Source organism: Enterobacter sp. WPR_3_1 (assembly GCF_003635055.1).
GTDB lineage: Bacteria > Pseudomonadota > Gammaproteobacteria > Enterobacterales > Enterobacteriaceae > Enterobacter > Enterobacter ludwigii.
The window spans coordinates 345099-460441 of sequence record NZ_RBXU01000008.1 but is presented as its reverse complement, the minus strand read 5'-3'; the positions used below and the strand labels follow the sequence as shown (position 1 = coordinate 460441).

Annotated in this window: 95 protein-coding genes, 1 pseudogene and 2 riboswitches (2 of these 98 cut by a window edge); of the genes and pseudogenes, 43 read left to right on the top strand and 53 right to left on the bottom strand. The window is 53.9% G+C overall.

The genetic code is table 11. The features are described from left to right. The 3 genes in view from wzc to BJ887_RS03890 are tightly spaced (at most 6 nt apart) and all read right to left on the bottom strand, a layout consistent with a single transcriptional unit that may run on beyond the window. Positions 1 to 380 carry the beginning of a tyrosine-protein kinase Wzc gene (gene wzc, locus BJ887_RS03900; protein WP_032680628.1) on the bottom strand. It extends 1783 nt beyond the left edge of the window, so the window shows 380 of its 2163 coding nt (coding positions 1-380); the start codon lies at positions 378 to 380; the stop codon falls past the left edge of the window. Between the two features lie 2 nt (positions 381 to 382). After that, positions 383 to 826 (bottom strand): low molecular weight protein-tyrosine-phosphatase Wzb, encoded by a 444-nt coding sequence (wzb, locus tag BJ887_RS03895; RefSeq protein WP_014170828.1) that lies wholly within the window; start codon positions 824 to 826, stop codon positions 383 to 385. Between the two features lie 6 nt (positions 827 to 832). After that, on the bottom strand, positions 833 to 1972 hold the full coding sequence (locus tag BJ887_RS03890) for a polysaccharide export protein (protein ID WP_014170829.1): 1140 nt from the start codon (positions 1970 to 1972) through the stop codon (positions 833 to 835). Between the two features lie 692 nt (positions 1973 to 2664). Here BJ887_RS03890 and BJ887_RS03885 point away from each other — a divergent pair. Then, complete coding sequence (locus BJ887_RS03885) at positions 2665 to 4248, top strand: TerC family protein (RefSeq protein ID WP_020883259.1); 1584 nt, start codon at positions 2665 to 2667, stop codon at positions 4246 to 4248. 46 nt (positions 4249 to 4294) lie between these two features. Here BJ887_RS03885 and asmA read toward each other — a convergent pair whose 3' ends face one another. The 3 genes from asmA to udk form a co-directional block, all read right to left on the bottom strand. Continuing rightward, on the bottom strand, positions 4295 to 6145 hold the full coding sequence (gene asmA / locus BJ887_RS03880) for an outer membrane assembly protein AsmA (RefSeq protein ID WP_047355749.1): 1851 nt from the start codon (positions 6143 to 6145) through the stop codon (positions 4295 to 4297). 22 nt (positions 6146 to 6167) lie between these two features. Next, the gene (gene dcd, locus BJ887_RS03875) at positions 6168 to 6749 is read right to left on the bottom strand and encodes a dCTP deaminase (RefSeq protein ID WP_020883257.1); all 582 of its coding nucleotides are present in this window, start codon (positions 6747 to 6749) and stop codon (positions 6168 to 6170) included. A 91-nt stretch (positions 6750 to 6840) separates the two neighbouring features. Beyond that, complete coding sequence (gene udk / locus BJ887_RS03870; protein ID WP_020883256.1) at positions 6841 to 7482, bottom strand: uridine kinase; 642 nt, start codon at positions 7480 to 7482, stop codon at positions 6841 to 6843. A gap of 343 nt (positions 7483 to 7825) precedes the next feature. On the opposite strand from udk, the gene BJ887_RS03865 reads away from it, so the two are divergent. Then, the gene (locus tag BJ887_RS03865) at positions 7826 to 11155 is read left to right on the top strand and encodes a diguanylate cyclase (RefSeq protein WP_121339735.1); all 3330 of its coding nucleotides are present in this window, start codon (positions 7826 to 7828) and stop codon (positions 11153 to 11155) included. Here the strand turns inward: BJ887_RS03865 and alkA are convergent. Next, positions 11120 to 11992: a DNA-3-methyladenine glycosylase 2 gene (alkA, locus tag BJ887_RS03860; protein WP_121339736.1), complete on the bottom strand. Its 873-nt coding sequence runs from the start codon at positions 11990 to 11992 to the stop codon at positions 11120 to 11122. The genes BJ887_RS03865 and alkA overlap by 36 nt on opposite strands. Positions 11993 to 12122: 130 nt before the next feature. Here alkA and yegD point away from each other — a divergent pair, with 130 nt between their 5' ends. Next, the gene (gene yegD / locus BJ887_RS03855) at positions 12123 to 13475 is read left to right on the top strand and encodes a molecular chaperone (protein WP_032678538.1); all 1353 of its coding nucleotides are present in this window, start codon (positions 12123 to 12125) and stop codon (positions 13473 to 13475) included. 41 nt (positions 13476 to 13516) lie between these two features. Here the strand turns inward: yegD and BJ887_RS03850 are convergent, their stop codons facing one another. The 8 genes from BJ887_RS03850 to BJ887_RS03815 form a co-directional block, all read right to left on the bottom strand. After that, a complete protein-coding gene (locus BJ887_RS03850; RefSeq protein ID WP_229216795.1) occupies positions 13517 to 15004 on the bottom strand; it encodes an EAL domain-containing protein in 1488 nt (495 codons plus the stop codon). Between the two features lie 359 nt (positions 15005 to 15363). Further along, entirely contained in the window at positions 15364 to 15837 is a 474-nt protein-coding gene (locus BJ887_RS03845; protein ID WP_020883251.1) for a hypothetical protein, read from the bottom strand. After that, positions 15812 to 16540 (bottom strand): winged helix-turn-helix domain-containing protein, encoded by a 729-nt coding sequence (locus BJ887_RS03840; protein WP_050737049.1) that lies wholly within the window; start codon positions 16538 to 16540, stop codon positions 15812 to 15814. The genes BJ887_RS03845 and BJ887_RS03840 overlap by 26 nt, the downstream gene beginning before the upstream one ends. A 96-nt stretch (positions 16541 to 16636) precedes the next feature. Next, positions 16637 to 17332: a molecular chaperone gene (locus BJ887_RS03835; RefSeq protein WP_074176866.1), complete on the bottom strand. Its 696-nt coding sequence runs from the start codon at positions 17330 to 17332 to the stop codon at positions 16637 to 16639. Continuing rightward, the gene (locus BJ887_RS03830) at positions 17329 to 18945 is read right to left on the bottom strand and encodes a fimbrial protein (protein WP_072255707.1); all 1617 of its coding nucleotides are present in this window, start codon (positions 18943 to 18945) and stop codon (positions 17329 to 17331) included. Before BJ887_RS03830 ends, BJ887_RS03835 begins: the two co-directional genes overlap by 4 nt. Before the next feature lie 4 nt (positions 18946 to 18949). Next, positions 18950 to 21442: a TcfC E-set like domain-containing protein gene (locus BJ887_RS03825; protein WP_050737050.1), complete on the bottom strand. Its 2493-nt coding sequence runs from the start codon at positions 21440 to 21442 to the stop codon at positions 18950 to 18952. Between the two features lie 55 nt (positions 21443 to 21497). Further along, positions 21498 to 22175, bottom strand: a complete 678-nt coding sequence (locus tag BJ887_RS03820; RefSeq protein ID WP_025203674.1) for a hypothetical protein — start codon at positions 22173 to 22175, stop codon at positions 21498 to 21500. 51 nt (positions 22176 to 22226) lie between these two features. Further along, the gene (locus BJ887_RS03815) at positions 22227 to 22811 is read right to left on the bottom strand and encodes a common pilus major fimbrillin subunit EcpA (RefSeq protein WP_020883247.1); all 585 of its coding nucleotides are present in this window, start codon (positions 22809 to 22811) and stop codon (positions 22227 to 22229) included. Between the two features lie 729 nt (positions 22812 to 23540). On the opposite strand from BJ887_RS03815, the gene BJ887_RS03810 reads away from it, so the two are divergent. From BJ887_RS03810 to yegS, 11 genes are all read left to right on the top strand, one after another. Continuing rightward, a complete protein-coding gene (locus BJ887_RS03810; RefSeq protein ID WP_050737051.1) occupies positions 23541 to 24749 on the top strand; it encodes an MdtA/MuxA family multidrug efflux RND transporter periplasmic adaptor subunit in 1209 nt (402 codons plus the stop codon). Next, positions 24749 to 27871, top strand: a complete 3123-nt coding sequence (locus BJ887_RS03805; protein WP_014170848.1) for an MdtB/MuxB family multidrug efflux RND transporter permease subunit — start codon at positions 24749 to 24751, stop codon at positions 27869 to 27871. The genes BJ887_RS03810 and BJ887_RS03805 overlap by 1 nt, the downstream gene beginning before the upstream one ends. Then, the gene (mdtC, locus tag BJ887_RS03800; RefSeq protein ID WP_121339301.1) at positions 27872 to 30949 is read left to right on the top strand and encodes a multidrug efflux RND transporter permease subunit MdtC; all 3078 of its coding nucleotides are present in this window, start codon (positions 27872 to 27874) and stop codon (positions 30947 to 30949) included. After that, positions 30950 to 32365: an MFS transporter gene (locus BJ887_RS03795; RefSeq protein ID WP_014170850.1), complete on the top strand. Its 1416-nt coding sequence runs from the start codon at positions 30950 to 30952 to the stop codon at positions 32363 to 32365. Then, positions 32362 to 33765, top strand: coding sequence for a two-component system sensor histidine kinase BaeS (gene baeS / locus BJ887_RS03790; RefSeq protein WP_020883244.1), 1404 nt, complete (start codon positions 32362 to 32364; stop codon positions 33763 to 33765). The genes BJ887_RS03795 and baeS overlap by 4 nt, the downstream gene beginning before the upstream one ends. Then, positions 33762 to 34484 (top strand): two-component system response regulator BaeR, encoded by a 723-nt coding sequence (gene baeR / locus BJ887_RS03785; RefSeq protein WP_014170852.1) that lies wholly within the window; start codon positions 33762 to 33764, stop codon positions 34482 to 34484. Before baeS ends, baeR begins: the two co-directional genes overlap by 4 nt. A 135-nt stretch (positions 34485 to 34619) precedes the next feature. After that, positions 34620 to 34952 carry a YegP family protein gene (locus tag BJ887_RS03780; RefSeq protein WP_014170853.1) on the top strand — a complete coding sequence of 111 codons (333 nt, stop codon included), beginning with the start codon at positions 34620 to 34622 and terminating at the stop codon, positions 34950 to 34952. A 154-nt stretch (positions 34953 to 35106) separates the two neighbouring features. Further along, entirely contained in the window at positions 35107 to 36468 is a 1362-nt protein-coding gene (gene yegQ, locus BJ887_RS03775; RefSeq protein WP_014170855.1) for a tRNA 5-hydroxyuridine modification protein YegQ, read from the top strand. Positions 36469 to 36885: 417 nt separating this feature from the next. After that, positions 36886 to 37851, top strand: a complete 966-nt coding sequence (locus BJ887_RS23020) for a hypothetical protein (protein WP_025203671.1) — start codon at positions 36886 to 36888, stop codon at positions 37849 to 37851. Positions 37852 to 37858: 7 nt separating this feature from the next. Beyond that, the gene (locus BJ887_RS03765; RefSeq protein ID WP_025203670.1) at positions 37859 to 38464 is read left to right on the top strand and encodes a hypothetical protein; all 606 of its coding nucleotides are present in this window, start codon (positions 37859 to 37861) and stop codon (positions 38462 to 38464) included. 181 nt (positions 38465 to 38645) lie between these two features. Continuing rightward, positions 38646 to 39545, top strand: coding sequence for a lipid kinase YegS (yegS, locus tag BJ887_RS03760; RefSeq protein ID WP_025203669.1), 900 nt, complete (start codon positions 38646 to 38648; stop codon positions 39543 to 39545). A 54-nt stretch (positions 39546 to 39599) separates the two neighbouring features. Here the strand turns inward: yegS and fbaB are convergent, their stop codons facing one another. Then, positions 39600 to 40652, bottom strand: a complete 1053-nt coding sequence (gene fbaB, locus BJ887_RS03755; protein WP_049022967.1) for a class I fructose-bisphosphate aldolase — start codon at positions 40650 to 40652, stop codon at positions 39600 to 39602. Positions 40653 to 40903: 251 nt separating this feature from the next. On the opposite strand from fbaB, the gene BJ887_RS03750 reads away from it, so the two are divergent. From BJ887_RS03750 to BJ887_RS03740, 3 genes are read left to right on the top strand one after another with little or no spacing between them, the layout of a single operon-like run. After that, positions 40904 to 42181 (top strand): nucleoside permease, encoded by a 1278-nt coding sequence (locus tag BJ887_RS03750; protein ID WP_020883238.1) that lies wholly within the window; start codon positions 40904 to 40906, stop codon positions 42179 to 42181. Further along, positions 42178 to 43182: an ADP-ribosylglycohydrolase family protein gene (locus tag BJ887_RS03745; protein ID WP_020883237.1), complete on the top strand. Its 1005-nt coding sequence runs from the start codon at positions 42178 to 42180 to the stop codon at positions 43180 to 43182. The genes BJ887_RS03750 and BJ887_RS03745 overlap by 4 nt, the downstream gene beginning before the upstream one ends. Then, entirely contained in the window at positions 43179 to 44132 is a 954-nt protein-coding gene (locus tag BJ887_RS03740) for a PfkB family carbohydrate kinase (RefSeq protein ID WP_121339299.1), read from the top strand. Before BJ887_RS03745 ends, BJ887_RS03740 begins: the two co-directional genes overlap by 4 nt. Here the strand turns inward: BJ887_RS03740 and BJ887_RS03735 are convergent. Genes BJ887_RS03735 through thiM form a run of 3 tightly spaced genes read right to left on the bottom strand, consistent with a single transcriptional unit; the run spans position 44106 to position 46462 of the window. Next, positions 44106 to 44852, bottom strand: coding sequence for a GntR family transcriptional regulator (locus BJ887_RS03735; protein WP_014170861.1), 747 nt, complete (start codon positions 44850 to 44852; stop codon positions 44106 to 44108). The two genes, BJ887_RS03740 and BJ887_RS03735, sit on opposite strands and share 27 nt — an antisense overlap. Before the next feature lie 42 nt (positions 44853 to 44894). Next, the gene (gene thiD / locus BJ887_RS03730) at positions 44895 to 45695 is read right to left on the bottom strand and encodes a bifunctional hydroxymethylpyrimidine kinase/phosphomethylpyrimidine kinase (protein WP_025203664.1); all 801 of its coding nucleotides are present in this window, start codon (positions 45693 to 45695) and stop codon (positions 44895 to 44897) included. Next, positions 45692 to 46462, bottom strand: coding sequence for a hydroxyethylthiazole kinase (gene thiM, locus BJ887_RS03725; protein ID WP_121339297.1), 771 nt, complete (start codon positions 46460 to 46462; stop codon positions 45692 to 45694). Before thiM ends, thiD begins: the two co-directional genes overlap by 4 nt. 35 nt (positions 46463 to 46497) lie before the next feature. Then, positions 46498 to 46595, bottom strand: a riboswitch (TPP riboswitch). 388 nt (positions 46596 to 46983) lie between these two features. Between thiM and BJ887_RS03720 the strand changes: the two genes are divergently transcribed. Together BJ887_RS03720 and BJ887_RS03715 are read left to right on the top strand one after the other, a co-directional pair. Beyond that, positions 46984 to 48126, top strand: coding sequence for an HNH endonuclease signature motif containing protein (locus BJ887_RS03720; protein WP_121339295.1), 1143 nt, complete (start codon positions 46984 to 46986; stop codon positions 48124 to 48126). An 18-nt stretch (positions 48127 to 48144) separates the two neighbouring features. Further along, positions 48145 to 48639: a YrhA family protein gene (locus BJ887_RS03715; protein WP_121339293.1), complete on the top strand. Its 495-nt coding sequence runs from the start codon at positions 48145 to 48147 to the stop codon at positions 48637 to 48639. A gap of 122 nt (positions 48640 to 48761) precedes the next feature. Here the strand turns inward: BJ887_RS03715 and BJ887_RS03710 are convergent, their stop codons facing one another. After that, positions 48762 to 49442 carry a hypothetical protein gene (locus tag BJ887_RS03710; RefSeq protein ID WP_063215285.1) on the bottom strand — a complete coding sequence of 227 codons (681 nt, stop codon included), beginning with the start codon at positions 49440 to 49442 and terminating at the stop codon, positions 48762 to 48764. Positions 49443 to 50055: 613 nt separating this feature from the next. Between BJ887_RS03710 and BJ887_RS03705 the strand changes: the two genes are divergently transcribed. Next, positions 50056 to 50631: a recombinase family protein gene (locus BJ887_RS03705; protein WP_121339291.1), complete on the top strand. Its 576-nt coding sequence runs from the start codon at positions 50056 to 50058 to the stop codon at positions 50629 to 50631. Positions 50632 to 50977: 346 nt separating this feature from the next. Next, on the top strand, positions 50978 to 51970 hold the full coding sequence (locus tag BJ887_RS03700) for a hypothetical protein (RefSeq protein ID WP_121339289.1): 993 nt from the start codon (positions 50978 to 50980) through the stop codon (positions 51968 to 51970). Between the two features lie 204 nt (positions 51971 to 52174). On the opposite strand, the pseudogene BJ887_RS03695 reads toward BJ887_RS03700, so the two are convergent. Next, a pseudogene (locus BJ887_RS03695) lies at positions 52175 to 53481 on the bottom strand (tyrosine-type recombinase/integrase). A 67-nt stretch (positions 53482 to 53548) separates the two neighbouring features. Next, positions 53549 to 53645, bottom strand: a riboswitch (TPP riboswitch). Between the two features lie 493 nt (positions 53646 to 54138). Here BJ887_RS03695 and BJ887_RS03690 point away from each other — a divergent pair. Together BJ887_RS03690 and BJ887_RS03685 are read left to right on the top strand one after the other, a co-directional pair. After that, positions 54139 to 55515 carry a diaminobutyrate--2-oxoglutarate transaminase gene (locus BJ887_RS03690; RefSeq protein WP_014170865.1) on the top strand — a complete coding sequence of 459 codons (1377 nt, stop codon included), beginning with the start codon at positions 54139 to 54141 and terminating at the stop codon, positions 55513 to 55515. Positions 55516 to 55533: 18 nt separating this feature from the next. After that, complete coding sequence (locus BJ887_RS03685) at positions 55534 to 57000, top strand: aspartate aminotransferase family protein (protein WP_025203662.1); 1467 nt, start codon at positions 55534 to 55536, stop codon at positions 56998 to 57000. A 36-nt stretch (positions 57001 to 57036) separates the two neighbouring features. Here the strand turns inward: BJ887_RS03685 and BJ887_RS03680 are convergent, their stop codons facing one another. After that, a complete protein-coding gene (locus BJ887_RS03680; protein ID WP_121339288.1) occupies positions 57037 to 57552 on the bottom strand; it encodes a protein disulfide oxidoreductase in 516 nt (171 codons plus the stop codon). 70 nt (positions 57553 to 57622) lie between these two features. Next, the gene (locus BJ887_RS03675) at positions 57623 to 58543 is read right to left on the bottom strand and encodes a LysR family transcriptional regulator (RefSeq protein ID WP_229216824.1); all 921 of its coding nucleotides are present in this window, start codon (positions 58541 to 58543) and stop codon (positions 57623 to 57625) included. 122 nt (positions 58544 to 58665) lie between these two features. Between BJ887_RS03675 and BJ887_RS03670 the strand changes: the two genes are divergently transcribed. Then, positions 58666 to 60444 carry an adenine deaminase gene (locus tag BJ887_RS03670; protein ID WP_040017973.1) on the top strand — a complete coding sequence of 593 codons (1779 nt, stop codon included), beginning with the start codon at positions 58666 to 58668 and terminating at the stop codon, positions 60442 to 60444. Between the two features lie 20 nt (positions 60445 to 60464). Further along, complete coding sequence (locus BJ887_RS03665; RefSeq protein WP_032678560.1) at positions 60465 to 61808, top strand: NCS2 family permease; 1344 nt, start codon at positions 60465 to 60467, stop codon at positions 61806 to 61808. On the opposite strand, the gene BJ887_RS03660 is transcribed toward BJ887_RS03665, so the two are convergent. Genes BJ887_RS03660 through BJ887_RS03650 form a run of 3 tightly spaced genes read right to left on the bottom strand, consistent with a single transcriptional unit; the run spans position 61805 to position 65591 of the window. Further along, positions 61805 to 64003 (bottom strand): polysaccharide biosynthesis tyrosine autokinase, encoded by a 2199-nt coding sequence (locus BJ887_RS03660; protein WP_121339284.1) that lies wholly within the window; start codon positions 64001 to 64003, stop codon positions 61805 to 61807. The genes BJ887_RS03665 and BJ887_RS03660 overlap by 4 nt on opposite strands. Continuing rightward, positions 64003 to 64452: a protein tyrosine phosphatase gene (locus tag BJ887_RS03655; RefSeq protein ID WP_086463511.1), complete on the bottom strand. Its 450-nt coding sequence runs from the start codon at positions 64450 to 64452 to the stop codon at positions 64003 to 64005. Before BJ887_RS03655 ends, BJ887_RS03660 begins: the two co-directional genes overlap by 1 nt. Beyond that, positions 64452 to 65591, bottom strand: a complete 1140-nt coding sequence (locus BJ887_RS03650) for a polysaccharide export protein (protein ID WP_032669932.1) — start codon at positions 65589 to 65591, stop codon at positions 64452 to 64454. The genes BJ887_RS03655 and BJ887_RS03650 overlap by 1 nt, the downstream gene beginning before the upstream one ends. A 489-nt stretch (positions 65592 to 66080) precedes the next feature. On the opposite strand from BJ887_RS03650, the gene BJ887_RS03645 reads away from it, so the two are divergent. Continuing rightward, positions 66081 to 66413, top strand: coding sequence for an RcnB family protein (locus tag BJ887_RS03645; protein ID WP_008500887.1), 333 nt, complete (start codon positions 66081 to 66083; stop codon positions 66411 to 66413). Next, on the top strand, positions 66388 to 66843 hold the full coding sequence (locus tag BJ887_RS03640; protein ID WP_014170875.1) for a GNAT family N-acetyltransferase: 456 nt from the start codon (positions 66388 to 66390) through the stop codon (positions 66841 to 66843). The genes BJ887_RS03645 and BJ887_RS03640 overlap by 26 nt, the downstream gene beginning before the upstream one ends. Positions 66844 to 66937: 94 nt before the next feature. Here the strand turns inward: BJ887_RS03640 and apbC are convergent, their stop codons facing one another. Continuing rightward, complete coding sequence (gene apbC / locus BJ887_RS03635) at positions 66938 to 68047, bottom strand: iron-sulfur cluster carrier protein ApbC (protein ID WP_020883218.1); 1110 nt, start codon at positions 68045 to 68047, stop codon at positions 66938 to 66940. 137 nt (positions 68048 to 68184) lie between these two features. Between apbC and metG the strand changes: the two genes are divergently transcribed. Next, complete coding sequence (gene metG, locus BJ887_RS03630; protein WP_020883217.1) at positions 68185 to 70218, top strand: methionine--tRNA ligase; 2034 nt, start codon at positions 68185 to 68187, stop codon at positions 70216 to 70218. A gap of 64 nt (positions 70219 to 70282) precedes the next feature. On the opposite strand, the gene BJ887_RS03625 is transcribed toward metG, so the two are convergent. The 3 genes from BJ887_RS03625 to BJ887_RS03615 are packed head-to-tail and all read right to left on the bottom strand — an operon-like array spanning position 70283 to position 73204. After that, positions 70283 to 70753, bottom strand: coding sequence for a DUF1456 family protein (locus BJ887_RS03625; RefSeq protein WP_014170878.1), 471 nt, complete (start codon positions 70751 to 70753; stop codon positions 70283 to 70285). Between the two features lie 52 nt (positions 70754 to 70805). After that, the gene (gene btsR / locus BJ887_RS03620; RefSeq protein WP_020883216.1) at positions 70806 to 71525 is read right to left on the bottom strand and encodes a two-component system response regulator BtsR; all 720 of its coding nucleotides are present in this window, start codon (positions 71523 to 71525) and stop codon (positions 70806 to 70808) included. Beyond that, positions 71519 to 73204, bottom strand: a complete 1686-nt coding sequence (locus BJ887_RS03615; RefSeq protein WP_025203652.1) for a sensor histidine kinase — start codon at positions 73202 to 73204, stop codon at positions 71519 to 71521. Before BJ887_RS03615 ends, btsR begins: the two co-directional genes overlap by 7 nt. A gap of 217 nt (positions 73205 to 73421) precedes the next feature. Between BJ887_RS03615 and mlrA the strand changes: the two genes are divergently transcribed. Together mlrA and BJ887_RS03605 are read left to right on the top strand one after the other, a co-directional pair. Continuing rightward, positions 73422 to 74162 (top strand): HTH-type transcriptional regulator MlrA, encoded by a 741-nt coding sequence (gene mlrA / locus BJ887_RS03610; RefSeq protein WP_020883214.1) that lies wholly within the window; start codon positions 73422 to 73424, stop codon positions 74160 to 74162. Positions 74163 to 74231: 69 nt separating this feature from the next. Then, positions 74232 to 74345 (top strand): protein YohO, encoded by a 114-nt coding sequence (locus tag BJ887_RS03605; RefSeq protein WP_010433613.1) that lies wholly within the window; start codon positions 74232 to 74234, stop codon positions 74343 to 74345. Here the strand turns inward: BJ887_RS03605 and BJ887_RS03600 are convergent. From BJ887_RS03600 to bglX, 5 genes are all read right to left on the bottom strand, one after another. Further along, positions 74320 to 75057: an ABC transporter permease gene (locus BJ887_RS03600; RefSeq protein WP_020883213.1), complete on the bottom strand. Its 738-nt coding sequence runs from the start codon at positions 75055 to 75057 to the stop codon at positions 74320 to 74322. The genes BJ887_RS03605 and BJ887_RS03600 overlap by 26 nt on opposite strands. Continuing rightward, positions 75041 to 75991, bottom strand: a complete 951-nt coding sequence (locus tag BJ887_RS03595; RefSeq protein WP_032678565.1) for an ABC transporter ATP-binding protein — start codon at positions 75989 to 75991, stop codon at positions 75041 to 75043. The genes BJ887_RS03600 and BJ887_RS03595 overlap by 17 nt, the downstream gene beginning before the upstream one ends. Then, complete coding sequence (locus BJ887_RS03590) at positions 75984 to 77141, bottom strand: ABC transporter permease (protein WP_121339282.1); 1158 nt, start codon at positions 77139 to 77141, stop codon at positions 75984 to 75986. Before BJ887_RS03590 ends, BJ887_RS03595 begins: the two co-directional genes overlap by 8 nt. A 12-nt stretch (positions 77142 to 77153) precedes the next feature. Next, the gene (locus BJ887_RS03585) at positions 77154 to 78071 is read right to left on the bottom strand and encodes an ABC transporter substrate-binding protein (RefSeq protein ID WP_121339280.1); all 918 of its coding nucleotides are present in this window, start codon (positions 78069 to 78071) and stop codon (positions 77154 to 77156) included. 146 nt (positions 78072 to 78217) lie between these two features. Next, positions 78218 to 80515 (bottom strand): beta-glucosidase BglX, encoded by a 2298-nt coding sequence (bglX, locus tag BJ887_RS03580; RefSeq protein ID WP_121339278.1) that lies wholly within the window; start codon positions 80513 to 80515, stop codon positions 78218 to 78220. Positions 80516 to 80704: 189 nt separating this feature from the next. On the opposite strand from bglX, the gene dld reads away from it, so the two are divergent. Then, positions 80705 to 82453: a D-lactate dehydrogenase gene (gene dld, locus BJ887_RS03575; RefSeq protein WP_113656067.1), complete on the top strand. Its 1749-nt coding sequence runs from the start codon at positions 80705 to 80707 to the stop codon at positions 82451 to 82453. Positions 82454 to 82564: 111 nt separating this feature from the next. Continuing rightward, on the top strand, positions 82565 to 83119 hold the full coding sequence (locus tag BJ887_RS03570; RefSeq protein ID WP_020883208.1) for a GNAT family N-acetyltransferase: 555 nt from the start codon (positions 82565 to 82567) through the stop codon (positions 83117 to 83119). Between the two features lie 66 nt (positions 83120 to 83185). Here the strand turns inward: BJ887_RS03570 and pbpG are convergent, their stop codons facing one another. Together pbpG and BJ887_RS03560 are read right to left on the bottom strand one after the other, a co-directional pair. Continuing rightward, positions 83186 to 84109, bottom strand: a complete 924-nt coding sequence (gene pbpG, locus BJ887_RS03565) for a D-alanyl-D-alanine endopeptidase (protein WP_014170890.1) — start codon at positions 84107 to 84109, stop codon at positions 83186 to 83188. Positions 84110 to 84276: 167 nt separating this feature from the next. Continuing rightward, a complete protein-coding gene (locus BJ887_RS03560) occupies positions 84277 to 84864 on the bottom strand; it encodes a Yip1 family protein (RefSeq protein WP_014170891.1) in 588 nt (195 codons plus the stop codon). 157 nt (positions 84865 to 85021) lie between these two features. Here BJ887_RS03560 and BJ887_RS03555 point away from each other — a divergent pair, with 157 nt between their 5' ends. Beyond that, entirely contained in the window at positions 85022 to 85594 is a 573-nt protein-coding gene (locus BJ887_RS03555; RefSeq protein WP_121339276.1) for a DedA family protein, read from the top strand. Positions 85595 to 85636: 42 nt separating this feature from the next. Here the strand turns inward: BJ887_RS03555 and BJ887_RS03550 are convergent, their stop codons facing one another. The 3 genes from BJ887_RS03550 to dusC form a co-directional block, all read right to left on the bottom strand. Further along, positions 85637 to 86401: an SDR family oxidoreductase gene (locus BJ887_RS03550; protein WP_020883205.1), complete on the bottom strand. Its 765-nt coding sequence runs from the start codon at positions 86399 to 86401 to the stop codon at positions 85637 to 85639. A gap of 50 nt (positions 86402 to 86451) precedes the next feature. After that, positions 86452 to 87861, bottom strand: coding sequence for a multidrug resistance outer membrane protein MdtQ (mdtQ, locus tag BJ887_RS03545; RefSeq protein WP_121339274.1), 1410 nt, complete (start codon positions 87859 to 87861; stop codon positions 86452 to 86454). Between the two features lie 321 nt (positions 87862 to 88182). After that, a complete protein-coding gene (gene dusC / locus BJ887_RS03535) occupies positions 88183 to 89115 on the bottom strand; it encodes a tRNA dihydrouridine(16) synthase DusC (protein WP_047742911.1) in 933 nt (310 codons plus the stop codon). A 194-nt stretch (positions 89116 to 89309) separates the two neighbouring features. Between dusC and BJ887_RS03530 the strand changes: the two genes are divergently transcribed. From BJ887_RS03530 to BJ887_RS03510, 5 genes are all read left to right on the top strand, one after another. Continuing rightward, complete coding sequence (locus tag BJ887_RS03530) at positions 89310 to 89708, top strand: CidA/LrgA family protein (RefSeq protein WP_020883202.1); 399 nt, start codon at positions 89310 to 89312, stop codon at positions 89706 to 89708. Next, positions 89705 to 90400: a CidB/LrgB family autolysis modulator gene (locus BJ887_RS03525; RefSeq protein ID WP_014170901.1), complete on the top strand. Its 696-nt coding sequence runs from the start codon at positions 89705 to 89707 to the stop codon at positions 90398 to 90400. Before BJ887_RS03530 ends, BJ887_RS03525 begins: the two co-directional genes overlap by 4 nt. A gap of 129 nt (positions 90401 to 90529) precedes the next feature. Next, complete coding sequence (gene cdd, locus BJ887_RS03520; protein ID WP_121339272.1) at positions 90530 to 91414, top strand: cytidine deaminase; 885 nt, start codon at positions 90530 to 90532, stop codon at positions 91412 to 91414. 127 nt (positions 91415 to 91541) lie between these two features. Further along, positions 91542 to 92261, top strand: a complete 720-nt coding sequence (sanA, locus tag BJ887_RS03515) for an outer membrane permeability protein SanA (protein ID WP_014170903.1) — start codon at positions 91542 to 91544, stop codon at positions 92259 to 92261. Between the two features lie 121 nt (positions 92262 to 92382). Continuing rightward, positions 92383 to 93771 carry a glutamine synthetase family protein gene (locus BJ887_RS03510; RefSeq protein ID WP_121339270.1) on the top strand — a complete coding sequence of 463 codons (1389 nt, stop codon included), beginning with the start codon at positions 92383 to 92385 and terminating at the stop codon, positions 93769 to 93771. Between the two features lie 49 nt (positions 93772 to 93820). Here the strand turns inward: BJ887_RS03510 and mglC are convergent, their stop codons facing one another. The 7 genes from mglC to BJ887_RS03475 form a co-directional block, all read right to left on the bottom strand. Beyond that, positions 93821 to 94831 (bottom strand): galactose/methyl galactoside ABC transporter permease MglC, encoded by a 1011-nt coding sequence (gene mglC / locus BJ887_RS03505; RefSeq protein ID WP_014170905.1) that lies wholly within the window; start codon positions 94829 to 94831, stop codon positions 93821 to 93823. Positions 94832 to 94846: 15 nt separating this feature from the next. Further along, complete coding sequence (gene mglA / locus BJ887_RS03500) at positions 94847 to 96367, bottom strand: galactose/methyl galactoside ABC transporter ATP-binding protein MglA (RefSeq protein WP_020883197.1); 1521 nt, start codon at positions 96365 to 96367, stop codon at positions 94847 to 94849. Between the two features lie 79 nt (positions 96368 to 96446). Next, on the bottom strand, positions 96447 to 97445 hold the full coding sequence (gene mglB / locus BJ887_RS03495; protein ID WP_014170907.1) for a galactose/glucose ABC transporter substrate-binding protein MglB: 999 nt from the start codon (positions 97443 to 97445) through the stop codon (positions 96447 to 96449). Positions 97446 to 97740: 295 nt separating this feature from the next. Next, a complete protein-coding gene (galS, locus tag BJ887_RS03490; RefSeq protein WP_020883196.1) occupies positions 97741 to 98763 on the bottom strand; it encodes an HTH-type transcriptional regulator GalS in 1023 nt (340 codons plus the stop codon). A gap of 155 nt (positions 98764 to 98918) precedes the next feature. Next, positions 98919 to 100076: a DUF418 domain-containing protein YeiB gene (gene yeiB, locus BJ887_RS03485; protein ID WP_014170909.1), complete on the bottom strand. Its 1158-nt coding sequence runs from the start codon at positions 100074 to 100076 to the stop codon at positions 98919 to 98921. A gap of 18 nt (positions 100077 to 100094) precedes the next feature. Next, entirely contained in the window at positions 100095 to 100763 is a 669-nt protein-coding gene (gene folE, locus BJ887_RS03480; protein WP_020883194.1) for a GTP cyclohydrolase I FolE, read from the bottom strand. A gap of 102 nt (positions 100764 to 100865) precedes the next feature. Then, positions 100866 to 102014 (bottom strand): YbfB/YjiJ family MFS transporter, encoded by a 1149-nt coding sequence (locus BJ887_RS03475; protein ID WP_121339268.1) that lies wholly within the window; start codon positions 102012 to 102014, stop codon positions 100866 to 100868. Between the two features lie 138 nt (positions 102015 to 102152). On the opposite strand from BJ887_RS03475, the gene fghA reads away from it, so the two are divergent. Continuing rightward, positions 102153 to 102989: an S-formylglutathione hydrolase gene (gene fghA / locus BJ887_RS03470; protein ID WP_014170912.1), complete on the top strand. Its 837-nt coding sequence runs from the start codon at positions 102153 to 102155 to the stop codon at positions 102987 to 102989. A gap of 248 nt (positions 102990 to 103237) precedes the next feature. Then, a complete protein-coding gene (locus BJ887_RS03465; RefSeq protein ID WP_121339266.1) occupies positions 103238 to 105223 on the top strand; it encodes a ligand-gated channel protein in 1986 nt (661 codons plus the stop codon). A gap of 53 nt (positions 105224 to 105276) precedes the next feature. Here BJ887_RS03465 and BJ887_RS03460 read toward each other — a convergent pair whose 3' ends face one another. Both BJ887_RS03460 and yieE read right to left on the bottom strand, forming a co-directional pair. Further along, complete coding sequence (locus tag BJ887_RS03460) at positions 105277 to 106746, bottom strand: amino acid permease (protein WP_020883191.1); 1470 nt, start codon at positions 106744 to 106746, stop codon at positions 105277 to 105279. 171 nt (positions 106747 to 106917) lie between these two features. Further along, a complete protein-coding gene (gene yieE, locus BJ887_RS03455) occupies positions 106918 to 107784 on the bottom strand; it encodes a DNA-binding transcriptional regulator YeiE (protein WP_014170915.1) in 867 nt (288 codons plus the stop codon). A gap of 98 nt (positions 107785 to 107882) precedes the next feature. On the opposite strand from yieE, the gene BJ887_RS03450 reads away from it, so the two are divergent. Further along, entirely contained in the window at positions 107883 to 108929 is a 1047-nt protein-coding gene (locus BJ887_RS03450) for a YeiH family protein (protein ID WP_040017996.1), read from the top strand. Positions 108930 to 108993: 64 nt separating this feature from the next. Next, complete coding sequence (gene nfo / locus BJ887_RS03445; RefSeq protein WP_014170917.1) at positions 108994 to 109851, top strand: deoxyribonuclease IV; 858 nt, start codon at positions 108994 to 108996, stop codon at positions 109849 to 109851. Positions 109852 to 109898: 47 nt separating this feature from the next. On the opposite strand, the gene fruA is transcribed toward nfo, so the two are convergent. The 3 genes from fruA to fruB are packed head-to-tail and all read right to left on the bottom strand — an operon-like array spanning position 109899 to position 113666. Further along, positions 109899 to 111581 (bottom strand): PTS fructose transporter subunit IIBC, encoded by a 1683-nt coding sequence (fruA, locus tag BJ887_RS03440; protein ID WP_025203638.1) that lies wholly within the window; start codon positions 111579 to 111581, stop codon positions 109899 to 109901. 16 nt (positions 111582 to 111597) lie between these two features. Beyond that, positions 111598 to 112536 carry a 1-phosphofructokinase gene (gene fruK, locus BJ887_RS03435; protein WP_014170919.1) on the bottom strand — a complete coding sequence of 313 codons (939 nt, stop codon included), beginning with the start codon at positions 112534 to 112536 and terminating at the stop codon, positions 111598 to 111600. Continuing rightward, entirely contained in the window at positions 112536 to 113666 is a 1131-nt protein-coding gene (fruB, locus tag BJ887_RS03430) for a fused PTS fructose transporter subunit IIA/HPr protein (RefSeq protein ID WP_121339264.1), read from the bottom strand. The genes fruK and fruB overlap by 1 nt, the downstream gene beginning before the upstream one ends. A gap of 360 nt (positions 113667 to 114026) precedes the next feature. On the opposite strand from fruB, the gene setB reads away from it, so the two are divergent. Next, entirely contained in the window at positions 114027 to 115208 is a 1182-nt protein-coding gene (gene setB, locus BJ887_RS03415; RefSeq protein WP_121339263.1) for a sugar efflux transporter SetB, read from the top strand. Here setB and BJ887_RS03410 read toward each other — a convergent pair. Continuing rightward, on the bottom strand, positions 115205 to 115343 hold the 3' portion of the coding sequence (locus tag BJ887_RS03410) for a zinc/iron-chelating domain-containing protein (RefSeq protein ID WP_020883186.1). Its footprint extends 116 nt past the window's final position; only the last 139 of its 255 coding nucleotides appear in the window; its start codon lies off the right edge, out of view; it ends in the stop codon at positions 115205 to 115207. The genes setB and BJ887_RS03410 overlap by 4 nt on opposite strands.

Below are 115343 nucleotides of genomic sequence, written 5' to 3'. Positions count from 1 at the left end.
CGGTCCCAGCCGGCACCAAAGATCGGGAAGGTATTTTTGGTGACGGAGATATCAAGGCCGAGGTCGTGAACGGTTTTACCCAGAACCAGGCGCGACTGGATCAGCTGAATTTCCGCATCGGAGGCCGGCGGTTTGTTCGCCAGTGCGGAGCCAATGTCCTGCACCAGCGAGTTACCGGTATTCTGCTCAATCTGCACCAGCGCATCGGCACTGTAGATTGGCGTCGCAAACAGCGTATAGACGACGGCCGCCGCGGCAAACACGGCGGTGATCCCAAGCACCCACCACTTTGCCTCTACGACGGTGCCGACCAGGCGACCAATATCGATTTCATCACTGCCCGAAGTCGGGGCGGCAGAAGGTTTTGTTTTTTCTGTCATTGTTATCCCTGCTGAGCTTTCAGTGCCTGCGCCCACTGACGGGCAGACTGGTCAAGTAAGGTGTATACCGCCTCGAAGGCCTCATGGCTTTTGCGATATGGATCGGGGATTTCGCGTTCATTGTCCCAGTGACCAAACAGCATCACCTTGCCGCGCATCTCCGGTGCGATATCACACAGCGCATGGATATGGCGTTTTTCCATCGTCAGGATCAGGTCATACTCCCGGCACATACGGCCGGTGACCTGACGGGCGATGTGCCCGTCGAGAGAAAGGTTATGATCGCGGGCCACGCTCGTTGCGCGCTCATCGGCACCTTTACCGACCAGCGCACCCAGCCCTGCGGATTCAACGGTCAGTTCGGGCTGGTAGAGTTTCAGCAGCCGTTCAGCCGTGGGGGAACGGCAAATGTTCCCCACGCATACCACCAGAATTTTGTTAAACATCGCGGATTACCAGGTATGAATGTCGCGCGCCGTATCCGTCATGTAGCGAACGCCACTGATGGTTGGCAGCAACTGGTTGATCAGACGGTTCCAGCGGGCAACCGGTGCGGTGGTGACATACACCACATCGTATGGCTGGAGACGGAACTCCGTTGCCATCACCAGAGACGTCGCATCGGACATATCCAGCTGGTAGATGTTGGCAATCTTGCCTTTCGCACTGCCCTCACCTTTCAGCGGACGGATCACGAAGATACCGGTGGCGTTGGAGGTGGTCAGATCAATACCCTCTGCATTACCCAGCGCTTCGGTCAGGGTCATGCCGCTGAAGTCCATTTTGAGGGTGCTCTGTTTCTTAACTTCGCCCATCACGAACACTTTCAGATCGTCATTGCGCGGTACGTAGAGAATGTCGCCCGGATAGAGCAGACGGTTCTGAGTCAGGTCACCGTTTTGCATCAGCGCCTGCAGCGAAATGCGCTGCTCTTTGCCGTTGTGCGTCAGAACCACGTTGCGCCAGTCGGCACCGTCGGTTAAACCGCCGGCGGCGTTAATGGCATCCAGAACGGTCAGCGGTACGTTGGTGATGGCCTGTTGGCCGGATTTATTCACCTGTCCGGAGATATAGGCTTTTTGCGAGCGGAATGCGGCGATATTAACGTCCACCTGCGGATCGGCGATGTACTGCGCTAAGCGGCCGGTAATATCACTGCGGATTTCGGCGAGCGTTTTCCCGGCAACGTGTACCTTGCCAATATAGGGATAGAACATGGTGCCGTCTGACTGTACCCAGTTACCGGTGTCGCTTGAGCTACGGTACTGGCCCGCTGGTGTGGTCAGTTCAGGGTGGTCCCAGACGGTGACGTTGATGACATCACCCGGCCCCACGCGGTACTGGTAGGAGGCAATCTCCTGATCCAGAGACATATTCGGCTGAGCAACATTCGGACGTGGGCGTAATTGTTCGACCAGACGTGGCGTGAGTGGATAAACATTCACCATTTTGTCGAGATCAAAATCGGCATCCTGCTGCTTGATCACGTCCTTACCCATTGTTGACATATTGCTGCCGGGAAAGACCGTACAACCACTCATCAAGGTCACAGACACCAATAATGGCATCAATTTCATTTTGGATTTCATCATTGATTATTTATCACTTTGGCAGAGTAATTATCCTGTGCAATTTAAAATAAGCCGGGTCGTATTGGGTTTCAGCATGCAGTTAATCAAATAGAAATATAACTGGCATCAGTCCTAAAAAAAGCTTATTCATCCATTGGCTATTGACAGAATAATCGAGGCTGATTCACACGCTTTCAGGCACGCTACCGCCCTTGGCTTTCAGTTACCAATCCACTGACTAAACAATGTGTTATGGATAGACACCCTCTTGAACAAGGTCTTCTGGAAATATATCAGCCGCAAAAACGCCCGACGGATAATCAATAACCATTCCTGAAGACCGAAACAATAATAGCAACAAGGAGATTTAACATTTGATGCTGGAGGAATTGTTGCAGCTAACCTAATAGCAGGCAAGGAGACAACTGTCCTAATAACTGTTTTTAAGATTAATATTAAGAGCAAAGTTTTGACCTTTTAGGATTTTCTTTATATTGACAAAGCAGCAATAAAAACCATTAATTGCGATATATCCTAAAATGTACTGTGCGTAATAAAATATACGTAATTACCTTATTTACAGCGCCAGCGTATTGCTCTCTTTTTGTTCGGCCTTATTAAGAGAAATCTCAGCCCGGCATTGCAATTTCCCGCCGCTTTATCCATGATCGAAGTGTGACATTCGTCATATAACAGAAGGTATTGCTATTACTATGGAATGGATTGCCGATCCATCAATCTGGGCCGGACTGGTGACGCTGGTTGTCATCGAATTGGTGCTCGGTATTGATAATCTGGTCTTTATCGCCATCCTCGCCGAAAAACTGCCCCCTTCTCAGCGTGACCGCGCTCGCGTAACGGGCCTGCTTTTGGCGATGGTGATGCGGTTGCTGCTGCTGGCCTCTATCTCCTGGCTGGTCACGCTGACACAGCCTCTGTTCTCCGTTCACGGCCTGAGCTTCAGCGCCCGTGACCTGATCATGCTCTTCGGTGGCTTGTTCCTGCTGTTTAAAGCGACGGTTGAACTTAATGAGCGGCTCGAAGGCAAAGACAGTGAAAACCCGACCCAGCGACGCGGGGCAAAATTCTGGCCTGTGGTGGCGCAAATCGTGGTGCTGGACGCCGTCTTCTCACTGGACTCGGTGATCACCGCCGTCGGGATGGTTGACCACCTGGCCGTGATGATGGCCGCAGTGATCATTGCCATTACGCTGATGGTGATGGCAAGTAAAGCCCTGACCCGGTTCGTTAACAGCCACCCGACCATTGTTATTCTCTGCCTGAGTTTCCTGCTGATGATTGGCTTTAGCCTGGTAGCAGACGGGTTTGGATTCCACATTCCGAAAGGCTATCTGTATGCCGCCATTGGTTTCTCAGTAATGATTGAAGCGCTGAACCAGCTGGCGATATTCAACCGTCGCCGTTTCCTCTCAGCGAATCAGACGTTACGTCAACGCACGGCCGACACGGTCATGCGCCTGCTGAGCGGGAAAAAAGAGGATGCGGAACTGGATGCGGAATCCGCCGCGATGCTTGCCGATCACAGTGACGGGCTGATCTTTAATCCGCAGGAGCGACTGATGATTGAGCGGGTGCTCAATCTGAATCAGCGGACGGTCAGCAGCATCATGACATCACGGCATGACATCGAGCATATCGACCTGACGGCACCGGAGGAGCACATTCGCGCACTGCTGGATAAAAACCAGCACACCCGCGTGGTTGTCACCGGCGGTGAAGAGGAAGAGGAGTTGCTGGGCGTGGTGCACGTCATCGACCTGCTGCAACAGCAGCTGCACGGTGAAGCACTCAATCTGCGTGCCCTGGTACGCCAGCCGCTGGTCTTCCCTGAGGGACTGCAGCTGCTTTCTGCTCTTGAGCAGTTCCGTAACGCGCGCACTCACTTTGCCTTTGTGGTGGATGAATTCGGTTCCGTTGAAGGACTGGTCACGCTCAGCGACGTCATGGAAACCATCGCCGGTAATTTGCCCAACGAAGTGGATGAGATTGATGCGCGCCACGACATCCAGAAAAATGCCGACGGGTCGTGGACGGCGAACGGTCATATGCCGCTGGAAGACCTGGTGCAATATGTGCCGCTACCGCTGGATGAAAAACGCGAGTATCACACTATTGCCGGTCTGCTGATGGAATATTTGCAGCGTATCCCGCAACCGGGAGAAGAGGTTCAGGTGGGCGACTATCTGCTTAAAACGTTGCAGGTTGAGAGCCACCGTGTACAGAAGGTGCAGCTCATTCCACTGCGGGATGAAGAAGAACTGGACTATGAGGTTTAGTGAGTTGTTTTGCCCGGTAGCATGTGCGCTACCGGGCGCTCGGGCATCAAAGCTTATCTAACAGCTTTTTCACATCCTTCCCTGACTGTGAATCTTTATTCCGATCCGCCCAGTCGTTCAGACGACGTTTCGCTTCGTCCTGCAGATGTTTGCGCAGGATCTGATCCACCTGAAGGCTGTAATTCAGCGCCTGCCATTTGCCATAGACAGTGAGCGGAACCGGCGTCTCTTTAAGGAAGTCGATCAGTTTACTTTCACCCTGCCAGCCGGAAAGTACCCGCACGTTAAATCGGGTATCCGCCGTCTCTTTCACCAGATCCAGCTTACCTTCACCGGTTAACGACAGGAGTGAAGAGGTTCCCTGCATTCCGTCGAGGGTGAGCTGCCCGTTATCCAGCGTCAGGTCAGTGGTAAAGCTGTCGAGACGCGTTGCGCTGTCGTAGTTTTCCTGGGCTTTGACATCACTGCTGCGCTCCACCGCCTGTTGTACCAGCTGCTGGAAGTTAAGCCCTTCCATACGGGAGTCTTTCAGATCAAGATGGGCCTGCCCCTGCCATTCGCGGCGGAAAGCCTCAGCATCAATCTTCGTCCCCGAGAAGTCACCCGCCAGCGTCAATTGGCCCGTTAAGGAGATCGGGTAATTAAAGGCTTTAAGGATGGTACCAATCTCAACGTTATCGAGACGCGGCTGGAATTCTGCGCTGGCCGTCTCTTTACGCACGTCCAGCGTGCCCGGCAGAGAAAGATGTCCGGCGCCCATTTTGCCGCTCAGTTCGGAGATCACCAGCAAACCGTTATGGTTAAACATCTGGCTGCTCACGTCGGTAAAATCGATACCGCGCCAGCGCAGGCTGTTAGCTTTCAGTAAGATATCAGCCGTGAATCCGCGCAGACCGTTATAGTCTGGCTGATCAAGACTCGAGGAGATGACCGGACGCGGCTTGGACGGCTGGCTTTGCCCATTCTGAGCAGCGTTACCGTCGGTCGCACCTGCTGGCTGAGGCGGAAGTAAGTTCTCCAGATTGAGCTTGTCAAACTGCAGATTCATTACCCACTTCGGCTTCTCCTCAAGCGTGACGCTCGCCTGCCCTGTCAGACTGCTGTCGTTCGCCTGCAGATTGAGGTTATCCAGCTCAAGCTGTTTTTGCTCTTCGCGCCACACGGCCTGCAGCGTTCCCTGACCGGTGATCCCCTGGGCAGGAAGATCGGCTCCCATCAGTTGCCAGTTCAGTTGCTGAATATCCGCCGTGAGCTGATGGGGGTAATCCGAGGCATTCACGTTGGCGTTCAGCGACAGATTCAGATCGCGCTGATCGCGGTTCAGCCTTCCGCTAAACTCCAGCGAGGCAATATGATGGGCGTCCTGCTCCATCTTCAGGTTGATGTTACGGACGGTTACCTGCTCGTCGGACTCATGCTGGAAAACCAGCACGCTGTCGGCGACTTTCAGTTTGGCTATATCAAATGACCAGCCCGTATCCGTCGGCTCGTCGGGCAGCGTATTTTCCCGCGGGGCGACCGGTGCATCCGAGTCACGCACGGCTTCAGTTTGCGGCGTCAGCTGAATCACCGCCCCTTTCAGCATCACCTGGTCGACCTGCAACTGGTGTGAAAAGAGCGGGATCAACGCCACATCAAGACGCATGTTATCGGCAGAGACCAGCGGCTGGGAGGCACCCGGCGCGGTTAACGACATGCGGCCTGAGAGAATGCTGAGTTGCGGCCAGACGTGCCAGCGCAGCGGCCCATCAAGCTTCAGTTGATAACCACTACGCGCTTCGACCTGCCGCACCATGTAAGCACGGAAATCATTAGGGTTAACAAGCAGGACTAACGCCGAAAGGCCAGCAACCAGAACCACCAGCAAAATCATCAGCGTTGTCAGAACTCTTCTCATAGCATCCTCAGTGGACTAACGATCAGTCTTTATCAATACGGCTCGCGACCGCACCCTGCTGGTCGCGATATTTAGCGTCCTGACGGCGGTTATAAGGACGATCTGCCGGACCGGTTAGCGGTTCAAAGCTCAGCGCACCGATCATCATCCCCGGACGCAGTGCCAGAGGCAGTTTACCGGCATTGAAGAACTCGAGCACGATACGGCCCGACCAGCCTGGATCGATACGGTGCGCGGTCACGTGAACCATCAGCCCCAGTCGCGCCAGAGAAGAACGGCCATCGAGCCAGCCGACCAGGTCCGCAGGCAGCGTCACGGATTCATAGGTCACCGCCAGCGCCAGTTCACCCGGATGCAGATAAAAGGCTTCGCCCTCGTCAATAACGATTTCATCACTCATCACGCGATCAAGCGCGGCGCTGACTTCATCCTTCGGCCCGCTAAGGTCGATGAACGGTGCGGTATGGCCGCTAAAGGTACGGAATTTATTTCCCAGGCGCACATCAACAGTCACACCATTGATACGCTCCACGGGTGGACGTGGTGTAATAGACAGACGGCCTTCATCCAGCCAGGCTTCAATATCGCGATCACAAAGACGCATCGCACTTTCTCCTTTCATGCATCGTACCCTGAAGCCATAAAGACTCAGGGCAAAACCAGGTTATCCCTGAACGGTACACAATTCGCGCGGCTTATTCAAAAAACTGGCTGATTTTCGCTTTTAAGATATCAATGGCTATGCGGTTTTTACCGCCACGAGGCACGATGATATCGGCGTATTGCTTGGATGGTTCAATGAATTGCAGGAACATCGGGCGGACAGTTTTCTGGTATTGCGCCATCACGGAGTCCATCGAACGTCCACGCTCATTGACGTCACGCTTAATGCGGCGCATCAGGCAGATATCCAGCGGCGTATCGACGAAAATCGAGAAGTTCATTGATTCACGCAGACGGGAGTCGGTCAGAAGCAAAATACCTTCAAGGATAATGACCTTCTTCGGTTCGATACGGATCGTTTCCTGCGTACGGGTATGTTCTACATAACTATAGACGGGAAGTTCAATTGCCTGGCCGCTTTTAAGTGCTTCTAAATGCTGGAACAGTAAGCTGTGATCCATCGCATTAGGATGGTCATAGTTAGTTTTTACGCGTTCTTCCATCGACAGATGGGATTGATCTTTGTAATAGCTGTCTTCGGGAATGACGCCGATATGCTCATCACCAACTTGTTCACGCAGTTCGCGGTAAAGCGTACTGGCAATAAGACTTTTACCTGAAGCCGATGCGCCGGCGATGCCTATAATGACGCACTGATGAGACTTATCAGTCATAAATTTAGCGACCTGATTAACCTGGATGTTAAGGAAGGACGACGCCGGAGCGTCAAACGCGGCAATTATAGGGATTTCGCGGGCATGATACCAGTCGAAAGCGCAGGTTCTGCGAGACAGGGTGAAAAGCGACGAAATGATCCCTTTGTGAAATTTAAACGCACGTTTTTTCAGCGTTTGCCGGGGATTTTTTACCGAGTAACTATTTAATAAGTCTATGATGTCAAATTATGAGCAGTCGCCATATGAATTGTAAATTGTTTGTACTAGCATAAACCAAATTATCAAATTCACTCGTCCGGACTTCTCTCCTGACGGCATGGCGTCTCTGGATAAAGCGGTAATGAATAAACAATACCAGCGGGTTTTGGTTACCACCCCACATCCTTTATTGCGACTTGTCTGTCTGGGCCTGGTCACCTTTATCTTTACCTTATTTTCGCTGGAGCTGACCCGCTTCGGCACCCTGCTCGCCCCGCTCTGGTTCCCTACCGCCATCATGATGGTGGCCTTTTACCGTCATGCAGGAAAGATGTGGCCGGGTATCGCTCTGGCCTGCTCGTTTGGCAATATCCTGGCCGCGTGGATGCTTTTCTCCTGGTCGTCGATCAACCCGACCTATACCGCTATCAACGTGGTTGAAGCCGTGATTGGCGCGGTGTTACTGCGTAAACTGCTCCCGTGGTATAACCCCCTGCAGAATCTGAATGACTGGATCCGTCTGTCCATCGGCAGTGCGCTGGTGCCACCGCTGGTTGGCGGGGTGCTGGTGTATCTTCTGGTGCCGGGTCCGGAGCCGCTGCGTAATTTCCTCGTCTGGGTGTTATCAGAAGCCATTGGCGCGCTGGCGCTGGTGCCGTTAGGGTTACTGTTTAAACCTCATTATCTGCTGCGTCACCGCAACCCAAAATTGCTGCTGGAAACGCTCGCCACCATGGCCGTGACGCTTGCTCTCAGTTGGATGGCGATTACCTGGCTGCCGTGGCCCTTCACCTGCGTTATCGTTCTGCTTATGTGGAGCGCCGTGCGCCTGCCACGAATGGAGGCGTTTCTGGTGTTTCTGGTCACCGTGATGGTGGTCTCGCTGATCATGACGCGTAACCCTGCATCCATGACGCCGCAAAACCTGCTGGTGACGCTAAACGCGCCCTGGCTGCCCTTTTTGATGATGCTGTTGCCGGCCAATATTATGACCATGGTGATGTATGCCTTTCGCGCCGAACGCAAACATATCACCGAAAGTGAAGCGCGTTTTCGTAACGCGATGGAGTATTCCGCCATCGGCATGGCGCTGGTCAGCATTGAGGGGCAATGGCTTCAGGCCAATAAAGCCCTGTGTAACTTCCTGGGATACAGCCAGACGGAGCTTCAGGCCCTCACCTTCCAGCAGTTAACCTGGCCGGAAGATTTGAATACCGATCTCGAACAGCTGGAGCAGCTGGTCAACGGCGACATCAACACCTACACCCTTGAGAAGCGTTACTACACCCGCAATGGTGAAGTGGTCTGGGCCCTGCTTGCCGTCTCCGTGGTGCGCCACACCGACGGTTCACCGCTCTATTTTATCGCCCAGATTGAAGATATTAACGACCTGAAGCAGACCGAGTGGGTCAATAAACGCCTGATGGAGCGCATCACCCTCGCCAACGAAGCGGGCGGTATCGGCATCTGGGAGTGGGATCTGGAGCCGGACATTATCAGCTGGGATAAGCGGATGTTTGAGCTGTATGAGATCCCGCCGCACATCAAGCCCACCTGGCAGCTCTGGCACGAAACGATGCTCCCGGAAGACCGCGCTCACGCTGAAAAGGTGCTCCGGGATTCCCTCATTTCACGTTTGCCGTTTAAGCTTGAGTTCCGCATTCGTGTTAAAGAAGGCGTGCGCCATATACGCTCTCTGGCGAACCGGGTACTGAATAAACAGGGTGAAGTTGAACGCCTGCTCGGCATCAACATGGACATGACCGAGGTGAAGCAGCTCAACGAAGCGCTGTTCCAGGAAAAAGAGCGTTTGCACATCACCCTCGATTCCATCGGCGAAGCGGTGTTGTGTACCGATATCGACATGAATGTCACCTTTATGAACCCGGTTGCCGAGAAAATGAGCGGCTGGCTGCAGACCGAGGCTATCGGGCAGCCTGTCCTGAAAGTGTTGCACATCACCTTTGGTGAAAAGGGACCGCTGATGGAGAATATTCACAGCGGCGATATGTCTCGTTCCGATATAGACCAGGACGTGGTGCTGAACTGCCGTACCGGCGGCAACTACGATATCCACTACAGCATTACCCCGCTCAGTACGCTGGACGGGCAAAACATTGGCTCCGTGATCGTGATTCAGGACGTGACGGAATCGCGCAAAATGCTGCGTCAGCTCAGTTACAGTGCCTCGCACGATGCCCTCACCCACCTCGCAAACCGGGTCAGTTTCGAAAACCACCTCAAACGGCTCTTACAGACCGTACAGGAGACACGCCAGCGTCATGCGCTGGTGTTTATCGATCTCGATCGTTTTAAAGCCGTCAACGACACCGCAGGCCATGCGGCGGGTGATGCTCTGCTGCGGGAGCTTTCGTCATTAATGTTGACCATGCTCCGCTCCAGCGACGTGCTGGCTCGTCTCGGCGGGGACGAATTCGGGTTGTTGCTCCCGGACTGCAATATCGAAAGCGCGCGTTATATTACCGGCCGCCTGATTAACACCATCAATGACTATCACTTTATGTGGGAAGGACGTCTGCACCGGATCGGCGCCAGCGCGGGTATCACTCTGATTGATGAAAATAACCATCAGGCTTCAGAAATCATGTCGCAGGCGGATATCGCCTGTTACGCCTCGAAAAACAGCGGACGCGGTGTCGTCACGGTTTACGAACCCCAGCAGGAACGGGACCACGGCATGCGCAGCATGATGTCGCTTGATGAGCAGTGGCACATGATTAAAGACAATCACCTGATGATGATTGCCCGCAGCGTCGCGTCTCCACGGATACCGGAAAGCTGCAACTTCTGGCTGATTTCATTACGCCTGTGGACCAGCCAGGGCGAAGTGCAGGAAGAGCATGCGTTCCGCTCCGGACTTGCGGAGCCTGAACTGTTGCACGCCCTTGACAGACGTATCTTCAACGAGTTTTTCCGCACCTCCGCCGCACAGGTCGCCCACAAAGGCATGGGGGTCGCGCTTCCGCTGTCTGAAGCGGGTTTAGCAAGCGTCACGCTGGTTGATGAACTTGTCGACCTGCTGGAGAAGAGCCCCATGCCGGGCCGTCTGTTGCATCTGGTTATCGCTGCCGACGTGGTATGTAACCCGGATGAGAACCTGCAGCAGGGCCTGCAAAAGCTTCGCCATGCTGGCTGCCGCGTCGTGCTCAGCCAGGTGGGACGCGATATGAACGTCTTTAGCCACCTCAGCGCCAATATGGCCGATTATCTGATGCTTGATACGGAAATGGTGACGAATGTTTATGGCAACCTGATGGATGAGATGATGGTGACGATCGTTCAGGGGCACGCCCAGCGCCTGGGCATGAAAACCATCGCCGGTCCGTGTAACCAGCCCATCATGATGGACACGCTCTCCGGCATCGGCATTGATTTTATTTACGGCGACACCATCGCCGAGCCGCAGCCGTTGGATCTACTGCTTAATACCAGCTATTTCGCCATCAACTGATGGCGCCCAGCCATCGGTATACCAGATGTGCAGCAACGCATACGAGCGCCAGGGGTGCCAGCGCTGGGCGTAGCGCCGAATTTGCGCAGGCGTCATCCCGGCAAAACGTTGCTTAATCAGATAATCATCCGGCAGAAAAACGTCCTTCGCCTGCCAGCCACGCAGGGCCAGGTAGTTTGCCGTCCAGCGTCCTATCCCGGGCCGCTGCTGTAAGGCCTTCATTCCCGCCTCAATATCCGCAGGAGGGGAAAGCGGAAACGTCCCGTCCACCACAGACTGAGCCAGGTGAACGATCGACTCCGCCCGCTTTACCGGCATTCCAAGCGCTTTCAACGCCAGCGGGTCCGCTGCGGCCAGCGCGTGCGGGGTCGGGAAGCAGAGATAACCCGGGGCGTCTTCAACCGGCTCCCCGCACAGGGCGACAACGCGGGAAGCCAATTTTGCCGCCATCGCCACGCTAACCAGTTGCCCGAGTATCGCCCGCACACCCTGCTCCCAGGCATCCATCGCCCCCGGCAACCGTAAGCCTGGCCGTGCGGCCCCCAGATCCCCCAGTGTCGAGCGGATCGCCTGAGGATCGCAGTCAAGATCGAAAAGTCGCCCGATACGCTCAAGACAGCTCTGCGCAACCGGAATCAAGCCCGGGCTGAGCGTCACGGTAAGCGTAGGGGTTTGGCTGTCCGGCGTAACGCGAAATATCCCCTGATGCCCCTCGCAGGCGAAACTGCGCTCGTAATAGTGGTCCGTGACGGTCTCTACGCCCGCTACCGCACGTGCGCCAAGGAAACCAAACATCCATTGCCAGTCGTAAGGGGGTTGCCAGGTCAGGGTATACATCATCGCTCCTTTTTTGTTCCCCTCAGCATAAACCGAAAGGCCTTGTTTCGCCTTGCTTTCATATTCCTGTTGTCGCCAGGCAGACATTTCGCTAAAGTCTCGCCCCTTCTCACTGGCATGGGGACTAATCGTGTTTATTGGATTTGACTACGGTACGGCAAACTGTTCGGTTGCCATTATGCAAAACGGGCAACCACAGCTCCTGAAGATGGAAAACGAGAGCACGCTGCTGCCATCAATGCTCTGCGCACCCACTCGCGAAGCGGTCAGTGAATGGCTGTTCCGTCATCATCAGGTGCCCGCTACCGCGGCGGAAACCCAGGCGCTGCTGCGCCGGGCGGTCAGTTTTAACCGCGACGAAGATATCGACGTGACCCCTTCCAGCGTGCAGTTTGGCCTCTCATCGCTGGGCCATTATATTGACGATCCGGAAGAGGTTTACTTCGTTAAATCCCCGAAGTCGTTTCTGGGCGCCAGCGGATTAAAACCACAGCAGGTGGCGATGTTCGAAGACCTGGTGTGCGCCATGATGCTGCACATCCGTAACCAGGCGCAGACCCAGGTACCCGATCCCATCACGCAGGCCGTTATTGGTCGCCCGATCAACTTCCAGGGTCTGGGCGGTGAAGAGGCTAACCAGCAAGCGCAGGGGATCCTCGAGCGCGCCGCACACCGAGCCGGTTTCCGTGACGTGGTCTTCCAGTATGAGCCGGTAGCGGCAGGGCTGGATTTTGAAGCCACATTAACGCAAGAGCAACGCGTGCTCGTTGTGGATATCGGCGGGGGCACCACCGACTGCTCTTTACTGCTGATGGGGCCACAATGGCATCAGCGTCGTGACCGCGAAACCAGCCTGTTGGGCCACAGCGGCTGCCGCGTAGGCGGTAACGACCTGGACATTGCTCTGGCATTTAAAAGCCTGATGCCGCTGCTCGGCATGGGCGGACAAACCGAAAAAGGCATTGCCCTGCCAATTCTGCCCTGGTGGAACGCCATCGCCATCAACGACGTTCCGGCGCAGAGTGATTTTTACAGCACCGCGAACGGGCGCTTCCTGAACGATCTGGTACGCGACGCGCAGGACGCGGATAAAGTCGCCCTGCTCTATAAAGTGTGGCGTCAGCGTCTCAGCTATCGCGTGGTGCGTACCGCTGAAGAGAGCAAAATCGCCCTCTCTGACCGTGCTGAACACGCTGTCTCATTACCTTTTATCAGTGATGAGCTGGCGACCGCGATATCGCAGGAAGGGCTGGAAACGGCACTCGCCCAGCCGCTGCAGCGGATCCTCGAGCAGGTGCAACTGGCGCTGGAGAATGGTAAAGAGAAGCCGGATGTGATTTACCTGACCGGCGGTAGCGCCCGTTCACCGCTTATCAAGAAAGCGCTGGCGGAACAGCTTCCGGGTATTCCGATTGCCGGTGGCGATGACTTTGGCTCCGTAACGGCAGGTCTGGCCCGCTGGGCACAGGTGATGTTCCGTTAAGCCCCGACGGAAGCCCTCGAAATGCGCAGGGCTTCCGTCGTTTACAGCGCGTTAAAACGCACATTTTCCTTTTTACCTGGCAGCACGCTGCCCTTTTTGCATGCCGCTTCTCTTGTCGTCGGCTGGCTTTGCTCGACAAATCGCCGGAAATCAGCGAACGGCACCGGGGGCAGGAAATGATACCCCTGCAGGTAATCCACCTGTTTGCTGATAAGCCACTCTCGCTGATAAGCGTACTCCACCCCTTCCGCCACGGTACGCAGCCCCAGAATCATCGCCAGATTAATAATCGATTCCAGCATCGGCAGCGGTTGGTTATCAGCCTGGATAGCGTTGATAAAGGTCTTATCAATTTTTATGACATCCAGTTCGAGTTCATTCAGATAGCATAAATTCGCGTATCCTGTACCAAAGTCATCCAGCGCAAACATCACCCCGCGATTACGCAGTGAACGGATCAGTTCTTTTATTGCAGGCGTCACGGCCAGCGTTTGATTTTCGGTGATCTCAATCATGAGCTTCACCGGTAACGATTCTGTCAGCTCTAAAAAATTGAGGCACTCCCAATAAAACACCGGGTTACTTAACGTGGTTGGACTGACATTAAACGCCACAAACAGCGGTGTATTTAACCCGTTATTCTTTTGCTTTAAGTCACTGGCAACTTTATGCATTAAATAGCTGGTGAGTTCGTTAATCAGGCCACAGCTTTCTGCCAGCGGAATAAATTCTCGCTGCGAAATCGTGTAATTATGCCCTAATGGCCAGCGGGCCAAAATCTCTATACCGCACAGCTCACCACCTGCACCGACAACGGGTTGATAATAAGGTAAAATCTCATCATTTTTGAGTGCCAGACTCAGACGCCCCGCATCATTATTATCATAACTACGCCCGGTGGATTTGCGCATTAGCGTACTGTTCTGCCCCACATCCCTTTCAGTCAGGAAACCATTGCGGATAAGAAAAATAATAGATTCAATAAAATTTTTAAAACCAAGCCTGTGCGTTATTTTATCCCGGTAGCGATACAGGGATTTTGTAGTCAATGAATTTGCCCGGCAGAATTCGGCCTGCCCCTCTTTCGTCATCATGGCATTAAGCATGTCTGCCTCAAATTCGGTTAACGCGAAAACGTCCAGCTCATCTGATTTTACGCGTGATTCCGGTTGCGGGGTGGTCATCAGTATACGCGTGAGTATATCGATGACGGTCGTATAATGCAGTGTTACATCAATTGAGGTACTGTATTCATAGCCTCGATTAATACACTCATTTTCGCTCAACCTGAGAACAACGCTGTTTACCATGATAAACTGGCTACTGTTACGATGTAGCCATTTCTTCACCAGGAAAAAGGGCATCCGGTTATCAACAATTAACAGACAGGAGTTGTATTGCTGAAAAGAAAGGTCTGACTCTGATATAAATGTCTGACTGTCGACCAGTACCAGATTAGGCAAAAAAGCCCTAAGCCCGGCGAAAAGATAAATGTCATAACTGAGCAGGAAGACCTTTTTCTTATTCATAATAATCACCATCACGTTTTCATTGTAAAACGCAGCCTTCCCGAACAGGAAAGTGTATTCACAATTGACCTGGTATTCACATAGACTTAAGGTAAAACAAATAAAATGCCTTTAGATTGCATAATGTGTAGTAGCTCATCCCCCTTGCAACAAAACTGAGCGCAGGGGAAATGATAAGAATATTCTTGCTGTATCGGTAGCGAATTCTGAGGTCCGAAATGAGTACAAACTTATGCGCTTATATTCACATTCAGACAAACTTTAGTGATAATAAACCCGATTCTAACAGAATAAAAAACCATAAGCACTGCGACATATAGGTTATTATTTCAGAATAAGACAATACCCTATTCTGAGGATTACGCTGCCCGACACACCAACAGGGTGCGTCGCAAATCGCGTATACCGTACACATTGTGCGCAATATGCATTATTTTATAATAGAAGTTGTGTTGCTTAGACATAATTAATCCCGTGATCTCATCAGGCAAATCATCATTATCATTTTTGATCACAGAAACCCGTTGGGTACGTATGTAGCCGTCACTATCATTACCTAAAAATTTAAGCATCGTGGAACGGTTAATGGCGTAACTTTTCCCATTAACATTAATCACGCCCACTTGTGACAATACCCCCTCTTCAGCAGATGATATCCTGAAAACCAGCAATACCTCCCCTTCGATGTGCATACCTGTTTTTTGCGTATTGAGCACAAGATGGTTCTTCGCTGAGCATACCAGCGCTGCCGGAACCTCATGACGTTTAAATAAAAACAAAAAAATGATAACAAGCGCTACGGCAAGACTAAAATACATAATTTTCGCACGCATGTGCAACTCCCCGGGAGCCTAACGTACAAATACTGAAAAATGATTCCTTTAGTTTATTACCTGCAGACAATCCATTGTCATCATAAAACACAATGACCTTATTTCTTCCCTTACAGATAGATTTGAATTGCTGCCATCGGGATGAATTCAAAAAAGTGGATATTTTCTCAACTGAATTATCATCTGTCGTAAATATTTCACAGGAACCGGATTTTTGTACATGCACGACACCATCGGTATCTCGTAATAATTTTGGCAGAAGGACAAAGCCAGATATCACCAGGCTGATGCCTAACATTCCGCCAACGATCGTTTTACCGTATCGCCTTAACCCGGGTTTGGTGGCGGAGGTTAATGCAGTGATGCTATGCGGCAACGCATCTTCTATTACGTTTTCGATCTGCGCCTGAAAAACAAATCCTTCTCGGGGGATAGTTGCGATCAGATTATCCATTCCCAGTTCTGCTAACGTTTTGCGCAAAATACTGACATTTTTATTCAGACTGTGACCTGATGGGATCAACCCATACCTTCCCCACACTTCGTCTATAATCAGATCCCGATGTAATTGTTTGCGGTTGTTCGCAATAAAGAGCTCCAGTAATCTTGCCGTTGCAGCGGACAGAATCACTCTTTCTCCCTGTACGCTTAGCGCTCTGGTCTCTGAATCGTATACAATATGATCATTGATTATCTTTTTCATCCGGGAACTCTTTTATTATCGGCGGCAATGCCAGCACGCAGTACAGAATATATTCCCAGAGTTCAGTTAGCAATATAAGAACTGTTTCTTTAAACTTTAACTGTTATTTTTAAAACAACCATCGCCTATCGGTATATATTTTTTCAACGCAACGATGAATTTTTTATTTTTAGTGTTTAACGCGCTGCTTTGGTAGGTCTCTCCAGGCAGCAGGTAGCGCATCGTCGCCTCGTCATCGGTTGACTGGCATCCCTGGTGTACGATGATCCTGAAAAACGTATTGCCGGTATTTGTCAGCGCCCCTTTTTGCTCATCCAGAGTATAACCTAGCGTCAGCTTTCTGGGCCTGACCACCAGTATCGTATCCAATGCAATAGCGGGTACAGCTTCACTTGCTTTGCCTGAATGACGTTCAGCAAACAGCGTTACCGGCATCTCGCGAAACTGAATCCGGTAGTAACGCTCTTTGTCATCCTCGGGCCCGCGATAGAAGATCTTAAAATACTCCCCGGCATCCGGGGCGAGCGAAAACGTGAGCGGTGTAAACAGCAACTCCCCGTCCTCTATTGGCAGACGCTTTTCCCCACCCGGTCCTGGACGGTCGATTTTAATCGCCGAAATGCTGTACACATTCTGTTTGTGGCTGTCGTTGTAAATACGTTTGCTAATGAACGACCGCTCTGCGGGGATATCATAGATCGTGGAGTCCAGATACAGCGCGTGGGCAGAAAGCGTGTAAAGCGCAATGCAGAGTCCCACCACACCCTCCGCGACCTTCCGCCACCGCATCATTTTGTTACTCCCAGCCAGTTCGCGGTGACTTTGATTTCACCACTGGCGCTGACCACGCCTTCCCAGTCAGCGCCAGCCACCGTCAGTGCTGAGCGGGAATCATTCATCGGGAACAGCAGCGTTAAGTTGGTGCTGAAAAAGCTGCCATCATCCGTGTTGTTGGCATCCCATGGCACCTGTTGCCATAACGCATCGTTCAGACTAATGGCATTTTCACTGCAGCTGTTCCTCACCTGAGTAGGGCTTCCCGACGCGGTGTTGTATTGCAGATAGGCAGGGACAGGCACGTTTATTCCCCCCTGGGCCGACGTAAACAGGCAGTAAGGGGTATCGTTGATTGTCGTGCTGTCCCCGATAACCTGGGCCGTAATACTGTCAGCCTGACGGGGTCCCGATACGGTGACGACGTAATCCATCTCAATCGGCGCGTCATCTCCGATGGTGCCGCTTCCACTGGCAGAGGCCGTATTATTCGATGAGACAATGCTAATCCCATACTCCTTCGGCACAATATTGAGCTGCAAAGAGGGGGTAAACTGGTAATAGCCTGACTCCGGGGTTAATGCATTCGTAAACGCAAACGTAAAGGGCTGGCTGTTGGTAATACTGACGCCTGCATCCACCAGATTCTTAAGGAATGTTTTCGACAAAAAGACATAGATATACTGGCCAGATGTCGAAAAGACGTTGTAATACGCCGTCGAGGCGCTGAAGTTATACCATGTCGAGCCATTTCCCGAATATTTCACGGTGGTTGCGGAAGGGGTAAAACCCAACGCAGCAGAATCGATATACGCTCTGAACGTCAACGATGCCGTCAAATTTTGCGTCTGCTCAAGGTTGTATTTGACCATTTTACAAATTACGCCATCAACGTTACTGACGACACCCAGCTCACAGGATCCGGAATCATTTGTAATGCTTGGGGTTCCATCACTGGCGATCCACAGCTCCTGAAAGGCACTTGTTGATTCCAGCGCCAGATGTCCCCGCTTGTTTAACGTGTAATTGATGTAATTCCAGCGACCTGTTGTCTGATCCTTACAGCGTTGTCCTGAGGCGTAATCATAGTTAACCGAGGTATAGCAGCGGTTAAAAACATAGGTTTCGCTGCCACCCGTCGGCATATTACGAAAATACTCATAGGCTGAGTTGCTCAGCGAAGCAAAGCCATACGCTCCGCCAATAACCCCCGCCACGGATCCAACCTGCGCGTGGTAAAAACCATTGTTATCCACCCCCTGCCCGGCAATGTAGCCCGTCGTCGGACACTGCGAACCTCGGTAGCAGCGTATTCCTGTGAAAGGAGCATCAATGGGCGAATTATCAATCCACATATCCTGATAATTATTGGCCGGCGCAGTCCAAATGACATAACCCAAGTAACCGAGGCTGACCTGGGAGGTACCGTATTTAACCCAGGTATTTGAGCCGCTGAAACGGGGATCTAACGCGGACGGCGTAATGAAATACTCACCGTCAATGTCGTTCTCGATAAATAAAAACGTGTTGTTGATCGCCCCTGACGATGAGGCGGTCAGTGCCCTTGCGGAGAAGGGAATTAACCCCGCCAAAAACAGGAGTGAAATAAAAACGGAAGCACTTTTTTTCATAGCATTATCTCTGCGCCATCGTGGTTTGCGGTGCACATTTAACATCCCCTACCCACGCAGCGCCCCTGGCTTTTTCCAGATCTAAATCCGCTTCGCAGATATTACCGTTGGCGGACACCAGGGTAATAACGGGATACTTCTTATCAATATCAATGGCGAACTCACCTTTCGCGTCGGTGCGCGTTTTGCCAATGTGGTTATGAATGTCGGTATTTGACGCCAGTTCACCATTGGGATATCGCACCCGGCCAAACACGGTCACCATGCTTTTCACCTCAGGTGACACCACGCCGACGTTACCGGGATAAAGGTTAAGCGCCTGTTTACGGCCCGAGACAATGTCAAAACTGTCTTCAGAGTTTTTATCATTCATAATTTCCAGCTTGTATTGCGCATAAGGCGGGAGTGCAATAAAGCTCGATTTGCCGCTAAGAATATAATTTCGGTTATTTATTTTTGCGGCCAGCTTTCCGTCACCCACAAGATCGGTTTTCACAATAATGCCCGAGCGCTGTCGCTCTTTGCTCAGACCAAAATCCCCACCCGCCCAGGCAACGGAACCCTGAGAGGAGAAGTTCATATTGGTCGAATTGTCCGCTGAACGGGTCACCGAAACCGTACCGCCGTTATAGCGGGTGTCATAACTCAGGTTGCCATTTACAGCGTAATTGTTGTCGTAGTTCTGCTCTCCACTCAGGCGAGTCGAGGCGGAAATGCCTGCAGACGTAATGACGCTATCCTCAAATTGTTTACGCGCGCTGATATTGCCCTGTGTTGCGCCGTAACGATCGCGTGAAACCCCGACACTCATCCACGAGGCCAGCGGCAGCGATAAATCCAGGCTGACATAGCGTTCCTGACGTCCGTCATCATTCGTATTGTTGTAGTAATAGCGCTGTACCCCGGCCCGTAACCCCACTGTGGCGTACCGTCCCGCATAGAGGGTGGTACTGTAATCCAGGTTTCGGTAGGTATTACCGGAATAGCGGTTTTCGGTCTGGCTGACCGTTAACGTGCCACCGTGCGGAATAAACCGGCTCAGGTTCAATGTTGCGCCAACCGAATAGTTATCCCGCTCCTGCACCGGCAGACGGTTACCGATTTTGCTGTCTTCCCGCGACGCCCACAGCGATCCAAACCCGCCTGGAGCATTAAGACTGGCGCTGCTGACGTTGCGCCATGTTCCGTCGTTCGCCACCAGCGTTTGTGTCCCGACGCTGGCATATTCGTTGACGTTAAGAGTAATGTCCGTTTCATTGACGGCATTGTCATCAAACCCATAGCCTGTCGTTTTCAGGGTGAGCCCGGAGAGCATTGCCAGGGTTAACGAGGCCGCACCACCCGCAATCCAGGTCTGTTCACTGCCGGCATCACGGTAATGATTGCGCTTATAACTCACGCGGTCGTAATCAAGTGAACCGCCAAAAATTTGCCATGCGACTTCATGCAGGCCTGCGGCCTGCTGGCGGGCAAAAATTTTATTCACCCGACTGACGCGGGTGTTCACCGTCCGGCCATTTACCACGACATCCACCGTGACGTCATACACACCGTAAGGGAACCGGCTGGTATCAATTTCGTAGCTGCCCATGTTGAAGTTCTGAACGCTTAACAAGCGCCCATCACGAAACACATGCACTTCACCGGCAGACGGCAAAAATATGGTTATTGGGATCAAGGACAGGGAGGTGTTTTCAACCACCGTACTGCCTTTATTGCCGTAGCTGACGCCGTAGATCTTGCCGCCATTCAGCGCATTGAGGCTGGCGATCGACTGAACGTTCCAGGTGTCGAGCATGCCCAACGCCAGACGATAACCCTCATAATCGCGCTCATACATGGCACGATAGAGTTTGCTGGAGCGGTTACTCTCGCCAATACCATAGACCGAGCCATTGATATTGAGGTGGTGCTCTCTCAACGAGGTGGTGTTATCCAGGGTTAAATAACTGCGAGAGCTGCTGCCATTGCGGTAGTCATTGTAATAGGTGCCAAAGTTGTAATTCAGCACAGTAGACAGTCGATCAACGCTGGACGGTCCCAGCAATGAACTGCGGGCGACTACCGCTTCAGTCAGGGCATCCCGGCTGACAATCATCTCCAGATGAAAAGAGGAGACGTTTAATTTCAGCCGTGCGTCTCGCGAAAGGGCAAGAGAGGTATTGTCGATAAATTTCGCATCGCCTATTTTTTCCACCATCTCGCGCGTTTTTTCTGAAAGCACCGCGTTATTGGGCAAATCGGCAACCATAATGGATTTTACAACGATATTTCCCTCAACCAGCGAGATGACCGCATCAGCAATTTTTTGTTGGCTTTTTGTATCCGTCTCCTGGTAGCGGATATAAACGGGGACCGTCATCCCCTGTTCAAGAGAACGCGCGAATGCCCCTGGAATAACATAATTACCAATCTTAACCGGTGCAGAATGCGCAACCCCTGATGTTAGCGCATAAGAGAGTAATAAACTCCCTCCTATAAGATATTTAAAAGACATACGCATCCTTACTTTTCGGTATTTTTATTACTGGTACCGGAAATGACGCCGTGTATTACTTCACTGTAATAAATTGCTTGCCATGCCAAATCCCAATGCGGGTGCGACTGTTTGACACATCGCTTTTCTGCAATCTTATTTTTGTACCTGGCATGACGTAATAACGCTCGCGACACCCGCGTCCCCGATCCTGTGACGCCTCTTTGCAGGCTCCGTAAGCAATGACCCGAAACGAGACGTTGCCTTTGTTGGTGATGACATCCCCGTCACGACCGTATTCAAATCGTTCCTTGCGTGGCGCCACGACCAGAATTGTCCCGATTTCTGCCGACGCCGTCGCAATCGCGGCTTTGCCAGCCTTAGTCGATGCGCTTTCGCTTACGGGTTCGTCAACCCACTGCAGCCGGTAATAACGTTCTTTGTCATCTTCAGGGCCCTTATAGAAAAAGCGAAAAACATCTTTCGCCTCACCGGGTAAAATAAGGCTCGCCGGTGTAGAAAGTAATTCTCCCGACGTTTCAAATTGCATTTCTGTTCCGTCAGGCAGCGGTGAAGAGAGCCTTTTTACGGTAACGCTCACATAGCGGGCGGAATCAGTGGTGTTGATAATTTCTTTTGATAACGCGTTTTGATCGGCCGTCATTATCGACGTGATATCACCCACATTAATCGCCAGACTGGAAAAGGATACGACCATCCCTGCCAGCGCTGCGAGTGGCAAATATTTCTTCATCAGTGCATTCCTGCGAAATTCGGGAGAGAGCCTCTCCCGAATTAATATTCATTACGCTGGAGTGGTCCAGGTTGCATTGAACTGAACTTTTACGTCACCCGTCCAGTAACCATCCGGCAGCGCAGAATAGTCAGTTACAGCAGTCGAACCGTCAGAAGTCGCTGAAGCGATGGAGAATTTGAAGCTGGACTGATCGCTTACACGCTCAGCGCCGTTATAGGCGCCATCGGCCAGCAGGCTTTCCAGACCTGAAGTGGAAGCCGCATTCACCAGAACGGTTTCGGCAGAGTTAGACAGCGCCTGACCATTCCATGCCACGCCCACATTCAGGGTAGATGCATCACCGCTTGCATTGGTCAGCGTATTGCTGATGACCTGAGCAGTCAGTTCAAAATCGGTTGCACTTTCCTGTCCCTGAATCGTCACATCAAAAGCGCCATCCTGAGTGTTAAACCCATTCAGGCCCTCTGCATACTGAAACGTCAGCGAGTTCAATGGGGTCACGACCAGCAGGCTGGTTGTATCTTTCGTTGCCGTTGCATCCCATGATGCGGTGGCAGATGCCGTAACATCAGCCATAGCATTTGCAGCAGCAAATACAGAAACCAGAGAGGCCACCAGTAATAATTTTTTCATTTTCATCTCCTGAGAACAAACGTACTGCCAGGTGCCATTTAATAAATAACCTGGAAGCTCCATTTAAATGCGAACGGGATTTACCGCGCCGAAAAAGTATTATTTGAATTATGTTTCAGGACAACCAATCGAATGACGAAAAAACCCTCCGTCGTTAGGATTTTTCTCATAATCATTCATGACGAGATCGCTTAAATAAAAACATAAAACCATTTAAATAACATTTTTAAAATAAAAATCTATAATTATCGCAATTTTAGGTAATTTAAACTGTTTTAGCTTTTTGATACAAATCAAAAGTGGTGCATTGAAGGGAATAACAAAAACATATTTCAAATCAAATAAATACGTCACATTGCAAAAAATCATTAGTTTGTTAATGATTTGATAACAAGATGAAAAATATTGGTATATCAGAGAATATTCCGATCCTTACATGATGAATAATGAAATTTTCCTAAAGACAAATTAAATAATAAAACCAATTGTTATCTTTCTCCGTTTCTCACCCGGCAGATAAATAATAAGAATATTTCAGGTGGCAGGGAATATTCCTGGTAAATTATGCACTGGCAATTGATCCGATTTGAAGGCCGTCTCACGCCGCGCCCCTCCCCCTGCCAATCAGACAAATCCAGACAGTCTTCCATATTTCCTCCATTTTTCTGCCGTGTTGCCTGACTAAACTAGTATCATTCCCCGAAGTATTCAGGATGAGAACGTATAACGATGAAAGGCAGTAACAAATCCCGCTGGGCAATCGCCGCTGGCATCATTGTGGTGGCTCTTGCCGCCGCCTGGTTCTGGCACAATGACTCTTCTGACACTTCCGCAGGTGCCAGCAGCCCATCACAGCGTCCCGCGAGTGGCGGACGTCACGGCATGCGCGGCGGTGCGCTGGCTCCCGTTCAGGCGGCTACTGCGGTAAATAAAGCGGTGCCCCGTTATCTCTCCGGGCTGGGAACCATTACCGCCGCCAACACCGTTACGGTTCGCAGCCGTGTGGACGGGCAGCTGATGGCGCTTCACTTCCAGGAAGGCCAGCAGGTTAAAGCCGGGGACTTACTGGCAGAAATTGACCCAAGCCAGTTTAAAGTCACCCTCGCGCAGGCGCAGGGCCAGCTCGCGAAAGACAAGGCCACGCTCGCGAACGCCCGACGCGATTTGGCACGCTACCAGCAACTGGTGAAAACCAACCTGGTATCGCGTCAGGAACTGGATACGCAGCAGTCTCTGGTCAGCGAAGCGCTGGGCACCCTTAAAGCTGACGAAGCCGCCGTGGCCAGCGCACAGTTACAGCTCGACTGGAGCCGCATCACCGCCCCGATTGACGGCCGCGTCGGTCTGAAGCAGGTTGATATTGGCAACCAGATTTCCAGCGGCGATACCACCGGTATCGTGGTCATCACCCAGACGCATCCTGTCGATTTAGTCTTTACCCTGCCGGAGAGCGACATCGCAACCGTGGTTCAGGCGCAAAAAGCCGGCAAAGGGCTGGTTGTGGAAGCCTGGGATCGCACCAACAAGCAAAAATTGAGCGAAGGCACCCTGCTCAGTCTGGATAACCAGATTGACACCACCACCGGCACCATCAAGTTAAAAGCCCGCTTTAACAATCAGGATGATGCGCTTTTCCCAAATCAGTTCGTGAATGCGCGGATGCTGGTCGCGACACAAGAAAATGCGGTCGTTATCCCGACGGCGGCGCTGCAGATGGGCAACGAAGGGAATTTTGTCTGGGTGCTTAACAGCGAGAATAACGTCAGCAAGCATCTGGTGAAAACCGGCATTCAGGACAGCCAGACGGTGGTGATCAGCGCCGGCCTTTCCGCAGGTGACCGCGTGGTTACCGACGGCATTGATCGTCTCACCGAGGGGGCGAAAGTCGAAGTGGTTGAAGGCCAGCAACAGCCTGCTAAGCAGGGAGCGACGTCCTGATGCAGGTTATGCCCCCGAGCTCTACAGGTGGGCCTTCACGCCTGTTTATTCTGCGCCCTGTTGCCACCACGCTGTTAATGGTGGCAATTCTGCTGGCCGGGATTATTGGCTATCGCTTCCTGCCCGTCTCGGCGCTGCCGGAAGTGGATTATCCCACCATCCAGGTGGTCACCCTTTATCCGGGTGCGAGCCCGGATGTGGTGACGTCGGCCATCACCGCGCCGCTGGAGCGCCAGTTTGGTCAGATGTCTGGCCTGAAGCAAATGTCCTCGCAAAGCTCCGGCGGAGCATCCGTGGTGACGCTGCAGTTCCAGCTTACACTCTCACTCGACGTTGCCGAACAGGAAGTACAGGCCGCGATTAACGCAGCCACCAACCTGCTGCCATCGGACCTGCCCAACCCACCGGTCTACAGCAAAGTAAACCCGGCGGATCCGCCGATCATGACGCTCGCTGTCACCTCCTCCGCTATGCCGATGACTCAGGTCGAAGACATGGTCGAAACGCGCGTGGCGCAGAAAATTTCACAGGTCTCTGGCGTGGGGCTGGTTACGCTTGCCGGCGGTCAACGTCCGGCGGTGCGCGTGAAGCTCAATGCCCAGGCCATTGCCGCGCTGGGCCTCACCAGCGAAACCATCCGCAGCGCCATCAGTAACGCCAACGTCAACTCGGCGAAAGGCTCGCTTGATGGCCCAACCCGGGCCGTCACCCTCTCGGCGAACGATCAAATGCAGTCCGCGGATGAATATCGACAGCTGATCGTCGCGTACCAGAACGGTGCGCCGGTGCGTCTGGGCGATGTGGCAACCGTTGAGCAAGGTGCGGAAAACAGCTGGCTCGGCGCCTGGGCCAACAAACAGCAGGCAATCGTGATGAACGTCCAGCGCCAGCCGGGTGCCAATATCATTGAAACCGCAGACAGCATTCGCACTATGCTGCCGCAGCTGATTGAAAGCCTGCCCAGGTCAGTTAGCGTGAAAGTACTGTCTGACCGGACCACCAATATTCGCGCGTCCGTGACTGACACCCAGTTTGAACTGATGCTGGCGATTGCGCTGGTGGTGATGATCATCTATCTGTTCCTGCGTAACGTCCCGGCGACCCTCATTCCTGCCGTCGCCGTGCCGCTCTCACTGGTGGGAACATTTGCCGTCATGGTGTTCCTCGATTTTTCGATAAATAACCTGACGCTGATGGCCCTTACCATTGCCACCGGCTTTGTGGTCGATGACGCTATCGTTGTTATCGAGAACATCTCGCGCTATATCGAAAAAGGCGAAAAACCGTTAGCCGCGGCGCTGAAAGGAGCGGGCGAGATCGGCTTTACCATTATCTCCCTCACCTTCTCACTGATTGCGGTACTGATCCCGCTGCTGTTTATGGGCGATATCGTCGGGCGTTTGTTCCGCGAATTTGCCGTGACGCTGGCCGTCGCCATTCTGATTTCCGCCGTGGTGTCACTTACCCTCACGCCGATGATGTGCGCCCGAATGCTGAGCCATGCCTCCCTGCGCAAGCAAAACCGCTTCTCGCGCGCCTCTGAGCGGATGTTCGAACGCATTATTGCCGCTTACGGGCGGGTGCTGGCGAAAGTGCTTAACCATCCATGGGCAACCCTTGGCGTGGCGCTTGGTACGCTGGCGCTCAGCGTTATGCTGTGGATTTTCATCCCGAAAGGCTTCTTTCCGATTCAGGACAACGGCATTATCCAGGGCACGCTTCAGGCACCGCAGACGGTCTCCTTCGCTAACATGGCGCAGCGTCAGCAGCAGGTGTCAGAGATCATCATGAAAGATCCGGCAGTAGAGAGCCTGACCTCGTATGTCGGTGTCGATGGCACCAACCCGTCGCTGAACAGTGCCCGCCTGCAGATCAACCTAAAACCGCTTGACGATCGCGACGACCGCGTGCAGACGGTGATCGACCGCCTGCAAACTGCCGTAGCGCGCGTGCCGGGTATTGAGCTGTACCTCCAGCCGATTCAGGATTTAACCATCGATACCCAGGTGAGCCGTACCCAGTACCAGTTCACGCTGCAGGCCACCACCCTTGATGCACTCAGCACCTGGGTACCGCAACTGGTGGATAAACTCAACGCCCTGCCGCAGCTCTCGGACGTCAGCAGCGACTGGCAGGACAAAGGGCTGGCGGCATATGTGAACGTCAACCGTGATACCGCCAGTCGGCTTGGGATCACCATGGCCGACGTGGATAACGCGCTGTATAACGCTTTCGGTCAGCGTCTGATCTCCACCATCTATACCCAGGCGAATCAGTATCGCGTGGTGCTGGAACACAACACGGAAAACACGCCCGGACTGGCCGCGCTCGATTCGGTGCGCCTGACCAGCAAAGACGGGGGCATCGTGCCCCTCAGCGCCATCGCGACGGTGGAAGAGCGCTACACACCGCTGTCGATTAACCATCTGGATCAGTTCCCGTCCACCACCATCTCGTTTAACGTACCGGACGGTTATTCGCTGGGCGAAGCGGTGGAGTCCATTCTGGCCGCAGAGAAGACGCTGAACTTCCCGTCTGATATTCAGACCCAGTTCCAGGGCAGCACGCTGGCGTTCCAGGCCGCGCTGGGCAACACCATCTGGCTGATTGTCGCGGCCGTGGTGGCGATGTATATCGTGCTCGGTGTGCTGTATGAAAGCTTTATTCACCCTATTACCATCCTCTCCACCCTGCCAACGGCGGGCGTGGGGGCGCTGCTGGCATTGATGCTGGCGGGGAGCGAGCTGGACGTGATTGCCATCATTGGGATCATCCTGCTTATCGGGATCGTGAAGAAAAACGCCATCATGATGATCGACTTTGCCCTTGCCGCCGAGCGCGAGCAGGGGATGTCGCCGCGCGAGGCAATTTTCCAGGCCTGCCTGCTGCGTTTTCGCCCGATCCTGATGACCACGCTCGCCGCCCTGCTAGGTGCCCTGCCGCTGATGCTCAGTACCGGTGTTGGTGCCGAGCTGCGTCGTCCGCTGGGGATTGGTATGGTCGGTGGCCTGCTGGTAAGCCAGGTCCTGACCCTGTTCACCACGCCGGTCATTTATCTGCTGTTTGACCGTCTGGCGCTGTGGACGAAAAGCCGCTTCCCGAAACGTGAAGAGGAGGCGTAAATGAAGTTTTTCGCCCTCTTCATTTATCGCCCGGTGGCGACGATTTTACTCTCACTCGCCATCACCCTGTGCGGCGTCCTGGGCTTCCGGCTGCTGCCGGTGGCCCCGCTGCCGCAGGTGGATTTCCCGGTGATCATGGTCAGCGCCTCGTTGCCCGGTGCATCACCGGAAACCATGGCCTCGTCGGTTGCCACACCGCTGGAACGTTCACTCGGACGAATTGCCGGGGTCAACGAGATGACCTCCAGCAGCTCGCTTGGCAGCACGCGCATCATTCTGGAATTCAGCTTCGACCGGGATATTAACGGCGCCGCGCGCGATGTGCAGGCGGCGATCAACGCCGCGCAGAACCTGCTACCGAGCGGGATGCCGGGCCGTCCGACATACCGTAAAGCGAACCCGTCCGATGCGCCGATCATGATCCTGACGCTTACCTCGGACACCTATTCGCAGGGGCAGCTGTACGATTTCGCCTCCACCCAACTGGCGCAGACTCTCGCCCAGATTAACGGCGTGGGTGATGTCAGCGTTGGCGGAAGCTCTCTGCCCGCCGTGCGCGTGGGCTTAAACCCGCAGGCGCTGTTTAACCAGGGTGTTTCACTGGACGATGTGCGCTCCGCCATCAGCAATGCAAACGTGCGCAAACCGCAGGGGGCCATTGAGGACAGTAGCCACCGCTGGCAGATCCAGACTAACGATGAGCTGAAAACCGCTGCGGAATACCAGCCGCTGATCATTCACTACAACAACGGTGCGGCGGTGCGCCTGAGCGATGTCGCGAGCGTCACCGACTCGGTGCAGGACGTGCGCAACGCAGGGATGACCAACGCCAAACCGGCCATTTTGCTGATGATCCGCAAGCTGCCGGAAGCCAATATTATTGAGACGGTGAACGGTATCCGCGCGAGATTGCCGGAACTCCAGCAGACCATCCCGGCGGCGATCGATCTGCAGATTGCCCAGGATCGCTCCCCCACCATTCGCGCCTCGCTTGAAGAGGTGGAGCAGACGCTTGTGATCTCCGTTGCGCTGGTGATTCTGGTGGTCTTCCTGTTTCTGCGTTCAGGCCGGGCCACGCTGATCCCTGCGGTGGCTGTGCCTGTCTCGCTGATAGGGACCTTCGCGGCGATGTACCTGTGCGGATTTAGCCTTAACAACCTGTCGCTGATGGCGCTGACGATTGCCACCGGCTTCGTGGTGGATGACGCCATTGTGGTGCTGGAGAACATCTCGCGCCATCTGGAGGCGGGGATGAAACCGTTGCAGGCCGCGCTGCAGGGAACGCGTGAAGTGGGCTTTACGGTACTGTCGATGAGCCTGTCGCTGGTGGCGGTGTTCCTGCCGTTACTGCTGATGGGCGGCCTGCCTGGCCGGCTGTTACGGGAATTTGCCGTCACGCTCTCGGTCGCCATCGGTATTTCATTGATCGTGTCCCTCACGCTCACGCCGATGATGTGCGGCTGGATGTTAAAACGCAGCAAGCCCCACTCTCAGCCGCGCCGTAAGGGGTTTGGTCGCTTCCTGCTGGCGATGCAGGAGAGCTATGGCAAGTCCCTGAAGTGGGTGCTGAGGCATACGCGCATTGTCGGCCTGGTGCTGATTGGCACCATCGTGCTCAACGTCTGGATGTACATTACTATCCCGAAAACCTTCTTCCCGGAGCAGGACACCGGGGTGCTGATGGGCGGGATCCAGGCAGACCAGAGTATTTCGTTTCAGGCCATGCGCGGCAAGCTGCAGGACTTTATGAAGATCATCCGCGAAGATAAAGCGGTAGACAACGTAACCGGCTTCACCGGCGGTTCGCGGGTGAACAGCGGGATGATGTTTATCACCCTGAAGCCGCGTGACGAGCGCAATGAAACCGCCCAGCAGGTTATCGACCGCCTGCGCGTGAAGCTCGCCAAAGAGCCGGGCGCTAATCTGTTTTTGATGGCCGTTCAGGATATCCGCGTCGGCGGGCGTCAGGCTAACGCCAGCTATCAGTACACGTTACTCTCTGACGATTTAGCCGCCCTGCGCGAGTGGGAGCCTAAGATCCGCAAGGCGCTGGCCGCCCTGCCACAGCTGGCGGACGTTAACTCCGATCAGCAGGACAACGGCGCAGAAATGGCGCTAACCTACAATCGTGAAACCATGTCACGTCTGGGGATTAACGTCGATGCCGCCAACAGCCTGCTGAACAATGCCTTCGGCCAGCGTGAGATTTCCACCATCTACCAGCCCATGAACCAATACAAGGTGGTGATGGAGGTGGACCCACGTTACACCCAGGACATCAGCGCGCTGGACAACATGTTTGTGATTAATAACGACGGTAAGGCGATCCCGCTCTCTTACTTTGCCAACTGGCAGCCGGCGAACGCGCCGCTGTCGGTGAACCACCAGGGCCTTTCGGCGGCGTCGACCATCTCCTTTAACCTGCCAGCCGGTTCGTCCCTCTCTGAGGCCAGCGATGCGATCAACCGTGCGATGACCCAGCTTGGCGTGCCGTCCACGGTACGCGGCAGTTTTGCCGGTACCGCGCAGGTGTTCCAGGAGACGATGAATTCGCAGGTGATTTTGATTCTGGCCGCCATTGCGACGGTCTATATCGTGCTGGGCGTGCTTTATGAAAGCTACGTCCATCCGCTGACCATTCTCTCCACGCTGCCGTCGGCGGGCGTCGGGGCGCTGTTGGCGCTGGAGCTGTTCGGCGCGCCCTTCAGCCTGATTGCGCTGATTGGTATCATGCTGTTAATTGGCATCGTGAAGAAAAACGCCATCATGATGGTGGACTTCGCGCTGGACGCCCAGCGAAATGGCAACCTGACGCCAGAAGAGGCCATATTCCAGGCCTGTCTGCTGCGTTTTCGCCCGATCATGATGACCACGCTGGCGGCGCTGTTTGGCGCGCTGCCGCTGGTGATTTCCGGCGGTGACGGTTCAGAATTGCGCCAGCCGCTGGGGATCACCATTGTCGGGGGGCTGGTGATGAGCCAGCTGCTGACGCTCTACACCACGCCGGTGGTCTATCTGTTCTTTGACCGTCTGCGGGTGCGTTTTTCGCGTAAAAACAGAACGACGGTAACCGAATAAATGACCGACCTCCCACGTCACGTGCGCTGGCAGCTGTGGATTGTCGCCTTCGGCTTCTTTATGCAGTCGCTGGATACAACCATCGTCAATACCGCCCTCCCCTCGATGGCAAAAAGCCTGGGGGAGAGTCCGCTGCATATGCATATGGTGATTGTCTCCTATGTATTAACGGTGGCCGTTATGCTTCCGGCCAGCGGCTGGCTGGCGGACAAAGTGGGCGTGCGGAATATCTTTTTCACCGCCATCGTGCTGTTTACCACAGGCTCGCTGTTTTGCGCCCAGGCGAATACGCTGGATCAATTGGTGATGGCCCGCGCGTTACAGGGCATTGGCGGGGCGATGATGGTGCCTGTCGGGCGGCTGACGGTGATGAAGATTGTGCCCCGCGAGCAGTATATGGCCGCGATGACCTTCGTCACCCTGCCAGGCCAGGTCGGCCCGCTGCTTGGCCCGGCGCTGGGCGGAGTGCTGGTGGAGTATGCCTCCTGGCACTGGATCTTCTTAATCAACCTGCCGGTGGGCATCATCGGCGCGATTGCCACCCTGATGCTGATGCCTAACTACACCATGCAGACCCGGCGCTTTGATTTCCTGGGTTTTATCCTGCTGGCGGCGGGGATGGCGATGCTCACCCTCGCGCTTGATGGCCAAAAAGGCCTCGGGATTTCCGCCCTGACGCTTGGCCTTCTGGTGGCGCTCGGCATTACCGCTATCCTGTGGTACCTCTGGCATGCCAGAGGTAACGAGAGCGCGTTGTTCACGCTCGATCTGTTTAAAAACCCCACCTATCGTCTGGGCCTGTTCGGGAGCTTTGCCGGGCGCGTCGGCAGCGGCATGTTGCCCTTTATGACGCCGGTCTTTTTGCAGATTGGAATGGGATTTTCACCGTTTCACGCCGGGTTGATGATGATCCCGATGGTACTTGGCAGCATGGGAATGAAACGCATCGTGGTGCAGGTGGTTAACCGTTTTGGTTATCGCCACGTCCTGGTCGCCGCGACGCTTGGGTTGGCCCTGGTGAGCCTGCTGTTTATGGCCGTGGCGCTGCTGGGCTGGTACTACGCGCTGCCGCTGGTGCTGTTCTGCCAGGGCATCATTAACTCTGTGCGCTTTTCATCAATGAATACCCTGACGTTAAAAGCACTCCCGGATGACCTGGCGAGCAGCGGAAACAGCCTGCTGTCGATGATCATGCAGCTCTCCATGAGCGTAGGGGTGACCCTTGCCGGTTTACTGCTCGGCATGTACGGACAGCATCATCTCAGCGTCGACACGCCGGTCGCCCATCAGGTCTTTTTGTATACCTATCTCAGCATGGCGGTGATTATCGCCCTGCCCGCGTTCATCTTCGCCAGAGTGCCGGATGATACCCGTAAGAACGTCGTTATCCGACACGGCAAAAGGAGTGCACCATGAAATTCTGGCGTCCGGGCATTACCGGTAAACTCTTTGTGGCGATATTTGCCACCTGTATCGTGCTGCTGGTCACCATGCACTGGGCCGTGCGGGTCAGTTTCGAACGGGGTTTTATTGATTACATCAAGCATGGTAATGAACAGCGTTTACAGGGGCTGAGCGATGCGCTGAGCGATCAGTATGCCCTGCACGGTAACTGGCGTTTTCTGCGCAATAACGACCGCTTCGTATTCCAGATCCTGCGCTCACTTGAGCATGATACCGGTGACGATCGCCCGGGGCCCGGGATGCCGCCGCACGGCTGGCGCACCCAGTTCTGGGTGATAGACCAGGATATGCGCGTACTGGTTGGCCCGCGCGCGCCCATTCCGCCAGATGGCACAAAGCGGGCGATCACAGTGAATAACGCCACCGTCGGCTGGGTGATCGCCTCGCCGGTTGAACGCCTGACGCGCAACACCGATATCAACTTTGATCGTCAGCAGCGCCGCACCAGCTGGTTGATTGTCGCGCTCTCCACCCTGCTGGCCGCGCTCGCGACCTTCCCGCTGGCCCGTGGCCTGCTCGCGCCGGTTAAACGGCTGGTGGAAGGGACGCATAAGCTGGCCGCCGGGGATTTCTCCACCCGCGTCGATACCCGTAGCCAGGACGAACTCGGTAAGCTGGCGCAGGACTTTAACCAGCTCGCCAGCACCCTGGAAAAAAACCAGCAGATGCGACGCGATTTTATGGCCGATATTTCCCATGAACTCCGCACGCCGCTGGCGGTGCTGCGCGGCGAGCTGGAAGCTATTCAGGACGGCGTGCGTCAGTTCACTCCCGAATCGGTGGCCTCGCTGCAGGCGGAAGTGGGCACGCTGACCAAACTGGTCGATGATCTCCACCAGCTCTCCATGTCAGACGAAGGCGCGCTGGCCTATCAGAAAGCGCCCGTCGATGTGATAAACGTGCTGGAGGTGGTAAGCGGTGCCTTCCGCGAACGTTTCGCCAGCCGCAACCTGAAAATCGATCTCTCACTGCCTGACAGCGCCGTGGTGTTTGGCGACAAAGACCGCCTGATGCAGCTGTTCAACAATCTGCTGGAAAATAGCCTGCGCTACACCGACAGCGGCGGTGGCCTGCATATTTCCGGCAAACAAGAAAACGGGCATTTTGCCCTGACCTTTGCGGATTCCGCCCCCGGCGTGCAGGATGCACAGCTGGAAAAACTGTTTGAGCGATTTTATCGCACCGAAGGCTCCCGCAATCGCGCCAGCGGCGGGTCCGGTCTGGGACTGGCGATTTGCGTAAACATCGTCGAGGCCCATAATGGCACGATCCGCGCCGCCCATTCGCCTTTTGGCGGGGTAAGCATTACAGTAGAGTTACCTCTGGAACGGGATTTATCGAGAGAAGCATGACCGAGTTACCGATTGACGAAAACACGCCACGCATTTTGATTGTCGAAGACGAGCCGAAGCTCGGGCAGTTACTGATCGACTATTTACGCGCGGCAAGCTATGCCCCCACGCTTATCAGCCATGGCGATCAGGTGCTGCCTTATGTGCGCCAGACGCCGCCGGACCTGATCCTGCTGGATCTGATGCTCCCCGGAACCGATGGCCTGACCCTGTGCCGGGAAATTCGTCGCTTCTCGGACGTGCCGGTGGTAATGGTGACGGCGAAAATCGAAGAGATCGACCGCCTGCTGGGCCTCGAAATTGGCGCGGACGATTACATCTGCAAGCCATACAGCCCGCGTGAAGTGGTCGCGCGCGTAAAAACCATTCTGCGCCGCTGTAAGCCCCATCGTGAACTGCAGGTACTGGACGCGGAAAGCCCACTTATCGTCGATGAAAGCCGTTTCCAGGCGAGCTGGCGCGGCAAGCTACTGGATCTCACCCCCGCCGAATTCCGCCTGTTGAAAACCCTCTCCCACGAGCCGGGGAAGGTCTTCTCCCGCGAGCAGCTGCTGAACCGTCTGTATGATGATTACCGCGTCGTGACTGACCGTACCATCGACAGCCATATTAAAAACCTGCGCCGCAAGCTGGAAGCGCTCGATGCGGAGCAGTCATTTATCCGCGCGGTGTATGGCGTGGGCTACCGATGGGAAGCGGATGCGTGCAGGATAGCCTGAGCATTTAGCTTACCGAACCCGCCTGCTGGCGGGTTTTTCAATTCTGGAAAGCAACGAAGAATCAACCATACTCACATTACCGGTTCGCTTATTGATAACTGGTGCAGATAATTCCACTTCGTTCAAGGAGTTCCTATGTCTGGTTGGTTCGAGTTAAACAAAAGCAGTGATGGTCAGTTCAGGTTTGTTCTCAAAGCAGGAAACGGAGAAACGATCCTGACCAGTGAGCTTTACACCACCAAAAATTCCGCCGAAAACGGTATCGCCTCCGTTCGCACCAATAGCCCTTCTGATGAACGTTATGAGAAGAAAGTGGCCACCAACGGTAAATTCCACTTCAATCTGAAGGCCGGGAATCATCAGGTTATTGGCAGCAGCCAGATGTATGCCTCGGAACAGTCGCGAGATAAAGGCATCGCGTCGGTCAAAACTAACGGTTCAAGCCAGACGGTAAAAGACAATACCTGACGACACGCCTCCGGCCGGGTTAGCGATGGTACGACCCGGCGCTTTACCTCCCTGTCCCGCAGCGCTACAATGCCCGCCCTTAAAGTGGGGGATCTCCCCTTACCGCTGCACCTGGTGCATGCGGATCTGACCTGTCATCAGAACGAGAACAAACATGTTTAAACCGGAACTCCTTTCCCCGGCGGGAACGCTGCAAAATATGCGTTACGCTTTCGCCTATGGCGCTGACGCCGTCTATGCTGGCCAGCCGCGCTACTCGCTGCGCGTGCGTAACAATGAATTCAACCACGAGAATCTGCAGCTCGGCATTAACGAAGCACATGCCCTGGGCAAAAAATTCTACGTGGTGGTCAACATTGCGCCGCATAACGCCAAGCTGAAAACGTTCATCCGCGATCTGAAGCCGGTGGTTGATATGGGACCGGACGCGCTGATCATGTCGGACCCGGGTTTAATCATGCTGGTTCGGGAGAACTTCCCGGAGATGGATATTCACCTCTCCGTTCAGGCCAACGCCGTTAACTGGGCAACGGTGAAATTCTGGAAACAGATGGGGCTGACCCGCGTCATTCTGTCTCGTGAACTTTCGCTGGAAGAGATTGAAGAGATCCGCACGCAGGTGCCGGATATGGAAATCGAAATCTTCGTTCACGGCGCGCTGTGCATGGCCTACTCCGGTCGCTGCCTGCTCTCGGGATACATCAACAAGCGTGACCCGAACCAGGGTACCTGCACCAACGCCTGCCGCTGGGAATATAACGTTCAGGAAGGCAAAGAAGACGACATCGGCAATATCGTCCACAAACATGAGCCGATCCCGGTGACCAACGTGGAGCCAACCTTAGGCATCGGCGCGCCAACTGACAGCGTGTTCATGATTGAAGAGGCCAAACGTCCGGGTGAGTACATGACCGCCTTTGAAGATGAGCATGGCACTTACATCATGAACTCCAAAGACCTGCGTGCGATTGCGCACGTTGAGCGTCTGACGCAGATGGGCGTGCATTCCCTGAAAATTGAAGGCCGTACCAAGTCCTACTACTACTGCGCGCGTACTGCTCAGGTGTACCGTAAAGCCATCGACGATGCCGCTGCCGGTAAACCGTTCGATACCAGCCTGCTGGAAACCCTGGAAGGCCTGGCGCATCGCGGTTATACCGAAGGCTTCCTGCGTCGTCACACCCATGACGATTACCAGAACTACGAACACGGCTATTCCGTTTCCGAGCGCCAGCAGTTTGTCGGTGATTTTACCGGTGAGCGCAAAGGTGCGTTGGCCGCCGTGGCGGTGAAGAACAAATTCACCAAAGGCGACAGCCTGGAGTTGATGACCCCGCAGGGCAACATGAACTTCACCCTGGAACATCTGGAAAACGGTAAAGGCGAAGCAATTGACGTGGCGCCAGGCAATGGCCATACCGTCTGGCTGCCGGTACCCGAAGAAGTGGAGCTGGAGTTTGCGCTGCTGATGCGTAATTTCAACGGTGAAAGTACCCGTAACCCGCACAGTAAATAATCAAGCAGGGAAATTTTTTCGCGCTGGGATAATTCTTAGAATCGGATCACATACCGCTTCGTTCAATACGGGTATTATCCCCCCGCTGAAAAACATAACCCATAAATGCTAGCTGTACCAGGAACCACCTCCTTAGCCTGCGTAATCTCCCTTACGCGGGCTTATTTTTTTGTACAATTCAGTCCACTTATTAAGAATGCAATGGCATAGACCCACCATATGAAGGGTGTGTATTCGCAATAACGTATGCCGGAATACCGTTCATGAAAATCGGACGGACCTATGATATTCATCACAACTTTTATTGGATCTGGTAGGCGGGAGTGTTATTCAGAGCATTCCTAATTCCCGACCATAGCATGCCCTTTACTCTTGATTTCTTAGCACAATACGTTTTCACATGGACGGAGAGACGACATGACATTCCCCGGTCAGTTTTCAAAGGACATTCCGGATTACGAACTCGCACGCAGTCTGGGCCTTGCCTCCGGCGGCGATATTAATTTCAACGATTTTGCCAGTCACCTGGACTGTAGCCGAAACTTTAGCCAGGTTGGGATCATCTACTCAGACGGTGCGCGTCAGTGGTTAGTAAGGCCCTCAAGGCGGATTGCGACACCAAACGAAAGCTCGGTAAGTCATGTAGTCATCACTAAAGTAAATGCTTCCTCAAGTAGTGCCATCCAGGCAACGACGACTACGATTCAGTCACCTTCATTGGCGACTGAAATCGGTTCTACGGCAATTTCTTGCGGAGCCGCCATTCTCACTGTCGTACTTGCTGCTGGCGCAGGTATGGCCATTCCTCTCACCGCAGGCTCTTCCGGTGCTGTTGCTGCCGTGATTGTCGCCGGTGGTGTGGCAACAGGAATTCAGTGTGCGAACGGGCTTGGCCGCTTGTCACTTATTGCCATGAATCATAATGACTATGTAGCGTGGATGGATTCCCAGGAATGGTATACTGCAACCAATACCGCTCTGGATGCGATTTCACTTGCTGGGGCCGCTGCGGGTCTAAAAAGTGCGGTATTGACCTACCGCCTTCTTAATCGCTCGACGTCTGAAAGTTTACTCTCTTTATTACAAAAAATGAGCCGAGCGGACCGCACGAGGTTAACGGAGGAAATTATTCGCATCCGAAATCCCGGCATCTCGAATTCAGGTGTTAAAGCAGCGATGAAAGCTGGGGTTTACCCTAAACGTTACCCATCGGAAGCGCTGCAGTTGCTCTTACAGCGTGAGCTGTTGAATGCCATTTCCAACTCCTCAGCTTTTGTTGGAAGTGCGGTCTCGGGTACAATCAGGAATCCTCAGAATATTACACAATCTGGAAAATACGTTTTTGGTTTGATCCAGTCTTTTTCATTTACAGGAAGTTATTGACCTGAGCATGATAAAATACATCAAGAAGAGCCTGGCATTAAGTACTGTGATCACAAGTCAAATGGCGACTGACGATCTCCAACGGCTTGAGTCTTTAAAAGATGGCTTAAAAGATCAGTTTGGCGTTCCTGTAGGTGTACATATGACAGGCATTCCCTTGGCTATCAGTATGTTACTCGCCATTTTTTGCTACGCTATGCTACAAGTTTCTGTCTGGATATTACTATTTCGCCTGCTCGGCTTACCCGAATTTAAAGTCATGATGGGTGTATTTCTTGCAGCAGTGGCGTATTGCATGATTGCGATGAGTACTATGTTTCTGACTGCTCGGGGGTCCTTGGCTGGATTTAAAGCGCATATTTCCGTTATCACGCTGACTGGACTGATGAGCATCGTTTATTTTATCTGGACGTGGAGTTCACTTTTATTCGGCTCTGTTGAGAATTACACCCCGCAAATAACCTCTTTTTTAGGGTTGGGATTTTTCTGCATGAATGTCGTGTGGATGAATACATCACTCTTTTACCGTTCAATCGCCCTAACGCTACATAATCGGATTTGGCGTAAACAGCTGAAAATAGAGACAAGGCAAATGTCGCGACTCAAACGTTGAGGGCAATAGCCCAGTGATTGACAGACGTAAAAAGTGTAAACGACACCGGGCACAGATTACGTTATACGGGGGAAAAATCTCCTTTACACAGGCTTATTTTTTTCCCTTTCATCCTGTTCTTACCCGCTTTTTTCCTCCCTGCTATACACTCTTACTAACGCTAAAAAAGGGAGCAGCGCGGATGGCAATCTATCCAGACAGTTTATTGATTCTCAATGGCAAAAGTGCGGGCAACGATTTGTTGCGCCAGGCAGTGACGGATTTGCGTGAAGACGGTGCACGTATACACGTACGAGTGACGTGGGAAAAAGGTGATGCGGCACGCTATATCGACGAAGGTCTGAAGCTCGGGGTCGAAACCATTATTTCTGGCGGGGGCGATGGCACCATTAATGAAATTGCCGGCGCTCTGATAGATCTTCCCTCAACCGACCGCCCGGTGATGGGCATTTTGCCGCTCGGTACGGCCAACGATTTCGCCACCAGCGCCGGAATCCCCGAAGAACTGGGAAAAGCCCTGCAGCTGGCTATCCTCGGCAAAGCCACCGCCGTGGATATTGCTCAGGTGAATGAAAAAACCTGTTTTATCAATATGGCGACCGGTGGATTCGGGACGCGCATTACCAGCGAAACCCCTGAAAAGCTGAAGGCAGCGCTGGGCGGCGTCTCGTATCTGATCCATGGCCTGATGCGCATGGATACCCTGAAGCCGGACCGCTGTGAGATTCACGGCGAGAACTTTCAGTGGCAGGGTGATGCGCTGGTGATTGGTATCGGCAATGGCCGTCAGGCCGGTGGCGGACAGCAGTTATGCCCGGAGGCGCTGATCAATGATGGTCAGTTACAGCTGCGTATTTTCACGGGTGATGGCCTGCTGCCTGCGCTATTTACCACCCTGACCCAGCCAGAGGAGAGCCCGAATATTATTGCCGGTAAATCCGCGTGGTTTGAAGTGAATGCCCCACACGGCATGACGTTTAATCTTGACGGGGAGCCGCTGAGCGGGAAGCAGTTCCGCATTGAGGTGTTACCAGGCGCGCTACAGTGCCGGCTGCCACCGGACTGCCAGCTTCTGCGTTGACAGTGTGGCCGGGCGGCGGTAATGCCTGACCCGGCCAGCGTTTTACAAAAAGTCTTAAGCGATAGTCACTTTGCTGTCCAGGTACACATCCTGCACGGCATTGATCAGCTTCACGCCGTCAGCCATCGATTTTTTAAACGCCTTACGGCCCAGGATCAACCCCATACCGCCCGCGCGCTTATTGATAACCGCCGTGCGCACCGCGTCGGAGAGATCGGTGTCGCCACCCGCCGCACCACCGGAGTTAATTAACCCGGCACGTCCCATATAGCAGTTCGCCAGCTGATAACGCACCAGGTCGATAGGGTTTTCGCTGGTCAGTTTGCTGTAGACCCGGTCATCGGTGTAACCGAAGTTTACCGCTTTATAACCGCCGTTATTTTCCGCCATCTTCTGCTTCACAATATCCGCGCCAATGGTTGCCGCCAGATGGTTCGCCTGGCCGGTCAGGTCGGCAGAAACGTGGTAGTCCACTCCGTCTTTCTTGAATGCGGAGTTACGCAGATACGCCCACAGAACGGTGACCATACCCAGCTCATGCGCGCGTTCGAAGGCAACAGAAATTTCTTCAATCTGGCGACGCGACTGCTCAGAACCAAAGTAGATCGTCGCCCCAACCGCGACCGCGCCCATATTGAACGCCTGCTCTACGCTAGCGTAAAGCGTCTGATCGTATTCGGTCGGGTAGCTCAGGGTTTCGTTGTGATTCAGTTTGACGAGGAATGGAATGCGGTGGGCATAGCGACGCGATACGGAGGCCAGTACGCCATAGGTGGACGCCACGCAGTTACAGCCCGCTTCTATCGCCAGTTCGACGATGTTCTTCGGATCGAAATACAGCGGGTTCGCCGCAAAGGAGGCGCCCGCGGAGTGCTCAACGCCCTGGTCAACCGGCAGAATAGAAAGATACCCGGTTCCCCCCAGTCGCCCGGTATTATAGAGGGTCTGCATATTTCGCAGTACCGCAGGCGGACGGTTGTTATCAACCATCACGCGGTCGACGTAATCGTGGCCAGGCAGATAAAGCTGGTCGGCTGGAATGGTCATACAACGATGCTGTAAAAGGCTGTCGGCGTCTTTGCCAAGCAACTGCGCAATATCAGTCATGTGATGCTCCCGTAAGCCCGACGTGATGTCGGTGAGTGTTTATCCAGACCCATAGCGTTATGGGCAGACTAAGCCTGGTACCGACTTAACAGATTTTCCACCATTTGCATTTTTTTTCAGCACAATCTGCTGGCTCGATTCGTGTACAACAAAACTGTTACATTGATCAAACAATCACCGCAAAGGTATTTAAAAGGTATTATTAGGTGGTATGTTAAAGGCGTACCCTCTCTGACATGCAGGATTAAACAATGAAAACGAAAGTCCAACTGTCATTCATGATGTTTGTTGAATGGTTTATCTGGGGCGCGTGGTTTGTACCGCTGTGGTTATGGCTGAGCAAAAGCGGTTTTACCGCCGGGGAAATTGGCTGGTCTTATGCCTGTACCGCGATTGCCGCGATCCTCTCCCCCATTCTGGTGGGTTCATTGACCGACCGCTTTTTCGCTGCGCAGAAAGTACTGGCCGTACTGATGTTCGCCGGTGCCATCGTGATGTACTTCGCCGCACAGCAAACCCAGTTCAGCACCTTTTTCCCGCTGCTGCTGATTTACTCCCTGACCTATATGCCGACCATTGCGCTGACCAACAGTATTGCCTTCGCCAATGTGGATGATGTGGAGGCTGATTTCCCGCGTATTCGCGTGATGGGCACCCTCGGCTGGATCGCCTCGGGACTGGCGTGCGGTTTCCTTCCGCAGATGATGGGCTATAACGACATTTCCGATACCAATATTCCGCTGCTGATGACGGCGGGCAGCTCCGCCCTGCTCGGTGTCTTTGCGCTGTTCCTGCCGAACACCCCGCCGAAGAGTACCGGCAAGATGGATTTCAAAGTCATGCTGGGGCTGGATGCGCTGATCCTGCTGCGCGATAAAAACTTCCTGGTGTTCTTCTTCTGCTCATTCCTGTTCGCGATGCCGCTGGCCTTCTATTACATCTTTGCTAACGGCTATCTCACCGAAGTGGGGATGAAAAACGCCACCGGCTGGATGACGCTCGGCCAGTTCTCCGAAATCTTCTTTATGCTGGCGCTGCCGTTCTTCACCAAACGCTTTGGTATTAAGAAGGTCTTGCTGCTGGGCCTGCTCACCGCCGCCATCCGCTATGGCTTCTTTGTTTACGGTGGTGCCGATCAGTACTTCACCTATGCCCTGCTGTTCCTCGGCATTCTGCTGCATGGCGTGAGCTACGACTTCTACTATGTGACCGCGTATATCTACGTGGATAAAAAAGCGCCGGTGCATATGCGCACCGCCGCACAAGGCCTGATTACGCTGTGCTGTCAGGGGTTTGGTAGCCTGTTAGGTTACCGCCTGGGCGGCGTGATGATGGAAAAAATGTTCGCATACAAAGAGCCGGTGAATGGGTTGACCTTCAACTGGGCCGGAATGTGGGCATTCGGAGGGATCATGATTGCCGTGATCGCCGTGCTGTTTATGCTGTTTTTCCGCGAATCGGACAAAGAGATCACCGCAATTGAGGTGGTTGAAGGCGATACCGCGCTGACACGAGGGGAAGTTAAATGAAACAAGAACGTGTTCTCGGTGCCCTTTACGGGCAAGCGTTAGGGGATGCGATGGGCATGCCGTCGGAGCTTTGGCCGAGAAAGCGCGTCAAAGCGCACTTCGGCTGGATCGACCGTTTTTTACCCGGACCGGCTGAAAATAACGCCGCCTGCTATTTTAAGCAGGCAGAATTCACCGACGATACGTCAATGGCGTTATGCCTGGCGGATGCGATTATCGAATGCGACGGGCAGATCAACGCAGATGTTATCGGCAAACATATTCTGCACTGGGCGGAATCGTTCGATGCGTTTAACAAGAATGTATTAGGCCCGACATCGAAGATTGCGCTTAACGCCATTCGTGACGGCAAGCCGGTCAGTGAACTGGAAAACAACGGCGTCACCAACGGTGCGGCGATGCGCGCCTCTCCGCTGGGCTGCCTGCTGCCGGCCACGCGTCTGGAGCACTTTGTCGCAGAGGTAGCGCTGGCCTCCAGCCCGACCCATAAATCCGACCTCGCGATTGCCGGCGCGGTGGTGATAGCCTGGGCGGTGTCGCGTGCCATTGACGGTGAACGCTGGCAGAACATCGTCGATGCCCTGCCAGGCATTGCCCGCTACGCACAGGAAGCGAAAACAACCACCTTCAGCGCATCGCTGGCGGCACGGATTGAGCTCGCCCTTAAGACCGTGCGTGAAGCCAACGGCATCGATTCCGCCAGCGAGCAGGTTTACCAGCTTATTGGCGCGGGCACCAGCACGCTTGAGTCGGTTCCAGCGGCGATTGCGATGGTCGAACTGGCAGGCACCGACCCGAACCGCTGCGCCATTTTGTGCGCCAACCTCGGCGGTGATACGGACACCATCGGCGCGATGGCGACGGCAATCTGCGGTGCGCTTCACGGCGTACAGGCGATTGACCCGGCGTACAAGGAGGAACTCGACGCCGTAAACCGCCTCGACTTTAACCACTACTGTGAAAAACTGCTGCACTTCCGGGAGCAAAGGGAGGGCGTATGAGTGCTTTTGCTGCACGCCTTGAAACGCTGCACGCCACTCGCCCGGTCACGGTGCTGGGTGCTGCGGTCATCGACGTGATCGCCGACGCCTATGCCCTGCCCTGGCGCGGGTGTGATATCGAACTCAAACAACAGGGTGTCAATATCGGCGGCTGTGCGCTGAATATTGCTATTGCGCTGAAACGGCTCGGGATAGCCGCGCAAAACGCGCTCCCCGTCGGTCACGGAGTGTGGGCAGACATCATCCGTAACGCCATGGCAAAACAGGATCTGCACAGCGTCGTTGAAGTAGAAACGGGCGACAACGGCTGGTGTCTGGCGCTGGTCGAACCGGACGGTGAGCGGACCTTTATGTCGTTTAGCGGCGTGGAGAACCAGTGGCAACAGCGCTGGCTGGATGCGCTGCACGTGCCGCCTGAAAGCCTGGTCTACCTCTCAGGCTATCAGCTGGCGTCACCGTGCGGAGAGCGTCTGACGGCCTGGCTGGAGGGACTGGAAAACGTTACCGCGTTTATCGATTTTGGGCCGCGTATTGCCGATATTCCTGATGCGCTGATGGCGCGGATCATGGCCTGTAAGCCGATGGTATCGCTTAATCGCCAGGAAGCCGAGATGGCAGCGGGACGATTTGGCATGGAAGCTGAAACACTCGGCCCGCAGTGGCTACAGCGTTTTGGTTCTGCGCTGATTATTCGCCACGATAAAGACGGTGCCGCCTGGTTTGAGGGCGATAAATCGGGCTACGTTCCGGCGTTTCCCGCAACCGTCGTCGACACGATCGGTGCGGGCGACAGCCACGCCGGTGGCACGCTTGCCGGGCTGGCGGCAGGATGGTCGCTGGCTGATGCCGTTACGCTTGGCAATGCAGTGGCGGCCTGGGTCGTTAGCCACCGCGGCGGCGACTGCGCGCCAGGGCGCGAGGCGTTACTCCTCGCACACAAAGACGTATAAATCGCTACGGCAGTAGCTGATGCTGAACTCAATGGGCCGGTTCTGCTGATCAAGTGCAACCTGCTTGATCACCAGCACCGGGATTTTGTCATCCATGCGGATATGCGTCTGAAACTCGCTGTCCGGCATGCGGGCACTGACGCGTGAGCGGGTGCGTTGCGGGAAGATATTCTGGCTACGGAAGTAGTCATACAGGGAAATCCCAATTGCATCCGGATCGTGAATCAACCCTACCGGCACCCAGGACTCCTCAATCGATACGGCGTCATCATCCACATAGCGGATGCGCTTAAGCAAAAAGACCTCGCTCTCCGGCGGCACTGACAGCTGGCTGGCCACCTCTTCCGGGCATTTCACCACCCGTTTATTCACCCACAGCGTGTTGGGCTTTTTGCCGCGCAGCACCACTTGCTGAGAAAAACCGCGCGCTTCCTTGAGCGAGTATTCAAAGATGTTATTGATTTGCGTCCCATAGCCCCGGGCGCGCGTCACTACGCCCTCGGCTTCCAGAGCCTGCATCGCTTTGCGCACGGTAATGCGCGACACGCCGGTTAACTGACTGAGATCGCGCTCGCCGGGCAGTATATTCCCATGCTCCAGCACCCCGTTGCGTACCGCGTTTTTTACCGTTTCGGCAAATTTCAGATACAGCGGCGTGTTGTCCGGGGCGGCAATGCGTTCATTCAGTTGGTCGATTAGCCGGGTATGCGCTTGTTCCATCTCTGTTTTTCTCAGGCCTGGTGTGTGTTGCCAGTATACGGCTTACCACCAGGCATGAAAATGGTGTACCGGACCAATACCGTGACCAACCTCGAGAGTATCGGCTTTTGCCAGCGCTTCGGAGAGCCAGATTTTAGCGTCGCGGACCGTATCCCCCCAGTTGTCACGACGGGGGCGCAAAGCCGCCAGCGCAGCAGAGAGCGTGCAGCCGGTCCCGTGGGTGTTTTTGGTCTGTACCCGCGGGGCCGTGAAACGCAGCGCACCGTCGTGGGTAAACAACCAGTCAGGGCTTTCTTCATCATCAAGATGACCACCTTTCATCAGCACGGCGCCGCAGCCCATCGCCAGGAGCGCATTCCCCTGCTCTTTCATTTCGCGCTCATTCTGCGCGTGCGGCGCATCCAGCAGCGCAGCGGCTTCAGGCAGATTAGGCGTGATAAGCGCCACCTGCGGCAGCAGCTTATTTCGCAGCGTCTCGACGGCGGAGGCGGACAGCAGCGGGTCGCCGCTTTTTGCCAGCATCACGGTATCCAGCACCACGTTTTGCACCTGGTAACGTTTAAGCCGTTCTGCCACCGCTTCAACAATGTCGGTCTCGGCCAGCATCCCAATCTTGGTGGTGTCGATTCGCACATCGCTGAAAACCGAATCCAGCTGTGCGGCGACAAAGTCCGGCTCAATGCGGTAAACCGACTGCACGCCACGCGTATTTTGCGCCACCAGCGCGGTAATCACCGAGCAGCCGTATGCGCCGAGTGCGGAGAACGTTTTCAAATCAGCCTGAATGCCCGCGCCGCCGCTTGGGTCGGTACCGGCAATGGTAAGGGCGTTAATCCGTTTCATACCCGTTCCTCCAGAGTGTAGAGCGCGTCGAGGAACGCACTGGCAAAACTGCCGGGACCAACAGACCGGGCGACGGCCGCCGTTCCGGCACGTTTCATCCATCCGCAAGCGGCGGCGATGTTATCCAGCCGGTCACCGGGAAGCGAGCAGCTCGCCGCCACGACTGCCGAGAGCGCGCATCCCGTTCCCACCACGCGGGTCATTATCGGGTCACCGCCCACGACCGTGCGGGTGCGCTGCCCGTCGGTGACGTAATCCCGTTCACCGGTGACCACCACAATGGCATTCGTCTGGCGAGCCAGCGCCTGCGCGGCAGGCAGCGCAGCCGCCGTCGTGTCGGTGGTATCGACGCCGCGCCCGCCCGCACTCATCCCGGTAAGGGCGAGAATTTCCGAGGCATTGCCGCGAATGGCCGCCGGTTTCAGGGCGAGGATTTGGTGGCAAAAACGGGTGCGGAACGTCAGCGCCCCTACGGCAACCGGGTCAAGCGTCCAGGGTTTCCCTGCTGCCACTGCACGCTCAATCGCCCGGCGCATCGCCTGGGCGCGCGGCGCCGTCAGCGTCCCGACGTTTATCAGCAGGGCATCTGCGAGCGCGGCAAACTGCTCGGCCTCTTCGGCTTCAATCACCATAGCCGGAGAAGCGCCAAGCGCCAGTAACACATTGGCCGTAAAGGTCTGTACCACATCGTTGGTCATACAGTGGGTAAGCGGGGAACGGGTTCGAAACTGATGTAAAACGTGTAAATCGAGCAGGTCAGGCTGCATGGTATCGCTCCTGCCGTGCGTGAAGAAGCGATGACCGGGAAGGCATCTGACTTCCCTACGCTGGCATTATCCAGATCAGGTAATACGGGTATTTCTCAGCCTTCATTTAAGAAGGGCACCCCGAGTCATGAAGATTACATTTCTTTATCAATTAGTAGGTTACGCCAAGTCACGTGCTGATACAAGATTGATCTTACGAATATTACATCTTCACGCTGTACCTCACCTTGTACCCCATTTTGTACCTCATAGGAAAACAATAGAACTTAATACTTTTCAAATCAACTTCTGACCTACTCCACCATCACAATCTCTATAATCAATATCAATCGATATATATACGGCGTCAGATTAAATGTGCGAGCCTGCGTACATGGTACTCGATCGCTCTCAATGATTGCTGTGTTAAAAAAGGTCGCGTAAGCGGCCTTTTTCATAATGAATGATGCTGAGACGCAATCATTTGTTTTCAGTGTTCTCTGGTTATAAAATGCAAAAACCGTTACCAAAAGGAGCTGGTTATGAGTTTTAGTCTGCCGGGGTTTAACTTGTTCTACCTTTCAAGAGATAACCTTGAACCAGAGAAGTATGAACTGATAACCCGTCCTTCTGTTACATGGGATTACATCAGGCAGGAATACGAGTTCGATGACAGATATCGCGATCATTATCACGTTGAAGGGCTAAGACCTCGCCCGTCATATTCACGTAGCTATGCTTACCAAAACAATCATACCTATGGGTTCAATACTGAAAGACGCCTGAGATACCTTGTCTTCAGAGGTGAAATCGTGATGTTAGACCGCTATGGTTCCCCTGGAGAGCTTTTCTATATCGACGACCAAGGTCAGCTTATCTGTAAGAATTACCAGGCGTTTGAAATGAATGGTGCTGAACAGATCCTGAAAGAATACAGGAGTTCTGTAGGATGCAGGTACTACCGTTCAGGAAAGCCCCGCCCAACTTCGTTTTTACTATCTTTCTCAGGTGGAACATCAGCACCAGCTTCTGAGCCGACATACCAGACGATTAACAGCAAGGCCGCAGGACGCCTACTGGCGGCTGGCGGTGTCTACAATGGTAATGTTGAGGGCTTCAGGAAAACAGCAGAGCAGTTAGGTGGAGACGCTGTTAAGGGATATGATCAAGTACTGAATGAGCAAACAGCAGGTACAGCTATTGCGGCGGCTTCAATTCTGTTAGCGAAACGACCTAACCCACAACTATATGATGAAATGACAAGCTATCTGGGGAAACTCAGAGGTGAATCCAGATTAGTTAATGGAATTACAGTTACCGATATTAATTATACTAAAAGAAATCCAGCAGAAGCAGCATTATTAAGAAAAGAATTCGATAGCACAGTAAGAAAGAAATTTGTTAAAGAAATTGCTGCTACTCCTCATGCAGCTAATATTTTTTCACCATCACAGTTACTTAGGATGAATAGTGGGAAGTCTCCAGATGGATGGGATGTTCACCACAAACTTCCATTAGATGATGGTGGTACTAATTCTTTTAATAACTTAGTGTTAATCGAAAAGGAACCATATCATAAGATTTTTACAAACATGCAGAGGTCAGCAGTTAAAAATTTAGTACCAGGGGAAAGTAGAGTAACACCGTGGGCAATACCTACTGGTTCAATTTACCCACTTAAATAACTTTATGGAATCAAGAAAATGAAAATAGAAAACATTCTTGCAGAACTGAAAAGTGAAATGATTAAGTGGGAGTATCCAGTTCAAGACCCAATTGGGAAATCATTTCTTAATAGTATTTTGAACAGAAAACCTGATTCAACTACAACACCAATGTTAGAAAATTTAGTAGACGAACTGTGTGTTTTATTTTCCAACCAACCCGACTACATCACATTTTTAGAGTATATGGACGGATTTGAATATGACGGTCTTACTCTATTCAGTTTGTCTACCCCTGAACCATTAGTTAAAAATCTATTTGTAATGAATGATTTCTATAGAGATAATGATGATTTTATAGATCCTGATCTTGCAGAAAGATTAGTAATAGGTGAAAATAGCATATCATTATTCACATATGACACTAAATCCAATTTATTTGAAATTAGGGATAATATATCTACAGAAAGTGTATTTGGATCATTTGACAATTTCTATGATTTTCTAAAAGAAATACTTGAAGCAGTCAAGTAAGTACTATCTCTGTAAACCGCCCCCTATTGATTAAACGTTGCATAGGGGGCTTTCCTAAAATAAAAAGACGAACTTCGCTTTATTACATTTACTGGCAACCATTTCAGACTAACTATGGAAGACTATACCTCTCTCTGCTTTATGTTCCATTTTTTCTTGCTGAAAGGGTTGTATTTTAACTTGTAGGTAATCAATATAAAAGAAAATACTAAAACTGTAAGTTGCTGCCAGGTAGAGAATGGTGTTTGGGTTGCTGAAGAAGTAAGAATAAAAACCCATAACAATATCAATATTAGATTGACTGTATCTTGTAATTCAGATATTGAATATGGCTTCTGTCGACGTGAAATATGGGTTTTAAAAAGATGTCCACAAAAGAAAGGCTCAAGCATATCTAAATGGTACTCCCAGTTTTCTTGCCAGTACTTCCCGCTTTGAGAAATGCCACTACTAATCATGGAAATCAGATATCCTAATAAAGAAATAACTGATATTGCTAGAAAGTATTCTGTCCGCTTCTCAAGTGGGGCATCATAAAATAGTTTTGCAAATATACCAATAAGAACAAGTAATGCTCCATTTACAGGCCACATAAAAGTAGCCCTTTTCCAGTATAATTCAATCTCAAATTTTCTTGTATCCAGCGTTTGCTTATATGCTTCACTTAATATAGTTAATTGTTTCTCTGTTGGAGCTGATTGTTTATAAACTTCTTCACCTAATATTGCGGCAAAATAATCGATATTTTTTTGGAAGTGATTGTTTTGTAATGAATTGTCTTTTTCATTTGTAATGGATTGCATGGTAAGCCCTTATCCGTTATAACCTACACAAAATAACAGCATAGCTATGACATGAAAACGAATGTTTGAATACCACTATTTTTGGCAGGCTTGGGGGCAATGTCACCCTTAAGTACTTAAAGCCAAGCAGGCATAAATGCCTTGCTGTTCATTTATTGTACCGAGGGTGCAATATGATAAAGGTATTAGTATTTTCTACCATACATATGTAAGTTACTTTGGATAAGTCACTGTTCGCTTTCGCTAAAGTTACCAGTCTTTAGTACAAAAAAAATCAAATCCCAGGCCTCCTGATTTTTGGCAAAAAACCTTAAGTAATCTTTTACTCAGGAAAAAGTACAGTCTGTTTTTTTCCGCCTGATTTAAAATCTCGCTCACCTGATCAGCTTCAACCCCGCCGACAAAATGTCGTGTATTCAGATCTCAGTGTTAACCTTTTCACTAACCCGGAACAGGCTAAAAAAAGAACAATCCAAAAATCTCTTTGGGGTACTCCCCAAAGATACTCGCTTTTCTCGTCGCGTTTAGTATCATTTAGATATTTAACGCATTTAAATGATACTGTATCATTCAGTTAATTAAAATGATACTTATCGGTAGTGAAGGCGGGAAAATGATTTTTGGTTATGCGAGAGTCTCAACAAAGGATCAGAATCTTGAACGTCAGTTGGCAGTACTTGAACCTGTTTGCGACAAAATCGTTACAGAGAAAGTATCAGGCAAGTCCACCAGCGAACGACCTGAATTGCTGAACTTGCTTTCACACCTCCGCGAAGGTGACACCCTTGTTACTCATTCAATCGATCGCCTCGCACGTAATACCCGCGATTTGCTGGAAATAATTGATAACCTCGTGGCTCGTGGGATCACTGTTCAGTTCCTTGCAAACTCAATGAGCTTCGACAACTCCCCGCAATCCCGCTTGATCCTAACCATGATGGGAGCCGTTGCGGAATTTGAACGAGGAATGATCGCATCACGCCGCAACGAGGGGATTACTCTTGCCAAAGAAGCAGGGAAGTACAAAGGCAAGCAAAAGAACCAAGAACTACATAACAAGATTATCGATATGATACAGGCCGGGAAGAATACACCAGACGAGATCGCAAAGTTATGTGATTGCGGCAGGGCTACAGTTTTTCGTGTAAAGAAAGAAATACTTGCCAATACTGGCTATTTCGAACGCTGATATAGCGGCAGAGGGTGAAGAAGAGCGGTCGATAGTTTAGTGCCAAAAGAATCCTTTCGATATCTTGGTTGCAGTTAAATAAAATTTAATTTTTCTTTTAAAATCAGTATGATGATCGATATTTTTGTCTATAATCAGCTAATCGATGCTTGGGGTTTTCTTACTTAGAATCGATAGGATTGCAAAGCTGCTATACCGTATATAGATGTTTAAAGATATCTTGGTACTATATGTTGGTGATCTGTGCACTAAATGGACATTAGTAGCATTGATTCCGTGGTTATAGAGTTGTATATTTACTCAGTGCTGTTCATCCAACCAGTTTCTTCATCGTAGGGAGAAGTTGATGTCTGATAAAACTGAGTATTTTTCAAAATATTTTGAAATTGGAAATCGAAAATCGTTCTCATCTAAACAAGAGATTAGTCCTGAGAATTTCAAGGAGCTAATTGGCTACTATGAACTCAACGAGGATGTTTCTTGTCAAGTGAAAACTAAAAGAGGTTTCTGTCATAAAAATCATAAAACTGGTTGGTTAGGCGTTACAGTTGATGGTGTTGAAGCTCTCATTGGAGGGCATTGTGCAAAAACTTACTTTAAAGCAGATATGCGATTTAGTATGGAAACGAAACGTATTAAAACTGAATTAGAGCGAAGGGATTATGTTACCGAATTACAAAGTTATAAAAATAATATTGATTTGATTTTAGAAGAGCTTTCTAACTTAAGAGCCAACCTAATCACTGTTAGAAAGATAGTTGATGTTGTGTATAAGACTATGCCAAATAGTGTCCTGCGATTTCTTGAGTCAGGGCAACGTACTAACAACTGGACAGTTAATGTAGATGTATTATATCCTGCGAAGAACGACGATCAGAAGCCCATATGGCAAGTACACGCATTGACCTCTCTTAAATCTATAAGTACTACACGAGAGATCATTAGTTTAATCACAAAGGTTAAATTCCTGATTGGAATTGTTGATGAACTTAAAAACATTGATATTTCTGAATTGCCGACGCCTAAGTTAAGATATTATACGAATGAAATTCGTGAAAAGATAGATTATGAAAAACGTTACGGCAGGTTCGTCAATGAAACCAAAAAATTCATTGAATCCAAGAATTTGGATTTGCTATTGTTCGTTTGTGACGACTATGAAGAGCAATTTTTAACTGTCAAATCAATTTTTAACATTATAGGTTCTAAAGTCCAATCAGATGCTCATATCAGACTTAGAATTAAAAGAGTCGAGGAGCGTGTTAGCAAATTGTTTAATAACTTCCCAGTTAGAGTAAACCAACAAGTCATTAAATATAAAAATAACGCTTTGGCTTAGTTATAAGATTTGTTAATCAAACAAACACCTGCATTTTAACGTATGCAGGTGTTTTATAGCAAAAACACCCATATCAATAGACCTGCACCAATTATTCAACACAACCATCAGTTAATGATATTTTTAATACTACCTAAATTCCCATTTCATCACTAACCTGTAAACGATGATGACATAATATAAAGAATGAATTATTAATGTAATTTAAGCCCAACAGATTCCATCAATCACATAATTTATGGAGGAAAGAGGGAACGTGTGCAAATAGCGTTTTGTAATCCCACCACTTTTCTCATGGCCTACCGTTTGTTGCAGATGCAAGATGTTCTTAACCCATCCGGCCATTGCAGTAGAGCAAATAGAATGACGAATGCTATGCAAAAGCCTACGCTGTCCAAAGTCATCTAAGTATGAAATTCCAAGCTGATCACGCACGTTAGCAAATTCTTTGCCAATTTTAGTCATATTCGTACCCGCCACTTCTGAAAAAATCCGCTCTTTCCATTGCCGATCAACATAATCTATAAACCCCCATTCGATAAGCTTAGGGTGTATTACCACTTGCCGGGTGGCATTTTTGGTTTTCCCCTGCCCTCCTTCTGCGATCAAGAAGTAATACCGCTGGCTATCCTCATCATATTTGATTTGTGATTTTTTCAGTTTGGCAATTTCTCCTCTCCTGGCTCCAGTGTGTGCCAACAACAACGTAATCCATTTCAACCAGCCATCCGGCTGCTAAGTGCCCACTCTACAATCTTCTTAATTTCCGCCGGACTGTATGCACCAAATCTGGCTTTTGATGGTGCTGCCACTACGCCATCAGTTGGCGATTTAGGTAATATGTCTTTGCTATCGGGGAGAAATGTTTTAAACAAGGATTTATAGAGCTTGAGATGCTTATGGATAGCCTCAACACCCACAAGCTCATCAGGAGGTACGTCGTCACAATCTATCAACTGCTTAACATTCATCGAGCGATACGGCTGAATAACACGCTTAGGTAAATTCTCAACAACTTCCATCACCTGTCTAATGTCCTGTTTGGTGATCGCAGTTACATCCGTATTTTCCCCCAACACTACAAGCAATACTTCAATGTAACGTTCATTCGCCATTGAGATCGATTTAGTCCAATGCCCCCCCTTTTCAGCTTTGTACATAGCCCAAGCATCAGAGAGAGTTAATGCGTTTTCCGGCTCAACTTGTGCCGATGGCTCCCCAATTTTAGGAGATACAGCAAGCAGCAGACTGGATAACAACGGAAGTGTCACAGCCCTACGTTCTGACACGATCAGGTTTGAGATAAACGCATCAAACATCGGAGTCGGAGTCGGAGTTGCTAATGATTTAACAAATGGGATGTGCGGAGTGATGCTAATCATCAAAGCTGAGGCTTGGTGATAGCTATCAGTAAGGAGTGATTTTTTATACATCCGACCATTCGAAAGCCGGATCTGTAGGTAGTAGTTACCGTTTCGTTGAAAGGTGTATGGAAGGGTTTTGTACCTCATGATCACGCTCTTTTTGTACCTTAGGTGCACTACACACGGACAAAAAGAAATGTAACCACATGAATACTAATCGGAATCTTGTCCCCCTACGCTGGCATTATCCAGATCAGGTAATACGGGTATTTCTCAGCCTTCATTTAAGAAGGGCACCCCGAGTCATTGGTAAGAATTCACTTACATTTGGCAGATTAGGGGAAGAGTACCAGTGATGCAAGACCTGTTGATTTCTCGCTTTCATGATTTTGTTATACCAATCAGATGTAATGAGAAGCCTGTAACCGCTATGTCCGGGAATAAAAACAACCTGTCGTGACCCCGGTATTTTGCAGGTAATGTCGAGATAATGCGCTTAAAGGGGCTATCTGCCCCCCTTAACGTCCCTCAATGGCACGATTTGTCACACACTTTTCTCTCTTTTTACAGTCCTGACAAAATACGCGTAACCGGCTGTTTTTGTTTGGCATAAAGCGCAATTTTTATTCTTAAAATGAGGATATTCCCTCCCCCGTACCGCATGTCATAAAACAGTAAACAAATTAACCATTGAGCCTCGTGACAAAAGGCTCTATATTGGCGGCGTTTTTTTCAGGCCCCCATCTGTTTTTTAACTTTTTATTCAATCGTTGCTCATAACGAAGCGGCGGTTGTAGGAGTGATATGATGACGGATAAAGTCCGTATTGACACCGTAGATGCCCACAAAAGCAACGAAACCTATCTGGCCCGTCAGGCCGAGTTTGAATCTAACGTCAGGAGTTATCCGCGCAAACTGCCTTTAGCAATCACTAAAGCAGAAGGCGTGTGGATCACCGATGCAGACAATAAAGAATACCTTGACTGTTTAGCAGGCGCAGGCACCCTTGCGCTTGGACATAACCATCCTGATGTGCTGAAAAGCATCCAAAATGTCATTACCAGCGGCTTGCCGTTACATACTCTGGATCTGACTACGCCTCTGAAAGACGCGTTCTCAGAATATCTGCTCTCTCTGCTGCCTGGTCAGGGCAAAGAGTACTGCCTGCAGTTCACCGGTCCATCCGGTGCTGACGCCGTTGAAGCGGCGCTGAAACTGGCGAAAAAAGTGACCGGTCGTAGCGGTATCATCAGCTTCTCTGGTGGTTACCACGGTATGACTCACGGCGCACTGGCCGTTACCGGCAACCTGTCTCCGAAAGAAGCGGTTAACGGTATGATGCCAGAAGTGCAGTTCATGCCTTACCCGCACCAGTACCGTTGCCCACTGGGTATCGGCGGTGAGGCGGGTGTGAAAGCACTGACCTACTATTTCGAAAACCTGATCAACGACGTTGAAAGCGGCGTGCGTAAACCTGCGGCAGTGATCCTTGAAGCCGTTCAGGGTGAAGGCGGCGTTAACCCGGCTCCGGTTGAGTGGCTGCAGCGCATCCGTAAAGTGACTCAGGAACACGGCATTCTGCTGATCCTCGACGAAGTTCAGGCTGGCTTTGCCCGTACCGGTAAATTCTTCGCCTTCGAACACGCGGGCATTGAGCCAGACATCATCGTGATGTCTAAAGCGGTTGGCGGCGGTCTGCCACTGGCGGTACTCGGCATCAAGAAACAGTTCGATGCGTGGGCACCAGGCCACCACACCGGTACCTTCCGCGGCAACCAGCTGGCAATGGCAACCGGTCTGACAACGCTGAAAATCCTGAAAGACCAGAACATCGCGGGCAAAGTGGCCGCACAGGGCGAATGGCTGAAAGGCCAGCTGAACGAGATGGCGAAACGCTATCCGGTTATCGGTCACGTTCGCGGCCTGGGCATGATGATCGGGATTGAGATCGTTAAACCACACGAAGCGGCAGACCACATGGGTTGCTACCCGGGTGATGGCGAGCTGTCTGCACTGATTCAGAAGAAGTGCTTCGAAGCCGGCCTGATTCTGGAGCGCGGTGGTCGCAACGGTATTGTTCTGCGTCTGCTGCCTTCCCTGCTGATCAGCGATGATGAGCTGAAAGTCTTCCTGGATAAATTCGAGCAGGCGCTGCTTGCTGCGGGCGTTCGCCCGGCGTAACCGGAGTTGTTGAACACGATGTCAGATTCAAACCCAATTTTGTTCTCCTCTGCGCAGAGCATTGAAGCTTACCAGCAGGCGATTGAACAAAGCACTCAGGCTGTGATGCAGTGGCTGAAACAGCCTGAGATGTATCAGGGCAAAACGGTCGCGGAACTGCGCGACCGTATAAAGCTGGATTTCAACCCGAAAGGGCTGGGCAACGAAGCGGCGATTGAACGCGCCGTGGAGTTCTTCCTGAAAGACAGCCTGTCCGTTCATCACCCGCAGTGTGTGGCGCACCTGCACTGCCCAAGCCTGGTGGTTAGCCAGGCAGCGGAAGTGCTGATTAATGCCACTAACCAGAGCATGGACTCCTGGGATCAAAGCCCGTCCGCAACCATCATTGAGATCAAGCTGATCGAATGGCTGCGTACCCGCGTGGGTTATCAGGCTGGCGACGCCGGTGTGTTCACCAGCGGCGGCACGCAGAGCAACCTGATGGGTCTGATGCTGGCCCGTGATGCGTTCTTCGCGCGTCAGGGTCATTCCGTTCAGCAGGACGGCCTGGTTGGCGATCTGCGTAAAATCCGCGTGCTGTGCTCTGAAAACGCACACTTCTCCGTGCAGAAGAACATGGCGCTGATGGGTCTGGGCTACCAGTCCGTCGTGCAGGTGAAAACGGATGAATTCTCGCGCATGGATCTCAACGATCTGGCAGCGAAAATTGAGCAGTGCAATGCTAACGGCGAGCAGATCCTGGCGATTGTTGCCACTGCCGGTACTACCGATGCAGGTGCAATCGATCCGCTGCGTGCCATTGCTGAACTGGCGGCGAAACAGAATATCTGGGTACACGTTGATGCGGCCTGGGGCGGCGCGCTGCTGATGTCTGAGCAGTATCGTCACTACCTGGACGGTATCGAGCTGGTGGATTCCGTTACTCTGGACTTCCACAAGCAGTTCTTCCAGACCATCAGCTGCGGTGCGTTCCTGCTCAAAGAAGCGCGCCACTATGAGCTGATGCGCTATCAGGCGGCCTATCTGAACTCTGAGTTCGATGAAGAAGCTGGCGTGCCTAACCTGGTGTCGAAATCTCTGCAGACGACCCGTCGTTTCGACGCGCTGAAGCTGTGGATGAGCCTGGAAGCGCTGGGTCAGGAACAATACGCGGCGATCATCGATCACGGTGTTACGCTGGCACAGCAGGTTGCGGCTTACGTGAAAGAGCAGCCTGCTCTGGAACTGGTTATGCAGCCGCAGCTGGCAAGCGTATTGTTCCGCTTCCGTGGACAGGTACAGATGGACGACGCGGGTATCGCCCTGCTGAACCAGAAAATTGGTGATGCGCTGCTGGAATCCGGCCGTGCTAACGTCGGCGTGACCGAGCATAACGGCGTCACCTGCCTGAAGCTGACTCTTCTGAACCCAACCGTGACCCTGGAGGACATTAAAGTCCTGCTGTCGCTGGTTGAGCGTACCGCACAGGAAGTTCTGGCGAAGTAATATCCAGCCCCTCTTCCGCCGGAAGAGGGGCTCTCTTTACAGCCCTGCCCACCACAGTCTGAGCTTCATTCCCCAGTAACTTGTCCACCCCGTAGTAGTACTGACCACTTTCCCCTTCGACACGATCACCAGCGTCGGTGTTACGCTCACCTGCCACGCCTGCGACAGCGCACCGTTGGCATCGTTGACCACCGGCATGACCAGCTGTTTCTTGTCGACCCAGCGCGCCAGCTTTGCATCGTCGCCGGAACGCATGGCGATACTTACGACGTTGCCACCCTGTTCTGCCAGCGTATTGACCGAGGGCGTCGTAAACCGACAGATGCTGCACCAGGTTGCCCATACGTATATCAGCAGCGGGCGTTCCTGGCTGAGTACCGTTATATCGTGGATCTTTCCGTCGATGCTGTGCATCGGTGCAGCGCTAAAGCTGGCGGGGAGTGTGGGCTTGCGGTATTGATCCACGCCCCACATTACGGCCAGCGCGAGCAGAAAGAAGATGATCCCTTCCCGCGCCCAGCGGCGCAGTCGACTGAATTTGCGGTTTTCCATTGTGACCTCTTGATGAATCGACGGTCATCTTAGCGAGCAATGCGCCATCACGCTGTAAAGAAGTGTCGGGTCATTTCGTTCGCAACGTGTCGGCCATCAGCGTAAAGCAGGATTCGATAAGCGGAGGAAGCGGCTGCGGGGCGCGCATTAACGCCACCGTGCGGGCCAGGGCCGGTTGTTGAAGATGTACCACCCTGAGCTGCGGGTCCTGGAGGTGCGTGGTATAGAGCTGCGGTAAAATCGCCACGGCGAGTTTCGAGCGCACCAGACCATACAAAGTTTCGATGTAGTCCACCTGATAGCGTGTCGGCAACGACAAACGGTGGCTTTCCGCGAGCGCCGCAACCAGACGCTGAATATTACCTTTTGAGAACACGGCGATATCCCGCCCTGCCAGTTGCTTCCAGGGCAGGTGCGCCGACGCGGCCAGCGGATCGTCGCTGTGAATGACTGCGACAAACGGGTCGTCCTGTAAGGGAAACACGTTCAGCTGGTCGGGAACAGAGTTATCGAGCGCACCAATGCCGAAATCAATCTGCCCTTTCAGCAGCTGGGCCACCAGCGCATCGTTGGTTTGATCGTGAAATTCCACCCTGAGGCGGGGAAAAGCCTGCGCGAGCGTCCGGGGCATCAAGGGGAACAGCAGCGAACTCACGGAAGGGATCAGCCCGATACGCACCGTACCTTCTCCGCCTACCTGAACAATGTGCTGCATGTCGTCAAACGCAAGCTGCGCCACGCTGAGCACCCGCTGCGCGTGCGGCAGGATGGCATTGCCAAGCTCCGTCAACGTCACGGCCGAGGCGGTCCGGTTAACCAGTTTGCCCCCAAGCACCGTCTCGATTTGCCGCAACGCACTGCTGAGCGCCGGCTGGCTGATAGCCAGTTTGCTGGCGGTATCAGTAAAATGACGCAGCTGCGCCAGAGTGACAAAATACTGTAGCTGTCGAAGAGAGAGCGCGGGCAAGCGCTGCCAGGGTTCCGTCATGATTATCCATTACACGCGTCACAGAATAACCCGGGGTTATCGGGCGATAAATTTTATCAGCTGGGCAAACGTTTGCCGTGTGCATAGAGTAGCGTCATTATTTTGATGCTGGAACTGTTAATTGCATGACTGCTGAAACCCGACGCCGCGCCGTTCAGGCTGCACGAGGCGAAATGCCCTTTGACCTGCTGCTCACCGATACCCGTATTGTGGATATGGTCACCGGTGAGATCCGCGAAGCGGATGTTGGTATCGTGGGATCACTGATTGCCAGTGTCCATCCGCGCGGCAGCCGCAACGACGCACATGAGACCCACGCGCTGAACAACCAGTTTCTGTCGCCAGGGCTGATGGATACCCACGTCCACCTTGAAAGCTCCCATCTTATGCCCGCCCGCTACGCGGAGATTGTGCTTGCACAGGGCACCACGGCGGTCTTCTGGGATCCGCATGAACTGGCCAACGTGCTGGGCATTGACGGTGTCCGTTTTGCCATTGAGGCCAGCCGCAATCTGCCGCTGCAGGTGATGGTCGCCGCGCCTTCAAGCGTGCCCTCAACGCCCGGCCTGGAAATGTCCGGGGCGGATTTTGCCGGAGACGAGATGAACACCCTGCTCGGCTGGCCGGAAGTGCGCGGTGTGGCTGAAGTGATGGACATGCACGGGGTGCTTAATGGCAGCCAGCGTATGCTGGAAATTATGCAGGCCGGGCTCGACAGCGGAAAGCTGATTGAAGGCCATGCCCGCGGTCTCAGCGGTGCGGATTTACAGGCTTATCTGGCAGCAGGCGTGACTTCTGACCATGAGTTAACGTCGGCTGACGATGCGCTGGAAAAACTGCGTGCCGGGCTGACGCTGGAGATCCGCGGTTCGCACCCTTATCTGCTGCCCGATATTGTCAGCGCCCTGAAAACGCTCCCCCATCTTTCGTCTCACATCACGGTTTGTACCGATGATGTTCCGCCAGACATCCTCATGGAAAAAGGCGGGATCATCGCGCTGCTGAACCTGCTGATTGAACATGGATTAGCGGCCACCGACGCACTGCGTTTTGCAACGCTCAATGCGGCCATTCGCCTGCAGCGTAACGACCTGGGGCTGATTGCCGCCGGGCGTCGCGCGGATCTGGTGGTGTTTGACTCGCTGGATAAACTGACGGCGCGCCAGGTCTACGTCGCCGGAAAGCTGATTGCCCGGGACGGGGCAACGCTCGAACCCGTTGCTGATACGCCTCTTACGTTGCCGCGTGATACCGTACGGTTGTCTGCCCTGACCGCTGATGATTTTTGCATGCGCATTGGCAACGCGAACCATGGCGTGGCTCGCTTGCGCCACATCTGCGGCGCGCGCTTTACCCGCTGGGGTGAAACAGATGTGCAGGTGCGCAACGGGTGCGTGCAGATCCCGGACGGCTTTAGCCTGATCTGGGTTCAGCATCGCCATGCCCGTCATGCAGCAAAACCGCAAATTGCCCTGCTTGAAGGCTGGGGGGAACTGCGCGGGGCGATTGCCACCAGCTACTCGCACGACTCTCACAACCTGGTGGTTTTGGGCCGCGATCCGAACGATATGGCGCTCGCTGCCAATACGCTTATCAACAGCGGTGGTGGCATGGCGCTGGCGCAACAGGGTGACGTGATTGCCCACGTTGCCATGCCGATTGCGGGCATGCTGTCGGAACTGCCACCTGCCGAGCTGGCGCTGCAGTTCAGGACGCTGCGCGATCGCAGCAGTCTGATTGCCGACTGGGAACCGCCGTATCGGGTTTTTAAGGCCATCGAAGGAACCTGCCTTGCCTGTAATGCCGGGCCACATTTGACCGATCTTGGACTGACCGATGGCAGCACGCGCCAGATTGTCGATCCGCTGATTTCTTACCGGGAAACCCCGGACAACACACAATAATACCGAAGGAGAGCCGGATAATGGCCGACAATACCGTTAATTCGCCAGCACCAGGGCGCTGGCTTGAACGTCGTTTTGCACTCCGTGCACGCGGGAGCACCGTGCGCACCGAGTGCCTGGCGGGTATCACCGGTTTTCTCGCCGCCGCCTATTTGCTGGTGGTTATCCCGGGGCTGCTGGCCGTGGGAGGAATGGACAAAGGCGCCGCGACCACGGGCACCATTCTGGTCTTCGTTGCCGGGACGCTGCTGATGGCGTTTTACGCCAACCTGCCGTTTATCGTCGGGCCAGGAATTGGTGGCTCGGTGCTGGTCGGGGTGACGCTTGCGGGCAGTGAAGGCATTGGCTGGCAAATTGGTCTGGGTATCGCCTGCTGGTCGGGGATTTTATTCTTTCTGCTGACCCGGTTTGGCCTGCGTGAAGTGGTGACCCGCTCGGTGCCGCAGTCCATCAAGCTGGGGCTGACGGCCTCCATCGGGCTGTTTGTCGCCGTACTCGGTTTCCGCAACGCCGGGCTGGTGCTGGCGAATGCCAAAACGAACGCACTGATGCTGGGAGATTTTTTGTCACCCGGTGCACTGGTGGCGTTGCTCGGCCTGTTCCTGGCTATCGGCCTGCAGGCTCGTCGTATTCCGGGTGCGATCCTGTGGGCTATCCTGCTCGCGACCCTCGTGGGTATTCCGATGGGCGTCACGAAATTACCCGCCAGTTTTATTGATGTGCCCCACTCCATCGCTCCCGTCCTCGGGCATGTCGATATGCTGGGCGCGCTGAATATTGCCTTTCTGCCGTTCCTGTTTGTCTTCTTCGCCTCCGAGTTTTTCTCCACCATGGGAACAACGCTGGCGGTGGGCGGGGAAGCAGGGCTGCTGGATGAAGAAGGCAATATGCCGAACATTAACCGCCCGTTTATGGTGGACTCCATTGCCGCCGCGATTGGCCCGTGGGTAGGCATTCCTGCCGCCACGGCGCTGATTGAATCGTCCGCAGCCGCAGAAGCCGGCGGCAAAACCGGCATGACCGCGCTGGCCGCGGCGGTAATGTTCCTGCTGATGCTGCTGTTTACCCCTGTGGCGCTGATGATCCCGAAAGAAGCCACGGCGCCCGCCCTGATCCTCATCGGGCTGAATATGTTTAGCGGTTTACGTAAGGTTGATCTGGCGAACTTCACCGACGGCTTGCCGGTTTTGATGATGGTGATGATTACGCTGATTGCCAACAGTTTCGGGACCGGTATTGCGGGCGGGCTGCTGTTTTATATCGTTATCAAAGCGATTGCCGGGAAATGGCGCGATATCCCCGTCGGTCTGTGGATCCTCGCCATTCCCCTGGTGTATTACTTCGCCACGCTGGTGAAGCACTAACCCTCACGCCGCTTTTCCTTCGGGGTATAGCCGTAATCGAAATGGCTATACCCCGCGCTGTAATACAGCGCCGCAGATTTCACGATATCATTGAGAATGGCACCGTTCACCTGCACCCCCATCTGCTGCAGACGCTTTACACAGTTTTCCGTCTCTTTCACGTTGGTTTTACCAAAGCGGGCAACCAGTAACGTGGTTGCAGCCACTCTGGCAATCAGCACCGCATCGGTCACGGCCAGCACCGGCGGTGTATCAACGATAACAACGTCATAGTGTGCATTCATCCCCGACATCACCTCCTGGAAGCGTTCTCCCATGAGCAGCTCCACGGGACGTAATGGCTGGGGACCGCAGGTCAGAACATCAAATCCCGCCTTATCAACGCGCTGGATCGCCTCCTGCCATGCCACATTTCCCTCAAGGACAGCGGATAATCCGTGATGGTTGTTCAGCTTAAAGAGATTATGCACATAGCCTTTACGCATATCCGCATCGATAAAGAGCACCCGCTTTCCGGCCTGAGCCGCTATTGATGCCAGTGACGTGCTGACCAGCGTTTTGCCGCAATTCTGCGTGGGGCCCGTAATCACCACGATCTGGTTTGAGGCATCCATCATCGTGAAATGCAGGCTGGTACGCAGTCCGCGCATCGCTTCAACAAACATATCCGCTGGCCGGTCTGTGGGCAGGAAGGGGATATCCGAGGTTTTGTGTTTCCCGTGGGGCGCCAAAAAGTGCTTTCGGCGCAAATGCGTTTTTTTCCACAGCCAGACCGAGCGCGGCAGCGTCGCCAGAACCGGCATCCCCTGCTCTTCTATTTGCTCTGACGAGGTGATCCCTCGCCGACAGGCAGTACGAACCAACACCCAGCCCATGGAGACCATCAGCCCTAACAGCACGCCAGGCAGAATAATGAGCGCTTTACGGGGTTTTATTGGCTCAGGTTGCGTAACCGCGGTATCAATGATCCGCACGTTGCCGATGGCGCTGGAGCGTGAAATGTTCAGTTCCTGTTGGCGTGTCAGCAGCTGCAGGTAAATGGTACGCCCGGACTCGACATCACGGCTCAGGCGCAACACTTCCTGCTGGGTAGAAGGCATAGATGAAACCCGGCTGTTCAGGCGCGCGCGTCCCTCTTCGAGCGTTTGTCGCTTCTCCCGTAATGCGCGATAGGTCGGGTGATCCTTTTTGAAAAGCTGAGAAACCTCTGCCTCACGAAAGGTCAGTTCGTTGAGTTGATTTTCCACGTTAACGACCTGATCCAGTACGGACTTCGCCTCAAGGGATAAGTCGACGGAATCGCGCTGCGCCCGATAGGCATTCAGTCGTGCTTCGGCCTCATCCAGTTCGTGACGGACCTTAGGCAACTGCTCCTGTAAAAACGCCAGACTTCGGGCATCCTGTGCCTCCTGGCGCGCAATATTCTGGCTGAGATAATTTTCTGCAATCGTATTGAGCACCACCGCTATCCTGTCCGGGTCTTCACCCGTCAGCGTCAGGGTGATCATACCGCTCTGTTTACCGGATTCCGCGACAAAGAGTCTCTTCTGCAGCGCGTTAATTGCCTCAAGCCTGGTAAAGGCTTGAAGGGTAAATTGGGTCCCTGGCTCCGCGCTGAGCGAGGTCACCAGAAGCGTGACCCCGTCTTTCACCAGCCGTTTGCCAACCCTACCGTCAGCCTTAAGCGTCTCCCCTTCCAGGCGATACCGGCCCTGCCCCAGCGCGGTCAGGACAATCGCTTGCGGTTTCCCCTCCTGCTGGGGCAGGGTAAGCTCACCTATCGTCATGTTGCCCGGTTTACTGCCGCGTAGACGTTCCCAGAGGCGCCCCACAACCGGGAGAACGCGCTGTTTTACCTGATATGTCAGCCCCAGATTATCAACGGTTCCCCCCAGGATCATGCGCGATTTAAGCAGCAACAGTTCAGGTTCAGCGTCGGGTGAAAGGTCAGACCCAAACTGGCTTAAGCTTTTAAGCAACGAGTTGTCCTGCTTTGCTTCTATCTGTACCAGGGCATCCGCCTGGTAGACCGGCGTGGCGCTAAACGCGTAGAGCCCCGCGCACACCGTAAACAGGAGCGTGACCAGCCCGATTAGCATGCGGTGATCAATCATCTCAGCAAAGAGCTGCATAAGATCGATTTCATTACTGTGCGGTGCGGCAGCACCGTATTTATCTGATGTATGAGAAGACATTAACGCTTCATTCCTTTTTGACCCACACGACGAGCCCATTCCTGACTGGCTTTTACCAGTTGCCCGAAAACATATTCAAACGCTTCACGACTTTTGCGGTAAGGATCGGGAATGTCCTTGTTTTCCAGCCATTGGCCAAACAGCAGCGATTTTCCACGACATTCGGGTGACACGGCGGCAATAAAACGCAGGTGCTCCGGCTCCATCACCAGAATCAAATCGGAGGTTTGCAACATGCTGCGCGTCATCTTGCGTGCCACGTGCCCCTCCAGCGAAACGCCATAACACCGGGCCACCTCCCGTGCAGTTGCATCCGCCGGGCGTCCTTCAAATCCGTAAATCCCAGCCGATGTCACGAGTCTGCCGGGCAGCTGTTGTCGCAACAGCCGCTCCCCCATCGGCGAACGGCAAATATTGCCGGTGCAAACCACTAAGATTGAGTTGAACATTATTGCGGCCATGAACGGATGAAGCGGACGGTTTCGGTCAGGTCATGGACACCGCTGATGGTGGGTACCAGCTGTGTGATCACGCGATTCCAGCGCGACAACGGCGCGGTGGTGACGTAGACAATGTCATACGGTTCAAGCTGGAATTCCGTCCCCAGTACCATCGCGGAGGCATCCTTCGCATTGAGCTGATAGATATTGGCAATTTTGTCCGTCGCCCCTTTTTTCGCTACCGAGCGAATAACAAAAATCCCGGTTGCATCGGCCATATTCTGATCCAGCCCGCCTGCATTCCCCAGGGCTTCCGCCAGGGTCATTCCGCTACGATCCATCTTCAGCGTGCTCTGCTTCACCACCTCGCCCATCACGAACACTTTTAAGGCATCGTTACGCGGAACAAAGAGGATATCGCCCGGATACAGCAGCTTATTCTGGCTTAAATCACCGTGCTGCATCAGCGCATAGAGCGAAAGGCGCGCGTCCTGGCCATTATGCGTGAGGACCACGTTACGCCAGTCGGCATCCGCGGAAAGCCCACCTGCGGCGTTGACCGCGTCCATTACCGTCAACGGAATATTGGTTATCGGTTGCTGGCCTGATTTTGCCACCTCTCCTGTCACATAGGCTTTTTGTGAGCGGAAAGACGCCACGCTGACATCCACCTGCGGGCTCTCAATAACCTTCTCCAGTTGCGCGGTGATTGCTTCACGCACCTGCGCGACCGTTTTGCCTGCAACATGCAGTTTTCCGACGTAGGGATAGAAGAGCGTTCCATCCGCATTCACCCAGTTACCCGCGTCACTCGCGGTACGATACTGCCCTGCGGGCGTGGTTAATTCAGGATGATCCCAGACGGTGACCGTCAGGATGTCGCCGGTGCCTATGCGGTATTCCCAGTTTTTGACCTGCTCATCCAGAGTAGGATTTGCCTGAGATTTGAGGACAGGCGGTCGCAATCTTTCAATGAGCGCCGGGGTCAGGGGATAAATTTCCACGTGTTGATCGAGCTGATAATTCGCTTCTCCGTCAGCCATGACTTTTTTCCCGGTAATGCTGAGATCCTGACCTGGCGAAAATACGCAACCAGTTAACTGGCCGACTGAAAGAAATAAAAGTGAAAATAGCGTTGTATTTTTCATTTATATAAAAAGTTCTTTTATTGTTGTGTTTGTTGTTAAACAGATAAAAAATAAATTCATTTACATTAAAATTTTCAACGGGTTATTGTTTTAGCGGACGTATTGCAAAAAACGGACAACGTTTCCCTTCCTGGCGATAAAAAAGCAAAATCGTTCCCATTATTTTGAAAAAAATGGAAAGAGATTGATGTCATACGGAGGTGATATTAAATGTTCTTACGTGGGAAAGCATGCGTTGAACAGTCCATTTGCGAAGTGAGAAGGTATTTTCAGAATTGATTAATGAAATAATAAATATTGGAAATATCAAACTCGGGAAATATTGGCTGTAGTGATACTGCACGCGTCATTACGACTACACAAAACCGTCCACTTTTGTTACATTTTTTTTCAAACACACCATGCTTTGGTACTTAAAATGGACTGTCTGCCTCGCGTTCCATGAACCCGCAGACGAAAAGTATCTGTAACGATATCACTGGAGAAAAAATGGCTAAGCGTAAATTGCTGCTTCTGGGTGTATTACTGTCTCTGGCGGGTTCCGCGTTTTCTGCCCCGCAAACCGCCGCTGCGCCATCAGGCATTAAAGCCTATGAGGAACAAGAGTTCATCGCTGATTTCACCAAATTCAAGATTGGCGACACCGCACCGGCGCAGTATCAAACGCCTGAGTACACCATTAAACAGTACCAGCTGCGTAACCTGCCGGCCCCGGATGCGGGTACCCACTGGACCTATATGGGCGAGAACTACGTCCTGATTGGCGATGCAGATGGCAAAATCTACAAAGCCTACAATGGAGATATCTTCTATCACCGCTAATGACATTTTAATCCGGCCCTGGCAGGAGAGCGATCGCCCCTTTTTGCGAACACTCTATCTCCACGCGCGGCGCGAGGCCTGGCCATGGCTGGACGGTTCCGAGTGGCAGCTTGAAGACTTTGACGCGGCAACCCGCGACGAAGTGATTTGGGTGGCCGTTCAGGACGGTCATCGACTGGGTTTTGCTTCGGTGTGGACGAACGACAATTTCCTGCATAATCTGTTTGTCGATCCGCAGTATCAAGGCCTGGGCGTCGGTCATTTGCTCCTTGAACAGGTGCAAAACGCGTTCACCAGTACGGGTTCGCTGAAGTGTCTGGTAAAGAATGACCGGGCTGTTGCCTTTTACCAGCGCCATGGCTGGCATATTGAAGCGAAGGGTGACTCGCCGGAAGGCGAGTACTTTTTAATGCATTACGTACAGCGTTAAACGCGGGTGACGCTTCGCTGAGCCGGCCTACAACACGTTATTTCCGTAGGCCGGGTCAGGCGCAAACGCCGCCCGGCAATTCAGACTAAAGCACTCACACCGCGCGAAACGCAATTTCACTCGGGATGACTTCGCCCTGCCAGTAAAGCTGCGCCGCAACGCGCCCCGCCAGCTGTCGATACATCTCTGCAAATTCACTGTCCGGACGGCTGACGACCGTCGGCTTCCCGCTGTCCAGATCTTCACGCAGCGAGATGTGCAGCGGCATCTGCCCAAGCAGCTGGGTGTGATACTGCGCAGCCAGTTTTTCTGCCCCACCGGTGCCAAAGATAGGCTCATGGTGTCCGCAGTTGCTGCAGATATGCATGCTCATGTTCTCGACAATACCCAGCACCGGCACGTCCACTTTCTCGAACATCACGATGCCTTTTTTGGCGTCGATCAGCGCAATGTCCTGCGGAGTGGTCACCACGACCGCTCCCGTGACCGGAATGTTTTGCGCCAGCGTCAGCTGAATGTCACCGGTGCCCGGCGGCATATCCAGCACCAGATAATCCAGATCGGGCCACATTGTCTCCTGCAGCATCTGCATCAGCGCTTTGCTGGCCATCGGGCCACGCCACACCATGGCGTTATCGTCAGTCACCAGATAACCAATGGAGTTGGTTGCCAGACCGTGGGCCATGATCGGTGCCATGTGCGTGCCATCCGGCGAGGTTGGGCGCTGGTTTTCCGCGCCCAGCATGTTAGGCACAGACGGTCCGTAAATATCGGCGTCCAGAATACCGACCTTCGCCCCTTCGGCTGCCAGCGCGAGCGCCAGGTTTACCGCCGTAGAGGATTTACCCACCCCACCCTTGCCTGAACTGACGGCAATGATGTTTTTCACGCCGTTCACGCCCGGGTGGTTTTTCACACGCTTGAGGGTGGCGATGCTGTGGGTCAGCTTCCAGTCAATGGCTTTCGCGCCGGTAATGCGCAGCAGCTCAGAGCTGGTTTGCTCTTTCAGCGCGTCAAACGCGCTGGTCCAGACGAAGGGCATCTGCAGCTCGATGTGCAGCGTATCGTCCAGCCATGCGACATGGTGTAACGCTTTCAGCGTGGTGAGATTGTGCTTCAGGGTTGGATGCTGAAAGTTAGCCAGCGTCCCGGCGACCATTGCTCTTAAGGCTTCCGGTGATTTGGCCTGGGATTGAGAACTCATCCCGACTCCTTTGTTCTTGTGAATAAGACCTTAGATGAACAAGTTTACCTGAAAGGCCGTGGTTTGTGCTTACTTAATAATGCCCCTTTTGGTAATATCAAAAACCCTTTTCACAGTTAAAAGAAGTAATGCCTACTATGACTCAAGTCGCGAAGAAAATTCTGGTAACGTGCGCACTGCCGTACGCCAACGGCTCAATCCACCTCGGCCACATGCTGGAGCATATCCAGGCTGATGTCTGGGTCCGTTACCAGCGAATGCGCGGCCACGAGGTTAACTTCATCTGCGCGGACGATGCCCACGGCACGCCGATCATGCTGAAAGCGCAGCAGTTGGGGATCTCCCCAGAGCAGATGATTGCCGAAATGAGTCAGGAGCATCAGACCGATTTTGCGGGCTTTGACATCAGCTATGACAACTATCACTCCACGCACAGCGACGAAAACCGTGAGCTGTCGGAGCTGATCTACTCTCGCCTGAAAGAGAACGGTTTTATTAAAAACCGCACCATCTCTCAGCTGTACGATCCGGAAAAAGGCATGTTCCTGCCGGACCGCTTTGTCAAAGGTACCTGCCCGAAATGTAAATCACCGGATCAGTATGGCGATAACTGCGAAGTGTGCGGCGCAACCTACAGCCCGACCGAGCTTATCGATCCGAAATCTGTTGTTTCGGGTGCCACACCGGTAATGCGTGATTCCGAGCACTTCTTCTTCGACCTGCCGTCCTTCAGCGAAATGCTGCAGGCGTGGACCCGCAGCGGCGCGCTGCAGGAGCAGGTCGCGAACAAAATGCAGGAGTGGTTCGAATCCGGTCTGCAGCAGTGGGATATCTCCCGCGATGCACCGTACTTCGGTTTCGAAATTCCGAACGCACCGGGTAAATACTTCTACGTCTGGCTGGATGCGCCAATCGGGTACATGGGCTCCTTCAAGAACCTGTGCGACAAGCGCGGCGACACCGTCAGCTTTGACGAATACTGGAAGAAAGATTCCGACGCCGAGCTGTATCACTTTATCGGCAAAGACATTGTTTACTTCCACAGCCTGTTCTGGCCGGCGATGCTGGAAGGCAGTAACTTCCGTAAACCAACCAACCTGTTTGTGCACGGCTATGTGACGGTCAACGGCGCGAAGATGTCCAAATCTCGCGGTACGTTCATCAAAGCCAGCACCTGGCTGAACCACTTCGACGCGGACAGCCTGCGTTATTACTACACGGCGAAGCTCTCTTCCCGCATCGACGATATCGACCTGAACCTGGAAGATTTCGTGCAGCGCGTGAACGCCGACATCGTCAACAAAGTCGTCAACCTGGCTTCCCGTAACGCGGGCTTTATCGCCAAGCGTTTCGACGGCGTGCTGTCTGCCGAACTGGCCGATCCTGAGCTGTACAAAACCTTCACCGACGCCGCCGCGGCGGTTGGCGAAGCCTGGGAAAGCCGTGAGTTCGGTAAAGCGATTCGTGAAATCATGGCGCTGGCTGACGTGGCTAACCGCTACGTTGACGAGCAGGCACCGTGGGTTGTCGCGAAACAGGAAGGCCGCGACGCCGACCTGCAGGCGATCTGCACCATGGGCCTGAACATGTTCCGCGTGCTGATGACCTGGCTGAAGCCGGTACTGCCACAGCTGGCCTCCCGCGCTGAAGCGTTCCTCAACACCGAGCTGACCTGGGATGCTATCCAGCAGCCGCTGCTCGGCCACAAGGTGAATACCTTCAAGGCGCTGTACAACCGCATCGAGATGAAGCAGGTAGAATCCCTGGTGGAAGCGTCTAAAGAAGAGGTGAAGGCTGCCGCTGCGCCGGTGACTGGCCCGCTGGCAGACGATCCGATTCAGGAGACCATTACCTTTGATGATTTCGCCAAGGTCGATCTGCGTGTCGCACTGATTGAAAACGCGGAATTTGTCGAAGGCTCGGACAAACTGCTGCGCCTGACGCTGGATCTGGGCGGTGAGAAGCGTAACGTCTTCTCCGGAATCCGTTCTGCCTATCCTGATCCGCAGGTGCTGATTGGCCGTCAGACCGTGATGGTCGCCAACCTGGCACCGCGCAAAATGCGCTTCGGCATCTCGGAAGGCATGGTGATGGCGGCAGGTCCTGGCGGGAAAGATATCTTCCTGTTAAGCCCTGATGAAGGCGCCAAACCAGGTCAGCAGGTGAAATAATAAAAAAGCCGGAGATAATCTCCGGCTTTTTTTTGCCTCTTCATCCTTCACGCCCCGGTACCACTCACGGCTTAGCGTGATGCACCCGGTGAGTCAGTCCGCGTAAAAAATAACGCAAAAACTGGTCGCCGCACTCGCGGTAGTTCTTATGGTCCGGCGCACGCATCATGGCGGTGATCTCCGGCATCGACACGCGGTGCTTCTGCTCTGTCATAATCGCCAGAATATCGTCTGTTTTCAGTGAAAACGCGATACGCAGCTTTTTCAGCACCGTGTTGTTATTCACCCGACGCTCAAGCGCCAGTTCTGGTGCTGAGTCATCTTTCCCGCGCTTGTCGTAGATGAGGCCGTTCAGGAAGCCAGACAGGATAATGTCAGGGCAGCGAACAAACCCCTCTTCATCCTCTTTTGTCATCCAGGTGTCGAAACCGGCAGAGGTGGACTCCATGCCAGCAAGCGCAAGAATGCGCACCATATCGTTATTGTTTGCTTTCAGGGTGTAGCGCAGGCTACGGAGAATATCATTACTGAGCATGGGTGCCTTTAACTTAACTGTCGATGATGCAATGGGGCGCAGTGTACCAGTTTTACAGGCCGATCGCCTCTTTCAAACTCTTAAGGTAGCGGCGACTGACGGGGACGGTTTGCCCGGCACGCAGCACCAGCTCTGCCTGTCCATTGTCTTCCAGCCGGATCTCTTTCAGGTGCGCCATGTTCACCAGATACTGGCGATGGCAACGAACGAGCGGCGTTCGGCTCTCCAGCGTCCGCAGCGTCAGCTCGGTAAAGCCTTCGTTCCCCTCCGCGCTGGTAACAAATACGCCGCTCAAACGGCTGCTGACAAACGCCACATCGTCCATCTGCAGAAGGTAAATCCGACTGTGGCCGGTGCAGGGGATAAATTTCAGCGGCTGCTGGTTTTCCGGCAACAGCGTGACATCCTGCACGGTGCGCTCCTGGCGCAAACGGCTGAGAGTCTTTTCAAGACGCTTCTCTTCAATCGGTTTCAGTAAATAATCGAATGCGTGCTCCTCAAAGGCTTTGACGGCGTATTCATCGAAGGCGGTCAAAAACACAATGTAGGGGCGATGCTCCGGGTCGAGCATTCCGACCATCTCCAGGCCGCTAATTCGGGGCATCTGAATGTCGAGGAACAGCACGTCCGGGCGCAGTTTGTGCACGGCGCCAATGGCCTCAATGGCGTTTGCGCACTCCCCCACAATCTCAATGTCAGGCTGCTCCTGCAACAGAACGCGCAGGTTTTCCCGTGCTAACGGCTCATCATCCACAATCAGCACTCTTAGCATGCGTTTTCCTCCAGCGGCAGTCGTAACGTAATACGGGTGAATCGGTCGGGCTCACAGGCAACGGTAATGCCACAGTCATCACCAAAGTGCGCCCGCAGGCGTTTATCCACCAGGCTCATCCCTAATCCGCCTGAGGTGGAAGGCACGTAAAGCCCGGCGTTATCTTCAATATCCAGCACCAGATGATGGTTAAAGCGGCTGGCGGAAATGGTGATCTCCCCAATCCCCAACAGCTGTGACGTACCGTGTTTAATGGCGTTTTCCACAATAGGCTGCAGGGTAAAGGCCGGAAGATGCTGATACGCCAGCTCATCCGGGACGGATAATGACACCTGCAGACGAGTCTGGAAGCGGGCCTGCTCAATCTGCAGGTAGGCATTAACATGTTCTATTTCATCGGCCAGGGTCACAATCTCGGACGGACGTTTAAGGTTTTTGCGGAAAAACGTCGACAGGAACTGAACCAGCTGCGCGGCCTGATCGCTGTCACGGCGGATCACCGCTTTGAGCGTATTAAGCGCATTGAACAGGAAATGCGGATTCACCTGAGCGTGCAGGAGTTTAATTTCGGATTGCGTCAGCAACGCTTTCTGACGCTCATACTGCCCGGCGAGGATCTGCGCGGAGAGCAGCTGAGCAATGCCCTCTCCCAGCGTACGGTTGATAGAGCTGAACAGACGGTTTTTCGCTTCATAAAGCTTGATGGTGCCCATTACCCGCTGGTTTTCCCCGCGCAGCGGAATGACCAGCGTGGAGCCCAGTTTGCACTGCGGGTGCAGCGAACAGCGGTAAGGAACTTCGTTGCCGTCGGCATACACCACTTCGCCGGTTTCAATGGCGCGCAGCGTATAGGCGGAGGAGATCGGTTTCCCGGGCAGATGGTGATCGTCGCCCGTGCCGGTAAAAGCCAGCAACCGTTCACGGTCGGTTATCGCCACCGCGCCGATATCCAGCTCCTTATAAAGCACCTGCGCCACCTTCATGCTGTTCTCTTCGTTAAAGCCCTGACGCAGGATCCCCTCCGTCGAAGCGGCGACCTTCAGGGCCGTCGCGGAAAACGCCGAGGTGTACTTCTCAAACATGGCGCGCTTGTCGAGCAAAATACGCATAAACAGCGCAGCACCCACGGTATTCGTCACCATCATCGGTGCGGCGATATTGCTCACCAGATGAAGCGCATCGTCAAACGGTCGGGCAATCAGCAAGATGATGGCCATTTGCGCCATTTCAGCGACAAAGGTGATCGCCCCGGCGGTGAGCGGGCTAAAGACTTTATCCGGACGACCGCGCTTAATCATGTAGCTGTGAACCAGGCCGCCGAGCAGCCCTTCGACGATCGTTGAGATCATACAGCTCAGCGCCGTCATGCCACCCATCGAATACCGATGCAGGCCACCGGTTAACCCGACCAGCCCACCGACCACAGGGCCGCCAAGCAGCCCGCCCATCACGGCACCGATGGCTCGCGTATTGGCAATGGAGTCTTCGATATGGAGACCAAAATAGGTTCCCATAATGCAGAAAATAGAGAAGGTCACGTAGCAGAGCAGCTTGTGCGGCAGGCGTACGGTAACTTGCATCAGCGGAATGAACAGACGCGTTTTACTCATCAACCAGGCGATGACAAGAAACACGCACATCTGCTGAAGCAACAGCAGCACCAGATTAAACTCGTACATACTCAAAACCGCACACCCTCAAAACGCGTAACATACACTGCTGGCGGTAAACTTTCTTTGAAGCGCGGCAAAAAAGCTGCAATTCGTGCCCGGCATCACACCTTTTGCCGAACCTAACGCCTGCTTCGCATTATTCGTGCAAAAAACAACCATTTCTTCCTGGTTCAGTAAACAGGGACTACAGTTAAGCTGGGGACGCGTAAGCCAGGGGGCGAATATGGCGCTTTACACAATCGGTGAAGTGGCACTCCTTTGTGATATCAATCCCGTCACGCTACGGGCATGGCAGCGACGGTATGGATTACTCAAACCGCAGAGAACGGACGGAGGCCATCGTCTCTTCAACGATGCCGATATCGACCGGATCCGCGAGATCAAAAGCTGGATCGATAACGGTGTGCAGGTTGGCAAAGTGAAATCCCTGCTCAGCCATGACGATCCTGACACGCAGCTTCTTTGGCGCGAACAACAGGAAACGTTGCTGCGCCTTCTGCAGGCGGGCAATCTGCAGCGCCTGCGCGCATGGATAAAAGAGCAAGGGCGCGATTATCCTGCGCAAACGCTGATTACGCATCTTTTCATCCCGCTCCGTCGACGCCTGCAGTGTCAGCAGACCACCCTGCAGGCGCTGCTGAGTATGCTCGACGGCGTCCTGATCAACTATATTGCCGTCTGCCTTGCCTCGGCGAAGAACAAGCACGGAAAAGACGCGCTGGTGGTCGGCTGGAACGTGCACGATACTACTCGCCTGTGGCTGGAGGCCTGGATTGCCACCCAGAATGGCTGGCGCGTTGACGTCCTTGTGCACTCGCTGGCGCAATTTCGCCCTGAATTGTTCGACGGCCAGACCCTGCTGGTCTGGTGCGGAGAAGTGCCTTCCGCCTCGCAGCAACAGCTGATGACGGAATGGCGTGAACATGGCTACCCGGTTTACTCGCTTGGCCCGGAAGAGCCGTAACGGCATTTAATGGTTCATTAACAGCTGCGCTTCACCGTATAATTGTTCCGTTAACAACAGGAGCACATGATGAAGGCAACCAAACTGGCCGTAATTACCCTTTTTGTTCTGATGGCCGTAAGCGGTATCGGCGGCGTGATGCTGGCCGGGTATTCGTTTATTGTTCGTGGCGGTGTCGGCTGAGATACTGCGCCAGACGCTCAAAAACGCGATCGACGACGATTGCCGCCAGCGCCACCAGCAACGCCCCCTGCACAATATAGGCCGTATTGAACCCGCTTAAGCCGATGATAATCGGCGTTCCCAGGGTGTTGGCCCCCACCGTCGACGCAATGGTCGCCGTCCCGATATTGATGATCACCGACGTGCGGATCCCCGCAAGGATGACCGGTGCCGCCAGAGGGAGTTCAACTTTGCGCAACCGCTCTGCGCGACTCATCCCCATCCCTTCAGCAACGCTCAGTACCGACGCAGGTACCGCCGCAATACCGGCCAGCGTACCCTGCAGAATGGGCAACACACCGTATAAAATCAGCGCAATGATGGCCGGTTGCTGACCAAACCCCATCACCGGCACTGCAATCGCCAGCACCGCCACCGGCGGAAACGTCTGGCCAATCGCCGCAATGGTCTCCACCAGCGGGCGAAACTCCCGTCCCGCGGGGCGCGTGACCGCGATGCCCGCCCCCACGCCCAGTACAATAGCGACGGCACTTGAGAGCACCACCAGCCAGAGATGGGCCAGGGCGAGATTAATAAAACTCTCCTGCTGATACACCGGGCGCGGCAAGTCGGGGAAAAGCGTGCTAAACAGCGCCGCGCTGTGCGGCATCAGGAACAGCAAAGCGACAAAGAGCACGACCAGCCAGAGCAGCGGATCACGAAGAGCCTTCACGTGTCACCTCCCCTGCCAGCAGATCGCGAAAATGCAGGGTGCCACTTGGCGCGCCCCGGGCATCCGCAACGGGCAACACTTCACACTGACGGGCAACAAACGCCGAAAGCGCATCCCGCAAGCTCATCTGTTCCTGCAGAGGCTCGCCACGCACCGTCGCGTCCTGTCGACGCATATAGTCGCTGACCGTACGCAGCGAGAGCAGCCTGACGCCCAGCTCGCTGCGGCCAAAAAACTCACGCACAAAATCGTTTTTCGGCCAGGTCAGCAGCTCAAGCGGCGTCCCCTGCTGCACCACCTCGCCATGGTCCATCAGCACCAGATGGTCGGCCAGACGCAGCGCCTCATCAATATCGTGCGTCACAAGAATGATTGTTCGCCCCAGAATGCGATGAATGCGGGTCATTTCCGCCTGCAGTGCGGCGCGCGTGACCGGATCCAGCGCGCCGAAGGGTTCATCCATCAGTAACACCTGCGGATTGGCCGCCAGCGCACGCGCCACGCCCACCCGCTGCTGCTGGCCTCCGGAAAGCTGGTGCGGGTAGCGGTCACGCAGCGCAGGTTCTAACCCGAGCAGAGACATCAGTTCATCAACCCGGTCGGCAGTTTTTGCCCGCGACCATTTCTCCAGCTGCAGCACGGTGGCGATGTTCTGCGCGACCGTCCAGTGCGGAAACAGGCCGATGGACTGGATGGCATACCCCATACGACGACGCAGTTCCAGCACAGGCAGGCTGCGGATCTCCTCTCCGGCAAAGCGGATCAGACCGCTGTCATGCTCAACCAGGCGGTTAATCATCTTCAGGGTGGTGGATTTTCCCGACCCCGATGTGCCAATCAGCACAGAAAATGCGCCCTCGGCAAAATTCAGGTTGAGATGGCTTGCCGCCGGACGACCCGCAAAGGTTTTACTGACATCGTGAAATTCAATCATTGGCTCTTCTCCTGAGCAGCGCGAGCCATAAGGCAAACAGCGCGTCGATGACAACCGCCAGCGCAATCGTGGGCACCACGCCCAATAACACCAGGTCCAGGGCGCTACTCAACAGCCCCTGGAAAACCAGCGCGCCAAAGCCGCCCGCGCCGATCAGCGCCGCAATCACCGCCATACCAACGGTTTGCACCGCCACCACCCGCAGGCTGCGCAGCAGCAGGGGCAAAGCCAGCGGCAGCTGGATCTTCCAGAAACATTGTCTCGCGCTCATCCCCATTGCATGGGCACTTGCCAGCACGTCCGGCGCGACCTGGCTCAGCCCGGCCACCACACCGCGCACCAGCGGCAGCAGCGCATAGAGCACCAGCGCGATAAGGGCTGGCGTTAAACCGGTTCCGGCGATCCCCATCGTTCCCAGCACCGGGAACGACTTCACCAGCCCGGCCAGCGGAGCAATCAACAGGCCAAACAGAGCGACGGACGGGATAGTCTGAATCACATTCAGTACGGCAAACACCCCGCCCTGACGTGAAGGGTGGCGATAGCACCACATACCCAGCGGTATGCCGAGCAGTAAGGCCGGGATCAGGGTGCCGAAGAGGATCGTGAGGTGTTGCGCCAGGGCGTCATTAAACACCTCCTGACGGTTGGCGTACTCTTTTAACAGCGAGAGATTATTCAGCTCACCGCTAAACAGCAGCAGCAATGGAATACACCATATCTGGGCATTAAGTATCCAGCGCCAGACGGATGTTGAGATAAGACGGCGAATAGCATCGCTGCAGGCCAGCAGACACAGCGCCAGCCAGAGCCACAAACCGCTACCCACAGAGGTTCTTGCCAGCGGACTTTCCGCCGAGGTCATGTGCGTTGCTGCAAGCCCGCCTCCCCAGAATAAGGCGATAAACAGCCCTTCACAAAGCAGCAGCGTCAGCCACTGAGCCGTGCGTCCTTGCCAGAGCGACAACGCAACCCACGCGCCCAGTGCCGTCACCAGTAACCACGGCGTAAATGACCAGACCTTCCAGAGCGAGCGACTCTCCCCCGACATCAGGCGATTCGGGGCCACATTCACAAACGGTAACGCGACCGCCGCGATGGCCACACAGGCCAACAGCAGCAGTACGCGGTTATGACATTTTATTGGCACAGCCCTGTCCTGTTACTTCACAAGCCCTTGTTGTTTCAGGAAATCGGCGGCCACTTTTTTGGCATCCAGTCCCTCAACGGCAATGCTGGCATTCAGCTGTTGCAGCGTTTTTGCATCCAGCTTTTCGAAGACCGGTTTGAGCCATTCAGCAATATCCGGGTACGCTTTAAGTACCGCTTCCCGCACGACAGGTGCCGGGGCGTAAATCGGCTGGACGCCTTTTGGATCGGTTAAGGTTTGCAGGCCAAGCGCCGCGACCGGGCCGTCGGTGCCGTAAGCCATCGCCGCATTAACGCACGACGTTTGCTGCGCAGCGGCTTTGATGGTCACCGCGGTATCACCACCCGCCAGAGAGAGCAGCTGGGCCTGATCCAGTTTGAAATCATAGGCTTTTTCAAATGCCGGCAGCGCATCCGGACGCTCAATAAACTCAGCGGAAGCCGCAAGCTTAAAGTCACCTTTCTCTTTCAGGTAGCGACTCAAATCCGCAAGCGAGGTCAGCTTTCCTTTCTCCGCCACGTCCTTGCGCACCGCGATGGTCCAGGTATTGTTGGCCGGCGCTGGCGTCAGCCAGACCAGCTTATTTTGCTCAGCGTCGAGTTTTTTGACTTTTTCATACCCGGCTTTGGCATTTTTCCACGCCGGATCGTTTTCATCTTTGAAGAAAAACGCGCCGTTGCCGGTGTATTCCGGGTAGATATCCAGCTCGCCGGAGGTAATCGCACCGCGTACCACAGGCGTGGTTCCCAGCTGGACTTTATTGACGGTTTTAACACCGTGGCTTTCCAGTACCTGCAGAATAATGTTACCGAGCAGCGCACCTTCGGTATCTATCTTGGAACCCACTTTTACCGGTTCTGCCGCCTGTAATGGCAGACTCAGCGCCGCCAGTAACACCGCTGAACCCAACATCCCCTTTGCAATCGTCATTCCACTGTCCTCATTTTTTTGCTGCCTTTTTCAGAGGCTTGAGAGAAAAGCGTAGCTTAAAACGGCGGAATTAACCGTCAAAATGCCTTTTTAACATAAGGTAAGACGCATCCCCCGCAAAGCGGGGGATGCAAGGGAGGGAAACGTCAGAGCAGCTCGAACTCGCCTTTATTAACGCGGGCGGAATCGACCCCGATAAAGACGTTAAACTTGCCTGGCTCCGCATCATATTTCATCTGCTGGTTCCAGAACTTCAGCGCATCCACGTCGATGGGGAAGCTGATGGTTTTGGTTTCGCCCGGCTTCAGGTTGACCTTCTCGAAGCCACGCAGCTGTTTCACCGGACGGCTCATGGAGGCGGTCACATCCTGGACGTACATCTGAATGACCGTTGCCCCTTCGCGTTTACCGGTGTTGCTCACCTCGACGCTTGCGGTAACTTTGCCGTCACGCTTCAGGGTCGGCGCAGACATTTTGACGTCAGAAACCTTGAAGGTGGTGTAGCTCAGACCGTAACCAAACGGATACAGCGGGCCGTTCGCTTCATCGAAGTAACGGGAGGTGTACTTATTCGGTTTGTCGGCGTTGTACGGCCGGCCGGTATTCAGGTGGCTGTAGTAAACCGGGATCTGCCCGACCGAGCGCGGGAAGGACATTGGCAGCTTGCCTGACGGGTTGTAATCGCCAAACAGCACGTCGGCAATCGCGTTACCGCCTTCGGTACCGGCGAACCAGGTTTCCAGGATCGCGTCGGCCTGCTGGTCTTCTTTGACCAGCGCCAGCGGACGACCGTTCATCAGCACCAGCACCAGCGGCTTGCCGGTCGCCTTCAGGGCGGCAATCAGATCGCGCTGGCTTTGCGGAATGGTGATGTCGGTACGGCTGGAGGCCTCATGCGCCATCCCCTGCGCTTCACCCACTACCGCGACAACCACGTCAGATTGCTTAGCGGTGTTCACCGCTTCATCAATCATCTCTTTCGGCGAACGCGGATCGACCTTCACCGCCTCTTCGTACTGATTGAGGAAGGTGACAATGTCTTTATCGTTGGTGACGTTCGCCCCTTTGGCGTAAACCACTTTCGCGTTCTCACCCACGGCATTCTTGATACCGGTCAGCACCGTGACGGACTGATCGGCCACCCCCGCTGCAGACCAGCTCCCCATCACGTCGCGCTTGCTGTCAGCCAGCGGGCCCACCACGGCAATGGTGCCGGATTTCTTCAGCGGCAGCGTGTCGAGGCGGTTTTTCAGCAGCACCAGACTTTCGCGTGCCACATCGCGGGCCTCTTTGCGGTGCAGACGGCTTTCCGCGTTGGTGTCCGCCGGGTCAGAATCTTTCGGCCCCAGGTGGCTGTACGGGTCGTTAAACAGCCCCATATCATATTTCACGTTCAGCACGTGGCGCGTGGCGTCATCCAGCTCCGCCATGGTCACCTTACCGCTCTTCACCAGCCCCGGCAGGTATTTGCTGTAGTACTCGTCGCTCATGCTCATGTTGATGCCGGACTTGAGCGCCACGCGTACCGCGTCTTCCGGATCGGAGGCGGTACCGTGCTTAATGAGCTCTTTAATGGCACCGTGATCAGAGACGGTAATGCCCTTAAAGCCCCACTGGTCACGCAGAACGTCTTTCAGCAGCCACGAATCGGAGGTCGCCGGCGTGCCGTTGAGGGAGTTCAGCGCCACCATCACCGCGCCGCTGCCGGCATCCAGCCCCGCTTTGTACGGTGGCATGTAGTCGTTGAACAGCCGCTGCGGGCTCATATCCACGGTGTTATACTCTTTACCCCCTTCCACGGCGCCATAGGCCGCGAAGTGTTTGACGCTGGTCATCACCGCGTAGCGATCTGCCGGGCTCTTACCCTGCATCGCTTCCACCACGGTTTTCCCCATCGTGGCTGTTAAATAGGTATCTTCACCAAACCCTTCTGAGCCGCGGCCCCAGCGCGGATCGCGGGAGACGTCCACCATCGGTGCCCAGGTCATATTCAGACCATCATCCGCCGCTTCATAGGCAGAAACGCGCCCCACGGTTTTCACCGCATCAAGGTTAAAGGACGATGCCAGACCAAGGCTAATCGGGAAGACGGTACGCTGACCGTGCACCACGTCATAGGCGAAGAACAGCGGAATTTTCAGGCGGCTGAGTTCCATCACCTGATCCTGCATTTTGCGGATATCCGGGCGGGTGACGGTGTTAAAAATAGCCCCGACCTGCCCGTCTTTGATCATCTCGCGGATGGCCTCTTTCGGGTTATCCGGGCCGACGCTGATAAGACGCAACTGGCCAATTTTCTCATCGACCGTCATTTTCTTGAGCAATTCCGTGACAAACGCGTCCCGGGCTTCAGGCGTGAGCGGGTGATTGCCAAACAAATCCTCTGCCAGCGCAGGTTGCAGCGCCAGGCTGACGGCGACACCTACAGAACATAGCCATTTCATGTCGTTTTACTCTCTCATCAATAACCGCCGGAAGAACTCGGCCAGACCGTGCGAAAAGCGCAGTGTGCCACAAACCCTCAGAACGTTGCAGGGTTATTCTCTGATTTTTCTCGTGAATACTCGACCGCTTAACAGTTAATCGCGCTATGCTTTACAGCGAGAAATTTGCCCCACCACAAGGAGTGGAAGATGTCTTCTGTTCGAACTCACGATAACACGACGTTTATTAACGAACTGTCGCGCCTGGTTGGCTCCTCTCACCTGCTTACCGACCCGGCAAAAACCGCCCGCTACCGTAAGGGCTTTCGTTCCGGTCAGGGCGAGGCGCTGGCGGTGGTGTTTCCCGGCACGCTGCTTGAACTCTGGCGCGTCCTGAGCGCCTGCGTGGCCGCCGACAAAATTATTCTCATGCAGGCGGCTAACACCGGCCTGACTGAAGGCTCAACGCCGAACGGCAACGATTACGATCGTGACATCGTGATCATCAGCACCCTTCGTCTCGACAAACTGCATCTGCTGGATAAAGGCGAGCAGGTGCTCGCGTTCCCTGGCACGACGCTCTACTCCCTTGAAAAAGCGCTTAAGCCGCTGGGACGCGAACCGCATTCGGTCATTGGCTCATCCTGTATTGGCGCCTCCGTGATCGGCGGGATCTGCAATAACTCCGGCGGTTCGCTGGTGCAGCGCGGCCCGGCTTACACCGAGATGTCACTTTTTGCCCGTATCGACGAAAACGGCAAGCTGACCCTGGTCAACCATCTGGGCATTGATCTTGGCGTTACGCCGGAGCAGATCCTGAGTAAGCTCGACGACGATCGGGTGAAAGATGAAGACGTCCAGCACGACGGTCGTCATGCTCACGACCACGATTACATCACCCGCGTGCGGGATATCGAAGCGGATACCCCGGCACGTTACAACGCCGACCCTGATCGCCTGTTTGAATCTTCGGGCTGTGCGGGCAAGCTGGCTGTTTTTGCCGTGCGCCTCGACACCTTCCCGGCCGAGAAAAAACAGCAGGTGTTCTACATCGGCACCAATCAGCCGGACGTGCTGACCGAGATCCGTCGTCATATTCTGGGCGAGTTCACTCACCTGCCGGTGGCGGGCGAGTACATGCACCGTGATATTTACGACATCGCGGAACGCTACGGCAAAGATACGTTCCTGATGATCGACAAGCTCGGCACCGATAAAATGCCGTTCTTCTTCACCATGAAGGGCCGTACCGACGCGATGCTGGAAAAAGTGCCGCTGTTTAAACCCCACTTTACCGACCGCTTTATGCAGAAACTGGGCAACGTCTTCCCGTCACATCTGCCGGAGCGGATGAAAACCTGGCGCGATAAGTACGAGCATCACCTGCTGCTGAAAATGGCCGGGGACGGAATTGCCGAAGCGCAAACCTGGCTCAGTGAATTCTTCAAAACTGCCGAAGGCGATTTCTTTGCCTGTACCCCTGAAGAGGGCAGCAAAGCCTTCCTGCACCGTTTCGCCGCTGCGGGTGCCGCCATTCGTTATCAGGCGGTGCATTCAGACGAGGTGGAAGACATTCTGGCGCTGGATATCGCCCTTCGCCGCAACGATAACGAGTGGTTTGAACACCTGCCGCCGGAAATTGACAGCAAGCTGGTCCACAAGCTCTATTACGGCCACTTTATGTGCTACGTCTTCCACCAGGATTACATCGTTAAGAAAGGGGTGGATGCGCACGCGCTGAAAGAGCAGATGCTCGCGCTGCTGCACGCGCGAGGCGCACAATATCCTGCGGAACATAACGTGGGGCATCTTTATAAGGCTCCTGACGCACTTAAGCAGTTTTATCGCGAGAATGACCCCACAAACAGCATGAACCCCGGCATTGGTAAAACAACGCGGAATAAATACTGGAAAGAGAGTCCTGACGCGGAGCAGCCCGTGACGCAAGCGTCTGATTAATTCCCACAGCCAAATTTGAGAGATTGTTAAGCGCGCCTTAATCGTACTAGAGTAGCGTTCTGTCGCCGGAGAAACGTTTCTCCGGCATCTGTTACGAGGAGCAGGCACATCATGTCGGCTGTTGATATTTTATCCGAAACCGAAGTGGAAGTGCGCGATGCCCTTCCCGACGATGTGCATGCTATCGCCGCTATCTACGCCTGGCATGTGCTTCACGGGCGCGCATCCTTTGAAGAAGTTCCCCCCACCATTGATGAAATGCGTCAGCGAATGAAAAGCGTGGCCGAGAATGGCTTACCGTGGCTTGTCGCGCTGTACCGCGGCATCGTCGTAGGCTACTGCTACGCGACGCCTTACCGTCCGCGCCATGCCTATCGCTACACTCTGGAAGAGTCGATTTACGTGGATGCGAGTACTACCGGTCGTGGTTTTGGCTCCGTCCTGATGGATGCGCTGATCGCCCGCTGCGAGCAAGGACCGTGGCGGCAGATGATTGCCGTTGTGGGGGATGGCAACAACAATGCCGGCTCGTTACGGTTGCATAAGAAATACGGCTTCGAAATCGTCGGTCAGTTACGCAGCGTCGGGTATAAGAAAGGTGACTGGCGGGATACGGTGATCATGCAGCGCTCACTCAATGACGGAGACTGGACGCTGCCGGAGTAAGACGCAGCGAGGTCTGTTGCCCTCTCCCGCGGGAGAGGGCGAAAACACAGTCATCAGCAATCCGGCTCAGTCGTTCTGGGCGGTTGCCATCTGCTCTGCTTTCTGCTTTTTGTAGGTCAACGCCGCGGCCGGTACCGGCTGCACTTTCCCCGTCTCAATCCAGGTACGCAGTCGGCTTGCATCCGCGAAGTGGGTGTATTTGCCAAAGGCATCCATCACCACCAGCGCCACCGGTTTACCGTTGAATACGGTACGCATCACCAGGCAGTGTCCCGCCGCGTTAGTAAACCCGGTTTTCGTTAACTGAATATTCCAGTTATCCCGGTACACCAGATGGTTAGTATTACGGAACGGCAGCGAATAGGCCGGGTTCGCAAAGGTCGCCATCTCTTCACGGGTCGTACTGAGCTGACCAATCAGCGGGTACTGTTTGCTGGCAATCAGCAGTTTTGTCAGGTCGCGGGCCGTGGAGACGTTGTGAATCGACAGGCCAGTCGGCTCGACGTAACGGGTATTGGTCATCCCCAGCGATTTGGCTTTTGCGTTCATCGCACGAATAAATGCGTCATAGCCACCCGGATAGTGGTGGGCCAGGCTCGCCGCCGCGCGGTTTTCAGAAGACATCAGCGCCAGCAGCAGCATGTTTTTACGGCTGATTTCGCTGTTCAGTCGCACGCGGGAGTAGATCCCTTTCATCTCCGGCGTATGGCTGATATCCACTTTCAGTTTTTCGTCCAGCGGCAGATGTGCATCAAGCACCACCATCGCGGTCATTAATTTGGTAATCGAGGCGATCGGGCGTACCAGATCCGGATGGCTGGCGTAAATCACCTTATTGGTGTTGAGATCAACAATCATCGCACTGCCGGAAGCGATTTGCGGCTGGGCAGCAGCGGTGGTCACGGCGGGCGTTTTGGCGATCGCTGGCGCGGCAGCGGACGCTCCCAGCAACAGGGCCAGGCTAAGTAAAGAGACTCGGAATTTCAGCATGGTGAGACTTCTGATAATTATTCACGCACGTTATGACGTACACCGCCTGTGTCGATGGAGAAACGCAGGCTGGCTTCGGCATCATAGCGGTCACCGGGCTTTGTCGCCAGAGGATAATCGTGAACAGATGCTGCATTGCTGGCATTTACGCCAGCAATGCAGTGAGCCTAGAAGAGACGGTATCCATAACCCCACAGAATAACCGTCAGAGCCAGTAGCGCTTCCAGCACCAGCACGCCGATGGCGAGCGTTGAACTGGAGAAGCTCAGGCCCTCTTCTTTATTGATATTGAGGAAGGTTGGTACCCCCAGATACAGCAGATAACCGGTATAAAAGAGGGCAATAGTACCGATCAGCGCGCACAACCAGACCAGTGGATACAGCGCCACAATACCGCTTAAAAACAGCGGGGTCGCGACATACCCGGCGAAAACCATACAGTGTGCCAGCGATGGACGTTGCGGATAGTTACGCGCCATCCAGTGAATGACACGCCCCATGACAGCCACACCCGCCAGCATCAGGCCATAAAAGAGAATGGCCAGTGAAAGACCGGTAAACCAGGAAAGCTGAACCACGGTGCCATCACCAAAGTTCCAGCCGATTTGTGTTGTGCCAATAAACGCGCAGATTACAGGCACCGCTGCCATCAGCAGCACATGATGCGTGTAATGATGCGAGACCGTTTCGTTCTCCGTTTTGATGACATGCATTTCACGATCGGGATGGGAGAAAAGTCCCCAGACATGGTTCATAACGCCCCCTTGTTGTCGGCCCGTCAGCAATATCTTAAGTATAATGCAGGCCAGAGATTATTTTATGTACAGTGGGAAATTTCCGTTGATTGCCCCGTTATTGATTCATGGGGTATATGATTAAACGAGGCATAATAAGGGAGATGACATTGACGTAATGGATATCAACAGTCTTATTGAACACTATGGATACGCTGCACTGGTCGTTGGCAGCGTGGCGGAAGGAGAAACCATCACGCTGCTCGGCGGGGTGGCCGCGCATCAGGGGTTACTCAAATTCCCACTCGTTGTTGCCGCAGTCGCACTCGGCGGGATGATTGGCGATCAACTGCTCTACTTTCTGGGACTGCGCTTTGGCCCCACGCTTTTGAAGCGCTTTTCAAAGCACCGCAAGAAAATTCACCGTGCCCAACGGCTTATCCAGCGTCACCCTTACCTGTTCGTGATTGGCACCCGTTTTATGTACGGCTTTCGGATTATCGGCCCAATACTGATTGGCGCCAGCCATTTACCGCCGAAAATTTTCCTGCCGCTGAACATTCTTGGCGCGATTGCCTGGGCCCTGATCTTTACCACGCTCGGTTATGTGGGTGGAGAAGTGATTGGTCCGTGGCTGCATAATGTTGACCAGCATCTGAAGCACTGGGCATGGGTTATCCTGATTGTCGTGGCGGTAATTGCGGTCCGGCTGTGGCTGAAGCATCGGGAAAAGACGCGGGATGAAGAGTAAGTGCAATGGCGCCCTCTCGCACAAAGAGAGGGCGAAAAGTTTCTACCCGGCGGGCTTAAATTGCGGATTCGCCAGCATAAAACCGCCGTCGACAATAAATGATTGCCCGGTAGCATAGCTGGCGTCACCGTCACACAGCCACGCCACCAGGCTGGCAATCTCTTTGGTATGCCCCGGCCGCGCGAGCGGGATCGCGGGCATCGAACCGGCCTTCACTTCACTGTCGTCCATGTCATTCATTGGCGTGGCAATGGCACCTGGCGCAACGGCGTTCACCAGGATGTTATGCTCGACCAGCTCCAGCGCCATGGATTTGGTTAATCCGCCCAGGGCATGCTTGGCCGCCGTATACGCACTGGCATCCGGTAAAGGCGTGTGTTCATGCACCGAGGTAATGTTCACAATTCTCCCCCCCTCTCCCTGCTTCACCATCTGACGCGCAGCGATCTGCGAACAGAGAAACGCGCCATCCACGTCAACGGTAAAAATCCCCCGCCACTCCTCAAACGGCATGTCGAGAAACGGCGCTTTGGTCATCGCCCCGGCATTGTTGACCAGCACGTCCAGCCGACCAAAGCGCGTAATTAACGTTTCAATGGCCTGCGCGCCCTGCGGGAGAGTGCTTAAATCAAGTTGAACCGCCTCTGCACGCCGCCCCTTCGCCTCGACTTCGCGGCAGGTTTCCAGCGCACCTTTTTCGTCAGAATGCCAGGTGACGCCGATATCAAACCCTCGTTCAGCCAGCATCAGGGCCGTGGTTTTCCCAATTCCGGAATCCGATGCGGTAACAATCGCGACTTTGGTCATACTCACCTCCAGAAAAGCTGCAAAGAGGTAAGTATAGATAATCGCGCTTTTTAGCCCTGATGATAGCCGCCCCCCAGCGCCGAGGTCAGCTGCAGCGTGGCGTCAACGTACTGGCCTTTGAGCATCACCCCGGTGAGCTGCTCCCTGAGGGCCGGTATTCTGGCCTCACTCACGCGGGAGCCGGCGATAATGCCGGCGCGAAAGCGGGCCTGAGCCAGTGCAACAACGCGTGCAGCCTCTTTTTCGACACGCTGCTGGTGCTGGTTTTTGGCGGTCAGTGTTTCGACTTCGCTGGCCGTGCGCGCCACCTGATTCACCGCATCCACCACCGCTTTGTTATAACGTGCGACGGAGAGATTGTTCTGCGCCTGGGCAATATCCAGCTCGGCGTTTAGCCTGCCGCTGTCGAAAATGGGCAACGTCAGCCCGGCGGTGACGCCCATCTGCTGCGCAGAAGAGCGGAACAAATCGCTCAGATGCAGGGCATCCTGCTGTAAGAAAGCCATCAGATTCACATCGGGATAGAAGGCTGCTCTGGCGGCCTCAACATCACTCATGGAGGCCTCGATATACCAGCGAGCCTCCTGCAAATCCGGTCGACGTGCCAGCAGTTCATACCCCAGCGTGGCCGGGAGCGAGGCTTCTACTGTGGGTAAGGCGTGGTGTGTAAGCGTCACTGAGGAGGTGTTCGTCAGGGCGCTCAGACGCGCCTCAATGGCTTTCATTTTTCCGTTCACTTCTGCCAGCTGCTCGTCAGTTTTGCTGGCGTTGATGTCGGTCTCGACGCCCTCTACGGAAGAGGTGATCCCATGCTGATACAGTTCGCGGTCGGCTGCAATAATCGTGTCCTGCTGGTGTTTAATCTCCGTGAGGACATCCCCCACCGCGGCCTGGGTTTGCCACGCCCAGTAAAGACGTGCAACGCTGCTGGCAAGCAGTTGCCGGGTTTGCTCAAGCTCCGCTTTTTGCGCCTTTACCCGGCCAATTCGGGCTTCAACCCGTGCACGATTTTTCCCCCACAAATCGAGATCCCAGCCCGCGCTCAGACCAAAAGTACCGTTGGTGTACCACGGTCCGGTGGTTCCCGCCGCCGGATCGGTTATCGCAAAGGGCCCCATCAACCCTTCGGCCGACATTTTTTGCCGTTCAGCATCCGCTGAGAAATCAATTTCCGGCCCCCCGGCGGCCAGGGTGGCTTTTGCCTGCGCTTCCGCCAGCGTGATGCGCTGACGGGCAATTTGCATATCCGGCGCATCGTTCAGCGCCTTCGCAATCAGCGAATTGAGTTCAGGATCGTTATACGTTTTCCACCATGCATCTTTCGGCCACGCGGTATGGCTCAGCGTAGTATTCACCGCAGCCGTTGTTGATTGCATATTTACAGGGGAAACCGAGGCATGTTCCGGCGCGCAGGCCACCAGAAAAAAAACCAGGGGAATACTCAGAGATAAAGGTTTCATTACGCCATTCACGCGAAAAATAAAGGCGCAACTTACGCCAGACGTCGCTCTTTTTTTTAGTAACGCGTGGCAACCCGCAATTTGTCATACATTTTCATACTCGGAAAATTATTCATCATAAGAATGAATTAAATGAGTGAATTCATCTTCATTATAAATTCACTGCTACACTTACTTTCGACAAACAGACGCAGGAGAAGCGAATGAAAATATTACTGTGGGTTATTTTAATTATATTTCTGATAGGGCTGCTGGTGGTAACCGGTGTATTCAAGATGATTTTCTGATTTCATTGCCCGGCTCAGCGCCGGGCACATTCCGTTACCTGGACTGAATCACCCGTGCAATATCAGCGGAAGTCTGCAGCGTGCGGATCTCCTGAAATAACCCCAGCGCTTCACTGTACTCTTTGCGTAAATAACTGAGCCACTGCTTAATTCGCGCGACATGATATAACCCGGTATCACCCTGTTTTTCGAGGCGGCTGTATTTTTGCAGCAGCGTGACCACATCAGCCCACGGCATACGTGGTTCGTTATATTTAATCACCCGGCTGAGGTTTGGTACGTTAAGCGCGCCGCGGCCAATCATCACCGCATCGCAGCCAGTCTCTTTCAGGCACGCCTGCGCGCTTTCGTAATCCCAGATTTCCCCGTTGGCAATAACGGGAATGGTGAGTCTTTTGCGGATCTCGCCAATCGCCTGCCAGTTAATACGTTCGGCTTTATAGCCATCTTCTTTGGTGCGGCCATGCACCACCAGCTCAGTGGCCCCGGCCTGCTGCACGGCATCGGCAATCTCAAATTGCCGCGCGTCGCTGTCCCATCCCAGACGCACCTTTACCGTCACCGGCAGATGCGACGGTACAGCCTCACGCATGGCTTTTGCGCCACGGTAAATCAGCTCCGGATCTTTCAGCAAGGTGGCGCCGCCGCCGCTGCCATTCACCAGTTTTGATGGGCAACCGCAGTTGAGGTCAACCCCAAAGGAACCAAGCTCTACGGCACGAGCCGCGTTCTCCGCCAGCCATTCGGGATACTGACCCAGTAGCTGAATGCGCACCAGCGTGCCGGAAGAGGTGCGGCTCTGATGATGCAGTTCCGGGCAAAGGCGATAGAATGATTTTACTGGCAACAACATATCGACCACGCGCAAAAACTCCGTCACGCAGAGATCGTAGTCGTTCACCTCGGTCAGAAGCTCGCGCACGAGAGAGTCGAGCACGCCTTCCATTGGGGCCAGTAAAACACGCATAGCAGTACCTGTGAAAAAAGACGCGCTATAGTAGCCGCTCTCCCGGCATGAGGAAAGCCCGGCGGTTAACCCGGTGAGGTTATACCAGACGTTCCATTTCGGAATGTCTGGTATGCTCAAAATTCATGATGTGATCCGTGGCACATTTTTAGGTTTAATTGTATGATGAATGCGTTTCATCAAGGACTTTCACCATGAGAAAATCATTGAACATTATCTGGCAATATCTTCGCGCATTCGTCCTGATTTACGCCTGCCTGTATGCCGGAATCTTTATCGCATCCCTGCTTCCCATCACCATTCCCGGCAGCATCATCGGAATGTTGATCCTCTTTGTTTTGCTGGCATTGCAAATTCTGCCTGCCAGATGGGTTAACCCTGGCTGCTTTGTCCTTATTCGCTATATGGCGCTGCTGTTCGTGCCTATCGGCGTCGGGGTTATGCAGTATTTTGATTTGCTCCAGGCGCAGTTCGGACCCATTGTGGTCTCCTGCGCGGTCAGTACGCTGGTGGTTTTCCTGGTAGTAAGCTGGAGTTCGCATCTGGTGCATGGCGAACGTAAAGTGGTTGGGCAGAAAGGAACAAAACAATGATGGCCAATATCTGGTGGTCGCTGCCGTTAACGCTGGCAGTGTTCTTCGCCGCACGCAAACTCGCCGCACGTTTCAAAATGCCGTTGCTTAATCCGCTGCTGGTGGCGATGGTGGTGATTATCCCGTTTCTGCTTCTCACCGGCATTCCTTATGAACGCTACTTTGCCGGCAGCAAAATTTTGAACGACCTTCTGCAGCCCGCCGTGGTGGCGCTCGCCTTTCCTTTATATGAGCAATTGCACCAGATCCGCGCCCGCTGGAAATCCATCATTACCATCTGTTTTGTCGGGAGCCTGGTGGCGATGATCACCGGCACCTCGGTGGCGCTGCTGATGGGCGCGTCCCCGCAAATTGCGGCCTCTATTCTGCCTAAGTCGGTCACCACGCCTATTGCGATGGCCGTGGGCGGCAGCCTGGGGGGGATTCCGGCCATCAGCGCCATGTGTGTGATATTCGTGGGGATCCTCGGCGCGGTCTTTGGACATACCCTGCTGAATGCGATGCGTATCCATACCAAAGCGGCACGAGGTCTGGCGATGGGTACCGCGTCGCACGCCCTGGGCACCGCGCGCTGCGCTGAACTGGATTATCAGGAAGGGGCGTTTAGCTCACTCGCACTGGTGATCTGCGGGATTATCACCTCCCTGCTCGCACCGTTTATTTTCCCGCTGATTGTGGCGGTCATGGGTTAAAATTTGCGATGCGTCGCGCAAATTTCATTTTGTTTTCATAAGTTGCATACATAATGAGAAGTGGATCACATATAAAGCCCCAGCGGCTCCGTAAACTACCGATCCATTAACCTTTATGAGGCAAACGCCATGCATCCACGTTTTCAAGCTGCTTTCGCCCAGCTTGCAGAGAATGTGCAATCAGCTCTGGCCCCGATTCTGGCGGATGAGCATTTCCCGGCCCTGCTGACGGCTGAACACGTCACAGTACTGAAAGAAGCCACAGGGCTGGACGACGACGCGCTGGCCTTCGCGCTGCTGCCGCTGGCGGCGGCCTGCGCCCGCGCCGACCTCTCTCATTTCAACGTCGGTGCGATTGCACGCGGCGTAAGCGGAACCTGGTACTTCGGTGGCAACATGGAGTTCCTCGGCGCGACCATGCAGCAGACCGTTCACGCGGAACAAAGCGCCATCAGCCACGCCTGGCTGCGCGGTGAACAAGCGCTGAGCGCCATTACCGTTAACTACACCCCTTGCGGCCACTGCCGCCAGTTCATGAACGAGCTGAACAGCGGGCTGGAGTTACGCATCAATCTGCCAGGCCGTGCGCCACATACCCTCGGGGATTACCTGCCTGACGCGTTTGGTCCGAAAGATCTCGACATCAAAACGCTGCTGATGGATGAACAGGATCACGGTTTTGCCCTTTCCGGCGATGCGCTGAGCGAAGCCGCGATTCGTGCGGCGAACAAGAGCCACACGCCATACAGTCACTCCCCAAGCGGTGTGGCGCTGCAGTGTCGTGATGGTCGCATCTTCACCGGAAGCTATGCCGAAAACGCCGCCTTTAACCCGACGCTGCCACCGCTTCAGGGCGCCCTGAATTTGCTGAGCCTCAATGGCTATGACTACCCGGACATTCAGCGCGCTATTCTGGCAGAGAAAGCCGACGCGCCGTTGATCCAGTGGGATGCCACCGCCGCAACGCTGAAAGCGCTCGGCTGCTCAACCATTGACCGTGTTTTGCTTGCGTAATGCCTCCGGCGGGCAGAAATGCCCGCCGCTTTGCTGAAAAACCCCTCAGTTGATTCGCTGTTTCTTGCGCTAACCAGGCGGGTAAAGTAGCCTGAGTTAAATTTCACCTTCGGTACGAGCCATCTGCATGTTAAAGCGCGCTTTTTACAGCCTGTCTGTCCTGGTCGGCATACTGCTGTTGATCGTGCTGGGTCTTGATCGCTGGATGAGCTGGAAAACGGCTCCGTATATCTTTGACGACCTGCAGGACCTGCCCTATCGTCAGGTCGGCGTTGTGCTGGGTACCGCCAAGTATTACCGCACCGGGGTGATTAATCAGTATTACCGTTACCGCATTCAGGGCGCGCTGAACGCGTATAACAGCGGCAAAGTGAATTACCTGCTGCTGAGCGGCGATAATGCGCTGCAAAGCTATAACGAACCGGTCACCATGCGCAAAGACCTGATTGCCGCTGGCGTCGATCCGGCCGATATCGTGCTCGACTACGCCGGGTTCCGCACTCTGGATTCCATCGTGCGTACGCGCAAGGTGTTCGATACCAACGATTTCATCATCATCACCCAACGCTTCCACTGCGAACGGGCGCTGTTTATCGCACTGCATATGGGTATCCAGGCGCAGTGCTACGCCGTGCCGTCGCCTAAAGATATGCTGAGCGTCCGCGTACGTGAGTTTGGCGCGCGTTTTGGCGCTCTGGCCGATCTGTACATCTTCAAACGTGAACCGCGCTTTTTAGGCCCGCTGGTACCCATTCCGGCGATGCATGAAGTGCCGGAAGATGCGCAGGGCTACCCGGCCGTCACGCCAGAACAACTGCTTGATATGCAGAAAAAAGAGAAAAAATAGCCTCGCCTTTATACTTTCTTTATACCGGGCGTAACGCTTTTTATCCCGCCTTTACGCCGCCCCTTTTAAGCTGAGTTCACTGCCGCTACGGCTTCATTGAAGAATGACTATGAACTCAATAATGAATGCGTTTTTCCTGAAAAATATCCGCCCCTATTTTAACTTCCCGGGTTTATCACTCCCGACGGCGCTCAACGCTGGCCTCTGGCTTGATGACAAACTTGATGCCATGCAGCACAACGTCTCGCTGGAAGTGGCGGATTACCTGGAACGTTACCCGCAGACAAAACATATTGACGTTTACCTGAACGATATCAATGGCATTATGCGCGGCAAGCGGCTCTCGGTGGAAAGCATGCTACATCTGGAAAAAGGCTGTTACTTCCCCCTCTCCGTCTACTCCATGGACCATAAAGGCAAAATAGCCGCCCCGCTTGATGATGAGCCCGACCGGCTCTGCGTTCCCGTCGGCGGTTCCCTGCGCCCCTGTTCGCAAGACCCTCAGCACAACGCGCAGATCCTGCTGACCATGAAAGAGAGCGACGGCAAACCGTGCCCGCTTGAGCCAAGGGTGATATTGCAAAACGTTCTGGCTCGTTTCCATCAGCACGGGCTCTTCCCGGTGATTGCCCCGGAAATTGAGTTTTACCTGACCGGACGCGGCACGCAGGATCCACAAAATCAGGGCTGCTTTCATATGGATACCTCAACGGCACACGCGGCGCTGTTTGACGAGCTGGAGCAGCTGGCGCACCTGCAGCGTATCCCCCTGACCGGGATCGTGGCCGAGGCCGAATCTGGCCAGTTCGAGTTAAACCTGAAGCATAGCCATCGCGTCGTTGAAGTCTGCGATAACGTGCTGGCCCTGCGACGCCTGACCCGCTACGTTGCGGAGAAACAGGGTCTGCAGGCCAACTTTATGGCCAAACCGTTCAGCCAGCAGTCCGGCAGCGGTTTGCACTTCCATTTCAGCCTGAACGATATTCATGGCGAAAACGTATTCGCGTCTCCGGTGGAAGCGCTGAACAGCATGATGCGCCTCTGCATCGCTGGCCAGCTGGCGCTGATGCCCGCCTCCATCGCCATTCTCGCCCCTGGCGTTAACGCATTCCGCCGCCTGCGTAAAAACCTCACGGAACCGCTATTTAACTCCTGGGGCTATAACACCCGCTCCGCCGCGCTGCGTATTCCCTGCTCTGATGACCATAACCGGCGTATTGAGTACCGGCTGGCCGGGGCTGATGCAAACCCGTATCTGGTGGTGGCAACGCTTCTGAGCGGAATGCTGTACGGGCTGGAAAATTTTGACGAGCATGATTTACCTGAACCTCAGCAGGACGGGCCGGATCTGCCGCTGTTTCAGCAGGAGGCGATCGAGACATTTGCACGCTGTCAGTATCTTACCGACAGCCTGGGAGAGGCTTTTTCTCAACAGTGGGTTGCCTGCAAACTCTCCGAGCTCGACTGGTTCGAGAGCATCGTCACCCGGGAGGAGTCGAGTCTGGCATGAAGCACAAAAAAGCCCGCTCGATGAGCGGGCCAGGTAATGCCAGAGGCGATTATTTTTTACGCGCGTATTTGAGTGAATCCAGGGCGACCGCAAAGATGATGATGCCGCCTTTGATGATGTACTGCCAGTATGGGTTCACGCCGATGTAGGTCAGACCGTAGTTGATTACGGTAAAGATGATGACACCGGTTACCACGCCGAACACGGTACCCACGCCGCCGCTAAAGGAGACGCCGCCGACCACACAGGCTGCGATCGCATCCAGTTCGTACATGAAGCCCAGGTTGTTCGTTGCAGAGCCGATACGGCCCGCTTCCAGCATCCCACCAAAGGCGTAGAACACACCTGACAGGGCATAGATCATCAGCAGGTTCAGGGCAACGTTGACGCCGGACACTTTCGCCGCTTCCGGGTTACCGCCGATAGCGAAGATGTTTTTACCGAAGCGGGTTTTGTTCCACAGGATCCAGACAAAAGCGACGGCAATCAGGGCGTAGAAGGTAATGTACGACAGGCGGAAACTGCCCAGCGCGATAAACCCTTGCGTAAAGGTCGAGAACCCGCTGTCGAAGCCAGAGATTGGCGACGCCCCCACGAAGTCGTAGTACAGGGAGTTGATACCGTAAACGATGATCATCGTACCTAAGGTGGTGATAAATGGCGTCACGTTCAGGTAAGCGATAATGATGCCGTTAATCAGACCAATCACTGCGCCGATCGCACAGACAATCAGGATCACCACGAAAATGGGCATGGTCGCCATTTCCGGGAACACCTTGTTGGCGTTTTCCATCGACTGCAGCAGCGTTGCCGCGATAACCGCCGCGAGGCCAACCTGACGTCCCGCTGACAGGTCAGTCCCCTGCGTCACGATAAGTCCCGCCACGCCCAGCGCGATAATAATGCGCACGGAGGACTGGGTCAGGATGTTACTGAGGTTCAACAGGCTTAAGAACGTAGGGTCCTGGAAAATGATGATAGCCAGCAGTACTAAAAGAACAACGTAAATACCGCCTTCTTTCAGGTAAGTGAGAAAACTTTTTTTATTTAACGCACTCATGAGGAGCCCCTGATCTTAAAGGTGCAAAGACGCAAGACGCAAAATTTCGTTTTGCGTTGTCGTTTTGGTGTCAACAATACCGGCAACGAGACCATTGCTCATAACCAGAATACGATCTGTGATCCCTAACAATTCCGGCATTTCGGAAGAAATAATAATGATCCCTTTATTCTTTTTCGCCAGCTCGGCAATCAGCTGATAAATCTCAAACTTCGCGCCGACGTCAATACCGCGGGTCGGTTCATCCAGCATCAGGATTTCTGGCTGGGTTAATAACCAACGGCCAATAATGACCTTCTGCTGGTTACCGCCTGACAGCGAACCAATTTGCGTGCGGTGACCTGGCGTTTTGACGCGCATGGAGTCAATCACCCACTGGGTATCGCTCTTCATGCGGGAGTTATCCAGCAGCCCGACTTTGTTTTTATAGTTGCGAATATTGGAAATTAACGAGTTAAAGTTAATATCCAGATACGCATAAATACCGGTCGAACGACGCTCTTCCGTGACCAGCGCAAAACCATTATTAATGGCTTCGTTAGCGCTGTGGTTATTGATTTTCTTACCGTGCAGCGTGATGGTGCCCGCGGCTTTCTCACGAATACCGAACAGGGTTTCGACAATATCAGTACGTTTTGCCCCAACCAGACCTGCGATACCGAGAATTTCGCCCTTATGCAGGTCAAAAGAGACGTCGCGAATAGACGGCTGACGCAGCGAGGTGAGATTGCGAACCTCAAGGATCACTTCACCCGGCTTGTTCTCTTTGTCCGGGAAGCGCTGGTTCAGAGAGCGCCCCACCATCATGGCGATGATCTTGTCCATATCCAGCCCTTCGAGAGGCTGGGTGGCAATCCACTGGCCGTCGCGCAGGATGGTAATCTCATCACACAGCTGGAAGATCTCTTCCATTTTATGAGAGATATAAACAATGCCGCAGCCGCGGTCTTTGAGCTTACGAATAATGGTAAAAAGGTGGTTAACCTCTTTTTCCGTTAATGACGATGTCGGTTCGTCCATGATGACGATTTTCGCATCATAGGAGAACGCTTTGGCAATTTCGATCATCTGCATTTGGGACACGGATAACGTTCCCACGCGGGCGCGCGGATCGATATCAATATCCAGTTCATCGAAAATCGCTTTGGTGTCGCGATACATTTTATCCTGATCGACAAAGACACCTTTGGTCGGATAACGGCCCAACCACATGTTATCCATAACAGAACGCTGCAGCACCAGGTTTAATTCCTGGTGAACCATTGAGATACCGTTTTCCAGTGCTTCTTTTGCTGAATGGAAATCGATCTCTTTCCCCTGAAAAAGAATGCTGCCAGAATCTTTTTGATAGATCCCAAAAAGACATTTTAATAATGTTGATTTACCTGCGCCGTTCTCACCCATTAATGCGTGAATAGAGTGAGGACGAACTTTTAAATTAACATTATCGAGTGCCTTAACCCCGGGAAATGACTTGTTGATAGCGCTCATTTCCAACAAGTATTCACCAGATGACTGAGTATTTGTGCTGACCATAATTATACCTTGTTGGCCTCGCATATCGCGTTATAAAAGGGCGCAACAAGTTGCGCCCAGTGAAGACAATTCAAATAACTTATTTACCGATAAACTCAGCCAGGTTGGACTGGTCTACGCCGACGTAAGGTACGCGAACGATTTTGTTTTCAATTTTCCAGGTCGTACCGTCTGCCGCACCTTTGCCATCGGCCAGGTTTTTCGCCAGATCGAAGGTTGCTTTCGCCTGGTTGTTGGCATCGTTCAGCACGGTACCGGCCATTGCACCGGATTTCACCAGGGCCAGAGCTTCTGGCAGTGCATCCACACCGAACACAGGAATGGCTGATTTGTTGTGCGCTTTCAGCGCTTCTACCGCACCCATAGCCATCGCATCGTTGTTGGCAATTACCACTTCGATTTTGTTAGCGTTCGGGCCGGACAGCCACGCGTCCATCTTATCTTTCGCCTGAGCGGTATCCCACATCGCGGTATCTAATGCCAGCTGCTGGGTTTTCAGGCCCTTATCATTCAGCTCTTTGATAACGTAAGTGGTACGGGCTTCAGCATCCGGATGGCCTGGTTCGCCTTTCAGCAGCACGAACTGGATCTGGCCGTCTTTGTTCAGGTCCCAGTTCGGGTTCGCCGCCCAGTGTTTAGCGATCAGATCGCCCTGAATAATGCCGGACTCTTTGGAGTCAGTACCGACGTAAAACGCTTTGTCATAGCTGTCCAGCGCTTTACGGGAAGGTTCTTTGTTGAAGAAGACAATCGGCACATTCTGGCCGCGCGCTTTTTCAATGACCGTGCCTGCCGCAGCGGGGTCAACCAGGTTGATGGCCAGTGCCTTCACGCCTTTTGCCAGCAGAACGTCGATCTGGTCGTTCTGTTTGGACTGGTCGTTCTGGGAGTCATTCATCAGCAGCTGAACATCTGGCGCTGCTTTAGCATCTTTCTCGATAGCTTTACGGACAACAGACATGAAGTTGTCGTCGTATTTATAGATGGTCACACCAATACGGGTATCCGCAGCGTGCGCTGCTGCACCAAAAAGCATGCTTGCCATTACAGCAGACAGGGTCAACACCTTCTTATTCATGGTATCTCCGGTTTTTTTTATGCAGGGTAGTTCTTGTGAATAACGATCGGCAGGCAGGTGTTAATAAAACGTTACTGACAGCCGAAGTTCACTTATAAAATTTCTATCTTCCGTGTTCGGTAACGCTCCAGAAATGCGTTTTATTCGTTGTTTGCGGCACATTGGCTATGGTGAAAGTGATTAATCACTGTTACATAGCGTTTCAGCCCCTAAAACGCTGACATCATAGTCAGCGCCTTGTTAAGATACTGTGAATTTACTCACAGATTGAAAACGGTTACATCAGCTGATGTAATCAGTTAGTGATCGGAACCACAATTTGCCGGGCAGCGACAGAATGTCGACGCACTAAAGTCGGCATGAAACAGTGTGTTGCGCCCGGATCCAGCAGCCCTGCCGCCCCCTGTAACGCCAGCTCAGTGGCCAGTTTGGCCATAGAGGCAATGGGGTAACGCACGGTGGTCAGCTGCGGGTCGGTGTAACGGGCAATGGGAATATCATCAAAACCAATCAACGATAAATGCTGTGGCACCGCAATGCCGTTATCCTTCAGCGCAGTCAGCGCCCCGGCCGCCATGTTATCGTTATAGGCAAACACGGCAGACAGCTGCAGATTACGGCCCAGCAACTCCACCATCGCCGCCTCCCCGCCCTGCATATCCGGCGTTCCGGTTCCGACCCAGCTTTCAGACGGCGTAATACCCTGTTCTTTAAGGGCGTTTTGCCAGCCTTCGCGCCGCAGCTCATCATCTTCAATATGATGGCTGGAGGCCAAAAAACCGATCCGCTGATGCCCGTTGTTGATGAGCATTTTGGTGGCCATCATCGCCCCGCTGACGTTATCCAGCCCGACGCAGCGGTGGGCATACCCTGGCACAATACGGTTGATCAGCACCATGCCCGGGATTTGCTCCATAAACCCGGAAATCTCGTCATCGCTTAAGGCTTTTGAGTGCACAATCAGTGCGTTACAACGCTGGCGGATCAGCACTTCAATCGCATGACGCTCTTTTTCAGCCTCGTGATAGCTGTTGCCAATCAGCACGTATTTCTGATGCTGCTGAGCGACAACGTCTACCGCTTTAACCAGCGCACCGAAAAAGGCATCAGAGACATCCATCACCACCACGCCAATGGTATCGCTGACCTGCGTGGCAAGCGCCTGCGCATTGGCATTAGGGCGATAACCCAGCTGGGTCACGGCTTTCATTACGGTTTCGCGGGTGTCAGGGCTGACCAGCGCGCTGTTGTTCAGCACGCGTGAGACGGTAGCCACGGAAACACCCGCCTGACGGGCGACGTCACGAATGGTGATCATATTCACCATCCTTCAAAGGATTGCAGCAACTCACAGACACCCCCTGTGTTTAGCAAGGTGGCTATTTTGGCAGCGAGAGAAAGGGGACTACGTGAAGAAGCTCACACAGATGAAAACGTTTACATCCGTTTTGTTAATGATTGTGATCCAGATCGTTATCTGGATGTATTTCTCAATGATACCCCTGAAGCATGTGCGGTTAACTGACGCCACACCCACTCCAGCGGCCCCTGGCGGAAATAACGTAGCCAGAGAACAGAAAACGCCAGGTTAACCATCCAGACCGGGATAACAAACGCCAGCAGCGAAAGCCGGTCGAATTTCATAAACAGGCCAAACCGATAGAAAAGCGTGGTGCATATCAGCGTCTGCAGAATGTAATTGCTGAGGGCCATACGGCCTACGCAGGCAATGGCACTGACAATCCATGCGCGACACATTTGTGGCCAGAAGCCGTAAATGAGTGCCGCATAGCCAATCGTCTGGAAGGGCGCGCTCAGCTCGCGCGGGACCTGAAGCAGAAACGCACACCAGCGGTAGTTCCAGTGCAGATGCCACTGCATGATCACGGCCGGCAGATTAATCAGCACGCCGAGAAGAATTAACCCGGCTCCCGTCAGGCGATAGTGGCGAAGGGAAAACTCCCCTTTCAGCCAGCCGGTGCGCATCAGTGATGCCCCCATAAGCATCATCCCTGCCAGCTGCCAGCCATACTGCGCCCCCAGCGCCAGCAGGTTATCGCCAAGCATATCCGCACGGTTGCTTATCGCTTCCGTGCCTCCTTTCAGCTTCCAGTACTGCTCGTACTGAAGATTGGCGGCATCGGGGATCCATGAACGGTTTGCCGCATCACCGGAGATTATCCCCAGCAGTAACAGCACGCCAAGGCCCATGACGTAAAGCATCACGCCCGTGTTAAACAGGCTTTTTACGCTGTGCGCATCGCGAATGAGCCGCCAGCAAATCAGCCCGACTAAGCCATAGGCGAGAAGAATGTCGCCATCCCAGAAGAACAGCCCGTGAATAAAGCCGAGGATCACCAGCAATGTCAGACGCGACTGGATCCAGCGCGTGCCGCGCCTGAGCAGTAGCTGCAGGCCCGCGCCAAACAGCAGGGCAAACAGAGTGAGGAATTTGACCTGGGCAAAGAGATCGAGGATGGCCCACGTCCAGGCATCGCTGCGGGTGATGTCGCCATACCACGCAGGATTGAGATACGCCGCCTTCGGCAAGCCGAAGGCGCTGATGTTAAGCAGCAGGATACCGAGAATGGCGACGCCTCGAACAAAATCGAGCGTGACGTTTCGCTCCATGTAGCCTGCCCTGTCAGATTAGTTGTGGTGACGCACGGCGCGCAGAAACTCCTGGCGGGTGTTCTGGCTGGATTTAAACAGACCGCCCAGCGACGTCGTGGTGGTCGCACTGGTGGCATCACGCACGCCGCGCGCTTTCACACAGTAGTGAACGGCGTCGATAGATACTGCCACGTTATTGGTGCCCAGCAGCGTTTGCAGCGCGGTCAGGATCTGCTGCGTCAGACGCTCCTGCACCTGTGGACGCTGAGCAAAGAACTGCACGATGCGGTTGATCTTCGACAGACCAATCACCGTATCTTTAGGAATATAAGCCACGGTCGCTTTACCGTCGATGGTCACGAAGTGGTGTTCGCAGGTACTGGTTAACGTGATATCACGTACCGTTACCATCTCATCCACCTTCATCTTGTTTTCAATGACGGTGATTTTCGGGAAATTGGCGTAATCCAGGCCGGAGAAAATTTCGTCAACGTACATTTTTGCGATACGGTGCGGCGTCTCCATCAGACTGTCGTCGCTCAGATCGAGATTCAGCAGTTGCATGATCTCGGTCATATGCCCAGCAATCAGATGCTTACGGGTTTCATTGTCCAGTTCCTGAACGGGTGGACGCAGTGGCGTTTCAAGACCACGCGCAACCAGAGCTTCATGAACCAGGGCTGCTTCTTTACTGAGTGATGGCATTCTTTTCTCCTGCAGGTGTGGCGTCTTTTGCCCTCGTTGTGGCAAAAGTGTGCGCTCATTGTGCGTGAGGCGGCGCACATAATCCAGTATTCACGACGATAATTATTGCAATTGCTGTTGCCTTTCGGCCTGACGATCCCAGACCAGTGCGCCGCCGATGAACAGCGCGACGCCCGCCAGCCCCAGCGCAGGCTCCAGTCGGTGCGTGAGCCACGTCGACAACGCCGACGTTACCGGGCCAATCAACTGACCGACGGCATAACCGGTAGTAAGCAGTCCCGCCATGTAGCGCGTGTGATCTGGTGCCAGTTCGCGCCCATAAAGTAAAGAGAGCTGAACGGCACACAAGAACCCGCCCCCAACGAGCAAGCCGCCGGTCAGTAACCCGCCAATCCCCGGCAACAGCCAGGCTGCCAGTACGCCGGCCCCCTGCAACCACAATACGATAGCCAGCCTGCGGTTTGAGGTTGAGGTGTGGCGTAAAACGATGCTGAGCGCAATGCCCGCCACGGCGGCAATACCAAATATCGGCCAGACAAACTGGGCAAACAGACTGCCGGGAAAACGCACGGCCGCCATTTGCGATAAAAAGGTCGCCGGAAGGATATAGCCAAACCCGGCCAGGCTGTAGCTCCAGACCAGGCGCTTTAAATTCTTCGTCAGGACGAGCGGTTCCGGTGCGCTGCCCGGCCGGTGAAGTTGACCCGCACGCGGCAGATACCGGGCCACCAGCGCGATAAGCACCAGCGCCAGTACGCCGTAGATTTGCCATGCTGCACCGGCGGAGAGCGCCTTAGCCTGGATATAGACGGCAAGCAGCCCGCTGAGCGCAATACCTGCACCTGGCCCGGCAAATACCGCGGCGCTGAGACCCGGTTTCCCCAGTTGTCCCAGCCGCTCGTTGGTCCAGGCGGCAATCAGCACCATCGACCAGCCGCTCATGCAGCCAATCACAAAGCGCAGCAGGCCATGTAACACGGCGTTATCAGCCGCAGCGGAAAGCAGCGTCAGCGCAACTGCACCAAAAATACCCAACCAAAGGCGTGTTTCAACGAAGCGGTGCGCACGCATTGCATCCCATGCTCCCACCAGATAGCCCAGATAGTTCATCGCCGCCACCAGGCCCGCGCTGGTGAGCGTGAGTTGCCCGGCGGCAATCATTAGCGGCACCTGAGGGGTAAAAGCAAAGCGCCCTATCCCCATCGCTACCACCAGAACCACAAACCCACTGAGCGCGATACGCAGCGCCATGACCGCTCCAATTGTTAAAGAAAAGTTAATTTATGATGCCGCATCTTACCGTCCTGCGAAAGTGAAAGTTACTCACAGGTAAATGAAAACTCTGTATTATGGGCCGAGTAAATAGCAATTCGTATTAAGGAGCCCTGCATGGAACTGCTCGAAGAGCATCGTTGTTTTGAAGGTCGACAGCAGCGCTGGCGGCACGACTCCAGCGTACTGAACTGTGCCATGACGTTCAGCATTTTTTTGCCGCCAACTGAAACGGGCGTAAAGCCACCCGTGCTGTTCTGGCTGTCCGGTTTAACCTGTACCGACGAAAACTTCACCACCAAAGCGGGCGCGCAGCGTATTGCGGCTGAACTGGGGATTGCGCTGGTCATGCCTGACACCAGCCCGCGTGGCGATGATGTCGCCGATGATGCCGGGTACGATCTGGGCAAAGGCGCCGGATTCTACCTGAACGCGACAGAGCAGCCCTGGGCACGTCATTACCGCATGTATGATTACATTCGTGACGAACTGCCTGCGCTGGTTCAGGCCGAATTTGAGGTAAGCGACCGCTGTGCTATTAGCGGACACTCCATGGGTGGACACGGCGCGTTGATAATGGCGCTGAAAAATCCGGGAAAATACACCAGCGTGTCGGCATTTGCTCCGATTGTGAACCCCACCCAGGTGCCATGGGGTCAGAAAGCCTTCACCCATTATCTGGGCAGTGACACGGATAAATGGCAGGCGTGGGACAGCTGTGCGCTGATGCTGGCCAGCAACACGGGGGACGCCATCCCGACGCTGATCGATCAGGGCGATGCGGATCAGTTCCTCGCCGGTCAGCTACAACCTGCGGTTCTGGCCGAAGCGGCACGCCAGAAGGACTGGCCGCTGACGCTGCGTATCCAGCCAGGGTATGACCACAGCTATTACTTTATGGCGTCATTTATTGAAGATCATCTCCGCTTCCATGCGGCGCATCTGTTTAAGTAAGTTCCTCCCTTCTTGCCCGGTGGCGCTCCGTCTGCCGGGCCTCAAAACCTATCCCCTTGAATAAAAGCCTGTTTCTTCGATCAACATCAAAACACAAATGATTTCGATTATCATTTGTGTTTACAATTTCACATTCTTTTGTACAATTCCAGGCTCTTCTCCATCACAAAGAGTTCTTACAAGACAAATACATACAGTTCTCAGGGTTACCAGATGGAGTGTTTTTCTTTTTGATATGGAATGTTCAAATGACAATACCACGCGTTACGTTATTAGCTGTTGCCATCAGCGCCGCCATGCTCTCCCCTCTTGCTCACGCAGCCGACCCGGATACCGTGGTGGTGACCGCCACGGGTTTTGAGCAAAAAATCCAGAATGCCCCGGCCTCTATCTCCGTCATTTCAAAGCAGCAGATTGAAGACAAGGCTTACCGCGATGTGACCGATGCGCTAAAAGATGTCCCGGGCGTCGTCGTGACGGGCGGCGGAAGCAGCAGCGATATCAGCATTCGCGGCATGGCGTCCCAGTACACCTTGTTCCTGGTCAATGGCAAGCGCGTCAGCACGCGCAGCACGCGCCCGAACAGCGATAACTCGGGCATTGAGCAAGGCTGGCTACCGCCGCTGGAGTCTATCGAGCGCATCGAAGTGATCCGCGGGCCCATGTCATCGCTCTATGGCTCAGATGCAATGGGCGGCGTAATCAACATCATTACCAAAAAAGTCTCGAATACCAAAGCCTGGACCGGATCGTTACACGGCGATGCCACGTTCCAGGAGAACCATGATTCCGGGGATATCTTCCAGACCAACGCCTACGCTTCCGGCCCGTTAATTGACGGACTGCTCGGTGCAAAAGTGACAGGCCTGCTCTCACGTCGCGCGGAAGATCAGATCCTGAACGGTTTCAATGAGCAGAAAATGCGTAACGGCGGGATCACGCTGAACTTTACCCCGGACGAGCAGAACGATTTTGACCTCGATTTTGCCCGCGAACTTCAGGACCGAAACAGCACGCCGGGCAAGTCGAAAGCGACTGAAACCTGCCGCGGGGCAACCTGCACGCCAAACAGCAAAAGCGAAACCCGCTACGAACATACGACCTATTCCCTTACCCACAGCGGTTACTACAGCGACTTCAACACTACCAGCTACATCCAGCAGGAAGAGACCAATAACCCGGTTCGCAAAATGCGTTCGTATAACACCACTTTCAACAACCAGAACCAGATCTTCCTCGGCGACCATACCCTGACCCTCGGCGGTCAATATCGCTATGAGAAGCTGCGTGACAACGGTAACCAGCTTGAGGCGGCGGACGGGCTCAACAAACTGACGCGCTGGAGCTGGGCGCTGTTTGCTGAAGATGAGTGGGCGATGACCGATAGCTTCACGGCGACCGGTGGTCTGCGTATGGATAAAGACCAGAACTATGGCACCAACTGGACGCCTCGCGGTTATGGGGTGTGGCACCTTGCAGAACAGTGGACGTTAAAAGGGGGCGTTTCTGCCGGCTACCGTGCACCGGATCTGCGTCAGTCCTCCGCCAACTGGGGTCAGGCAACGGGCGGCGGTCGGCTGGATGGCATGATCGTGGGTAACCCGGACCTCAAGCCGGAGAAGAGCCTGAGCGAAGAGATCGCCCTGCTCTGGGATAACAATGACAATCTTAACGCCGGCGTTACGCTGTTCAATACCGACTTCAAAAACAAAATCACTGAAGTACGTCGCTGTAACAGCAGTGCCGACCCTGCCTGTACGATTGGCGGTCATGCCTACGATTTTGTCAGCGACCGGGTCAACGTCGATAAAGCCAACATGCGCGGTGTGGAATCCACTTTCGGCTGGAAAATCACCCGTGATGTTAACTGGACGGCTAACTACACCTATACCGAATCCGAGCAGAAGAGCGGTCAGTTCTCCGGTAAGCCACTGAATAAAATGCCTAAGCATATGTTCAACACCACGCTGGACTGGCAGGCCACGCAGGATGTGGGCTTCTGGAGCCGTCTGAACTTCCGCGGCAAATCTTCTGAGTATCTCAGCCGGACCTCAATGTCACAGGGCACACCGTCTTACACGCAGGTTGATGTGGGTCTGCGTTATAACGCCAACAAGAACCTGCTGGTAACCGCAGGCGTGTATAACGTGCTGGATAAACAGATTGATTACGAGACTTACGATACCGTACTTGATGGCCGCCGTTACACTGTCGGCATGACCTACAGCTTCTGATCGCCAATAAAAAAGCCCGCTCAACCGAGCGGGCTAAAAGAGAGGAAGTGCGGTTATTGTTTTACGCGTCCCGGAAATTCCATTTCACTGTAGCGAACAAAGCGCGTCCCCTTCGTCAGTTTGTAACCAAACCAGATTATCAGGAACAGCGGAATACCGATGTAGGTCGCCGTTACACCACCCCAGTCGATACGGTCCGCAAGGAACGCTTCATAGTTCTGTCCCAGCGTAATAATCAGGCACAGAATGAAGGCGAAAATAGGCCCCAGCGGGAAGAACCCTGAGCGATACGGCAGGTCATTGATGTCATGACCTTGCATAACGTAACCGCGGCGGAAGCGATAGTGGCTGATAGCAATCCCGAGCCAGGCGATAAAGCCCGTCATACCGGACGTATTGAGCAGCCACAGGTACACCGTCTGGTTGCCAAACATGGAGGTCAGGAAGCACAGACCGGCAATCACCGTTGTGGCATACAGGGCGTTACGCGGTACGCCGCCACGGGACAGCTTAGAAAAGATGCGTGGCGCTTTGCCGTCGCATGCCAGGGTATAGAGCATACGGGTAGACGCATACATGCCGGAGTTACCCGCTGAGAGCACGGCGGTCAGGATAACGGCGTTCATCACCGCCGCGGCGGAGAGCAGACCGGCATGCTGGAAGACCAGCGTGAACGGGCTAACACTGATGTCTTTCACATCATTGCGCAGCAGGCTTGGATCGGTGTAAGGAATGATCAGGCTGATAATCAAAATCGCAAACACATAGAACAGCAGGATACGCCAGAATACCTGACGCACCGCGCGTGGAATGTTCTTCTCCGGGTTCTCGGATTCACCGGCAGCAATCCCGATCAGCTCGGTTCCCTGGAAGGAGAAGCCGACAATCATCGCCACGCCAATCATGGCCGAGAATCCACCCGCAAATGGCGCATCGCCAATGCTCCAGTTACTCCATCCTGCAGGTTGAGCGCCTTTGAAAATACCAACGATCATCGCCACACCGACGACGATAAAGATGATGACGGTTGCCACTTTGATCAAAGAGAACCAGTATTCCGCTTCGCCAAAACCACGCACGGAGATGTAGTTGAGCAGGAAGATCACCGCCAGGAACAGCGCACTCCAGATCCAGCCTGGCGTGTCCGGGAACCACCAGTTCATCACCAGCTGTGCGGCGACAAGGTCAACGGCGATAGTAACAGCCCAGTTGTACCAGTAGTTCCAGCCCAGCGCGAAGCCGAAGCCTTCTTCAACGTATTTTTGACCGTAGGTCGAAAACGAACCGGATACCGGCATGTACGCCGCCAGTTCGCCCAGACTGGTCATCAGGAAGTACACCATCAGGCCAATCAGGATATAAGAGAAAAGTGCCCCACCCGGGCCGGCTGCCGAAATTGTTGCGCCAGAGGCAACAAAAAGACCTGTACCGATTGAACCGCCGATAGCGATCATCGTCAGGTGACGCGCCTTAAGTTCGCGACGTAGCGCGGGCGCTTCTGTGGTTTTAATTTCTGAAACCATGTGAAAATGCTGTCCCTTCAACAAATGAGGCGCGATTGTAGCAGACGATACGCGTTCCTTCCGGCAGAAATGCTCAGTTATAAGAGAGCTTCATGACTCGGCCAGGATTATAAGTAAAGCACGCATCTGCATCTCCCCTCTCCCAACGGAGAGAGGATCCGCATTGCGGGTTTACATGTCGCAATAGCGCAGAAAACGCTGCAGCGAGCTGGAAAGGTGTTTCTGACGATGATGAATGCACCACAGCGTGCGCACCAGTTTAGGCAACGGGAGCGGTATTTCGACCAGCGTGCCGGCCTCAAGCTGTTCAGCAATCACCCGCCGGGAGAGACAGCTGATGCCCAGCCCATGACGGACCGCGTGTTTGATGGCTTCCGAGTTGCCCAGCTCCATACTCAGCCGGAAATGCGGCAGGTGAGAGAGCAGCAGGTAATCGACAATTTCACGGGTACCGGAGCCCTGTTCCCGGAGGATCCACTGCGCCTGAGCCAGCCGTTCCAGCGTCACTTCACCCTGTAATAAAGAAGAGGCTGGCGAGGCGAACACCACCAGCTCATCTTCCAGCCAGGGTTCAGCAATGATATCGACATTGTGACACGGCCCTTCAATCAAACCGATGTCCACGCGGAAATCGATCACCGCATTGATGACATCCTGGCTATTGCCAACGCTCATCTCCAGCGGCAGGGTCGGGAAATCCCGGCGATAGCGGGCAATCACTTCCGGCAGAATGTAATTGCCGATCGTACTGCTGGCGTAAACGCGGATGGCCCCGTTCTCTTCGCGGAACAATTGTTCGATTTCAGTCGCCTGCTCCAGCAATGCCAGCGCGCGCGGGTACAGCAGGCGGCCATGTTCATTGACGACCAGCCGTTTCCCCACTCTGTCGAAAAGCTGAACCCCCAGTTGCCCTTCCAGATCGGTCAGGGCCGCGCTTACCGCGGACTGGGACAGCGCCAGCATTTGCGAGGCCTGCGTCGTCGACCCGCTTTTCAGCACTTCGGCAAAAACTTCCAGCTGACGCAACGTAATGTGCATGGTCACTTACCACTTATATAGATTGATTATAAGTATATAATCAATTTTATTTTTAAGCCACAACGCCGTAACCTTTTAGCCAGATAAAGGAGAAGGTTATGTCAGAACACACCTTACAGCATCAACGTACATTGTGGCACTTCGTGCCGGGTCTTGCGCTCAGCGCGGTGATAACTGGCGTAGCGTTATGGGGCGGCAGCATTCCGGCCGTCGCCGGGGCAGGTTTTAGTGCCTTAACGCTGGCAATATTGCTCGGCATGGTGGTGGGAAATACCGTTTACCCCCATATCTGGAAGTCCTGTGATGGCGGGGTTATTTTCGCCAAACAGCATCTGCTGCGCCTTGGGATTATCCTTTACGGCTTCCGCCTGACCTTTTCACAGATTGCGGATGTCGGCGTCAGCGGGATCGCTATTGACGTCCTGACCCTGACCAGCACCTTTTTACTGGCCTGCTTTATCGGCCAGAAAGTGTTTGGGCTGGATAAACAAACCAGCTGGCTGATTGGTGCCGGCAGCAGCATCTGCGGGGCTGCCGCGGTACTGGCAACCGAACCTGTCGTTAAGGCAGAATCCAGCAAAGTGACGGTTGCCGTCGCGACCGTGGTTATTTTCGGTACGCTGGCGATTTTCCTCTACCCGGCCATGTACCCGCTGGTTGCGCACTGGTTTAGTCCGGAGACCTACGGCATTTATATTGGTTCAACCATGCATGAAGTGGCTCAGGTGGTGGCGGCGGGTCATGCCATTAATCCGGATGCGGAAAATGCCGCGGTCATTGCCAAAATGCTGCGCGTCATGATGCTGGCTCCGTTCCTGATTATCCTGGCCGCTCGCGTAAAACAACTCGCGCCGGCAGGCAGCAGCCAGAAGAGTAAAATCACCATTCCATGGTTTGCGATTCTTTTCATCGTGGTGGCGGTATTTAACTCCTTCCACCTGCTGCCGAAAGCCGTGGTGGATATGCTGGTCACGCTGGATACCGTCCTGCTGGCGATGGCGATGGCGGCGCTCGGGGTCACGACACACGTGAGCGCGCTGAAAAAAGCAGGTGCAAAACCGCTGCTGATGGCGCTGGTACTCTTCATCTGGCTGATCGTTGGTGGCGGTGCGATTAACCTCGCGGTACATAGCCTGATGGCATAAACCACTTCATCCTTCTCCTGTTAACCCGCTATCATACGTATTTCGGGTTAACAGGAGTCCCTTTATGAAATATGTTGGAGCGCACGTCAGCGCTGCAGGTGGCCTTGCGAATGCCGCCATTCGCGCCGCCGAAATTGAGGCGACCGCTTTCGCCCTGTTCACCAAGAACCAGCGCCAGTGGCGCGCCGCCCCGCTCACCTCTGAAGTGATTGATGATTTCAAAGCCGCCTGTGAGAAATACCACTACGGGCCGGGTCAAATCCTTCCCCACGACAGCTATCTCATTAACCTCGGCCATCCCGTGCAGGAGGCGCTGGAGAAATCCCGCGAGGCTTTTCTTGATGAAGTGCAGCGCTGCGAGCAGCTTGGGCTGACGCTGTTGAACTTCCATCCGGGAAGTCATCTGATGCAGATTGACGAAGATGCCTGTCTGGCGCGCATTGCCGAATCCATCAACATCACGCTGGATAAAACCCAGGGCGTAACGGCGGTCATCGAGAACACCGCCGGCCAGGGCAGTAACCTCGGCTTTAAGTTCGAACATCTGGCGGCCATTATTGACGGCGTGGAGGATAAATCCCGCGTGGGCGTGTGTATTGATACCTGCCATGCCTTTGCCGCGGGTTACGATCTGCGAACGCTTGATGAGACGAAAAAGACTTTCGATGAGTTTGAACGCATTGTGGGCTTCAAGTATCTGCGCGGAATGCACTTGAACGATGCGAAAAGCGCGTTTGGCAGCCGCGTGGACCGCCATCACAGCCTCGGTGAAGGCAATATTGGCCACGATGCGTTCCGCTTTATTATGCAGGATGCCCGTTTCGACGGTATCCCGATGGTGCTGGAAACCATTAATCCGGACATCTGGGCAGAAGAGATTGCCTGGCTGAAGGCGCAGCAAACCGCTGAACAGGCGGCATAAAAAAAGCCGGGTCGCATAAGCACCCGGCTTTTTTATTGTTTTACCGCTTACGCCGCTTTCGCGACCCCTTCCGCTTCCGGACGTTTCAGCACCGCGTAAGAGAGACCTGCCACCAGCGTACCGGCCACAATCGCCAGCAGATAACCCAGCACTGGCGTGATTGCACCTGGGATCAGCAGCACGAACAGACCGCCGTGTGGTGCCATCAGTTTCGCGCCAACCGCCATGGAGATAGCACCGGTTACCGCGCCCCCCACGATACAGCATGGCAGCACGCGCATTGGGTCACGCGCCGCGAACGGAATTGCCCCTTCGGTGATAAAGCACAGGCCAAGTACCAGGGCGGCTTTCCCCCCTTCCTGCTGCGCTTTGTCGAACTTACGACGTGCAATGATGGTTGCCAGGCCAAGAGCCAATGGTGGCACCATACCGGCCGCCATAATCGCTGCCATTGGCGCGTAGGTCTGGGTACTCAGCAGGCCAACACCGAATGCGTATGCTGCTTTGTTCACCGGGCCACCCATGTCGGTACACATCATGCCACCGAGAATAGCTCCCAGCAGTACCGCATTCGCGGTACCCATGGTTTGCAGCCAGTGGGTCAGACCCGCCAGGATACCCGCTACAGGTTTACCGATGAGGTAAATCATCGCCAGGCCCACCACCAGGCTGGAAATCAACGGGATGATCAGGATCGGTTTCAGCGCTTCCATACTCTGCGGCAGTTTCAGCTTCGAGCTGATAAGCTTCGCAACGTAACCCGCCAGGAAACCGGCAATGATACCGCCGATAAAGCCAGAACCGGTGCTCACCGCCAGCATACCGCCGATAAGACCCGGCGTCAGGCCCGGACGGTCAGCGATGGAGAAGGCGATAAAGCCTGCCAGCACCGGCACCATCAGGGCAAACGCGGAACCACCACCAATCTGCATCAGGGCAGCAGCCAGCGTGCCTTCTTCTTTAAACGCGGTAATACCAAACGCGAACGAGAGGGCAATACACAGACCGCCCGCCACCACCATCGGCAGCATATAAGACACACCGGTCAGCAGATGGCGATAGGCGCCAGCTGACTCTTTCTTACCTTCCGTCGCAGTTTGCGTGGACCCCGTTGCCTGATACGGCTTCGCTTCCACCAGCGCTTTATCAAACTCCTGAGCGGTCTTTTTCAGCGCCAGGCCCGTTGACGTGCGGTACATCGGCTTACCGGCAAATTTCGCCAGGTCCACTTCGATGTCAGCCGCAACCATCACCAGATCGGCCTCAGCCACCTCTTCTGGGGTGATTGCGTTGCCCGCACCAACGGATCCACGTGTTTCAACTTTTACCCACCAGCCGCGTTTTTTCGCTTCGGTTTCAATGGCTTCAGCCGCCATAAAGGTATGAGCCACGCCCGTCGGGCAGGCCGTGATCGCCACAATACGTTTTGGTCCGGACGCGGCAACCGGCGCCGCGACCGGTGCGCTGTAAACAGACGCATGACCTTTCGCTTCGCTCAGGAACAGCTCCGGGTGTGCCACCGCGCGATTGATGTCGCCCAGCCACACTTTTTTGCCATTCAGCGCACTGTCAGCGGGAATTTTATCACCCAGAACAATCACCATTTCGGCGTCGCCCGGGTTATCCGTCATCTCGAGATGTGCTTTGTTCGCCGCCGCTCCCAGCAAGGTCTTCGCCATATAGGCGCGAGCCTGTCCGAGACCGGAGTCAATGATCAGCAGCGTTTTCATTATTCCTCTCCTGCTGTTAGTTAAAAGGTTTTAAGTCAACGCGCGCCATCATCGCGGCTAACTGGGTACGATCGGTAATACCGACATTGCTCTGGCTAACGGCCAGGGCAGCAACGGCGGTGGCAAGACGTAAAGTATGTTCACTGGATTCACGCATCAGCAGGCCATAAATCAGACCGCCAACCATTGAATCCCCTGCGCCAACGGTGCTGACAACGTCAACCGATGGCGGTTTGGCGATCCATTCGCCAGAAGCGTTAACCCACAGCGCCCCTTCTGCACCAAGAGAGATAACCACGTGAGCGATACCCTGCTCGCGCAGCGCATGGGCAGCGTCAATCACATCTTTTAATTCTGGCAGCTTACGGCCAGCCCAGATCTCCAGTTCGCGGCGATTCGGCTTCACCAGCCACGGCGAGGCTTTCAGGCCAGCGACCAGCGCGTCACGGCTGCTGTCAAAAATAATGCATGGGCACTGGCTTCGCAGACGCGTCATCCAGTCGGTGAACGCTTCCGGGCTCACGCCGGACGGCAGGCTGCCGCTGACGCAGACCATGTCGAACTGACCAAGCCAGGTCAGAGAATCGTTCACGAAGCGCTCCCAGTCTGACGGAGTCACCTCGAAGCCTGAGAAGTTCAGATCGGTCACTTCGCCGTCTTTCTCCGTCAGCTTGACGTTGATACGGGTACGGCCCTGAACCACCTGAAAACGGTTAGCAATCCCCAGCTCGCTGAACAGCTGCTGGAAACCATCCTGGTTATCTTTACCGAGGAATCCGCCCACGGTGACATCGATACCGAGATCCTTGAGCACTTTCGCGACGTTAATCCCTTTACCTGCAGCATGCAGGCCAGTGGTACGCACGAGGTTTACTTCGCCGCGCTCAATCTCCGGGCAAAACCCCACCAGGTCATATGCCGGGTTCAGCGTAATAGTCGCAACACGTCTGCTCATTATGCGCCCTCCCCCAGACCTGCCGCGATGGCGTCGCCAATCGCTTTCAGCGCCTGTTCAGCATCAGCACCCTGTGCGGTAAAGCGCAGACGGTGACCTTTCTTCACGCCCAGCGCGACAACTTTCATCAGGCTACGGCCGTTGGCCGGTTTGCCCGTGCCATCAAGGTTAGTCACGGTAATCTCACTTTCGAATTGTTTAATGGTATTCACCAGCATGGTGCCAGGACGGGCATGCAGGCCGTGCTCGTTACGCACTACAAACTCAGCGGTCAGCACGTCATCAGTCAGCACATCATCGCTGGTCAGCAGCGCCAGCAGCGTGCTTGCGTCAGCGTTCAGCAGTTTTTCAGCCTTGTCATTCAGCAGCAGATCGCCAAGACGTTTTAGCGCGGAAACCGGCTGTTCATCGGTCATAGCGACGGTGACCAGCATCGCAGCGTGCGCGCCCTCAATGTCAAACGCGTTGGCCGCGCGGCTCACCGCGATAGCGCTGCGCAGGTTGCCTTCAGCACTGTCGTTCAGCCAGATACCTTGTCCCAGGTTCAGCGGCTTCTCATTGATAACGCGCGTGATAAAGGACGCGTCTACCGCACCGGCTTCTTTCAGACGGCCTGCGTTCAGCGCCTGCAGCGTGACCAGATCGCTCGCCACAACATCCAGGGTCAATGTTTCATTATCCAGTTTCAGCGCTTCACTCTGTTTTTCGCCCATCAGCAACGCGCGCAGCTCTTCCGCAGTCGTCGCGGACTTCAGCTGTTCAGCCACCGAATCATCGCTCAGCACATGCGTCAGCTGACGCAGCAGGCCCAGGTGCTCGTCGCTGCTGGCAGCGATACCGATTGCCACGTAAGCAACCTGACCGTCGCCCCACACCACACCCTGAGGGAACTGATAAACCTGAACGCCGGTTTTCAGCACCTGATCGCGGGTGTCCGTTGTACCGTGCGGAATGGCAATGCCATTGCCGAGGAAAGTGGAGGTCTGCTGCTCGCGCGCCAGCATGCCGTTAACGTAGCCGTCCGCGACATTACCCGCCTGCACAAGGGCAGCGGCAACCTGGCGAATGGCCTCTTCTTTGTTCCCGGCCTGAGCGCCCGGGTGGATATCCTGAACAGATAACTGGAACATGGTTCTCCTCTCCTGCTGAACTTGAATCGTTTCAGCTTAAATGAGAAAAAATGCGCTAGCCTGCTCCGTTTGTTAAAACAAGATAGCGCTGAAACGTTTCAAAAAGTCTTGCGCTTTCTGCTTAACCTTGCAAGAAAAGTTACAAATGGCGATGCAGAATTTAGAGATACAGCACATTTCTTCTTCGCTCAGCTGAATCTTGCTGACGTTCAGCAAGTCAGTTTCAGCTAAGTTCAGCCCGAGCCTGTTAATTGAAATGGCATTTTGATTTTTCGTGGCGAAATTGACCGCAGTACCTGTTTATTTTCTGACAAGCGTCGTACACTCCGCGTCTCTTTATGACTTGCTGATACTGAAAGTATGCATAACACCCCTGCCGCCGCCTCGCCAAAACCCTTTGATTTGACGTCCACGGCGTTTTTGATTGTTGCCTTCCTTACCGGCATTGCCGGGGCGTTACAGACGCCCACGCTGAGCCTGTTTCTGACCAATGAAGTCCACGCCCGTCCGGCAATGGTTGGCTTCTTTTTTACCGGCAGTGCCATCATCGGCATTCTGGTGAGTCAGTTTCTGGCGGGACGTTCCGACAGAAAAGGCGATCGTAAAAGTCTGATCGTCTTTTGCTGCCTTCTCGGGGTGTTTGCCTGCGTGTTGTTTGCTTTTAACCGCAACTATTTCATCCTGCTGTTCGTGGGGGTGTTCCTGAGCAGCTTCGGTTCCACGGCGAACCCGCAGATGTTCGCCCTCGCCCGCGAGCACGCCGACCATACCGGTCGTGAAGCGGTGATGTTCAGCTCTATTCTGCGTGCCCAAGTGTCGCTGGCATGGGTCATTGGCCCGCCGCTGGCGTATGCCCTGGCGATGGGGTTTGGCTTTACGGTGATGTACCTGAGTGCGGCTGTCGCGTTTGTGGTGTGCGGCACCATGGTGTGGTTCTTCCTGCCGTCGATGCGCAAAGAGCCCAAAGTGGCTTCAGGCGTACTGGAAGCCCCGCGCCGTAACCGTCGTGATGCGCTGCTCCTGTTTGTTATCTGTACGTTGATGTGGGGAACAAACAGCCTTTATATTATCAACATGCCACTGTTTATTATTGATGAGCTGCATCTGCCAGAGAAGCTGGCGGGCATTATGATGGGAACCGCGGCCGGGCTTGAGATCCCGACCATGCTGATCGCGGGCTATTACGCGAAGCGTTTCGGAAAGCGTTTTTTAATGCGCATCGCGGCTGTCGCAGGACTGCTGTTCTATATCGGTATGCTGACGGTGCACACGCCAGGACTCTTGCTGGCACTGCAGCTTCTCAACGCCATTTATATCGGCATACTCGCCGGGATTGGCATGCTCTACTTCCAGGACCTGATGCCAGACCAGGCAGGCTCCGCCACCACCCTTTATACCAATACCACTCGCGTGGGCTGGATTATTGCAGGTTCAATGGCCGGCATCGTGGCCGAGATCTGGAGCTATCACACGGTATTCTGGATTGCGCTGGTGATGTGTACGCTGACGATAGGGTGTCTGGCGCGAATTAAGGACGTTTAAGGGGCGGTGAGCGCTTCCAGCTCAAGAAGGTAAGTGATCGCCTGCGTGCGCGTGCTGCCGCACATCTCCGCGGACGGCTGAAGGCCGGAACAGACTTTCGGGCGCAGCGGGGAACCAAAGATCATGCACAGGTTA

Bases quoted from the DNA above. Each gene is read 5' to 3' on its own strand.
- yieE (WP_014170915.1), bottom strand. From the start codon at position 107,784: ATGCACATTACGTTGCGTCAGCTGGAAGTTTTTGCCGAAGTGCTGAAA.
- dcd (WP_020883257.1), bottom strand. From the start codon at position 6,749: ATGCGTCTTTGTGATCGCGATATTGAAGCCTGGCTGGATGAAGGCCGT.
- BJ887_RS03570 (WP_020883208.1), top strand. From the start codon at position 82,565: ATGTCGGCTGTTGATATTTTATCCGAAACCGAAGTGGAAGTGCGCGAT.
- BJ887_RS03475 (WP_121339268.1), bottom strand. From the start codon at position 102,014: ATGGCGCTGCGTATCGCGCTCAGTGGGTTTGTGGTTCTGGTGGTAGCG.
- thiD (WP_025203664.1), bottom strand. From the start codon at position 45,695: ATGAAACGGATTAACGCCCTTACCATTGCCGGTACCGACCCAAGCGGC.
- BJ887_RS03850 (WP_229216795.1), bottom strand. From the start codon at position 15,004: ATGAATAAGAAAAAGGTCTTCCTGCTCAGTTATGACATTTATCTTTTC.
- BJ887_RS03625 (WP_014170878.1), bottom strand. From the start codon at position 70,753: ATGCTCAGTAATGATATTCTCCGTAGCCTGCGCTACACCCTGAAAGCA.
- pbpG (WP_014170890.1), bottom strand. From the start codon at position 84,109: ATGCTGAAATTCCGAGTCTCTTTACTTAGCCTGGCCCTGTTGCTGGGA.
- BJ887_RS03640 (WP_014170875.1), top strand. From the start codon at position 66,388: ATGGAGATATCTTCTATCACCGCTAATGACATTTTAATCCGGCCCTGG.
- BJ887_RS03795 (WP_014170850.1), top strand. From the start codon at position 30,950: ATGACCGACCTCCCACGTCACGTGCGCTGGCAGCTGTGGATTGTCGCC.
- BJ887_RS03690 (WP_014170865.1), top strand. From the start codon at position 54,139: ATGATGACGGATAAAGTCCGTATTGACACCGTAGATGCCCACAAAAGC.
- BJ887_RS03840 (WP_050737049.1), bottom strand. From the start codon at position 16,540: ATGAAAAAGATAATCAATGATCATATTGTATACGATTCAGAGACCAGA.
- BJ887_RS23020 (WP_025203671.1), top strand. From the start codon at position 36,886: ATGACATTCCCCGGTCAGTTTTCAAAGGACATTCCGGATTACGAACTC.
- mglA (WP_020883197.1), bottom strand. From the start codon at position 96,367: ATGGTCAGCACAAATACTCAGTCATCTGGTGAATACTTGTTGGAAATG.
- cdd (WP_121339272.1), top strand. From the start codon at position 90,530: ATGCATCCACGTTTTCAAGCTGCTTTCGCCCAGCTTGCAGAGAATGTG.
- sanA (WP_014170903.1), top strand. From the start codon at position 91,542: ATGTTAAAGCGCGCTTTTTACAGCCTGTCTGTCCTGGTCGGCATACTG.
- BJ887_RS03705 (WP_121339291.1), top strand. From the start codon at position 50,056: ATGATTTTTGGTTATGCGAGAGTCTCAACAAAGGATCAGAATCTTGAA.
- baeR (WP_014170852.1), top strand. From the start codon at position 33,762: ATGACCGAGTTACCGATTGACGAAAACACGCCACGCATTTTGATTGTC.
- BJ887_RS03715 (WP_121339293.1), top strand. From the start codon at position 48,145: ATGAAAATAGAAAACATTCTTGCAGAACTGAAAAGTGAAATGATTAAG.
- alkA (WP_121339736.1), bottom strand. From the start codon at position 11,992: ATGTATACCCTGACCTGGCAACCCCCTTACGACTGGCAATGGATGTTT.
- mdtC (WP_121339301.1), top strand. From the start codon at position 27,872: ATGAAGTTTTTCGCCCTCTTCATTTATCGCCCGGTGGCGACGATTTTA.
- BJ887_RS03745 (WP_020883237.1), top strand. From the start codon at position 42,178: ATGAAACAAGAACGTGTTCTCGGTGCCCTTTACGGGCAAGCGTTAGGG.
- BJ887_RS03595 (WP_032678565.1), bottom strand. From the start codon at position 75,991: ATGATTGAATTTCACGATGTCAGTAAAACCTTTGCGGGTCGTCCGGCG.
- udk (WP_020883256.1), bottom strand. From the start codon at position 7,482: ATGACTGATAAGTCTCATCAGTGCGTCATTATAGGCATCGCCGGCGCA.
- BJ887_RS03780 (WP_014170853.1), top strand. From the start codon at position 34,620: ATGTCTGGTTGGTTCGAGTTAAACAAAAGCAGTGATGGTCAGTTCAGG.
- BJ887_RS03885 (WP_020883259.1), top strand. From the start codon at position 2,665: ATGGAATGGATTGCCGATCCATCAATCTGGGCCGGACTGGTGACGCTG.
- wzb (WP_014170828.1), bottom strand. From the start codon at position 826: ATGTTTAACAAAATTCTGGTGGTATGCGTGGGGAACATTTGCCGTTCC.
- BJ887_RS03465 (WP_121339266.1), top strand. From the start codon at position 103,238: ATGACAATACCACGCGTTACGTTATTAGCTGTTGCCATCAGCGCCGCC.
- BJ887_RS03700 (WP_121339289.1), top strand. From the start codon at position 50,978: ATGTCTGATAAAACTGAGTATTTTTCAAAATATTTTGAAATTGGAAAT.
- BJ887_RS03825 (WP_050737050.1), bottom strand. From the start codon at position 21,442: ATGTCTTTTAAATATCTTATAGGAGGGAGTTTATTACTCTCTTATGCG.
- baeS (WP_020883244.1), top strand. From the start codon at position 32,362: ATGAAATTCTGGCGTCCGGGCATTACCGGTAAACTCTTTGTGGCGATA.
- BJ887_RS03525 (WP_014170901.1), top strand. From the start codon at position 89,705: ATGATGGCCAATATCTGGTGGTCGCTGCCGTTAACGCTGGCAGTGTTC.
- yegQ (WP_014170855.1), top strand. From the start codon at position 35,107: ATGTTTAAACCGGAACTCCTTTCCCCGGCGGGAACGCTGCAAAATATG.
- BJ887_RS03670 (WP_040017973.1), top strand. From the start codon at position 58,666: ATGACTGCTGAAACCCGACGCCGCGCCGTTCAGGCTGCACGAGGCGAA.
- mlrA (WP_020883214.1), top strand. From the start codon at position 73,422: ATGGCGCTTTACACAATCGGTGAAGTGGCACTCCTTTGTGATATCAAT.
- BJ887_RS03820 (WP_025203674.1), bottom strand. From the start codon at position 22,175: ATGAAGAAATATTTGCCACTCGCAGCGCTGGCAGGGATGGTCGTATCC.
- BJ887_RS03720 (WP_121339295.1), top strand. From the start codon at position 46,984: ATGAGTTTTAGTCTGCCGGGGTTTAACTTGTTCTACCTTTCAAGAGAT.
- BJ887_RS03650 (WP_032669932.1), bottom strand. From the start codon at position 65,591: ATGAAAAATACAACGCTATTTTCACTTTTATTTCTTTCAGTCGGCCAG.
- BJ887_RS03810 (WP_050737051.1), top strand. From the start codon at position 23,541: ATGAAAGGCAGTAACAAATCCCGCTGGGCAATCGCCGCTGGCATCATT.
- BJ887_RS03560 (WP_014170891.1), bottom strand. From the start codon at position 84,864: ATGAACCATGTCTGGGGACTTTTCTCCCATCCCGATCGTGAAATGCAT.
- BJ887_RS03750 (WP_020883238.1), top strand. From the start codon at position 40,904: ATGAAAACGAAAGTCCAACTGTCATTCATGATGTTTGTTGAATGGTTT.
- BJ887_RS03680 (WP_121339288.1), bottom strand. From the start codon at position 57,552: ATGGAAAACCGCAAATTCAGTCGACTGCGCCGCTGGGCGCGGGAAGGG.
- apbC (WP_020883218.1), bottom strand. From the start codon at position 68,047: ATGAGTTCTCAATCCCAGGCCAAATCACCGGAAGCCTTAAGAGCAATG.
- bglX (WP_121339278.1), bottom strand. From the start codon at position 80,515: ATGAAATGGCTATGTTCTGTAGGTGTCGCCGTCAGCCTGGCGCTGCAA.
- thiM (WP_121339297.1), bottom strand. From the start codon at position 46,462: ATGCAGCCTGACCTGCTCGATTTACACGTTTTACATCAGTTTCGAACC.
- BJ887_RS03865 (WP_121339735.1), top strand. From the start codon at position 7,826: ATGAATAAACAATACCAGCGGGTTTTGGTTACCACCCCACATCCTTTA.
- folE (WP_020883194.1), bottom strand. From the start codon at position 100,763: ATGCCATCACTCAGTAAAGAAGCAGCCCTGGTTCATGAAGCTCTGGTT.
- BJ887_RS03585 (WP_121339280.1), bottom strand. From the start codon at position 78,071: ATGACGATTGCAAAGGGGATGTTGGGTTCAGCGGTGTTACTGGCGGCG.
- BJ887_RS03605 (WP_010433613.1), top strand. From the start codon at position 74,232: ATGAAGGCAACCAAACTGGCCGTAATTACCCTTTTTGTTCTGATGGCC.
- metG (WP_020883217.1), top strand. From the start codon at position 68,185: ATGACTCAAGTCGCGAAGAAAATTCTGGTAACGTGCGCACTGCCGTAC.
- asmA (WP_047355749.1), bottom strand. From the start codon at position 6,145: ATGAGAAGAGTTCTGACAACGCTGATGATTTTGCTGGTGGTTCTGGTT.
- BJ887_RS03765 (WP_025203670.1), top strand. From the start codon at position 37,859: ATGATAAAATACATCAAGAAGAGCCTGGCATTAAGTACTGTGATCACA.
- BJ887_RS03460 (WP_020883191.1), bottom strand. From the start codon at position 106,746: ATGGTTTCAGAAATTAAAACCACAGAAGCGCCCGCGCTACGTCGCGAA.
- BJ887_RS03665 (WP_032678560.1), top strand. From the start codon at position 60,465: ATGGCCGACAATACCGTTAATTCGCCAGCACCAGGGCGCTGGCTTGAA.
- BJ887_RS03710 (WP_063215285.1), bottom strand. From the start codon at position 49,442: ATGCAATCCATTACAAATGAAAAAGACAATTCATTACAAAACAATCAC.
- nfo (WP_014170917.1), top strand. From the start codon at position 108,994: ATGAAATATGTTGGAGCGCACGTCAGCGCTGCAGGTGGCCTTGCGAAT.
- BJ887_RS03685 (WP_025203662.1), top strand. From the start codon at position 55,534: ATGTCAGATTCAAACCCAATTTTGTTCTCCTCTGCGCAGAGCATTGAA.
- fruK (WP_014170919.1), bottom strand. From the start codon at position 112,536: ATGAGCAGACGTGTTGCGACTATTACGCTGAACCCGGCATATGACCTG.
- BJ887_RS03660 (WP_121339284.1), bottom strand. From the start codon at position 64,003: ATGTCTTCTCATACATCAGATAAATACGGTGCTGCCGCACCGCACAGT.
- BJ887_RS03815 (WP_020883247.1), bottom strand. From the start codon at position 22,811: ATGAAAAAATTATTACTGGTGGCCTCTCTGGTTTCTGTATTTGCTGCT.
- BJ887_RS03890 (WP_014170829.1), bottom strand. From the start codon at position 1,972: ATGATGAAATCCAAAATGAAATTGATGCCATTATTGGTGTCTGTGACC.
- BJ887_RS03845 (WP_020883251.1), bottom strand. From the start codon at position 15,837: ATGCGTGCGAAAATTATGTATTTTAGTCTTGCCGTAGCGCTTGTTATC.
- BJ887_RS03530 (WP_020883202.1), top strand. From the start codon at position 89,310: ATGAGAAAATCATTGAACATTATCTGGCAATATCTTCGCGCATTCGTC.
- BJ887_RS03835 (WP_074176866.1), bottom strand. From the start codon at position 17,332: ATGATGCGGTGGCGGAAGGTCGCGGAGGGTGTGGTGGGACTCTGCATT.
- BJ887_RS03510 (WP_121339270.1), top strand. From the start codon at position 92,383: ATGAATGCGTTTTTCCTGAAAAATATCCGCCCCTATTTTAACTTCCCG.
- BJ887_RS03450 (WP_040017996.1), top strand. From the start codon at position 107,883: ATGTCAGAACACACCTTACAGCATCAACGTACATTGTGGCACTTCGTG.
- BJ887_RS03735 (WP_014170861.1), bottom strand. From the start codon at position 44,852: ATGGAACAAGCGCATACCCGGCTAATCGACCAACTGAATGAACGCATT.
- mglC (WP_014170905.1), bottom strand. From the start codon at position 94,831: ATGAGTGCGTTAAATAAAAAAAGTTTTCTCACTTACCTGAAAGAAGGC.
- btsR (WP_020883216.1), bottom strand. From the start codon at position 71,525: ATGCTAAGAGTGCTGATTGTGGATGATGAGCCGTTAGCACGGGAAAAC.
- BJ887_RS03615 (WP_025203652.1), bottom strand. From the start codon at position 73,204: ATGTACGAGTTTAATCTGGTGCTGCTGTTGCTTCAGCAGATGTGCGTG.
- mglB (WP_014170907.1), bottom strand. From the start codon at position 97,445: ATGAATAAGAAGGTGTTGACCCTGTCTGCTGTAATGGCAAGCATGCTT.
- BJ887_RS03555 (WP_121339276.1), top strand. From the start codon at position 85,022: ATGGATATCAACAGTCTTATTGAACACTATGGATACGCTGCACTGGTC.
- dld (WP_113656067.1), top strand. From the start codon at position 80,705: ATGTCTTCTGTTCGAACTCACGATAACACGACGTTTATTAACGAACTG.
- setB (WP_121339263.1), top strand. From the start codon at position 114,027: ATGCATAACACCCCTGCCGCCGCCTCGCCAAAACCCTTTGATTTGACG.
- fruB (WP_121339264.1), bottom strand. From the start codon at position 113,666: ATGTTCCAGTTATCTGTTCAGGATATCCACCCGGGCGCTCAGGCCGGG.
- BJ887_RS03645 (WP_008500887.1), top strand. From the start codon at position 66,081: ATGGCTAAGCGTAAATTGCTGCTTCTGGGTGTATTACTGTCTCTGGCG.
- fbaB (WP_049022967.1), bottom strand. From the start codon at position 40,652: ATGACTGATATTGCGCAGTTGCTTGGCAAAGACGCCGACAGCCTTTTA.
- fghA (WP_014170912.1), top strand. From the start codon at position 102,153: ATGGAACTGCTCGAAGAGCATCGTTGTTTTGAAGGTCGACAGCAGCGC.
- yeiB (WP_014170909.1), bottom strand. From the start codon at position 100,076: ATGGAGCGAAACGTCACGCTCGATTTTGTTCGAGGCGTCGCCATTCTC.
- BJ887_RS03740 (WP_121339299.1), top strand. From the start codon at position 43,179: ATGAGTGCTTTTGCTGCACGCCTTGAAACGCTGCACGCCACTCGCCCG.
- galS (WP_020883196.1), bottom strand. From the start codon at position 98,763: ATGATCACCATTCGTGACGTCGCCCGTCAGGCGGGTGTTTCCGTGGCT.
- yegS (WP_025203669.1), top strand. From the start codon at position 38,646: ATGGCAATCTATCCAGACAGTTTATTGATTCTCAATGGCAAAAGTGCG.
- BJ887_RS03550 (WP_020883205.1), bottom strand. From the start codon at position 86,401: ATGACCAAAGTCGCGATTGTTACCGCATCGGATTCCGGAATTGGGAAA.
- fruA (WP_025203638.1), bottom strand. From the start codon at position 111,581: ATGAAAACGCTGCTGATCATTGACTCCGGTCTCGGACAGGCTCGCGCC.
- BJ887_RS03830 (WP_072255707.1), bottom strand. From the start codon at position 18,945: ATGAAAAAAAGTGCTTCCGTTTTTATTTCACTCCTGTTTTTGGCGGGG.
- BJ887_RS03805 (WP_014170848.1), top strand. From the start codon at position 24,749: ATGCAGGTTATGCCCCCGAGCTCTACAGGTGGGCCTTCACGCCTGTTT.
- dusC (WP_047742911.1), bottom strand. From the start codon at position 89,115: ATGCGTGTTTTACTGGCCCCAATGGAAGGCGTGCTCGACTCTCTCGTG.
- BJ887_RS03655 (WP_086463511.1), bottom strand. From the start codon at position 64,452: ATGTTCAACTCAATCTTAGTGGTTTGCACCGGCAATATTTGCCGTTCG.
- mdtQ (WP_121339274.1), bottom strand. From the start codon at position 87,861: ATGAAACCTTTATCTCTGAGTATTCCCCTGGTTTTTTTTCTGGTGGCC.